The sequence below is a fragment of the Sulfurihydrogenibium sp. YO3AOP1 genome (assembly GCF_000020325.1).
Taxonomy (GTDB): Bacteria; Aquificota; Aquificia; order Aquificales; family Hydrogenothermaceae; genus Sulfurihydrogenibium.
The window spans coordinates 1748505-1838442 of sequence record NC_010730.1 but is presented as its reverse complement, the minus strand read 5'-3'; the positions used below and the strand labels follow the sequence as shown (position 1 = coordinate 1838442).

The window sequence follows — 89938 nt, the reverse complement described above, 5'->3', positions numbered from 1 at the left end:
TTATAAAGACTTAATTGATTTTTCCTTGAGAAAACTTGTTTATTTTGTTAAGAAAATTTAACAGCTAAATGACATAGCAAGACTGTTCCAAAAATCAAAATTGTCATTCTGAGCAAAGCGAAGAATCTCATGTTTTTCTTTTCAAGTCAAAAAATCAAAAGAGGGGATCCTTCGGCTTACAGCCTCAGGATGACACGGAAAGGTAAGCTTACGAGAATTTTGAAACAATCTTACGCCGTAGCAGAAAAACCTTTCACTTCTTACATTTCACGTTCCAGGTTTAAAAGATAAGCTCTTAACTCTTGTCTTTTATCTGTAATGACAAACGCTTCTTGGACTGTTGACCCCTTTTTTTAGCAATAACTTTGCACCTGTTTCAGTGTCATACTGATATTTTATAATTTTATCTCCTTTTTGAGCCTTTGGACTTGTGTAAATTCTTCCTGGTATGATGGACTTAGCAAGCCCCATTTCTACCAGAGCCTGCAAGTCCTTTTCAAAATCTTCAATGATAGAATGTTCTCTTTTTACACCTTTTTTTCTGTATTTCATTTTAAAATGGTTTTTCTGGAACGCTTTCCCAATCTTTTAGAAATCTTTCTAATCCAATATCTGTAAGTGGATGTTTAGCCAGTTGTGCAATTACACTGTATGGAATTGTTGCTATATCTGCTCCAATCATTGCGGATTCTATTACATGAACAGGATTTCTGACAGATGCTACAATAATTTCAGATTTAAAATTATAATTATCTTTGATTTGCTTGATTTGTCTTATTAAATCCATACCGGTATGGCTAATATCATCCAATCTGCCTACAAATGGAGATATATAAGATGCTCCAACCTTCATAGCTAATAAAGCTTGGGCTGGAGAGAATACCAATGTAACGTTAGTCTTTATTCCTTTATTTTCAAAGTAGCTTACTGCCTTTAAACCTTCTGGTGTCATTGGAATCTTGATAACAACATTTTTACCAAGTTCCGCAAGCTTTTCACCCTCTTTAATCATGCCTTCTGCATCTGTGCTTGCAACTTCCAAGCTAACTGGTTTATCTGGTACTTCTGCCAATATACTTTTTACCACATCCCAAAATGGTTTTTTAACCTTTGCGATTAATGTTGGATTAGTTGTTACTCCATCAAGAAAATGTAATTTGTTTGCTTCTCTAATCTCATTCACATCTGCTGTATCGATGAAAAACTTCATTTATTACCTCCTACTATGTTTTTGTAATTTTCATAAAATCTTGTGTTTAGCCAGTTAATATCAAACCATTCTACTGGATTGACCTCTATTCCATTAACCAACACTCCATAATGTAAATGGTCTCCTACAGCCAATCCTGTTGTTCCTGTTTTTCCTATATACTGACCTTTTTTCACTGTTTCCCCTTCTTTAACTGCAATTTCGCTTAAATGAGAGTATAACGTATAAACACAAAGACCATGGTCAATAATTATACTATTGCCATATATGCCCAAGAATCCAGTAAAAACAACCTTTCCGTTGTTAGATGCTTTAACCGGTGCATTTTTTACAGATGCAAAATCAAACCCTTTATGATAAGCATCTGCTCCTTCAACGATTTTACCGTTATATCTGTATTTTCTATAATCAGCAAAACCGCCAAGCTTTGCAGCATTTTCTAAATATATAAACTCTCCTTCAAACATCGGATACACATTTTTACATTCACTTGCAATCTTATGGATAAGGCTTTCATTTTTGTTTCTTGTAAAGGTATTAACATACTTGAACAATTCAGCTTTATCCAGAATGTCTTTATCTGAAAGTGGCTTTATTTTTGTGTCTATAAAATTATCATCAATATCTAAAACAGACTGTGAGTAATTTACTTTTTTGAAATTGTAAGAAATTGAACTTATTGTTTTATTATCTGCATTGTCTAATGCTTCTAAATAAATAGGTTTTTTATCATTATAAAAATAAGGAAGGCTAAAAGGACATACATAAGTGTTATTTAAGTTTAAACATTTAAAACTAAGATTTTCTATCTTTACATCTAAAGTTTTTAGGTCTTCGGACGATTTAGCAAATACGAAACCTGTTCCACCGTTTATTATGTTTTGAGTGGATGCTAATATAGAAATTGAAGGTGGTGTAAAATCAATTTTAACATCTTTTGTTAATACTTTTGTATTTTTAAGTATGGAACCATCTCTTGCTTCTATCTCTAAAACAGCATTTCCTTCAACCAAGCCAAGACTCTTGGGCTTAATATTTACATTTAAAGATACTTCTTTTTGATTATCCATACTTTGTTCAAAAACTTTAATTTTATGGTTATTTTGTGAAATGTATACCTTTAAATCTCTTATACCCGGCTTATCGTCTACAGCTTTAACTGATATAACAGCATTCTCTCCTAAAGACAAAGTTTTATTCAGTACTGTAATCTCGGGCTTTGAAAAGTTTATCTTTCCTAAGATGAATAAAATAACAAACCCTATTAGAATAAGTAGGATTAAAAATAAGCTTTTTTTCATCTACACTCCTTCATTAATTTGCCTTGTTAAGAAAGATTTTCTTGCCATGTATTTGTTGTAAGCATCTATGTAAGCTTTAATGCTTGCTTCTATTATGTCTGTAGATGTTCCTTTTCCGGAGGCTATGTGCTCAGAATCTTCAAATCTGACGATAACTCTCACTTCACCCATTGCATCTTTACCTGAGCTTAAAGACCTAATAGTATAGTCCATAAGCTTTCCTTTTATGTTTAAAGCTTTTTCCAAAGCATTGATTGCACAGTCTATCGGACCATCCCCGCATGCAGTTGAGACTATTTCTTCGCCTTCTTTTTCTATTTTTACAGTTGCAGTTGGAATAACGTTATCGCCACTAATTACATGGAAGTATTTTAATTTTGCCTCTTGGTCAAACTCTGAAAACTCTTCCAAGATTAAAGCTTCTATATCTTCGTCAAATACTTCTTTTTTCTTGTCTGCAAGTTTTTTAAACTTTTGGAACAATGTGTCTATTTCACTTTCTGATAAGGTTGTATAGCCAAGCTCTTCCAACCTTGCTTTAAATGCATGTCTTCCAGAATGTTTTCCAAGAACAATTTTAGATTTTGGTACACCTACATCCTCAGCTCTCATTATTTCATAAGTTTCTCTATGTGCAAGAATTCCATGCTGATGTATACCTGCCTCATGAGCGAAAGCATTATCCCCAATGATTGCTTTGTTTGGTTGCACAAAACTTCCTGTAATTCTGCATAATAATCTGCTTGTCTTATAAATTTCTTTTGTGTTTATGGTTGTATAAACATCTTTAAAGTAATCATGTCTTACTTTTATAGCCATTACAACTTCTTCAAGTGCAGCATTACCAGCCCTTTCACCAATTCCATTTATAGTTGCGTGAACTTGTCTTGCTCCATTTTTTACAGCAGAGAGGGAGTTTGCAACCGCTAATCCTAAATCGTTATGACAGTGAACGCTGATTACAGCTTTATCTATATTTGGAACGTTATTTTTAATATCTGCTATTAACTTTCCAAACTCTTGTGGAATAGCATAACCAACAGTATCAGGTACGTTTATCGTCTTAGCCCCTGCATCTATAACAGCTTCAAAAACTCTGTACAAAAACTCTCTTTCAGACCTAAAAGCATCTTCTGCAGAAAATTCAACATCATCTGTAAATCTTAAAGCATACTTTATTGCTTTTACAGCTCTTTCTAAAACTTCCTCTGGCTTCATTCTTAACTTATACTGCATATGAATAGGGGATGTTGCTATAAATGTATGAATTCTTCTGTTTTCTGCTGGAGACAGGGCTTCTCCTGCTTTTTCTATGTCTGACTCTAATGCCCTTGCCAAGGAGCAAACTTTTGCATTTTTTACTTCCTGAGCAACTCTTTTAATAGCTTCAAAATCTCCTTCAGATGCAGCAGCAAAACCAGCCTCAATAACATCAACGCCGAGTTTTTCAAGCTGTAAAGCCATCTTTACTTTTTCTTCAACTGTCATTGAAAAACCAGGTGCTTGCTCACCATCTCTTAAAGTTGTATCAAATATAATTAACTTTTCCATTTTGATCCTCCATAAAGTTATTAGAAAACGTTATTAATAAAAGATAAAATATGATAACATAATAAGAAATTCAAGAAAATGTATAAGTAAAACTATTCCAAATATCAAAAAACTTTTTGTGTGTATAAGTCATACCAGTTTGGGAAAGCTGCAGATTTACTTGAATTTATAATATCACAAAAGTATTCCAGAGGTGATTTTTTGTTTAAACATAGTACATCAAAAACTCATCTGCAATAGCCCTATTCATTCTCTCTACATATGCTTATTCTTTTAGATATCTTGGATAGTTAAAATAGTGTTTTACTGCCTTTCTCTTTACTGCCTTGATAAACATAAACTTATATGAATTATTTGAAATACAGACTTAATTCATGTAACTTAAACCTATGTTTATATGGTATAATTATGCTATGGGGATATTAGATATATTCAAGAAAAACAAAGAAGGAATAGAACCTAAATATATAGATAAAATAACTGGTGTTTATAATAAAAACTATATTTCTGAAATAGAAAAAAATTTCCATAAACTTAATTTTGCTGTAATTTTGCTGGATTTGGATAATTTTTCAAATATTCATAAAGGTTATGGAAAAGACATAGCAGATTTATTGCTACAAGATGTAGTTAAAATAATTAAAAATAATATTAGAGAAGAAGATATAATTATTCGAATAGGAGATGATGAATTCTTAATTTTAGTTAAAAAATTTGATGATAATACAAACCCGTTAGGTATTACAGAGAGAATTATAAATAAAATATCTTTAAATAAATTTAATTTAATTAACAACACGGTAAAAATAACCGCATCTGCTGGTATTTACTTATATCCAGAAAAGGAAACCGATTTTTCATTAGCCTTAAAAAAAGCTGATACTGCATTATTGAAAGCAAAACAAAAAAGAAATACTGTTGAGATTTATTCTGATGGTTTGGAATATAGAACCGATAAGAGGCTAACAGATGTAAAGATAGCAATTGAAGAAAAAAGATTAATTTGTTATTATCAGCCTATTTTTGATATGGAAACTATGAAAACTATAAAATTTGAAGCATTAGTAAGAATAATCTCTCCAGAGAGAAAGATTATAGTGCCAAATTTGTTTTTAGCATCAATTAAAAATACTTATGTTTATAAAGAACTTACAAAAAAAATAATTGAGTTTAATCTCTTTATTGTAAGGACAAAGAAAATAAAAGTAAGTATCAACTTATTGCCATCAGATATTTTAGATATTGATATTATAAATTTTCTAACTTCATTAAGCAAAGATTTTACCTCAATGATTACACTTGAAATCTTAGAATCAGAGAGTGTTGACGATTATGGAAAATTAAGAGAAAATTTACAGATATTGAAAAAAGCTGGATACGAGATAGCCTTAGACGATTTTGGCTCAGGATTTTCTAATATTTTACACTTAATAGAACTTCAACTCGATTATTTAAAAATAGATGGTCAGATAATAAGAAAGATAGATAAAGACCCTATATCTTACACTGCTGTAAAAGCAATAAAAAGCTTGACCAAGGAGATAAATATAAAAACCATTGCAGAATTCGTATCTAACAAAGAAATTTATGATAAGTTAAAAGAAATTGGAATAGACTATGGTCAAGGATTCTATTTTAAAGAACCTTTGCATCCTTCTGAAATAAGATAAATTAATTAAATCTTACTCTCAATTTTTCTTACAGTTTCAAATAGCTTGGCAGTATAAAATTTTTTAATCCTTTCAAAAATTTCATTGGCTGTCTGTTTGTCATATATATGGGATGTTAAGTTTCTATCTTCAAGCATATCAAGAAAAATTTCATCATCATCTATTAAACCATTTCTAAATGCTTCTTTTATGCAAGTTCTTGGATTATTACATTCAACACCATAATACTTTAATATAAGCTTTAGAGTTTTCCAGAAAAGCTTAAATGAAAACTCAAATCTCTGGATTGTACCGTCTATCTCTAAATCAGTTTTTGCAGTTTTAACAGCTTCGCTTAATCTATTTAAAGCATTGTTTAAATTTTCTAAAGCTTGAAGAATTTCAACTTTTCTCATATAAAACTTTCCCTGTTTCATAAACTATGTTTTTAAAGTTTTCGCTACATTCATTAAGATAAACAATATCTACTGAATATATCCCGCTTATATCTTCTACAAGCTCTTTTATCTTTCTTTTTAGTCTAAAATCTACATTTTGTTTTAATTCAACTGCTAAATCGATATCTGAGTATGGTTTATTTTCTCCTTTAGCTCTTGAGCCAAAAAGTAATATTTTTTCTGGCTGTAATTTTTCTACTAAAACATAAACTACATCGTTAATTATCTTCTCCACTTTATCCATTTTTAAATATTTCAAACATTGCTTTTATAAATTCATCGTTTTCTTCCTTTTTGCCAATAGAAACTCTTAAGCAGTTTTCAAGCTTTGGAAGATGAGACATGTTTCTTACAAGGACGCCTTTTTCTATTAGCTGTTTGTGAAGCAGGTCTCCGTTTGGAACTTTCATCAAGAAAAAGTTTGCATCTGATGGATAGACTTTTATATGTTTTATCTTAGAAATTTCTGACATCACTCTTGTTCTTTCTTCTCTTACAGCTTTTATTTGCTGATTTAATTCATCTAATCCTTCTGTTAGTACAATTTCTCCTATTACCTGTGTTGGGTAGGTAATGTTAAATGGCAGTCTTGCTTTGTTTATCTCTTGAGCTACTTCTTTTTTTGCTATTAGATAGCCAAGTCTTATACTTGCAAGTCCTACCTTTGACATTGTTCTTAATACAACTACGTTATCATACTGCAGAGCTTCTTTTATAAAGCTTTCTTTATCTGAAAAGTGGATGTATGCTTCGTCTATTACTGTAAAAACTCCTTTATCTATCACGTATTTTATTAAACTTTTGTTAAAGCTGTTTCCTGTTGGGTTGTTTGGGGATGCAAAGAAGAAAGCATCAGGATTTTTTGATAATGCTTTATCTATCTCTTCTTTTGTAAGCTGAAAATTTTCATCAAGCTCAAACTCTACCTTTGGTCTTCCAATTACGTCAGAAGAAACTTGATACATAGGAAAGGTTGGTATTGGATAGGCAACTGGATTTTTTAAATCTCCAATAACTGTGATTAAAAGATGTATCAACTCATCTGAACCATTTCCAAGAACAAGGTTTTCTGGCGCTATATTTAGATTTTCTTCTGAATTTACAAAATTGGCTATTGCTTCTTTAAGTCTTGTAGCATGTGGGTCTGGATATCTTTGAAAGTTTATTTTTTTAATTTCTTGAGATATTCTTTCTTTTAATTTATCTGATAGGTCAAATGGGCTTTCATTTGAAGATAGTTTTACTTTACAAGGTGTTGTTTCTGTTTTATAGGCTTTTAGATTTTTTAGTCTTTCTAAGTATCTCATTTACGCTCCTACCGTTTCTTTTTTTGCTTTTGCTCTTAAAATTTTTTCAACTTCTAAAATCAAAGGTGCAGCAACGTAAATTGATGAGTAAGTACCAAAAACAATACCTATAAGCAGTGCTAATGCGAAGTTTTGAAGAGATTCTCCACCAAAAAAGTATATCGCAATTACAGAAAATAATGCTGTTCCTGATGTGATTATCGTTCTTGCTAAGTTTTCGTTAATACTTCTGTTAATGATGCTTTCCATATTTTTTCTTCCACGGGCTTTTATGTTTTCTCTGATTCTATCAAAAACGATGATTGTATCGTTTAAAGAGTACCCAAGAACTGTTAAGATTGCCGCAATTACTGTAAGGTCTATCTCTTTTCCAAGAAGTGAGAATATACCAAGTGTGATGATTGCATCATGGAACAGGGGAATTACAGCTGCAATTGCAAATAAAGGCTCATATCTATAACCTACAAAAAGTAAAATCCCAAGCATTACAAAAACCATAGAGTACACGCTGGCTTTTGCCATCTCACTTCCAACCAAAGCATCTATAAACTCTACCTTTCTTATCTCATACTGACCTTGGTATTTGCTATCTAATGCTTTTTTCACTTTTTCAAGAACAACGCTTGAACTTCCCTTTTTAGCCGGTACTCTAATTTCGACTTCATCTTTGTTAGTTCCTACTTCTTGAATTAAAGAGTCTGCTAAATCTACATCTTTAAGTAGATTTCTAATATCAGAAACTCTTATCTGCTGGTTAAATTTAACTTGAATCGACGTTCCACCTGTAAAATCAAGCCCAAGATTAAACCCTTTCGTAAAGAATAAAACAAAGCTTAAAATTAACAAGCTTAAAGATATCCCATAGCCTATTTTTCTAATCTTTAAAAAGTCTATATTTGGTGGTTCTACCATAAAATTTCTCATTTTCTATCTCCTAAACAGCGTATTTAAAGTATTTTTTGCCGCCGAGGACTAAATCAAGCAGCATTTTTGTTAAAAATACAGCAGTAAATAAGTTTATGAATGTACCAATAGATAGTGTTGCTGCAAAGCCTTTAAGTGGTGCATTTCCAAACTCAAGTAAAGCAAGTGCTGCAATTATTACTGTTATGTGTGAGTCAAAAACTGCATTAAAACCTCTTTTAAATCCTTCTTCTATGGCAACTCTTAGTGTTTTACCATTTTTAAGCTCTTCTTTTATTCTTTCAAAGATAACAACGTTTCCATCAACACCCATACCTATGTTTAATATGATACCTGCAATACCCGGAAGTGTTAAAGTAATGTCAAATAAAAGCATTGTCACCCAAAGCAGCATTAAGTTGAAAAGAAGTGCAACTACTGCAATAAATCCTGATACTACATATCTGAATATCATAAAAAGTCCAACGAGAACAAAAGATACAATTCCTGCTGTTAGAGTTTTATCGATAGATTCTTTTCCAAGGGTTGGACCGATTACTGTTTCTTCTATTATTTCTACCGGTGCGGGTAATGCTCCGGCTCTTAAAACTACCGCTAAATCATTAGCCTCTTCTGTTGTAAATCTTCCCGTTATCTGTCCTGATGATGTTATTCTTGACCTAATCACAGGTGCAGACATAACCTTTCCATCAAGAACTATTGCAAGCCTTTTACCAATCATTTTACTTGTAGCTTCACCAAATATTTCTGCTCCTTCTGATGTAAGCTCAAAATTAACCGCCGGATTTCCTGCTTGGTCTGTTGAAACCCTTGCATCTTTAAGCATAGCTCCCGTTATAACAGGAGTTTTTTTAACTAAAAACCATTCTTTTACAGGCTGACCGTTTACTACTTCTTCTTGACCTTCCAAGATTTCAAGGTCATCAGGCAAGCCATTTGGATAATCTTTTAATAACTCTTCTTTACTTAAAGCAGAATTTACAACTTCTTTTAGTTCAAGTTGTGCAGTTTTTCCAATGATAGATTTGGCTCTGTTTAAGTCTATAACACCCGGTATTTCAACCAATACCCTATCTTTGCCTTTTTGAGTGATGTTTGCAGAAAGCGTTCCAAATTGGTCAATTCTGTTTCTTAAAGTCTCTACTGCTTGTTTCATAGTTTGAGTTTTTATTCTGTTTAACTCCCAATCTGTAAATCTAACTAATAGATTGCCGTCTTTATCTTCAACAACTACCTGCGGAAACTCCTTTTTAAGAACCTCTTTTGCTTTGTCTATCTTTGTTGGGTCTAAAAGAACCAACGTTAGAGATTGATTTTCTATTTTGTAATTTAAAAGCTCTATGCCATTTTCTTTAAATTTCTTTTCTATGTCCTTTCCAAGATGTGCGTATTGGTCGTTGATTACTTTATCAATGTCAACTTTTAATGTGATACTTACACCACCTTGGATATCCAAGCCAAGCTTTGGCTGTTTTGTCATCATTAGATAAATAGACCCAACAAGCAAAAGAAAAACAATTATTAACTTTATTTTTACATCAACTTTCAACGCATACCCCTTTAAATTGAAATAAATTTAATTTTTTATTTTATCACATAAGACAATTTGAATAAGTGAGAAGGGAATATGTTCCAAATTTTTTAAGTTTACATTTTTTGTTATCCTGAAGCCGAAGGCTGAAGGATCACTTCCTTTAAAAAGAGAGAAAATTAGATTCTTCGCTTCGCTCAGAATGACAGAATAGAGACATGAAGGCAAAGATTCTTCGCACAGCTACAAAATGACAGGCAAGATGATACCTTTATTAAAAACTTTTTTAGAACACCTTCTATTATTGGAACACCCTCTATTAGAGGATTGATTTTAAATTAAAATTCAGATATAATGGTCTTAAAATCTTTAATTAGGAGATAAAAAAATGCTAATAAAAGAGAATGAAATTCCAAGAGTTGCATTAAATGATATGAACGAAGTTCATGATGTAGAAATTGAAATAGTAAATAAGCTTTATGATGCAATTGTTAAAAATGAAGATGCAGCTGAAATTTTAAAATACTTTGATGAGTTTTTAAATGATGTTATCAATCATTTTACATTTGAGCAAGGATTAATGGAAAAATACAACTTTTTTGCATATCCAATGCACAGAGCAGAACATGACAGAGTTTTGTATGAGTTAAAATCCTTAGAAAAGATACTTAAAGAGAAAGGAGATATAAAAACAGTAAAAGATTATCTTGAAAATGTTTTTAAACCATGGATTATAAATCATGTCCAAACAATGGACACTGTAACTGCAATGTATTTATCAAATTTTGTTTAAGATGTAAGCAATTTCTACAAATTTAAGATGTAATGTACGACGAGGAAGAGCAATAAATTTTATTAACATCTTGCATCTCACTATCTCGCTCTCTAACTTTCTTATTTTTCAAATAAATTCTTCGTACTTCATTAAAAAAATCGGCATTTTCTTTATAATCTAAATAACTCCATAGCAGTGGCTGAAAACTTCCATGATGGTAAAGTAGCTGTATTTCAGCATAAACGCCGTTTGATAAATATATTCTTGAACCCTTGTCTTTATGGCTAAGTGCTACAACTTGATATTCATCAACGTAAACCGGGTCTATGTTAACTGTCCTTCTGCCGTCTACACGTAAACTATCTTCTAACTCCATAGAGTACTTTTTTATTTTTACACTGTCTTCTTTGTCTATTATTTCATCAAAAAGAATAAATTTCTTTATCAAACCTTCTCCCATCTCTTTTTCATAATAATGAGAGTATTCTAAGCCAAATTCTTTTGATTGAAGAATGATACTTCCAAAATTTTTTTGTAATTCATCTATGGCTTTTGTTAAGTAATTTTGCTTATTTTTATTCCACATTAAAGCAAAAACGATTAAAGCTTTATTTTTCAATGTTTCTTTTCACCTTTTGCCATTCTGATTGCATGTTTTAACAATGGTGCAATCATTCTTAAATTATCTTTTACTCCGCCGGTGCTACCCGGTAAATTGATTATTAAGGTATGGTCTCCTGCTATACCACAAACAGCTCTTGACAAAAGAGATTTTGGAGTAAATTTAATTCCGACGATTCTCATAGCTTCAGAAAAGCCTATCATCTCCTTTTCTATCACTTCTTTTGTTGCTTCCGGAGCATTGTCTCTTTTACTAAATCCTGTTCCGCCTGTTGTAAAGATAATATCTACTTTATCTATTAAAGATTTGAGTTTTTCTACTAATTTTTCCTTATCATCAGGAAGGATTGTATAATCCAAAACCTTGCCACCAAATTCATTTTCGATAATATCTATTGCTGTTTTTCCGCTTTTGTCTTGAGCCTTACCTTTATAACATGAATCACTTAAAGTGATTACCGCACAATTTAAGCCAGAAAGGTCTTCTTCATAGTCAGATTTTCCGCCTTTTTTAGATAAAAGTTTAATATCTGAGATAATCATATTTTTATCAAAAGCTTTACACATATCATACACATTTAAAAGTGCAGCAGAAACTGCCGTTAAGGCTTCCATTTCTACGCCGGTTCTGCCTATGCATCTAACAAAAGATTTTGCATATACTCCATCTTCATGAAGCTCAACTTCTACAAATGCTTGGTCTATCATGATTGGATGGCAAAAAGGTAATATCTCAGGTGTTTTTTTTGCCCCCATCATTCCAGCCATCATGGAAGCTGTGAGTACATCTCCCTTTGGAATTTGTTTATTCCTTATAAGCTCTACTGTTTCCTTAGACAAGTATATTTTCCCTTCAGCTATTGCCTCTCTAATAGTTTCAAACTTTATAGAAACATCTACCATTTTCATGATTTCTCTCTCCTAAGTTATTAGTTTAAACGTTCCATCTTCCATATCGTAGTTATAAATGTCTCCAGTATCTATAACATAATACCAGCCATATATGTTTAATTTTCCATCTTCAAATCGTTCTTTTACAAATGGATATGTCAAAAGATTTTTAATCTGATTTACTATGTTTATCTGTTCAACCGCCATCTCTAATTTAAGTTCATTATTTTCTATACAAATTTTCTTCGCATAATCGACCGATGGTTCTATCAATTCAATCCATTTTTTAACATGAGGAATGTTTTCTAAATTTTCTTTATGTAATGCACTATAACATCCGCCACAGTTTGAGTGCCCGCAGACTACTATATTTTCAACATTTAAGACTAAAACTGCGTACTCTATGGCAGAGGTGGTTGCAACGTATTCTTGTGTATCTCTATACGGTGGTACTATATTAGCTATATTTCTAACTGTAAAAAGCTCGCCGGGCATAGTTTTTATTATTAAATCTGGAATTATTCTAGAATCTGAACATCCAATAAATAAGGTATGTGGATTTTGTTTATCCTTAAGTTTTTCAAATATATCTTTGTATTTTTCAAAATCTTGATTTTTAAACTTGTATATACCTTCAAATAATTTTTTCCCCATATAAAATTCCTCAAACTACCGCATAAATTTCTTTTAAGTTTCTTCCTTCTTCCGCCCAATCAAGTCCATATCCAACCACAAATTTATCCGGAATTTCAAACCCGTAAAAATTAGCATTATAATCCACTTCTCTTCTTTCTCTTTTATCTAAAAGCACACATGTTTTTAATTTTTTTGGCTCTCTTAAAGATAATGCTTCAACTAAAGCTTTTAAAGTTCTTCCTGTATCTATAATGTCGTCTACAATCAATACGTTTTTATCTTTAATGTCAACAGACATATCTTTTATAAAGATAACCTCTCCAAAACTTTCCATCTCTGTTTTATAGGAAGATACCTGCATAAAATCAATAAAAATTTTTCCTTCCAAATTTCTTACCAAATCAGCAAAAAACATAAATGAACCTTTTAAAATGCCTATAACATAAAGCTCTTCGCCATTGAATTCTCTACTTACAGCTTTTGCAAGTTCTTTGACTTTTTCTTGAATTTTATCTTCCGGTATTAAAAGTTCTAATTTTCTTCCTCTTATCTCCATTTATAGCTCCTTTTTCATCAAAATTGCATCGTCTAAGCTTGAATAATACTTTTCTCTATAACCATATTCATAAAAACCAAGCTTTTTGTATAGATTGATTGCTCTTGAATTTTTTAAAGAAACTTCTAAGTAGCAAACCTTTACGTTATTCTCTTTTAGCTTATTCAAAAGATACTCTAACAAAATTTTACCATATCCTAAACCTTGAAACTCTTTTTTGACAGCTATTAGAAAAAGCTCTGCTTCATCTAAAATATAAAAGTAGCTTAAAAATCCTATGATTTGACCATTTATTTCTAAAACTGTTGGATTGTTGTTTTCGCTAAAAAAAGAATCATCAAAATCTCTTTCAAAGATATCTTTTAAGAAACTTTTTATTATTTCTTTCTCGTTTGGGTTTAATGGTCTAAAAGTCATAAGATGCTATTTTTTCTGGTTTTTCCTGCCAAGATAATTTTCTGCTTAAAACTACTCTAACTTTGTCAAAATCTGCTACTGAGTTAAATTCTAAAACTTTTTCTTTACCATTTACGAACGGATCATTTGGAAGAACTGTTATGCTGTCAGAATAAACTTCTTTTCCGTCTTTAAAAAAGGTCACATCAGCGTAGTATTTAGGCTTTCCGTTATCTGCTGTTGGTACATTATGGGGAACTTTTTTATTTAAGATTGTGAGTTTTAGTGTCTTATCTGTTTTTTCTGCCTTTACTTCAAAAAATTCTTGTTTTGATTTTGGAACTATAAATCCGTGATGATGAACTTCCTTTGGTAGGTGCATGTATGTAAATGGAAATTTTTGAATCAAGCTTCCTTTTTCGGCAGGCATATGACACTGTTGACAGTTTTTATCTGTGCTGACCATTTTCCATTGTTTGTATGTTTCTTGATGGCATCCTGAGCATACTTCTGCTTTTGTATATATTAAATCTTGTGTTGACGGATGGGGTGGAGAAAATACATCGTAAGGTCCATGCATACTTTTTGTAGAATCTTTAAAGTGACAGGCTACACAGTTAACTCCATCTTCTCTGTGTGCATCTCTAAGCTTTGGTTTTTCATTAATGGTTATCTCATAAGGTGCATGACATGAAAGACATTTTTCTTTTGAGTAATTTTCACTTCCTCTTTTAAATTCTGGACTTATCCAAGACATTGCATGCCTTGATTCTTTAAACTGATTGTATATATTCTCATGACATTCTGCGCATCTTTTTGAAGTTGGTCTTTCAAGTAAATCTTTCTCCTGAAAAAGCTCTAAACCTTTTTCACAGGAGGTTAAAAATAGATACATCAGCAAAAATGCCAGATAGCTTAAATATCGCATTTTAAGTCTTCCAATCCTTCTATCATATGTCCGAGTTTATCTTTTTTAGCTTTTATATACTTTTCATTATGTGGATTTGTTTGTGTAACAATAGGTACCCTTTCAACGATTTCAAGTCCAAAGCCTTCTAAAGCTACTATCTTTCTTGGATTATTTGTCATAAGTCTCATTTTTTTAACTCCAAGGTCTAATAGAATTTGTGCACCTGTTCCAAAATCTCTTAAATCTGCATTAAATCCAAGTTTATGATTTGCTTCAACTGTATCATAACCTTCATCTTGAAGCCTGTATGCTTTTAATTTATTAATAATTCCAATTCCTCTTCCTTCATGTCCTCTCATGTATACTAAAACACCTTTACCTTCTTCAGCTATCTTTTTAAGTGCTAAGTGTAATTGATTTTGACAATCACATCTTAAAGAACCAAATATATCACCTGTCAAACATTCTGAATGAACTCTTACAAGAACAGACTCATCTTCTCTTATTTCTCCCATCACAAGTGCTACATGCTCAGTATTATCAACTAAACTTTTGTAACCATATATCTTAAATACACCATACTTTGTAGGTAAGAATGCCTCTGCTTCTCTTGAAACAAGCTTTTCTTTTTTCAGTCTGTATTTAACTAAGTCTGCAATTGTAATGATTTTAAGATTGTGTTTTTTTGCAAACTCCATCAAATCAGGAAGTCTTGCCATTGTACCATCTTCTTTCATAATTTCACATATAACGCCAGCAGGATATAAACCTGCAAGTCTTGCAAGGTCAACAGAAGCTTCTGTGTGTCCCGTTCTTTCTAATACCCCACCTTTTTTAGCCATTAACGGGAATACGTGTCCCGGTCTTACAAAATCCTGTGGTTTAGCTTCCGGGCTAACTGCTAATTTTACCGTAGTTGCTCTTTCATAAGCAGATATACCTGTTGTTATTCCATATTTTGGATGTGCATCAATAGATACACAAAAAGCAGTTCCCTTTGGGTCTGTGTTGTTGGTTGTCATTAGTTGGATATCAAGCTCTTTGAGTCTTTCTGGCAGCATAGATAAGCAGATTAATCCTCTACCTTCTTTTGCCATAAAATTTATGATTTCTGGCGTTACTTTTTCTGCTGCACAAACAAGGTCTCCTTCATTTTCCCTGTCTGGGTCATCTACAACAATAACCATTTTTCCGTTTAAAATATCTTCTATGGCTTCATCTATCGTGTTAAATTTAAAATCCGTCATTGATTTCCTCCAACAATCTTTTCTTTAATCATTTTAATAAAATTTTCTACTTTTTCAATAAAGGATTCTTCTTTTTTAGGTGGCTGAACTCCAACTAATTTTTTAATTTCCTCTTCTGCTTTTTTCTCTGCTTCTTTGTCTTTATCCTTTGGTTTTTCTTCATTTACATTAGAAGTTTCAGATTGGTTTTTGTCTTCTTCTTTTAATGATTTAAGCTTGTCTATAGAAGTTTTGTATGTAATTGAAGGATTTTCTTCATTTGATTTATTATTACTTTCTTCAAAAACAACCGAATGATATTTTTCTTGCCATTTTCTAACGTTTTGAGAGACATAATAGCCTATCGCTATCAAAATTAATATGATTAACCATTTTTTCATTTATTGGTTCCTTTTAAACTGTTTTGTTAAATTTACTCTATATGATATAAAAAATTCTATACAAGTCGGGTGAAAAATTCAATAACAGTAGGATATTATCCGCTCGGCTTTAGAATAACAATACTTTACTTCTAACTTCTCACCTTTTCACTTTCTTTGTCATCGTATATTAAATATACCAAAAATTTTTAAACTATAAGAGAATAAGATTTTATAATAATTATAGGCATGGGAGAAAAAAGGAAGGGCAGATCAAGTTCTTGTCATTGGTCTTTTAAGACCGATCAGGATATTTTAGACGAGACTTGTCAATAATTTTGTGTCTGGATCGAAAACTTTTTATTAAACAATTGTAGAATTTCATAAGAAGCTCCTTTAAAAGCAGGTATAGGCTTTTTCCATTTTCTATTCTTTAAATTATCTCTTTGTATAAGCAGATTTATCTCAAGAATATCCACAAATTGAAAATATCCTAAATTTATTCTTACCTTCTCTATTATACTATTAACACTTTCCACTGTATTTGTTGTGTATATGTGCTTTCTTAGACTTTCTGGATATTTTAAAAAACATATTTCTAACATTCTTTTGTAAATGAACTAAACATAGCCGATGGTTTGCATTATGTTAAGCTTGAAAGAACCAGTATTTAGGTTTCTTTCGTAGTATCCATTTGCTTTGTTATCTTCATCATTTTCAAGGAAGAAATTTCTTTCTTGGTTCATGACCAGTTCTACAACAGATTCTAAAAGCTTTCTTATACCTATCTTTTCTTGAGTTGTTATACCGTTTGGGAAAAGTTCTTTTACTAATTCTTCAGTTGATCTGTCTAATATTTTTTCAAAGTATTCTTTCTTATCCATTACTACTCCTCCTTATAATTTTATTTAGACACAACATTATTTTAAATTTTAACTCCCATAAAGAAGATGGGAAATCCATATGCAAGAAAGATATTATACATGGCAGCATTATCAGCAATAAGGTTTAACAAATACTGTAGAGAATTATACGAAAGATTAGTAAGTAAAGGTAAGGCTAAAAAGTTAGCATTAGTAGCTGTAGCACATAAGTTATTAAGGCAGGCATATGGTGTATTAAAGAATAAATGACCATTTGATGAAAATTTTTGCACTTGACATTTAACATAGAACATCCTGAGGACGTAAGTCCGAAGGATCTCCTTTTTGATTTTTTGACTTGAAAAGAAAAATACGAGATTCTTCACACGGCTTCAGAATAACACTATTGGTTTTTGGAACAGTCTCCTAATTTCTTCACAATCTCCAATACAAAAATCCGTTTTTGATGGCTTTTTCTTTATCGTATATGCCTTTTATGTCTATAAGTACAGGATTAGAATTCATCAAGTTTTTGTAAAAGCTAAGGTCTTTTTCTTGCATAAAAACATTGTGTCTGACTGCAACTATTACAGCGTCGTAGGGTTTTTGAGAGTTAATATCTTCAAGTAAATCTATTCCATACTCATGCTTTACTTCCTCTGGGTAGGCGTATGGGTCATAAACATAAACGTTGATTCCAAAGTCTTTTAGTTCATTGACTACATCTATAACTTTTGTATTTCTTATATCAGAGATGTTTTCTTTAAACGTAAGACCAAGAATAAGGACTTTACTTCCTTTTATCTGTTTTCCTGCTTTGATTAGTTTTTTTACTGTGTTTTCTGCAACGTATTTTCCCATGTAGTCATTAATTCTTCTTCCTGCAAGTATAACTTCCGGATGGTAGCCAATTGCTTGTGCTTTGAAGGTTAGATAGTATGGGTCTACTCCAATACAATGACCACCTACAAGTCCTGGCTCAAATTTTAAAAAGTTCCACTTTGTCCCTGCTGCTTCTAAAACTTCTTTTGTATCAATCCCTATTTTGTTAAAGATTATAGAAAGCTCGTTCATTAATGCAATGTTTAAATCTCTTTGAGTGTTTTCTATAACTTTTGCAGCTTCTGCTGTTTTTATATTAGGTGCTCTGTGAATTCCTGCTGTTATGACACTTCCATAAAGTTGTGCTAAAAATTCGGTAATTTTTGGTGTATCCCCCGCAACTACTTTTATGATTTTATCTATCGTGTGATTTTTATCCCCCGGATTAACCCTTTCTGGCGAGTATCCAACGTTAAAATCTTCTTTCCATTTCAAACCACTTTCCTGCTGTAAAATAGGAACGCATTCTTCTTCTGTTAAGCCTGGATAAACAGTAGATTCATATACTACTATAGAGCCTTTTTTCAAATACTTTCCTACTGTTTTAGTTGCTGATATGATTGGTCTTAAATCTGGTATATTGTGCTTGTCAACAGGCGTTGGAACTGTGATGATAATAACTCTTGCTTCTTTTAGCTTTTCAGGATTGTCAGTAAATTCTATCTGACAGTTTAAAAGTTTTTCTTTTTCAACTTCTTTTGTCCTGTCAAAACCTTGTTTTAACTCTTTTATTCTTGCTGGATTAATATCAAAGCCGATAACATTAAACTTTGTATCAAATAAAACAGCCAAAGGAAGTCCTACGTATCCTAATCCAACAATTGCTATTTTTTCTTTACCGTTTTTTAAAAAATCCTCTACTCTCATGATTTAGCTCCTTTTATCTTAGCTTTTCCAAGTACTGCTATGAAACTTGAAATGTCTTTTGGAATGCCAAAACGTGGAATTTTATGTAAATTTGTTTTTGACTTTATCACATCCTTTTCTGTTGTAAATGCAGTTTCAAAAAATAATCCGACTAACTCTACAAGTAAATCGTCATAATGTCCAAATGGATAGGCAAAATGTCTAATTTTTTGATTTATCATGCTTTCAAGCATAGATTTAGACTCTTGTAATTCTTTTATCACTCTTTCTTTTCTCTCTTGCATTGGCTCTTTATCTACAATTTTATCAAACTTTTTTAACAATTCTTTTTTTAATCTAATTTTCCAATCTTTTTGTTTAAAATAACTTTCATCTAAACTTTTTACATAATCTTTTACTTCTTTTTTTATATAAGACCTTTCAACTGCAAGGTTGTTTTGAGATTTTAGGATAGGGAAGCCAATTTTTGGTTCTTCTCCATAGGCATAATAAAAACTCCAATGTCCATTTTTACCATCATAAAAATCAATTATTTCTTCATCATAAAAAACCCTTGAATGAAGGTATGCATGACCGCCAACATCAAACACATCTTTCATCTTGTTTAGTTCTGCCACTGTTAAAAAATCCCAATCTTTTGTGTCTTTGACGCCGTGTTTTAAATACTCTAAATTAGCTTGTGCCATCGTTTTTGGCTGGTGTAATTCTTTAAATGACACTTTTCCTTGCCAATAATCAAAAAGGGTTGGTCGTACAAAATCTTTCTGGAGAATTCTTGATGCTATAGGAAATATTGTTGCTTTAAGATTGTATTTTTTTAAAATTGGATAAGCGTATACAAAGTTATCTACATAGCCGTCATCAAAGGTTATTGCAACAGTGGGCTTGTTTGGTCTCTTATCTTCTTTTATATATTGCTCAACTTCATCAAGACTTACAACGTTATAAAAGCTTTTTAAAATTTTCATCTCCAAATCAAAGGTTTTATAAAAAACATCAAATCCAAATCTTGGCAGGATTTTATGATAGTAAATCACAAATACTTCAGCCATTTAAAAGTTCCTTAAAAAGATCTATATATCCTTTGACGGTGTTTTGGATAGAATACTTAGATGCTGTTTTGATTGCATTTTCTGAGATGGTTTTATATTCTTCCTCTGATAGATTTAATGCTTTTATCATCTTTTCTTTTAAAGTCTCAAAATCTCCAACCGGTACAGAAAAGCCGTTGTATCCATCTATCAGATACTCTCCAATTCCGCCTGCAAGGGTCGAAATAACAACTTTTCCAACAGCCATAGCTTGGAGTAATGCTCCTGCTATTCCTTCTAAGTTTGAAGATAAAACAAAATAATCTGCCATGTTTAAAAGCTCTGGAACATCTTTCCTATATCCAAGCCCGATAACTTTATCTTCCACTGAAAACCTTTTTGTATACTCTAAAGCGTACTTATCGGTATCAAGCCCAACAAGAATCAGCTTTACATCATCTCTTTTTATTTTAGAAAAAGCTTCTATCAGTTTATCTTGTGCTTTTACTTGAACTTGCCAATTTGCAACGTTTATAAAAACTTTATAATTTTCTGATATGTTCAACTCTCTTCTCTTTAAAGCTCTTACTTCTGGATTAGGCTTAAATCTTTCAAGGTCTACACCGCTTTTTATCACTAAAAGCCTTTCCGGAAAGAAGTTTTTCTCTTTAAGTAAATCTGCTACTTGCTGGGACACTACAACTATTTTGTCTGCTTTTGAGTATTTTAACCATTTTGATAAAAACGACGGAACCCTTCCAGACCTTCTTACCGCAACGATTTTTGGCTTGTTTTTAAAAAACAAAGAAGAAATGCTTACATAATCCATTGCTTTTGGAGAGTTTGCAACTACTATATCAAAATTATTTTGATTGACTATCTCTATCAGTCTTTTGTAATTAGACCATCTATAACGTGCATTTGGTTTGTTTTCTTCAAAAAAATGAATTGGAACATTGTAAGGTTTTAGTTTTTCAATCATTTCATAATATTCAAAATTTAAAGCAATATGAACATCTATTTCTTGCTTTTTCAACTCTCTGGTTGTTAGATAGACCTGCTCCTTTGTACCGCCCCAGCCTGTACCATCAACAACTTGCAAAACTTTCATCAGTAGTTTAAAACATCCTGTCTGTATTTTTCTATTCTTTCTTTTATCTGTATCCAGTTGTCGCTTCCAAACTTTTCAAGAATTTCTCTTGCAAGAACAAAAGCAAGCATGCTTTCTGCCACTACTGCAGCCGCCGGAACAGCTGTAATATCTGACCTTTCTTTTGCTGCATCAAAAGGTTCTTTTGTTATTACATTTACAGATTGTAAAGACTTATGCCTCATCAATGTTGGAATTGGCTTCATTGCAGCTCTTACGATTATTGGTTCTCCGTTAGTCATTCCGCCTTCCAGTCCACCTGCTCTATTTGTTTTTCTATAAAATCCTCTCTCTTTGCTGTAAAAAATCTCATCATGCGCCTGTGAACCGGGCAGGTATGCTAAATTAAAACCTTCTCCAATTTCAACACCTTTTATTGCCTGAATACTCATTATAGCCTGTGCTATTTTACCATCAAGTCTTGTATCCCATTGACTATAACTTCCAAGTCCAACAGGAACGTTTAGTGCATAAACTTCAAAAATACCGCCAAGACTTTCCCCATCCTCTTTTGCTTTATCTATGTATTCTTTAAACTCTTCATCTTTGCCTAAGATTGGAAGTCTAAGCTCAGAATTTTCAGCATTATTAAATCTATCTTCGTAAGATATACTTTCAATTTCTGATTTATCTATCTTTTTCTCCCCGATGGACAAAACATAGCTTCCTATTTTTATTCCGATATCCTCAAGAAGAATTTTACATAAAGCACCAACTGCCACTCTTGTTGTTGTCTCCCTTGCCGATGCTCTCTCTAATATATTTCTTAAATCATAAAAACCATATTTTATGCCACCTGTAAGGTCTGCATGACCCGGTCTTGGCTCTAATATCTGTCTTTTGTTTGTTGAGTCTCCTTCTATAGCCATAATATCAGTCCAATTTTCCCAGTCTTTGTTTCTAACCACCAAAGTTATCGGAGATCCAAGAGTAATACCAAATCTAACACCAGAAAGAATTTCAACAGTATCCTTCTCTATCTTCATTCTTCCGCCGCGACCGTATCCTTTCTGCCTTCTTGCAAGTTCTTTATTTATTCTATCTGTTGTGATTTTTACGTTTGATGGATACCCTTCAATAATAGCCGTTAAGGCAGGACCATGAGACTCTCCAGCATTCAAAAATCTGAGCATAAACTATCTCCAAATGTTAATTTTTAAAAGAATATTATAACTTAAATCGCTTTGTGCAACGCGCGATGTATAAAATACTTATTTATCCTTCTTTATTATACCTTGGGTGAGAAATTAGTGTTTTTTATGGAATTTAAAAGAGGAGATCCTTCGGACTAAGGTCCTCAGGATGTTCTATGTTAAATGTCAAGTACAAAAATTTTCATCAAATGGTCTTCTGCTTTTTAATACACCATATGCTTGCCTTAATAACTTATGTGCTACAGCCACTAATGCTAACTTTTTAGCCTTACCTTTACTTACTAATCTTTCGTATAATTCTCTGCAGTATTTGTTAAACCTTATTGCTGATAATGCTGCCATGTATAATATTTTCCTTGCATATGGATTTCCCATCTTCTTTATCCAGCCACTTTTCTTTACACATGCTGCACTTTCATATGGGCTTGGACTGATTCCTATAAAACTCGATATATCTTTTACACTCTTAAATCTTTCAAAATTTCCATATACTGATATTATCATTCCTATAGTCCTATCACTTATACCAGGTATGCTTTTTAAAAGTTTGTATTCCTCTTGATAATTCTTCTTAGACAATTCTTTTATCTCTTTCTCAAGTTCTTTTATGTTTTTTTCTATTTTTCTAATTAGCTCATCGTAATATTCTAAATTCTCTTTCAATTTTTTCATTGGTACATGACTTAATGATTCTCTTTTGTTTCTTAGCATTGTAAGCTGCTGTTGTAAGTCTTCCAATATCTTTAGTTTTACTTCTATTTCTTTTTCTACATCTGATTTTGGTTTATAAAGCTCTCCATCGAAAAACGTTCTTCCATACTCTGCTATAAAGAATGAATCAGCTTTATCTGTTTTAACTCTTGTCATTTTAGCTTCCATAAATTTCTTTATTGAAAATGGATTTACTACTGCTACTTTATAACCATTTTCATACAGATAATTAGCAAGCTTTAAATGGTAAACTCCTGTATGCTCCATTATGATAAGCATATCTGACTTTTTAAACTTCTTAAGGTAAGGCTTTATTTTCATTTCAAACTCAACCGGGTCAGATTTAACTTCAAAATTTTCTTTTTGTTATCATACAAAACTGTAGCAGTAAATGAGTTTTTAGATACATCAACTCCTATGACTATTTTGTAGCCATTCATAAGAATACCTCTTTTCATAAAATACTTGACATGAAAGAAACTTCCTGATAACCTATCATCGTAGTTAAATACAGGCTTAAAAGCCTAATGTTCTGATTCAGGTTGTAGGAAGTAGAGGAAGGACAGTCTAAAACATTCTACAGCGGTCTTAAAAGACCAATGACAGTCACTTGATCTGTCCTTCCTTTTTTCTCTCATGTCTATAATTATTATAAAACTTATTCTCTTATAGTTTAAAAAATTTTTAGTATATTTAATATACGATGACAGCATTAGGTGGCTTTGTCATCCTGAGAACTTTAGTCTAAAAGATCTCCTCTTTTAAAAAATGAGAAAATAAGAAGTGAGAAGTAATAGGTAAGAAAGGGAGGAGATTCTTCGCAGGATACAAAATTAAAATAAAAAATTTAATTAATTTTTAGACTTAGTTAAAATTTGAAAGCACTTTCTATTACTTTCCATTTTTCACTTTCTCACTTCTATTTAATTGATTGAACTTCTCTAATCTTTCTTGCAAGTTCTCTGATTGCATCTATTTCACTGTATCCTTTTTCTACAAGCTCTCTAACGAATTGCGCTTTTGCCAAAGTGTTTAATTTTTCTACTATATCACCGGATACCTTACATTCTTGAGGAGAAGGTTCACCATTTTTTAGAGTCTCATTTATACACATTTCAATTTCTTCTGGTGTAAACTTTTTCGCAATTTCTTTTATCTCATTCAAATTCATTTTTTATTTCCTCATCAATAAATTTTGTATAATATTACATTAATAAAATACAGGTAATTTTCTATGAAAAAAAAGCATAATTACAAAGGTTTAATGAATTGGAAGCGGTTGTTGCTATAACCATAGTTTACTATTTAATCTCTTTTCTTACAAATACAATTAAGCGAAAAGATATTTTTATTATATTAGCTATTTTAATATATATTATAGATTATTTACTCAAATATAAAGGAATAAATTTTGATATTTTATCTTTATTCTTTTTATCTTTAATACTTCATGCAAAATTTAAAAAAGAGAATATTAAAATACTATCCATTGTCACAGCTTACTATATTAGTTTAACACTGATTATTAATTTTTTCCAGGATTTCAAATTTATAAAAGCTTTTTATTTTTTAGGATTGGTAATTTTAAATCAAAAATCTGAAATCATTGAAAAAATTTGGTTGAGTGCTATCTCTGTATCTTTTATTTTAAGTTTAATAAATTCAAATTTTGTTAGCTATGGTATTGCATTAATTTTATTATTTTTTGTATATTTAAAAATTTTGGAATATAAAGAAAATTTGGAAGAAAATCAAGAGGAATTTAAGAAGAAAATTGCAAGAACAATAGAGATAGAAGTAAAAAGAGAATATGAAAAACTTGAGCTTAAATTACAATTAGCCTATAAAAAACTAAAAGAATTATTTAAACTTAATACTTTCATAATAAAAGAGATTTCTTTAAATGAAATGGCTCAAAAAATTATAGAAGGTTTAATAGATTTAGGATATGCTGGTGCATACATTTATATTTCAAATGAAAATTTATTTAAGAAAGAAGGCTTTATTCCAAATTTAAGGATCATCACAGAAGAAATGAAAGATAAAACTATAGTATCGACCTTTGAAGACGAAAAATTAATTTATATACCTCTAAAAGATGAAAAAGATCTTTTAGGTTATCTGGTAGTTTATTCTAAAACTTCATTAACGCCAGAAGAGATTGAATATTTGATTACATATGCTAATTCTATCTCAAATATTATTGCAAAAACAAATTACTTTTTGGAAATAGTTAAATTAAGGGATTTAATTTATAGAACTATAGAAGCTGTGAATATAGGTATTGTAGTTTTAGATAGAGATTTTAATATAGAAATTTTAAATAATTTTGCAAGAAAGTTTACAAGCTATGAAACTACGATTAACCAAAATTTATTTGAAGTTTTCCCATTTTTTGACTCAATAAAAGTATACTTAGAAGATGTCCTTTATACAAAAAAAGAATTTGAAATAAAAATTAAAGATCAAGCATTAAGCAGAATTTTCGAGGTAAAAGCTTTTCCAATCTCTTCTGAAGAAGTATTAAATGGTTTGGTTATAGTCTTTGAAGATGTTACAGAAAAAGAAGAAATGGAGAATCAAATTATCCAGTCAGAAAAACTTGCAGTTATTGGTAGATTGGCTGCTGGTATTTCACATGAGATAAAAAATCCATTAGCAATTATAAATCAAAATGCCTTTATGGTAAAAAGAAGAATTCAAAAATTATGTTCGAATGTTGACAATATTGATAATATTTTAGAATCGATTGAAAGGATTGAAAGAAATGTAATTAGAGCAACGGATATAATAGAAAGATTATTAAATTTTTCTAAACCATACTATACAAAGGCTGAAAAAGTAAATCTTAGAGAAGTTGTTGAGGAAGCAATAAAATTAGCGATACTCCAAGCGCAGAAAAGTAATATTTCGTTTTCAAAGAAATTAGTGGATGCTTATGTAAAAGGTGATAAGAATGCATTAATACAGCTATTTATTAATTTAATTTTAAATGCAATAGAGGCTATAGAAAATAAAGGTAAAATAACGATAAAGATTACGCCTCTTAAAAGAACTGAGAATGTAAGAGTTGTGATTAAAGATACTGGCAAAGGAATATCGGAAGATATTTTAGATAAGATTTTTGAACCATTTTTTACGACCAAAGAAAAGGGGACAGGACTTGGTCTTGCTGTGAGCTATAGAATTCTTCAGGATCATGGTGGTAAAATATTAGTCAATAGCAAAGAAGGCGAGGGGACTGAATTTATTCTAACATTCCCATTATTTAACGAGGAAAATTAATGGAAAAAGGATACATTCTTATAGTAGATGATGAAGAGGATTTGTTAGTATCTTTTAAAGAAATCTTAGAGGAAGAAGGATATAGAGTAGATATAGAATCTGATCCTTTAAATGCTGTAGAGGTTGTTAAAACAAATGATTATGACCTTATTATTTCTGATTTAAAAATGCCAAACCTTGCTGGCAATGAATTCCTAAAAGAGATTAGAAAGTATAATAATTTTATAAGCTTTATTATACTTACAGCTTACGGAACAGTTGATACAGCAGTGGAATGTATGAAAAATGGAGCATACGATTATATAGCTAAACCTGTGGATTTTAATGACGAGAAGATTTGGAAGCTAATAGAAAATGCTGTTAAAAAGACTAAAGCAATTAAGGAAAGTGAATACTATAAATCTCAATTAAACGTTATCAAGTCAAGAGATAAGTTTAAAAATATAATAACGATTAATCCATTAATGCAAGAAGTTATTGATTATTCAATAAAAATTGCAAATTTCGATTTTACTATTCTTATTTATGGAGAAAGTGGTGTTGGAAAAGAGCTTTTTGCAAAAGCAATACACGAAGCAAGTCAGAGAAGAAACAATGTCTTTTTACCGGTTAACTGTGCTACCATCTCAAAAGATGTTATGGAGTCAGAATTCTTCGGAGCTAAAAAAGGGGTATATACCGGTGCAGAAAACGATAGACCAGGTATCTTAGAACTTGCAGACGGTGGAACAATTTTCTTAGACGAAATATCTGAGCTTCCATTAGATCTTCAAGCAAAATTTTTAAGATTTTTACAAGATAAGGAAGTTAGAAGGATAGGTGATGTAAGTGCTAAGAAAGTTGATGTAAGAGTCATTGCAGCAACAAACAAAGATTTAAAAGAATTGGTAAATCAGGGCAAGTTCAGAGAAGATTTATACTATAGATTAGAGGGTATAAAAATAGAAATTCCTCCACTTAGAGAAAGGAAAGAGGATATTCCTGTTCTTGCTTATTACTTTTTAGAAGAGTTTAATAAAAAATACAATGCTGACGTTAAAGGTTTTTCAAAAGATGCATTAGAAGCACTTATAAATTATTCTTGGCCTGGGAATGTAAGGCAACTTCAAAACGTTGTAAATGAAGCATGTATAATTGCTTTTGCAAAGGGACAATTTATAGAATTAAATCATTTACCAAAAGAAATAACCGGAATTGAAGATAAACATGCAATGATTTTTGATTATAACCTAGCAAAGAAAATGAATGATACAAACTTTACAACTAAGTATTTAAGAAATCTATTATCCTTTACTAAAGGTAACATATCACAAGCAGCAAAACTTGCAAACATAGAAAGACAATCTCTTCAAAAATTGTTGAAAAAGTATAATGTAGACCCACAGGAGTTTAGGAAGTGAAGTCTGTATAAAAATAGTAGTTTTGTATATTAGGTTAGAGTTGGATGATAGATTAGAAATTTTTATAAAATTTAGATAAAGTGATTCCTTGAGGAAGACAAAGACCATACAATGATATCGTTCTAAAGCTACAGCAAAGAATCTCTGCCTTTTCTTACAAAAATAAAAACTGAAATCCTTCACTACACTCGGAAGTAAAAAAACGACGTTATTCTAAAAACCTATAATAATCTCCTGCTTAAAATATTCTTAAAATTTTAGCAATAGAAATAGGTTATACTGTTAAATGGTTTTATGGAAATTTGTCATATTTTAAAAGATTATAGCATGATATAATAATATATTAATATTCGAATATTTGAATAATTAATATAGAGGTAAGCTATGAAGAGGAAGATTGTTTTGGCAACACTAACTGCTATTTCTGTTAGCTATGCTAAGGATTTAACACTACAAGAAGCTATAGAAACAGGATTAAAGAACAACTATGAAGTAAAAGCAACAGAAAATCTTTTAAAGTCTAAAGAATATCAATATGAATCTGCCAAAGGAATGAGACTTCCAAGTTTAACATTTTCAGAAATGTTTATGAGAACAAACGAGCCGGGCTTTGCAATGTGGAACACTATGAGCCAAAAGAAGCTTGATTTTATGACTTCTTCAAAATTTGTTGATATGACAGCTATGAATCCTATGTTTTCTAAACCATCATATCCGGAAGTAAACGCATGGAAAACAAAGCTTGAGCTTCAACTTCCAATATATACAGGTGGAAAATTATCATCTGGAATAGATATGCAGAAAAAAGATTATGAAGCAACAAAAAAAGATTTGGTAAGAGCAAAAGAAAAGGCTATCTATGACATATCAAAAGCTTACTATGGAGCTTTACTTGCAAAAGAAGCAATTGACCTTGCAAATCAGGCATATAAAGATGCTGAAAAGCATTACAACACAGCTGTTAGCATGGTAAAAAATGGTCTTGCTATACCGGCAGATGAATTGAGAGCAAAAGTTTATTTGTCTGATATGAAGTCAAAAATAAAAGAAGCAGAAAACAATTACTTAGTAGCAAAAAGAGGACTGCTTTTAGCAATGGGCTTGGATAAAGTAGACCCATCAGAAATAGATGTAGTAGGGCATCTTCAATGCGAAACTATAAATGGTTCTGTGGAAGATTATCAAAATTATGCACTATCTCACAGGTCAGACCTTATTGCTATCAGAGAAAAAGTTAAAATTGCAGAAAAGATGATAGAGTTTAACAAAGCAGATATGCTTCCAACAGTTGGAGCGTTTGCATCTTATGAATTAAACGATGGTAAATGGATGCTTGGGAACGAAGGGAAATGGTGGATGGCAGGCGTTGCTCTAAACTGGAAAATATTTGATGGTTTTCAATCTTTCAATAAATATAAAAGTGCAAAAGAAACTTATAATCAGTATAAACAACAAGAAAAAGGATTTGAAGAGTTTATAAAATTTAGCGTGTATAAAGCTTACAAAGACAATCAAACAGAGCAGGAAAAATTAAAGACTGCTGAGGAAAATTTAAAGTACGCGCAAGAGATTTTAAAAATAACAGAAGTAAGATATAAAAATCAGCTTGCATCTATGATTGATTTACTTGATACACAAACAATGTATGACAAAATAAAGTTTGACAAGGCACAAGCAGAGTATAACTGCCAATTGTCAGTATTAGAACTAAAATATCAAACTGGAAAATTAATTGAAGAAAATCAAAAGAGAGGAGAGTAAAGATGAAAATGAGCGGACCTGTAAAGTTTATACTCTTTTTTGTTTTACCGATCGCTATCTTCATTTTATGGCTTGGAGGATTTTTATCTCACAGGGTTGAGCCGGGAGAAAAGAAAGAGGTTAAAGTTGTCAGTGGACTACCTGTTTTAACAGTTGAAGAAAAACAAGCCCCTAATTGTTACAAAGCTGACGGTATGGTTTCGGCTGATAACAATGCAAAAGTGGCTACAAAATGGATGGGTCAAATATTAAAAATCTATGTTAAAGAAGGCGACTATGTAAAAGCCGGACAGGTTTTAGCTATTCTTGATGATTCTGAGATAAAACAGCAAAAAAATGAAGCTTTAGCCGGACTGGATGAGCTTTCTAAGGCAAGAGAAGAAGCTTTAGCAGCAAGAAAAGCAGCTCTTGAAAACTATGAATTTGCAAAGAGGACTTATGAAAGATTTAAAAATCTTTATCAAGAAAATGCTATCTCAAAACAACAACTTGAAGAAATAGAAACAAAAATGATTGCTGCAAAATCTATGGTTGACCAAGTAGATGCTAAATTAGGTCAGTTAAAAGCAAAAGAATCACAAGTTAAAGCTAAATTAGCTCAAGTTAATGTTATGCAAGGATATACAGTTATTAAAGCACCTTTTGATGGTTATGTTTTAAAGAAGATGAATGATGAAGGAGATATGGTAGCTCCCGGCATGCCGATTTTCATCATTGGAGAGAAAAAATTACAGTTTATAGCAAATCTTGATGAATCATTGCTTGATAAAGTAAAAGAAGGTGATGAGCTTGATATTGATTTAAATGGTAAAGTTGTAAAAGGAAAAGTTATTGAGAAAAACTCAAACATAGACCCAATGAACAGAACCTTTAAAGTTAAATTAGACATTCCTTTCTCAGAAAATATCACAACAGGTATGTACGGAAAATTATTAATACCTATAGATACAAAGCCAAAAATACTTATTCCTAAAACAGCCGTGTTTAAGTGGGGTCAGCTAAATGCAGTTTATACAGTTGATAAAGATAATATAATCAGACTAACCTACGTTAAACTTGGAGAAGACTATGGAGAATACGTAGAAGTTCTTTCTGGTTTAAAACCTAAAGACAGAATTATCCAATCTAACATAGAAAAAGCTTGTGATGGATGTAGGTTAGGAGGATAAAGAATGAACAATTTAGGGCTTGCCGGCAGAATTGCTAAGTATTTTATAAACTCTAAGCTAACGCCGCTTTTGGTAGTGGCTTCTTTACTCCTTGGATTTTTTGCAGTATTTACAACATCAAGGGATGAAGAGCCACAGATTGTAGTTCCAATGATTGATATTATGGTTCCATATCCAGGAGCCAAATCAGATACAGTTAACAATCTTATTACAAAACCACTTGAAAAATTAATGTGGGAGATTCCGGATGTTGAGTATGTTTATTCTTATGCGGGAGATGGTTTTGGTATAGTAACAGTTAGATTTAAAGTAGGAGCAAATCCAGAAGATAGCTTAGTAAAACTATACAGCAAAGTAATGTCTAACTATTATAGAATGCCTGAAGGGGCATTGCAGCCTATTATAAAACCAAAATCTATTGATGATGTGCCTATCTTATCAATTACATTACACAGTGATAAATACTCTTCTTATGATTTGAGGAGAATAGCGGAAGTTGTAGAAGATGAAATAAAACAGCTTCCAAATATATCAGAGACTACAATCATAGGTTCAAAACCAAAAGAAATAGATATTCTTTTTGACCCTGCAAAATTAAACGCCTATAACATTATGCTTCCGCAGGTAGTTCAGGCTCTTCAAAATGCAAACTTTTCTCTTCCATCAGGAGAGTTTGATAAAGATAATTACAGATATAAAGTTAGAACAGGTCAGTTTTTAAAGTCAAAAGAAGATGTTGAAAATGTTGTAGTTGCAGTTTATAACAATGCACCCATCAGAATTAAAGATATAGCAAAAGTTGAAGAAGGTGAAGGCGAGATAGAAAATTATGTTCAGTTTGGATACGGCGTAGCTTCAAATCAAGCTTCTAAACCGGTTGAAAACGCAGTAACCATTGCATTAGCTAAAAAAACAGGAAGCAATGCTGTTGTAGTTGCTGAAAATGTTATTGAAAAATTAAACGAAATGAAAGGTAAAATCATTCCTTCCGATGTGAACTTTACAATCACAAGAAACTATGGAGAAACTGCATCAGAAAAAGCAAACGAACTAATAGAGCACTTACTTATAGCTACTTTTTCTATAGTTCTTTTGATTGCAGTAACTCTTGGATTTAGAGAATCTTTAATCGTTGCTGTAACAATTCCGGTTACGCTTGCTATTGCACTATTTTTAAGTGAAATGTACGGATACTCATTAAACAGGGTTACACTTTTCGCACTCATTTTCTCTATTGGTATCCTTGTTGATAACTCTATCGTTGTTCTTGAGAACATTCACAGATGGTTTTCTATGAGAAAACTTCCAATGGAAGATGCAGCAGTGGTAGCTACTGACGAAGTTGGAAACCCTACTATATTAGCAACTTTCGCTGTTATTGTTGCACTTCTTCCAATGGCATTTGTTACAGGTCTTATGGGACCATACATGAGACCAATACCAATTAATTCATCTGTTGCAATGTTTTTCTCAATGCTTTTGGCATTTATCTTAACTCCTTACTTAGCCGTTAGATGGCTAAAGCATGATGAAGCACATGAAAGCCCAGAAGCTTTAGAAAGAGAAGATGAAGCAAGAGCAGGCTTCTTGGTAAGATTATTTAACAAAATCTATATGCCGCTTTTTAATAGCAGAGCTAAAAGATGGATTTTCCTCGGCTTTGCAGGAATGCTATTGGTTGTATCAGTATTACTCCTTGTAAGTAGAGCAGTTCTTGTAAAAATGCTACCATATGACAACAAAAGTGAATTGCAAGTTGTATTAGACATGCCGGAGGGAACACCTCTACAAGAAACATATAGAGTAGCAAAACAGATAGCAGATTATATTAAAAACACTAACGAAGTGAAAAATTATGTCATCTATGTAGGTCAACCGGCACCATTCGACTTTAACGGTTTAGTAAGACACTATTACTTAAGAGAAGCTCCAAATTTAGCACAAGTACATATTAATCTTATTGGCAAATACGATAGAAAAGCACAATCTCACGAGATAGCAGAAAGAATTAGAGATGAAGTAGCAAAAATTGCAAAAGCTAACGGAGCTAAATATGTAGCAGTAGTAGAACCACCACCCGGACCACCGGTATTATCTCCAATAGTTGCAGAAGTTTATGGACCAGACCATAAAGGACAGCTTGAAGTAGCTAATCAAATCAAGAAAATATTTGAAAATACGCCCGGCATTATAGACGTTGGAATCTATGATAACTATCTACAAAGAGAATTTCAAATAGATATAGATAGGGAAAAAGCAAAAAGATATGGATTATCGGAAGATGTCATCGTAAAAACAGTTAGAATTGCTTTGGCAGGACATAAAGTAGGATTGATCCATTCATCAGATGATTTGCATCCTGTCTCCATAGTTGTTAGATTAGATGAAAAATACAGAGGAAGCATTGAGGATATTTTATCTATGAAAATACCTACTCCTATGGGAGGAATACCGCTTAATGCTTTAGTAACCGTTAAACCTGCAACTACAGAACATGATATTTACAGAAAGAATCTACAACCGGTTGTTTATGTGATAGCAAACGTTAACGATAAACTTGGCAGCCCAGTTTACCCAATCCTTGACCTTTGGGACAAAATTAAAAATATTAAAACTCCTGATGGAAAAGGTGTAGAAGAATTATTAACTCATCAGCCAGAATTGACTGATAGATACTATGTAAAATGGGACGGAGAATGGCAAGTAACCTACGAAACATTCAGAGATATGGGTATAGCATTTGGAGTTGCTATTGTAGTTTTATACATTTTATTAGTTGGTTGGTTTAAATCTTTCAAAATGCCTGCAGTCATAATGTCTCCAATACCATTTACATTAGTTGGTATTGTACCAGGACACTTTTTAATGGGAGCATTCTTTACAGCTACATCAATGATAGGATTTATTGCATTAGCTGGAATAATTTTAAGAAACTCAATTCTTTTAGTAGAATTTGCAGAGCAGAAATTAAAGGAAGGATTATCTTTAGAAGAAGCATTATTAGAAGCTGGAATAGTAAGGACAAGACCAATTTTACTTACAGCTGCGGCAATAGTTGTTGGTGCGTTTGTCATCATCTTTGACCCAATCTTTAATGGTCTTGCAATTGCATTAATATTTGGTACAATTGCGTCAACTTTATTAACTCTTGTGGTCGTACCAGTGCTTTATTACATGATAGTTGGGGAAGAAAGAAAATTACACCTTTGCCCAGCAGTTCCAATTGACGCTAAAAAAGAAGAATGCTAATTATATAGTTTAGGGGGTCTTTTACCCCCTTTTTTGAATAAATAACGAAATTGGTAAGTGAGATATGGAAAGATGAGAGAGTAAAAAAGTAAAAATAGTATTATACCTTAAGTGATAAATTAGTGATTTTATAGAATTTAAAGAGGAGATCCTTCGGCTTACAGCCTCAGGATGACAAAGAACTTCCGAATAGTGTCATTCTGAGCGTCAGCGAAGAATCTGCTGTTTTTCTTTTCAAAAAAATCAAAAAAAGAGATTCCTCGGACTAAAGTCCTCAGAATGACGAATAAAGGTAAGCTTACAAAAATTTTATAACACTCTCCCTACTTTTATTGAATTTCTCATCCGACGTATAGTATATCTCTAACTTCTTGAAATAATCCCGCCACCAAGTAAAGTATCACCATCATAAACAGCTAATATTTGACCGGGTGCAAACTTTGGCACCTTCTCTTCAAAAATTACAGTTAAGTTTTCTCTGTCCAAATGATATTCCTTGGCTTTTATAGGTTTTTGCTTATACCTTCCTTGAACTTCTATTTTTTTCCATTTTTCAAATGGCACTAAAAAGTTAAAATCCTTAGCAACGACTTTATTTGTAAGTAAATAATCTTTTTCACCCACTACTATTTTATTTTTAAGCGCATCCTTTTCTATTACATATAAAGGCTCTTTCCATGCAATATTTAAACCTCTTCTTTGTCCGATAGTATAACTCTCTATGCCTTTATGCCTGCCTAAAACTTTTCCGGAAATATGAACTATTTCTCCTTCATTAGTTTTTATATTCAATGTTTTAAAATATTCTTCCGGAGATTTGCCTTTTGTAAAGCAAATTTCAAAGCTTTCTTCTTTTTGACTAACAGGTATTCTATTTTCCTGTGCTATTTTTCTAACTTCTTCTTTTGTTAAATTGCCAAGCGGAAATGTCAAAGTATCAACTACTTCTTTCTCTACTAAAGCCATAAAATACGATTGATCTTTATTTTTATCTATACCTCTTTTTAAAACTTTAATACCATCCTGAATATCTGTTCTTATGTAATGACCTGTTGCTAAGTAATCAAAACCTAAGCTTTTAATATATTTTGCAAAAAGCCCAGTTTTTACCTCTTTATTACAGATACTACAAGGGTTTGGTGTCAAGCCAGATTGATAGACTTCTATAAAATAATTGATTACTTTTTTCTCAAAAATATCCTTCCAATTGATTACATAATGAGGAATTTCTAAAAATTCAGCGACTTTTTTTGCATCTAAAATATCTTTATCAGAACAGCATACTTGCGTGTCAAGCTCACAGGAATCTATGTCTGTAAATTTTAAGCTAATGCCAACAACTTCGTAACCTTGTTTTTTTAAAAGAAATGCAGCGGTAGAGCTGTCTACCCCACCGCTTAAACCAACAACAATTTTTTTCATTATTTAATGAGTTCACCCATTTTGAAGATTGGTAAGTATAATGCGATTAAAATAAATCCAACAATTCCACCAATGAATACCATCAGTAAAGGCTCTAAAGTAGAAATAAGCGCATCAACTTCTCTATCTACTTCGTCTTCGTAAAAATTGGCTATTGTATCAAGCATCTCATCTAATCTACCTGTGTTTTCACCTACTGCCGCCATAGCTATAAACATAGGTGGAAAGTATTTTTTGTCAAGAGATCCAGCAATAGGTTTACCTTTTTCTATTTCATCTTTGGTTTTTTGTAAAGATTCTTCAATTAATACATTACCAACAGTAGTAGAGGCTATTTCAACCGACCTTAAAATAGGAACGCCACCATTTATAAGTGTTGCGAATGTTCTTGCAAATTTAGCTAAAGCTCCTTTGTGAAGTATTTTTCCAATTAATGGAATTTTTAAAAATAATTTATGATAGAATTTCTTCCCATTATATGTTTTGTAAATTAGTCTATTCATAATTACGAAAATGACAAAAAAACCTATTACATACAGAATATTTTCTTTAAGACTATTACTTATATTTATCAAAATTTGGGTTAAAAGTGGCAATTCTCCACCAAAGCTTGCATATATCTCTGCAAAAGTTGGAACTACAAAAGTTAGTAGTCCTAAGACAATTACTGTTGCTATTATTACTACTGCTGCTGGATACCAAGATGCACTTATTATCTTTCTTCTTATTGCAGCCAACTTTTCATAGTAAATAGTTGCTCTTTTTAAGATTTCATCAAGCTTACCAGATTCTTCTGCTGCAGCAATTAGGTTTATTAAAAACGGTGGAAATACTTTTGGGTGCTTTTGCATAGATTTTGACAAAGACATTCCTGTAATAACATCGTCTTTTACATTTATTAATGCTTCCTTTAAAGTTGGATTTGGCATCTGCTCCGAGAGTATTTCTAAAGCTTGAGCTATACCAATACCTGCACCAATCATTGCTCCAAGCTGCCTTGCGAATATAGCCAAATCTTCTTCTTTTACTTTCTTTTTAAGGATGGTTGTACTTTTACCTTTTAATTTTTGCTTTTCTTTTAAAGATTTAGTCTTTATGCTAACACTACTAAAACCTTGTTTTTTTAAGATTTCTTCTGCCTCTTCTGTTGAATTAGCTTCTATAACTCCGGTTTTTCTTATTCCGTATTTGTCTCTTGCGTCAAATTGAAATTCTCCCATCACTTAACTCCAAAAGTTGATATCATTCTTTTTAATTCTTCAGGATCTGGAGAAATTCTAAATGCATCCTCGACGGTTATTAGCTTTCTTTGCAATGCTTTTATTATTGATTGATTCATTGTTTGCATACCACTCTCTGCCTGACCTGTTTGCATTAGACCATAAATTTGATGAACTTTATTTTCTCTAATCAAGTTTCTTATTGCAATATTTGGAATCATGACTTCATGAATAAGAACTCTTCCACCACCAATTTTAGGTAAAAGTCTTTGAGATATAACACCTTGAAGAACAAAGCTTAATTCTGTTCTTACTTGATCTTGTTCTTCCATAGGGAATACGTTTATTATTCTGTTGATAGTTTGAACAGCCGTGTTTGTATGTAATGTTCCAAATACTAAGTGACCAGTTTCTGCTGCAGTCAATGCTGCCCTTATAGTTTCTAAATCTCTCATTTCACCGACAAGTATAACGTCCGGGTCTTCCCTTAAAGCATATTTTAATGCAAGAGCAAAAGAATCTGTATCAGTTCCTAATTCTCTTTGTGCTATGACGGATTTTTTATGTTGGTATATATATTCTATAGGGTCCTCGATAGTTATTATATGGTGAGGAAAGTTTGCGTTTATATAATCTATCATGGATGCTAAGGTTGTAGTTTTACCTGAACCAGTTGGACCAGTAACAAGAACTAGTCCCATAGAAAGATGACACAAGTCTCTAACCTTAGGTATTAAACCTAATTCTTCCATTGGTTTAATTTCATATGGAATTCTTCTCAGTGCAGCTGCCACTGTGCCTCTTTGATAAAATACATTTACCCTAAACCTTCCAATGCCTTTTATTCCAAAAGAAAAATCAAGTTCTTTCTTTTCTTCAAAAGTCTTCTTCTGTTTTTCATTCATAAATGAATATATAAATTCTTGAGTATCCTTTGGTGTCATTGGTGGATATCCGATTAATGGAATCAATCTACCATCTACCCTTATTATAGGTGGAACTCCTGCCGTAATATGTATGTCGGTGGCATTTCTATCAACAGCTTCTCTTGCTATTTCATCAATTCTAAAAGATTTAATTTCTTCCATTTTTACCTCCTTCGGAGAGTGAGTAAGTGAGAAAGTGAATAAGTGAATAAGTGGATGATGTTAAATAATTTATGTTAAAACCAACTTCACCTACTCACTTTCTCACTTTCTCACTTCATTAACACTCTCTCTATCTCTGCTATATCTGTTAAGCCTTTTTTCATTTTTATTAATCCGTCTTTATACAAAGTTCTCATTCCAGTTTTTATTGCTATTTCTTTCAATTCGTCAGCTGTTTTACCTTCGTTTATAGCCTTTCTTATATTTTCGTCCAATTTTAGGATTTCATGAACTGCGGTTCTTCCTTTATATCCTGTTCCGTTACATTTATCACAACCTTTTGGATGATGAACAAAAAATTGCCCCGTTTGTATATCCTCATCCGAAAATCCAAAAGTTTTTAAAACTTCAGGAGTATAATTGGCAGGCTCTTTACAATTATTGCATAATTTTCTAATAAGCCTTTGAGCAATTATTGTATGGACTGCTGTAGAAACTAAAAATTTATCAACCCCTATGTCTACCAATCTTGTTATAGTTGATGGGGCATCGTTCGTATGTAGAGTAGAAAATACTAAGTGTCCTGTCAATGCTGCCTTTACTGCTATTTCAGCAGTTTCTCTATCCCTTATCTCACCAACTAAAATTATATCTGGGTCTTGTCTTAAAAATGCTCTTAGAGCTGCCGCAAAAGTAAGCCCTATCTCTTCTTTTACCTGAACTTGATTAATACCTGGAATTGATACTTCAACAGGGTCTTCTACTGTCATTATGTTAACATCATCTGTGTTTCTCTCCATCAGTGCAGAGTATAAAGTAGTAGTTTTACCAGAGCCTGTTGGACCTGTAACAAGAACCATTCCCCATGGGGAATATATAGCTTCTCTTACAATTTTAAGGTCATCTTCTTCAAATCCTAAATTTTCAAGTTTTACATTTAAATAACTTTCTGCATCTTGAAGGCGCATAACAATTTTTTCTCCATAAACTGTTGGAAGAGTAGAAATCCTTAAATCGTATTTTCTATTATTTACTCTAAATCTAATCCTACCGTCTTGTGGAAGTCTTTTTTCTGAAATATCTAAATTTGCAAGTATCTTTATCCTTGCAGCAATTGCATCTTTAATATGTGCGGGCCAACTTTTATAAGTTCTCAATATACCATCAACTCTAAATCTGATTTTTAGTTCTTTTTCCATAGGTTCTATATGAATGTCCGAAGCACCTAAGTTTATAGCTTCAGCTATGATTGCATTTACAGCTTTTACAACTGGGCTATCTTGTGCTTCTTTTGATAATTCTTCAAAGGATGATTCTTTTTGCTCTTCTTCAGTCTGCACGTCAGCATTTAGATCTATTTCGTCCAAAAGTTTTTTGGCAGGAAATAAAGGAACAACTACTTTTTTAAGCTCCTCTATTTCTGAAAGAGTAGCGATATATGTTTCTACGGTTTTAACATTTGTGGAAAATTTAATTTGAGTAAAAATTTCTCTGTCTGTTGGGTCTAATACAGCTACTTTTAATACTCCTTCAGAATATTCAAATGGAACAACGTATTTTTTTTCTATTAAAGACACAGGAAATTTCTCTAAAACTTCTTTAGTAAGATTAACTTTATGTGTTTTAGGGTCAAAAGGTTTAAAAGATAAATTTTTTACGAAAAATTCTTTCACTTTATTTTCATCAGCTTTTCCTTTTTTTATTAGAGCTACAAGAACTTCTACAAAAGATTTTTTTGGGTCTACGTCTGGATTTCCTCTTACATTTTCAAGAGGTATAACGCCTAAATCCACCATCCTTCTTAAGACTAAAAAGACACGCTTTTTTTCAGGATTTTCCTGCATTGTTAAATCCTTAGGTTATATTTGTAATATAATTTTATAATAATTTTTCGTCAGGAGTAAGAAAGTTGTTAAAAAAAATTAAAAGAATATTGATTGCAAACAGAGGAGAGATTGCTATTAGGGCTATTAGGTCCATTAAAGAGCTTGGCGGGGAAAGTATTGCTGTTTATTCCGAAGGAGATAAAGATTGTATTCATAAAGATTTAGCTGATATATCAGTTTGTATAGGACCTGCTAATGCGACAAAGAGTTACTTAAATATTCCTGCGTTGCTTTCTGCTATAGATTTAACCCATGCTGATGCAGTTTATCCTGGATATGGTTTTTTAGCAGAAAATCCTACCTTTGCAGCTATCTGTGAAAGAAGCAATATCAAATTTATCGGACCATCTTCAGAAACAATAAAACTTACAGGAGATAAAGCACAGGCTCGTGAAGTAGCAAAAAAGGCAGGAGTTCCAATAATTCACGGTAGTCCACCGGTAGAGGAGCTAAAAGAAGCTTTGGAAATATCTTCTGAAATAGGATATCCTGTACTTATAAAGGCTGCAGCTGGTGGTGGTGGTAGAGGTATGAGAGTTGCCCATAACGAGCAAGAACTTGCAAGGCTTTTACCTTTAGCACAAAGAGAGGCAGAAAGTTCTTTTGGTGATAGACGAGTTTATATAGAAAAATTTATAGAAAATCCAAAGCATATAGAGATTCAAATATTAGCTGATGAGTTTGGAAATGTCATACATCTTGGAGAAAGAGAGTGTTCTGTTCAAAGAAGACATCAAAAACTTATCGAAGAATCTCCATCTCCATTTATAGATGAAAAGATAAGAAAAGAGATGGGAGAAGCAGCTGTCAAGTTCGCCAAGGCTGTTAATTTTACAGGTGCCGGAACTGTTGAGTTTATCGTTGATAAAAATAAGAATTTTTATTTTATTGAAATGAATGGAAGGATACAAGTTGAGCATCCTGTTACAGAAATGGTTACAGGTGTTGATATAGTTTCTTGGCAATTAAAAATAGCAGACGGACAAAAACTAACCATAAAACAAGAAGAAATTAGACCAAATGGTCATGCTATAGAGTTTAGAATAAATGCAGAAGACCCAACCTCTTTTGTTCCTCAACCGGGAAAAATAGAAAAACTATATCTTCCTGGTGGCTACGGTGTTAGAGTAGATACACATATATATCAAGGATATACTATTCCGCCATACTATGATTCTTTAATAGCTAAACTTATTGTTTGGGGGAAAACGAGGGAAGAGGCTATAGAAAGAGGAAAGAGAGCCTTAAAAGAGTTTATTATTGAAGGACTTAAAACTACTATTCCTTTCCATCTAAAAATGCTTGAACATCCGGAATTTATAAAAGGAACTTATACGACTTCCTTAGTTGATAAAGAGTTCTTAGGAATAAAAGTATAATTTGGTGTTGAAATTTTTTTAATCTATGTCAAATTTTAATTACATTGTGCATATATTAAGTGAGGTGTTTATCTATGTTAACACAAGTAATTAACAAAGAAGAATTAAAAAAGCTTTACGATAAAGACTTTGTCTTATGGGTAGAAGAGAATCTAAAGCTCTTAAAAGATAAGCAGTTTGATTTGGTAGACTGGGAGCATCTCTTAGAGGAGATCGAGGATATGGGTAATAGACATTTGGACAGTGTAGTTAGCTTTATGGCTGTTATCTTGGAACATCTTTATAAGTGGGAAAATTTTAGAGAAAATGAAAAAATGGGAAACGGCTGGATAAAAAGCATAATAAACTCGAGAACTGGCATATATAAGCTGTTTAGAAAATATCCATCTTTAAAAGTGAAAGCGCAATTTGAATTAGAAAACGCATGGAATGATGCAATTTTAGAGCTTATCTCTTGGTTCAAAGACCCTGAAAATATTCATTTAGCTAAAAAATACTTCGGCAGAATACCAACAGAAAAAGATTTTCCGAAAAAATGTCCCTATACATTTGAGCAGATTTTAGATTACGAGCCATGGCTAAAAGACCTGGAGGAGTAAAAATGATTGCTCAGATTAACAAAGAAGAATTAAAAAAGCTTTACGATAAAGACTTTGTCTTATGGGTAGAAGAGAATCTAAAGCTTTTAAAAGATAAGCAGTTTGATTTGGTAGACTGGGAGCATCTCTTAGAGGAGATCGAGGATATGGGTAATAGGCATTTGGACAGCGTAGTTAGTTTTATGGCTGTTATCTTGGAGCATCTTTACAAGTGGGAAAATTTTAGAGAAAATGAAAAAATGGGAAATGGTTGGATTAGAAGTATAAACAATGGAAGAATTGAAATACTAAGACTTTTTGATAGATATCCATCATTAAGAGTTAAATCTTACAATGAAATAGAGTATGCATGGAAAGATGCTGTAAGAAGATTAATTAAATGGTTTGAAGACCCTGAAAATATTCGCTTAGCAAAAAAGTATTTTGGCAGAATACCAACAGAAAAAGATTTCCCTGAAAAATGTCCTTATACATTTGAGCAGATTTTAGATTACGAGCCATGGCTAAAAGACTTGGAAGATTATGAAGGTTAAAACTCTAACAGTAGGACCTTTGGCTGAAAATTGCTTTATCGTTTTTGATGGAAACTCAAAAGATGCAGTGGTTATAGACCCGGGAGCTGATGGGGAATTTATTTTAAATGAATTAAAAGATTTAAATGTAAAAGCAATCCTTGCAACCCACGGACATTTAGACCATATAGGTCAAGTTGGATATTTAAAAGAAAAATTAAATGTTCCTTTCTACATGAATAAAAAAGATGAATTTTTGATTAACAACGAAATTTTTCCTAACTTTGCCTACATTATAAAAGCTGTAAAATGCCCATCTCCTGATTTTGATGTAAAAGATGGTGATGTATTGAAATTTGGTAATTTAGAGTTTCAGGTTATAGAAACGCCCGGACATACACCGGGCAGTGTGTGTTTTTTTAACGAAAAAGAAAAAATTATATTTGTTGGAGATACGCTTTTTAAAGGAAGCGTTGGAAGGACTGACTTGCCCGGTGGAAATGGAAAGATGTTAGAAGAGTCTTTAAAAAAACTAATGGAGCTTCCGGAAGATACAGTCGTATACAGCGGTCATGGACCTAAAACAACCATTGGTATAGAAAAAAGAACAAATCCTTTTATTACAGGAGTATTTAGATTAAAATGGTAAACATTGGAACTCATGTATCATCTTCAAAATCCTTAGACCTTGTTTTTGAAAGGGGAAAAGAAGTAGAAGCTTCATCAATTCAGTTTTTTATAAGGTCTCCAAGGTCTTGGGCTTGGATAGAAAGAACTGATGAAGAAAAAGAAAGATTTCTACAAAAGAAAAATGAGTATAAAATTCATCCGTTAGTAGTACATGCTTCATATCTTTTTAATTTAGCATCCTTTGAAGAAGAATTATACAAAAAATCCATAGAAAGCGTTATACAGGAGTTGAAGCTTTGTGAAGAGTTAAAAATTGATTATTATGTAATTCATGCAGGAAAATCAAAAGGAAATCCAAAAAAGCAGGCGATAGATAGGATTTTAAGAGCTTTTGAAGAGATATTTAGTAGATTAAATCTAAAAAATACAACATTTTTAGTTGAAACGTTGGCAGGTCAATCCGGAGAAGTTGGAGCAACATTAGAAGAAGTTTATACACTAATTGAACCTTTTGAAAATGAAAAAATAGGTGTTTGCCTTGACACTTGCCATATATTTGCATCCGGGTATCAGATAAACACCGACGAAGGATTTAATAGCTTTAAAAAAGAGCTTATAGATTATAATCTCTTAGAAAAGACAAAAGTTATACATTGTAATGATTCTAAAGCTCCTTTTAACTCTAAAAAAGATAGACATGAACATATTGGAAAAGGCTTTATTGGGTTGGAGGGTTTTAGAATATTTTTAAATGATGATGATTTTAATAAACTTCCTTTTATCTTAGAAACACCAAAAGAAGGAGATATGGACAGGGTAAATATTAATTTGTTAAAATCTTTAATAAAGTGATGCGCCTGTAGCTTAGCTGGATAGAGCATCGGCTTCCGATGCCGAAGGTCGCAGGTTCAAATCCTGCCAGGCGCGCTTTGTGCTTTCTTTAAAGCTTCTTTTAAATACTTTCTAAAATTTTCTTCTGTTAAAGCACCATATATTGTAATTAACTTTTTACCATTTGGAGTGATTATATAAGTTGTGGGTGTTCCTAAGATTGGAAATCTTACCTGATTCCCCGGATGATTTGCATAGATCGGAAATTCTGGGTCTTTAAAATCGTTTTGTTTTCCATCTATTGCGAAAGCAATCACAACAAAATTATTTTTAAATTCTGGTTCTCTTAATACTTTTTTAATAGTTGGGATTTCAGCCATACAATGACCACAGCTGTAAGCCATAAAATTAAGCACAATTAATTTGTTTTCTGGAAGCTTTACAGGATTGCCAAACTTATCTTTTAGCATATCCTTAGCAAAAGATTTAAAAGCTAAAATAAGCAATACTAAAACGATTATCTTTCTTGCCATTTCTACACCTTATTTTGAACTCTCAATACTTTTCCAAGTAAATTTAACTCTGTAAGATTTTCTTCTTTTACTTTTGTTTTTCTTAAACCTTTACCATCTGTTAAGATAAACATGCTATCTTTTTTTTCTATGATTTTAAATAGACCCCACCTTCCTTTTTCTTTGAACAAGATTACATCACTGGATTCTATTGTAAGCGGTGGAATTTTACCGACCAAAACCCATAGGTTTCTAATCTTATACCAAAAAACACTTTCTTTGTAATTTGGGGTATTTTCAACAAGAATTAAAGGAGTTAAAATATCTTCAAGATACTTTATCTCTCCGTCATCTAAAACTTCAAAACCTTTGATGTTAACTTTTAGCTCAGTATTCTCTTTAAGCAATTTTTTTGGTTGAAGTTATTGTATTTCTCGTTTGGTCTTTTAGAATATTGATTGATTGGGCAACCATAAAAAATGCATGTTCCAAGTTTATAAGTGCTGCTTCAAAGTCTTTATCTTTTGTTTCAAATCTAAGTTGTCTTACTTCTCTAAAAAGTTCATCAACGTTTGTCCCAAGTTCATATGCTAACGTAAAAACTTTTGCAACCAACTCTTCTAATTTCTTTCTTTCTATATCTGTCATTATCTTCTCCTAGTTTATTAATGATGTTAATAATAGCAATCCATCTGCTGTGCCAAGAATTGACTCGCAAGCTCTTTCTGGGTGTGGCATGAGTCCGAATACATTTTTTTCTTTATTACAAACACCTGCTATGTTTCCAATTGAGCCGTTTGGATTTGTAGACTCATCTACTATACCATTTTCATCACAATATCTTAAAATTACCTGTCCGTTTTTCTCCATTTCTGCTAAAGTCTCTGGGTCAACGAAGTAGTTTCCATCATGGTGTGCGATAGGGAGCTTTATAATCTGATTTTTGCTTAAATTTTTTGTAAACGGGGTTTCGTTATTTTCTACTTTTAAATTTTGATGCTTACACACAAATTTTCCATGATTGTTTGGCAGTAATGCACCTGGTAGCAAATGGGCTTCTGTAAGGATTTGAAAGCCATTGCATATTCCTATTACAAACTTTCCTTTTGATGCAAAATCTTTTAATGCTTGCGTCAATGGAGTATGTGATGCTATTGCTCCGGGTCTTAAATAGTCTCCGAAAGAAAATCCGCCAGGGACTATAACGCAATCGTATTTAGATAAATCCGTTTCTCTATAATCAACAAATTCAACTTCTTTTTTTAAAATATCTCTTATTACGTAGTAAGTGTCATAATCACAGTTAGAACCTGGATATACAGCAACTCCAAATCTCATTTTTTACTCCACCACTTGTATTTCATAGTCTTCTATAAGGTCATTGACGATTGCTTTTTTCGCCATCTCTTTGGCTTCTTCTATGGCTTTTTCCTTGTCTTTGCTGTCTACATAAACTTCTATATATTTTCCTACTTTAACATCTTTTACATTATCAAATCCTAAGGATTTTAAACTTTCTGCAACTGCTCTACCTTGTGGGTCAAGAACACCTTTTCTTGGCTTGATAAAAAACTTTATTAGCATTGCTTGTCCTCGTATTGACTTTTTAGTTATTATACCATAGTTAAGCTTGGGTTGAATGTAATATCAATTGTAATACATTGTTTAAAAACACGTTGGGTAAGAATTTAGTAAAGCAGGAGATTAAAAGACGGAGCTTCTTTGCACGGCTATAGATGAAATAGTTTACTTCCAAATTCTCGTCCTCCTCTGTAATGACAATTCATGAATTGTCCCCTACTCTTTCTCTTTCTTTGTCATCCTGAGGACTTTAGTCCGAAGGATCTCATTTTTTTGATTTTTGATTTGAGAAGAAAAACGGGAGATTCTTCGACGGCTGCAGAATGATGGTGTGGATTTTTGTAAGCAATCTCATTTATACAGAAATCAAGAGAAATTTTTGGCAGTAATTAGGCAAAACCTAAGATTAATTATTATTTCTTAACCCTTACGTAAGTTCGTCAACTTCTTACTTTTCACATTAACCAATCAAATCTATTAAAATATCTCTTGAAACCGTAGCAGTTCCTATTTCTCCCACTACATAACCGGCTGCCGTATTTGCTAAAGATGCAGACTCTTCCCAAGTCCCACCTGCCAATCTTGCTAAAGCAAGAACAGATATAACAGTATCTCCTGCACCTGTTACATCAAAAACTTTTTTAGCCTTAGTCGGAATACGTAAAATTTTATCACCTTCAAACAATGCCATACCTTCACCGCCAAGTGTAATCAAAAGCTGGTTTAATTCAAGGTCTGACATTATTTTTCTTCCAACGAATTCAAGGTCTGTGTTTTTATCTGCTTTTATACTTTCGTATGCTTCTTTTTTGTTTGGAGTTAAAATGGTAGTATGTTTATAAAGTTGATAATTTGATGGCTTAGGGTCAACAAAGATAGGTTTGTTTAAAGATTTTATAAAATCCATAATTCTTTGAGTAATGATACCTTTTCCATAATCAGAAACGATAAAGACATTTATTTCGTCTTTTATATTTTTAATCTCATTGATGATTTTATCCTCAATCTCGGTAGACAGTTTTGACCTATCCTCTCTGTCAATTCTTAAAAGCTGTTGACTGATTGCGATTATTCGGGTTTTTTCAATGGTTGGTCTTGATTTGTCTGTTATCAAGATTGGATTTATGTTTTTTGATTTTAGTAAATTCTCAATAATTTTTGCGTTTTCGTCATCTCCTACTACACCAATCATATAAGCTTTAGCATCTAAGGAAGCTATGTTATTTGCAACGTTTGATGCACCACCGAGAGATACCGTCTCTTTTTTTACATCTACAACGGGAACGGGAGCCTCAGGAGATATTCTTTCTACATCTCCCCATAAGTATTTATCAAGAATAATATCTCCAATAACCCCAACAGTAATATCAGGAAACTTACTGATTAAATTGACTGCTCTTTCTTTTGTAATCATGGATAGATTGGTAGATTTTTTAGATTATAACTTTCTTCAAATCCAAGGATTATATTCATATTTTGGACAGCTTGAGAAGAAGCACCTTTGCTAAGATTATCTATTGCAGAGGTAATTACTGCGTAACCTGTCTTCTCATCTCTATCTACAAAAATATCACAGAAATTTGTCCCAAGAACTTCTTTAATTCTAACAGGTCTATATTGGAGTCTTATAAAGTATTCTTTATCGTAGTAATCAAAATATAAATCTCTTAACTGTTTTTTTGATAGGTCGGTTTTAACTGTGATGGTAGAAAGCATTCCTCTTGAAACCGGGATTATGTGAGGAGTAAATCTGACTTTTATATCTTTATCTGAAATTCTTTTTATAACGTCCTCCATTTCCGGAGTGTGTCTGTGTTTTGTAATGTTGTAAGCATACGCGTTTGAAAAGCTTTCTGGATACATAAAATCTTCTTTTAAATGTCTTCCGGCACCGGAAATTCCGGATAGAGCATTTACAATGATTGTGTCATCTTGAATTTTACACTCTTTAGCCAAAGGATATAAGCCAAGAATTGTGGCGGTTGGGTAGCAACCGGGATTTGCTATTATTTTTGCAGATTTTATATCATTTCTAAATACTTCAGCAAGTCCATAAACCGCCACTTCTAAAAGTTCTGGAAATTTATGCTCAAAGCCATAGTACTCCGCATATGCTTCTTTATTTTTTATTCTGTATGCTGCAGATAAGTCTATGATAATTTTGTTATTTTCATAAAGCGTTTTTACAAGTTCTAAGGAAGGCTCGTGTGGTAGGCATAGGAAATAAACATCAGACAAAGCTGCATCTACTTCTTCAGTAAAGATTAAATCTTGGTATTTTGATTTGTTAAAGAATGGGAAAGCTTCTTTTAAAGCCTTCCCACTGTATTGTCTTGACGTTATTTGATTTATTTCAACTTCTTTGTATAATTCTAAAATTCTTAAAAGTTCTATTCCAGTATATCCAGAAGCTCCAGCTATACAAACTTTCATAGAATAAATTAACGCTTAGACCATCTGTATTTCGCTCTTGCACCCATTTGGTTGTATTTCTTACGTTCTTTAACTCTCGCGTCTCTTGTCATTAATCCAGCTGGTTTTAGTAATGCTCTTAATGATGGGTTATAGCTTTCAAGAGCTTTTGCTATTCCATACATCACAGCTTCTGCTTGTGCAGGTTTTCCACTGCCTTTTACAGTTGCATAAACATCAAACTTCCCAAGTGTTTCTGTAACTACAAATGGATGGTTTATTTTTGCAAGTAAAATATCTCTTTCAAAATACTCTTTTGCATCCCATTCTTTTCCGGATGCACTTCTAACTATAATTCTTCCGGATCCGGGAAGAATCCAAACTCTTGCTATTGCCTCTTTTCTTCTTCCAGTTCCGTAGTGTGCCACCTTAGGGTCTATTTTTATTGTTTTTTCCAAGATTAATTACCTCCTTAAATAGCTTTCCATAATTTTGACACTTCTTCTAAAGGCTTTAAATTTTGCGCTGTATGTGGATGTGTTTCTCCAGCATAGAGTTTTAATCTTTTCATGTATCTTTTTTGGAGTTTATTTTTCGGAAGCATTCTTTCAACTGCTAACGCTAATGCTTCAGTTGGCTTGTGCTCTATCATCCATTGTAGGTTTCTAACTTTTAAACCACCGGGTGCGTTTGTGTGGAATTTGTATTCTTTGTCTGTTAGTTTTTTACCAGTAACTGTAAATTTGTCTGCATTGATTACCACAACATAATCTCCGCAGTCTACATCAGGCTGGAAAGTTGGCTTATGCTTTCCTCTTAATACATTAGCTATTAATGAAGCTAATCTTCCAAGATTTTTTCCTTTTGCATCAATGATATACCAATCTCTTTTTACATCTTCTTTTCTCAAATGGAATGTCTTCATCATCAAACTCCTCTCTCGCTTTAAAAATTCAAAACAATATTATAGCATAAAAAAGCCTATTTTGTAAACTACAATTAGAGGTTGTTCTAAAATTTTTGCAAGCTGTAGAATGTATATGTAAATATAACTTTGGTCGTCATCCTGAGGACTTTAGTCCGAAGGATCCCCCTTCTTTATTGTTTTTTTTTAAATAGAAAAAAGGAGATTCTTTGCACAGCTTCAGAATGACATTATTATTACTCTTCCTATCAACCTGAGGCTGTAAAGCCGAAGGATCTCTTATTCAATTTTTAAAAATTCTTAATTTTTTTCTTAACAAATCTAATAATTAAGCTCTTGGAGTAATTAAGCCATAATTACCCGCTTTTTTTCTGTAAATTACGTTAACTTCTCCGGTCTCAGAATTAATAAATGGTAAGAAAAATGCTCCGGTCTCTTCTAACATTAACCTTGCATCTTCAACAGTCAAAGGTTTTTCAGAAGGCATTGGTTCAATAACAATTAAAGCTCTTTCTATTGAAGATTCTTGAACAGTATGTTCTTTCATTTTTTCTAATCTTGATTCTCTTCTTGATGCTTCAATTCTTCTTTGTTTTAATCTAACAAGCTGTCTTTCTACTTCATCAATTACAAAATCAATAGCTGAATAAAGGTCATTACTTTCTTCCCAAGCATGGATTACACCACCACCTGGAGTATTAAGATAAACATCTATATCTACTCTGTTTCTGTGTCTATGCTTTTCAAAATCATAAACTACTCTTACCCTTACAGAGTCTGGTGCTACGTCTAAATCTTTTAAGTAATGTTTTAATCTTTCAAGCTTATGTTCTGTATAAGCTTTGATAAAATCAGTAATTTCAATGTTTTTTCCGACATGTTCTACTTGCATGCTAGCCTCCTTTTTTTCTTTTTCTTGAATCAGGTATATTTAACTCTTCTCTGTATTTTGTTACTGTTCTTCTTGCTATATGAATTCCTTCTTTTTTAAGTAAGTTTACTATATCATTATCACTTAATGGCTTTTTAGGGTCCTCATTTTCTATTAAATTCTGGATTAAGTATTTTACACGATCTGATGAGATATTTCCACTTTCTTTGCTAACTTTGTTTGAGAAGAATGCTTTTAAAGGCAATACTCCTATTGGGGTCTGTGCAAATTTATTTGATACAATTCTGCTGATTGTTGATTCGTGTAATCCTATTTTTTGAGATACATCTTTTAAAGTAAGTGGTTTTAAATGTTCTTTTCCATAGAGTAAAAAATCTTTTTGCTGATTTACAAGAGATTCTACTAAATTTTTTAGATTTTCTCTTCTTTGTTCTATGCCTCTGATTAAACCAATAGCTTTTTGTAATTTTTCATACAAGAATTTTTTTGTTTCTTCGTTTATATCTTTTCTATTTAAAATTTTTTTGTACTGATTCGTTAAATTAAGCTTTGGTAAGTCTTGTTCATTGATTACTATCTCAAAAGGCTGGTCTTTATCGTTTGTTTCATATATAAAAATATCTGGCTCTACATAGTGTGCTTCAAAGTCTTCATATCCATAAAGTGGATAAGGTCTTAATGCTTTTATGTTTGAAATAATCTCTTCAAGAGCTTCTTCATCAATTTGATATTTTTTTAATAAATATTCTTTATCTTTGATTTTGTTTAAATCTTCTTGGATAATCTGCTCTGCTATGCTGTCTCTTCCAAATTTTTCTCTATATTCTGTAATTAAAAATTCTGTTAATGATTTGGCACCAAGTCCTGTTGGCTCAAGCTTCATTAATTTTTTTCTTATTTTTTCTACTGCTTCAATATCTACATTGTATTTTGATGCTATCTCGTTTAAGCTTTCTTGTGAAGCATACCCTTTCTCGTCTAAGTTATCTATAATGTCTAATGCTATCTCTTTTTCTTTGCCATCAAATTCTAAATCTATCTGAATTTCTAAGGTTTTTAGAAGTGATGGCTTGTAAGTTAGTCTGTTTAATGGGTTTAGCTCTTCTTCATCTTCTGAATAAGAAACAGATAAATCTGTAAGTTTTTCTTGATAGTCATTATTTATATGAATCTCTTCTTCTAAGAATGGATTTTCTTCAAGTTCATGAATAATCTCTTGAAGAAGTTCTTGTTTTGGCATCACCATTATATTAAGCTGATGCTTTAAACTAAGTGTAAGGTTTAACTTATGCTGAAGCTTTAGTCCTAAGTTTTGTTTCATAGCTGGTCCTTAAACCTGCTGAAGTATTGATCCAATTCTGGTCTAAGTTTTATTCCAACTCTTTCAAAACATTTTAATAATTCTTCATAAGCTCCATCTCCACCTAAGAAATCCCAAAATTCTTCTGCTACTTTAAGCTCGTTGTTTATATCAATCATTCCTTTAATAGTCCATCTTTCATAAGGTCTTGGATAGTATGGATTATATGGTATTGCGATATAAGAATTTATCTTGGCATCAGGTTCTCGTTGTAGATATATAGCTATCCATTCCAACAAAGTTCTTTTAAATGTTTTAAACTCAGATATATTTGGTTTTACTGTCTTTAAATCAAGCATATGAACCATTCCATCTTTATCTTTCAAAAAGATGTCAACTTTAACAACCTTTGTTTTAACCAATTTCCCTGATTTTACTACTTTTCTTATCCTTTCTATCTCTTCAAATTTATTAGGATTTCTTTGACCTGAGGCTAATTCGTCTATTATTTTTTGGATTTCTGCTTGTGCATGAGTGCTTATGAGATTACCGACACGATATTGTTTATGTGCTTCAATAAAGTTTTTTCTTGAGAGGATTAAAGCTGCTGGTTCAAAAATGGATGTTCCAAAAGATGTATTTAATGAATGGATAAAGGAGTATAAAGCCATTCTATCTTTTCCTAAAAGTCTATAATGAAAAGGCATATAGTTTGTTTCTGGCTCATATTCCCTTAACTTTCTTTTTATACTATCTTCTATTGTTTTCTCAACTTCAATAATTTGCTCTTTATCTAAAAACATTTACTTCTCCTTAAGATGAAAAATCGACTCAGAATACAATTGATCCCTGTTTTTTTCCACTCTACATAGCACTGGTCTTTTAAATTCATCTACTATTTTCATACCTGCAAGTTCTGCAATTTTTGGATATAAATTATATTTATCATTTGCAACTATAAATATATTGTAGTCTTCTTGTAAATATTTTTTACAGTTTATTAAAACCTCTGCTATATCTTTAATATATGCTTCTTTCTGCCTTTTTCCTACTCCTTTTGATAAAGAACCTATTTCTAAGTCATCTTTCCTCTCAAATCCAAATATTTCATAAGCATATGCATGTTGTTCATGATAGTCTATCAAACCAAGGTATGGTGGACTTGTAAATATTCCTTTAATTTTTTGTTTTTTTAAAATCTCAGCAAATCGTGGACTTTGTTTTTCTACTTCTGTAAAAATATCTATTTTTCTACTATCACCTGCAAGGCATATTTGAAATGTATCTGTCCTGAGTTTGTCAAACTCTGCCAATCGTTTTAATGTATCGTCTGCATAATACTGCAACCATTTAGAGATAGTAAAAACTGGTTTACATATCTTTCTATGTTTCTTACAATAATAAGTTGTGTAAACAGGCTCTTTCAATGTTGCTAAATCTGAATGGGTTGTCGCCCTGCATGACCTTGCAGTCCTACTCAATATGATATATAAAACTTCCTTTATATCTTGATCGCTTATATTTTTTATTTCATTCGCTAAAAAGTCTAACTCTTTTCTAACAGGGTCTAAATACCATAGATCTAAAAACGTTTTATTGTTATTTTGTTTGATTTTTATTTTATACTTGTTTACAAGTTCATTATAGATGTTTAAAAATTCCTTCTCTTTCTTTGAGCCATACTCTTGTTCTTTTATTCTACCTTCTGAAATCCACCTTTTGAAATCTGGAGATGGAAAGTATTTATCATTAAAGTCTTTTAATCTACTTTGCAGTTCTTCTTCAAAGCTTTTAATATTTAGATTATTTTGATAATTTTCTAACTTTAATGTCAATTCTTTAATGGTTTTAGCTATAGAAGTTAAATCATGTTTCCTAACCTTTACATTAGACAGCATCACATTAAATTGAGAGATATCTACTCCTACTGCATGAATACCAAGTTCATTAGCTTGAACAAGTGTTGTCCCGCTTCCGCAAAAAGGATCCAGGACTATATCTCCCGCCTTAAAGTAAACTTCTTTTTTAAAAGAGTCTGTATGAGAATCTAAGAAATATTCAACTAATTGTGGAATAAATTTACCTTTGTATGGATGAATTCTGTGAACGTGTTTTGTCCTTTCTGCTTCAGAGTATTCTGCAAAAGATAAACTCCAGTTTATATTTTCTTCTTTCTGCTGATTTATTTTGTAAGTCTTATCATAATATTCTTTAAGTTCTTTTAAACTTACTAAAACTTTCCCGTTATTTCCATATTTTTTAATTCTTCCATATTGAACCAAATAAGAGATATTTGAAATTTTTATATCTTTGTTTAAATAATTTGAAGCCCAAGTTGAAGCTTCTTTTAAGCTTACAAATCTATCTTCCATCAACATCACAATTCCTCTATAACACTCAACATTTCTTTAATAATTTTATTCCTGTCTTCTGCTTTTAAAATAGGTCTTCCGACAACTATTATATCTGCACCATCTCTTAGAGCTTCTTCCGGCGTTGCTATTCTTGTTTGGTCATCTGTTTTTTCTTTTGTAAGTCTTATACCCGGAACAACTGCAATAAATGGTTTTTGTATATGTTCTTTTAAAAACTTTACTTCATGACTTGAACAAACTATCCCATCTGAACCATTGCTAACTGCCATATCTGCCAATCTATAAGCCAAATCTGGGACTGATAAAGAAGAGCCAAGTAATTTTGGATAGTTTTCATCATGACTTGTCAGAATAGTTACAGCTAAGATTTTTAAATCTGTTCCTTCTTTTGCTTTTACAGCTTGCTGAATCATCTCTTGACCGCCAAGAGAATGTATTGTTAGATAATTAACGCCAATTTCTGATACAGCTTTTACGCCGTTATAAACAGTGTTTGGTATATCATGAAGCTTTAAATCTAAAAATATATCAAATCCTCTGTCTTTAATTTGTTTTACAAAATTAATTCCACCTTTAATAAAAAGGTTATAGCCTATCTTAATAATAATTTTATCTTGGATTTCATCAACGATTTCTAATGCTTGGTTGATATCATTTACATCAAGAGCAAGAGCCAACTTTTTCAAAATTTAAACTCCTATTCAATTATAATTACAATTTATAATTCTACTACAAAAATCATGCCAAAATCAAATCGAGGGTGTTCCAAAATTCTCGTAAGTTTGCCTTTCCGTCATCCTGAAGCCGAAGGCTGAAGGATCTCATTTTTTAAAAAGAGAGGAAATGAGATTCTTCGCTTTGCTCAGAATGACGATGTGGATTTTTGGAACAGTTTCTGTTGCAATGGCTTTTAAAAGGTTTATATTTATAGTAGTATTAAATAAAAAGGAGGACAAAATGATAAAGAAATTTGACAAATCTCAATGGGAAGGTTTCTTTGACAAAGTATCAAAAAATCTTGGGTCAAAAGAAGCAATGATCGAAGTAGTGGAAAAAGAAATTGGCGATCAGGTTGAAACAAAGGCACAACCTTTGATTGGTTTATCTTACGACCCAAAGGATGATGAGTTTGTTGTTACGTTAGAAAAACACGAACACATTATTCCACAACCTAAGGAAATTGCTATCGATGAAGAAATTGATGGCATTAAGTTAATTGAAGTTGTAGAAGGTGATGGAACAAAACATCTAATTAGATTGATGTCACCTTTAGCATTACCACAATAACCATAAAGGGTGGGGTTTAAAGCCCGCCTTCTCAAATCTTACATCTCATTGATTTTAATCTACCTTTCTTTTATACTATAAACACAAAAACAAATTCACGGTAAAAACACTATGCTTAAAATAAAAAAACAGCACATAGAAGAGATAAAAAGACAGGCAAAAGAGGGATATCCTTACGAGATCTGCGGCTTTTTAATTGGAATAATGGATTATTCGTCGAATACAAGAGAAGTTTTAGAAGTTATCCAGGCAGAAAATCAAAACAAAGAAAGGGCAAATGACAGGTTTGATATATCACCAAAAGATTATATGAAAGTTGAGCAGTATGCAGACGGTAAAGGTTTGCAAATTGTAGGAATTTATCATTCACACCCAGACCATCCAGATAGACCATCGCAAACAGATTTGCAGTTTGCTTTAGAAGACTTATCTTATATCATAGTTTCAGTACAAAATGGAGAACCTGTATCCTATAAAAGCTGGTATTTAGAAAATAGTAAATTTATACAAGAGGAAGTAGATGAAAGTTAATTTAAAAAATTTTAATTTAAAAGAGCTTGAAAATTTTGTAGTAGAAAAAGGCTGGCAAAAGTTTAGAGCTAAGCAAATAGCAAAATGGCTGTATAAGAAAAAAGTCAGCTCTTACGACGAAATGACTGATTTATCAAAAGATATAAGAAATTACTTGAAAGAAAATACAGAATTTAACGCTTTAGAATTAGTTATGTACCAGCAATCAAAAATAGATGGAAGTATAAAATTTTTATGGAAGCTTAAGGATGGAAACACAATAGAAACCGTTTTGATAAACGAAAAAAACCATAAAACTTTGTGCGTGTCAACGCAAGTTGGTTGTGCCGTAGGTTGTAAATTCTGCTTTACTACAAAAGATGGACTTATTAGAAATTTAGAAACAGCGGAAATCGTTGAGCAGTATATTAACGTCCAAAGATTTTTAGGAATGGAGGAAGAAAATAGAATATCAAACATAGTTTACATGGGAATGGGTGAGCCTTTGGCAAACTATGAAAATGTAAAAAAGTCTGTTCAAATCTTTACTCATCCTGATATGGTAGGATTATCCCATAGAAAAATCACAATCTCTTCAAGTGGAATACTTCATCAGATAAAAAGAATGTACGAAGATAAAGAATTCCCAGAAGTCAAACTTGCAGTATCATTAAACGCATCAAATCAAGATCAAAGAGCATTTTTAATGCCAATATCACAAACAAACACACTTCAAGACCTTATGGATTTATTAAGAAGCATACCACTTAAACCAGGTTGGAGAATAACGCTTGAATATGTTTTAATGAAAGGAGTAAACGATTCAGAGCAAGACGCTAAAAGACTTGTAAATCTTTTAAAGAAAGACAAACACAGATTTAAAGTAAATCTAATACCATTTAATCCATATCCTTCAGCAGAATTTGAAAGACCGGAGGAAGAAAGAGTTTTAAAGTTTGAAAAAATTCTTTGGGATAACAACATTGCTACATTTATTAGATGGAGTAAAGGAAGAGATATAGATGCTGCATGCGGACAACTAAGGAAAAAAGCGGTAGATCTGATAAATGTTTGATTATATAAAAGGAAAAATAAAAAAGAAAGACAAAAATCATATAGTTATAGAAAAACTTGGATTTGGTCTTTTAGTAGAAGTTCCGGACAGTGAAAAATTCAAAGAAAATATTGTCTATACTTATTTGCTTGTAAGGCAAGAAGATGTAAGACTCTTAGGATTTGTTTCAGAAGAAGAAAGAGATTTATTTTTAAAGCTTATTCAAATTCATGGCGTTGGAGTAAAACATGCACTGAATATTATTTCTAACTTTTCTGTAGAAGAGTTTATTGAAATCATGGAAAATGGAGATGTTGATAAGCTTACAGAAATTCAAGGAATAGGCAATAAAACAGCACAAAGGATAATAGTAGAGCTAAAAGGAAAGATAGAGTTTAACGAATCAGATGAGCTAAGTCAATTAGTTTCTGCATTGGTAAATTTAGGATATGATAAAAAAGAGTCTGTAAACGTTGCAAAAAAAGTTATAAAAGAAACAAAAGACATTAAAGAGGCATTAAAAAAAGCAATTTCTATGCTAAGTAGTTTTTGAAGTTAAGAAGCGGAAAAGTGATTTTTAAGAATGAATCTCCTCCCTTTCTTACTTCTCACTTCTCACTTTCTCACCCCTTCCCTTTACATCCTTCCTTGATAGACTTAGCAACTTCTAAAATAAATCTATCCATTAAAGCTTTAAAATCACCTTTTACCAATTTATAAAGAAAATCTAAATCAACGCTTTTTGTTGGGTCTGCTAAGTCATTTCTAAGCTGAGAAATTTTATCAAGCTTTTCTGTAAGCTCCACAGATAAACAACCATTTTCAGTCAAAGATTTAAAGCAGTCTTTTGAAGGCTTTAATTTAAGCTGTCTTGAAACATGTCTACAAATCCATAGCGCACTGTCTATTGCAACGACGATAAAATACCTGCTTCTATCAATTGCAAAGCTATTATTTTTAAATTCTTGCTCGCTCATTTTAGAAAAAGTCTCTAATCTTTTTACTTCTCCTTTTATAGCAGAAGCATAATGATTGACTTTTACAAGATTTACAGGTATAGCAAGCTTTGGCTGTTTTTCTTTTAGCTGTTTTACCACATCTGAAAGTTCTTTTATAAACAATGTATCCAAGGTTTCAACTATATTTTTTGTTAAATGATAGAGCTGTTTTTCCAAGTAGCTAAAATTTTCTTGAAATACTTTATTTTTAAACTCGTTAAAATCTGCAAAAATTCTATTTAGCTTTTCTGAGAAAATCGTATCTTTTGATAGCTTTTCTATACAGTTTTCTTTTATTTTGTCATTGTAATAATTAGAAAGAATATGACAAGCTATCGCTTCAAGTTCATCGTATAAAATTATAAGATGGTATTTAACTCTATCTGGATACATCGGAGTTTTTAAAAATGCATCCTCTCCAAAATCTATTATCTGCTTTATCTTTTTTAAGGCTGATTTTAGCTTTGTTGCTTTTTCATTTAAAAACTCTATATCTAACATCTTTTGACTCCGTCGACTTACGCCTAACAAAAACTGATATTTTCTATCAGCTTGTTAGACTGCGACGCCTCCACACCGATAAACGGCACAGAATTACCCGACCCACTATTCTGTAGGTTTTTAAGTAGCCTACAGAATTCGTAGTCGCTTTTAATTTTAATAGGGTTGCAGAGTTTAAATAGCTTGTTTTTTAGCCACCTAAAGCTTTTTCCTGTCGCTACTTTGATATGATTTACTGCTCCGTTGATATCTGCATTAAACACTTTGTTTATAATAGTATCCAAGAATAAGCCCCTCTTAACACGCCTTCCATTGAAAGCATTAGTCAAGTCAGGGCTTTCTTGGATGCTTTCTATATCATCTGATATACAACTTGCCTTAGATGTGTATCTTTCATCTACGTAATGAACGTTTATTCCGTATTCTTGTGCTTTATATTCTATGTTTTGTAATAGTTTTATAAATGGTATTTGAATGAAGCTTTGTTTTGTAGCTTTGTCTAAATTACATTCTCCATTATTTTTTAATTCTGCTAAGTTTCTAGATATAAATAAATCTGTTATTCCGTGCAAATATAAATATTCAACTACACGCTTAGCCATCTTGTGAAATTGATCGTGAAAAAACCTGTTTCTTTTTGCATATAAATAGCTTATAAACTTACCAATTTTCTTACCTTTTTCTGTGTATTTTGCAGGATATTTAGAACCTGTTTTAGATACAGCCCATTCTGCTACTTCCTTTGACTTACTTTCGTTTAGTTTGGGTATAAGTCTGTTGAATTTCGAATTATAATCTTTAAAAGGTTTACCATCTACTATTAATGACGAAGTGGTTTCATCATCAACAAACACAGCCATTAGATTGTTTACCCCAATATCTATGCTTGCGTATTTATGTGAAACGTGAGATGTGAAACGTGAGATGTTTTTTAAGTAGCTAATTTGTAAATACAAATTATCATTATCATAAACAAGCCTTGCTGAGTATAGCTTGCTTACTTCTGCAAGCTTTTCAATTTGTCTTTTATCTATGTGTATATATACCATATGGTCAGATAAGTTAATGCCTACCAAGTTTTCTTTTTCTAATCTTGTAAAAGACAAAGAGTTGTATTTATCTAATTCTACTGAGTAATCTATTATCTTGGAAAGCTTTTTAGGTTTAGGTGGTTTTGGCATTCCTGTAAATAGATTTGGATTTTGTTTGTAAGTTTCTAAGTTAGTAAAATACGTTTTAAAGTTTGCTTTCACTCTCTTTATAATTTCAACTACATTGTGTGGTTTTAATTTCTTAGCAGTCTCTTTCAGTGCTTGCCATAATTGATTATCTTTGTATTTATTTTTGAGATATTCCAGCTGTGTTGAATGCTTAGAATTATAATCATACAGAGCATTTCTCATAAGCTGCGGAGAAGTAAGAAGTTTGAAATCGTTTGTATCTTTGCCATCTTTGTATAGATTATAGTTTTGACTGATAAGTATTAGTAATATATTCTCAAAATGTTTGTAAGTAAAAAGTAAATGTTTTAGTTCTTTTTCTAATTTATCGTTTTTTATTCTAATAGAAAATACTCTAAGTTCTGTATTTTGAGATAGTTCTTTTTTGCTGTTTTTCTTTTTCTTATTACTGTTTTTCATCTAAAAGCCTTTGAGCTATTTTCTTGTTTATATGACTTTTTTTACCGTTTAATTTACGAGAAAAAACATGGATTATGTTTAAAATATCTTCTACCAATTCTTCTTCATCTATTTTATCTTCCGTTTGATTCATTATTTCAATTTTTGTGTTATGAAGTTTTGCAAATTCTTCTATTAACTCAAAACCAAATCTAACAAGCCTATCTTTGTATAAAACATAAATTGTATCTACTTGATTTGATGATATCAGTTTTAACAGTTCTTTTAATCCTGATTTTGAATAATTTATTCCACTTCCCATATCGCTTATTATTTTAAAAGGCTTGCCTTGTTTTGCTAAAAACAATTCTAATAATTCAATTTGTCTTTTTAAATCATCTTCTTGTTTCTTTGAACTTACTCTTGCATAGCCAACATTAATACGTGGTGCATCTGATTTCTTTTGAAGAATATACTGCAATTGAGCTTCGCTATATCTTCTTTCTCCACGTGGTGTTTTAAATTCAGGCTTTAATATTCCTTTTTTATCCCACAATCTTAAAGTAGATATTGAAATACCTGTAAGCTTTGAAAACTGACCGATTTTATACATGCTCGCCTTTAAACAAACTTTTATTTTCTAATATTATATATCAAAATATCTATCTTGTCAATAGGTTTTAGGAGGCTGTTCGAAAATCCACACAATTATTTTGTGGTCGGTGAAGAATCTTCTGTTTTTCTTTTCAAATCAAAAAATCAAAAGAGGAGATTCTTAGGACTAAAGTTCTCAGGATGGCAAAAAGGCGAACTTACGAAAATTTTGGAACACTCTTATAGGTTTTAGAGACTGTTCCAAAAATCAAAAAAAACTTCTTCTTAAAATTAAGACTGATAGGATAAACAAAAATACATAAATTAAAATCATGTAAAAATTCCAAAGAATAGTCCAAGCAATAGCTAACTTCTTAGCTATATCTTCTCTTTTAACTTTAAACACTGAATTTGCTTTGTTCTTTATATTACCAAATAAAGATTCTATGCTATATCTTTTCTTTCCATACTTTAACCAATTTTCCTTTGATAACCGTCTCAATGGATGCTTTATTTTTACTCTAAGAGTTTCCTTTATCTTTATAGCAGGGATAAGTCCGATGTCTAAGATTTTTTGTATTACGCTTATTGAATCATAGCCTTTATCGGCTATAAAAGGTAGTCCTTTGATAAAATCTACTTTGTTTAATATCTGATTTAACATCTTTATTTCACTTGCATAGGCTTTACCTGTTTCACATCCCAAAATTAACGCTTTACCTTTGTTATCTACTGCTATAATAACCTCAAGTCTTATATGAGATTTTATCTGTTTTACCTCTATTCCTCTTCTCCATTTAAGGCTATAAATATCTCCATAGGCAAAACCTGTAGCATCTGCTATGTAGCACTGTATTTATCTTTAATTTTTTCATTAAAATACTGTCCTGTTTTTTCCAGCAGTAATTTTAAAATGTTTTCATTAAGCTGTTTAATCCTATAATGATAGTCATTCAGAGAAGGGGTTTTAAAGCTAAGATATTTAAGTTCTTGAAGAACTTCTCTATAAGAATATTGTTTTAGTGTTTGATATAGAAATATAGCTATTATAAATTCATCTTTGTACTTTCTTGGTCTACCTCTTTGACTATTTTTCTTTTCCTTATGTTTAATCTTTTTAAAAAATCTTTCTGTAAGTTTATAGATTTGTTTAAAGGATAATCCTGTTTTTCTCATGCGAACATTTTTATTTTTTGATTTTGAGTATTTAATTTTAACTTAAGAAATAATTTTGGAACAGGCTTATAGGTTTTAATAGAAAATGCAATAAAATGTTTAGCAGTTAAACAACCTTTTTGAAAATTTGCAAAAATTCAAATTATAATATTACAAAAATTATTGTTAAATCGTATGTCAAAGATTGGAATAAAAATTGCATATAGATTTTAAACGAAAAACAAATATGGAGAATGATTATGATCTGTCAATTTCAAAGAACAATAAAAAAACCAATAATCATTGAGGGAATAGGCTTACACTCAGGAGATAATGTTAAAATAAAACTTTTTCCTGCAAATAAAAATGAAGGAATAAACTTTATTAAAAATAATGTAGTTATACCTGCAAAGATAGATTATGCTCATAGCTTTGAATATTCAACAACTTTATACAAAGACGGCGTTTCAGTTAGGACAATAGAGCATTTAATGGCAGCACTTTATTTTACCGGAATTGATAATGTTTATATTGAGTTAATAGGCGAGGAGTTGCCAATCCTTGATGGAAGCAGCAAAGGTTTTGTTGAAAGGATAAAAGAAGCCGGAATTAAAACACTTAACGAAGAAAAATTGTATGCAGTTTTAGAAGAACCTGTAAAGGTTGAAATAGAAGATAAATTTATTATGGCAAAGCCATCAAATGAAATAAAAATTACATATCAAGCAAACTATAATAATGATATTATCGGAAATAAAAGCTTTACATACATACCTTATGAAAAAGAGTCTTATGAAGGTGTTTATACAGCAAGAACTTATTGCTTTTTAGAAGAAGTAGAGTACTTAAAGAAGAACGGTCTTGCCAAAGGCGGGTCTCTTGAAAATGCTGTTGTTTTTCATAACAATCAGGTAATAAACGAAGAGGGTTTAAGATTTGAAGACGAGCCTGTAAGACATAAAGTATTGGATTTAATCGGTGATTTGTATCTGCTTGGCTATCCTTTGGTTGCAGAAGTTTACTCTTTTAAAGGCGGACACAGATTAAATGCTATGTTTGTAAAAACATTGGTAGAAAACTCACTTTTTACAATTAAACCAGCATCAGAAGTTTTAAATTTTATTCCAAATTATAAAGAGGCTTTGGTAGGTTAACCAAAACACCGATGATGCCATTCTGAGCGTCAGCGAAGAATCTCCTTCTTTTATGTCTCCTAAGTCTGTCATTCTGAGCGTAAGCGAAGAATCTCTGTCTTTGCATGTTCCCATTCCGTCATTCTGAGCGTTAGCGAAGAATCTCATTTTTTGTTTTCAATAGACATTAAAACATGAGATCCTTCGGGCTAAAGCCCTCAGGATGACAAAGAACGATCCAATGACGTCATTCTGAGCGATAGCGAAGAATCTATTCTTGAGACTTGTCAATAATTTTGTGTCTGGATTGAAAACTTTTTATTAAACAATTGTAAAATTTCATAAGAGACTCCTTTAAAAGCAGGTATAGGCTTTTTCCATTTTCCATTCTTTAAATTGTCTCTTTGTATAAGCAGATTTATCTCAAGAATGTCCACAGATTGAAAATATCCACCTAAATTTATTCTTACCTTTTCTATCATGCTATTAACACTTTCAACTGGATTTGTTGTGTATATGTGCTTTCTTAGATTTTCTGGATATTTTAAAAAACATAAGTATCTCTCTTTGTTAGATTGAATATGTTTTATAAAGCTTGGATATTTAGACTTAAATCTACCGCATAAATCATCTAATTTTTCTAATCCATCTTCATAATCTAAGCTGTTTTCTTTTATGTTTTTCAGTTCTTTGTTAAATACTTGTGAATCTTCTTTATCCATCTGATTTCTAACGTTTCTTTGTAAATGGACTAAACATAGCTGATGGTCTGTATAAGGAAATAGTGTTTCTATGGCTTTTGTTATCCCAGGAAAATCATCACTTACTATAAGCATTACCCTTTTTAGTCCTCTATCTATTAAATCATTGAATACTTTTATCCAGTCTGCTTTATTTTCACTACTGAAAAATGTATAAAATCCAAATATATCTTTATTTCCTTGTAAATCTATTCCAAGAACTACATAGACAGAAGCCTTTCTGATTTTGTTTTTCTCTTTTATATCACAGTGATATGCGTCTATATACAGTACAAATGCATCCGATGGAAGCTCTCTTGTTTTAAAATCATTAAGTCTTTCTATAAGCTCTTTTTTGATTTTATCCATATGTTGTTTTGAGTAGTTTAAGCCCAAGCTTTTTAATGTAGAATCTATCTTGCTTTCTGAGTATCCATTGGATACTAAACTCATAAGAAGGTTTATGTAATCTTCATTAACTCTTTTGTAAGGGTCAGGTAATATTTGTGGTCTAAATCTACCCTTTCTATCTCTTGGGACATTTATGTTAAGCTTGAAAGAACCAGTATTTAGGCTTCTTTCATAATATCCGTTTGCTTTGTTGTCTTCATCATTTTCAAGGAAGAAATTTCTTTCCTGATTCATAATCAGTTCCACAACAGATTCTAAAAGCTTTCTTATACCTATCTTTTCTTCTTGAGTTGTTATACCGTTTGGGAAAAGTTCTTTTACTAATTCTTCGGTAGATCTGTCTAATATTTTTTCAAAGTATTCTTTCTTATCCATTACTACTCCTCCTTATAATTTTATTTAGACACAACATTATTTTAACTCCCCTATTCTTTCCCTCCCACCTTCTTACTTCTTCACTTTCTTTTGCAATTTGCCAAAATGCAAAAAAGTAAAGTTTGGTATATTTATAAACGATAAGTAAATAACAGGAAAACACAAAACTAAAAAATTGGCATAAAAATTGTATATAATAAAATTGAAAATTGAATAAGTTTAAAACAAAGCCTTCAGAATGACATGGAACAATATAATAATGTCATTCTGAGCGATAGCGAAGAATCGCATTTTAAAATGCTTGACAAAAATCATAATGTGTGTTAATTTTTATTAACAGATTTTATAAAAACTTTATTAAAGGAGGTTTTACGATGAAGAAAGTAGTAGGATTAGCAGCAGCAGGATTGCTTGCAGTATCTGCAGCAAACGCAGGACAAATTACAGTAGCAAACACAGACATCACATTATTCGGTGGTGTGTCAGCATCTTACAACGTACAAAACAATGACCATGCGTTAAGATCCACAGGAACTGTTTTAATCCGTACGAATGCACAACCATGGTCAGGAAAAGACTCTTTCTCTGTTAACAATGTAATTGTTGGATTAACTAAGCCAGCACAAGACGGTGGAATTGGATTTACAGCAGCGTTTGGTTCTTGGCAAGCTCCAACAGTAGTAGCAAGCTCTGATGTTGTAAATGATAAAAAAGGAAATGGAAATAATCCATTAGTAGGCTACGGTAAAACTACTGATTTCAAACCATGGCTTGCTTTTGTTACTTACAAACCAGTTGCTGGATTAAGCTTAGACGCTGGTTTACTTTGGACAAACTTTGGCGAAAGACCGGTTACAATCTTAAACCCACACATCACAAGAGGAGTATTATTTACAGCTAACCCGGTATTATTAACTGGTGCAAGAGGTACATACGATGCTGGTGTAGCAAAAGTTTACGTAGGTGCTGGTAAAGCTGGAAACTATCAATTAATGGGACCTGTTTATACAGGATTAAACAACTACTCTAACTACATTGAAGCTGGTATTACTTCTAACTTAAAACAATTTGGTTTACCGGTTGATGTTGGCTTACATACTTACAATGAAAACGGAAACAGAGATATCTATGCTTTAACAGTTGGCGGAGATTTAGGAATCGTATCTCTTGGCTTAGAAGTTGATTACTTCAAAGCTGATGATGGCTTAAAGAAAGCTTGGAATAATGTTACTGGTTTATCAACATCTTCAAACGCTTGGGGTGCAGCTCTCTGTGCTAACGTAAAACCAGTAGCTGGCGTTCAAGTTCCAGTAAGAATTGAATATGCAGATAACAAAGATACAATCTTAATTCCTGCAATAGCGGCTGCTTCTTTAGTTGCTCCACAAAATGCAGGTACAACTGCATACTTCGCTCCTAAAAAAGTATGGACGTTTACAATTACTCCAACTTACAACCCAACTAAAAACACATTCTTAAGAGCTGAAGTATCTTATGCTAAAGCATCTGGAAATGCTTTCAATGGAACATCCGGATACTTATTTGTTAACGACAAAGGTGAAGCTAAAACTTCAAGAACAACTGGTGCTGTAGAGCTTGGATTCTTGTTCTAATTAGTAGAAATCTAAATATTACATACACAAGGCGGGCATAGTCCCGCCTTTTTTGTTTTATAAAACTCCAGATGTTGTCATTCTGAGCGTCAGCGAAGAATCTCCGCCTTTTTACCTCCCACTTACTCACTTACTCACTTTTTTTAAAAGAGGAGATCCTTCGAACTAAAGTCCTCAGGATGACGAAGAACTTCTGAATGGTGTCATTCTGAGCGTAAGCGAAGGGTTTCCGTCCTTCTGCTTTACAGCCTCGGGATGACAAAAAGTGACGTTTGAAGAGTCACGGGAAAAACTTTATTCACTTTATCAACCCGTCACATCTTACCTCTCACTTTCTAACCTCCCAATTAACAATATGTTAAAATAAAAAGTTATGGAGATAAAAAACTACAAGCTTGAAATCAGTTATATTGGAACTAACTACAACGGTTGGCAAAGGCAGAAAAACGGAATTGGAATTCAGCAAGTCATTGAAGATTTATTATCTGAGCTTTTGGAAGAAAAAATAACGCTGATTGGTGCAGGAAGGACTGATGCAGGCGTTCATGCTTTAAGGCAGGTTGCAAACTTTAAAACGAAAAAACATAAAAACACAAAGACCATATATACCTATCTTAATGCAAAACTGCCAAGAGATATTTCAATTTTGAAAGTTGAAGAAGTGCCACTTTCTTTTAATGCAAGATTTTCAGCCAAAGGAAAGACATACCTTTATAAGATAAACACAAAGCCAGACCCATTTTTGTTTAAACTTGCTTGGTATTATGATAAAAAATTAGACTTGATAAAGATGGTAGAAGGAATTAATTTAATAAAGCAGTATAAAGACCTTTCTTCTTTGGCAAAAGCAGGGGATTATATAAGAAAAGAAATCGATTTAAGAGAGCTTAAGTTATACTTTGATGGTAAAATCATAACCATAGAAATTACAGCATCTCACTTTTTAAGAAATATGGTCCGTAGAATTGCAGGACACCTTGTCGCACTTGGAAGAGGTAGCTTAAGCTTAGAAGAGTTAAAAGATATAATAGAAAAGAAAAGTCCATCCCATGGTAAATTTACAGCACCACCGGAAGGTTTATATTTAAAAGCAGTGTATTATTAGTAAGAAAGTGAGAAGTGAATAGGTTGGGAGGCTGCTTTTGTAAATATCCACACTGTCATTCTGAGCGAAGCGAAGAATCTCATGTTTTTTAAGTCAAAAATGAGATCCTTCGGCCTTACGGCCTCAGGATGACAGAGAAAGTAAAAGCATGTTAACGATTGCTTATTTGTCATTCTGAAGCTGGCAAAGAATCTCATATTTTAAAAATTTCTAATCAGAACTTAGATATAAAGAAAAAAAGGAGAGAATAAAGATGGAAAATTTACAAAATTATGAAAATTTTAGAGCAGGGTTTGTTGCTATTGTTGGAAGACCAAACGTTGGAAAGTCAACGCTTTTAAACAACATAATCGGTACAAAATTAAGCATTGTCAGTCCAAGACCACAGACAACCAGAATGAGAATTTTAGGTGTTAAACATCTGCCGGATGCACAGATAATATTCTTAGACACGCCAGGAGTTCAAAAAGGTGGAGATTTACTTACAAAATCAGTAATGGAATTTGTAATATCAGGAATAGAAAGTGCAGATGTTATTTTAATGGTCATAGATGCTGAGACAGGTTGGACAAAAGAAGATAAAGAAATCGTAGAAAACTATCTTAAAAAAGTAGACAAACCTGCAATCCTTGCAATCAATAAAATTGATAAGATAAAAAGAGATTTGGTTTTACCGCTTATTGAAGAATCTACAAAAATATATGACTTTAAAGAATTTGTTCCAATATCTGCCATCAAAAATCTAAACATTGATGAGCTTATTGAAACAATAAAAAAATACTTACCAGAATCTCTGCCATTGTATCCAGAAGACCAAATAACAGACCTGCCACTAAAGTTTTATATAGCAGAAATCATTCGTGAAAAAGTATTTTTAAATACAAGACAAGAAGTTCCATACTCTGTTGCCGTTGAAGTTGAAAGTATACAAGAAGGAGAAAAGAATAAAAATTTACTTATTATTGATGCAGTCATTTATGTTGAAAGGGAAAATCATAAAGGTATAATTATAGGTAAACAAGGACAGATGTTAAAGAAAATCGGTATGCAGGCAAGAGAAGAGCTTGAGTTTTTACTTGGTAAAAAAGTTCATCTAAATCTGTATGTAAAAGTTAAAGAAAGATGGAAAGAAGATTTACCACTACTTAGAGAGCTTGGTTATAACCAAATATCATAAAAAAGGAAGGCGCTATGTCTCCAATAATTGAAGTTTTAAAGGAAACCCTAAAAAGGGCTATAGGCAAAAGAGATTATAAAACTATAGAAAAGATTATCATAAAAACCCACAAAGGAGACATAGCCGAAGTCTTTAAATATCTAAATAAAGAAGAAAGAAAAATCTTAATGCTTACCTTAATCAAATCAAACATTCAAAAAGCTGCCGATGTTTTTCAAGACCTTGAAGAAGATATAAAATCTGAATTACTTCGAAATTTAAGCTCAAAAGACTTAACAAATCTTTTAAATAATCTCCCGGTTAATGAAATTGTAAAAATTATAGACCATATCCCTGACGATGTAAGAGATATTATTTTAAAAAACTTAGAGAAGGAAAAGATTGAAGAGTTAGAAGAGTTAGAACAACTGCTTACTACCAATGAAGATAACATAGCATCTATTATTAGAGAAGATTATTTAAGCATCAATGAAAACATTACAGTTTACGAAGCTGTTGAGATTGTAAAAAATACAGATAAAGAGATAGAGATTCTTTATATCTATGTTGTTGATGATAAAAACAGACTCATTGGCGTTGTCTCGCTGAAAGAATTAATCACATCCCCAGGTAATATTTTAGTAAAAGATATAATGACAAGAGAGCTTATAACTGTAAGCATAAACGCTACAAAAGAAGAAGCTATTGATATTTTTAAAAGATACGACCTTTATATTTTGCCTGTTATTAATGACGAAGAAGAGCTTGTAGGTGTCATTTATATTGAAGATATAATTGATGTGATCTCTGAAAAAACAACAGAAGACTTCTTTAAAATGGCGGGAGCAAAGGAAGAAGAGCTTTTTTATCAAGATAAGACATTTAAAATTGCAAAATTAAGAATGCCTTGGCTTTTAACTGCAACATTTGGAGAGTTTATAACAGCTATAATCATAAGTTTTTTTAGTTTTACAATTGAGCAGTTTTTGCCAATCATTTTTTTCTTGCCAATGGTTGCCGCCCTTAGTGGTAATATAAGCTCCCAAGCTGCCATTATTACAGCAAGAGGACTAAAAGAAGGAAGACTTTCGGAAAACATAGTTGATTATATTCGTTCAATAATAAAAGAGTTAAAAGTTGCTTTGGTAATTGGTTTTGGAGTTGGATTGTTGGTTGGTTTAATCTCTTCTTTATGGATAAATAACCATAAGCTTGGAATGATAGTTGGAGTTGCTTTATTTTTTAGCATAGTTATAGCCGGCTTGATTGGTAGCTTAATACCGTATATTATGGATAAAATGGGTAAAGACCCAACCTTAGCAACCGGTGTTTTAGCATTAACCATTACAGATATCGTTGGAATATCAATATATCTATCTGTTGCAACATACTTTATACATTACTTACATTTATAGGAGGTTAGTATCATGGAGACAATCGCAATACACCCACCATTTACACACTTTGCAATAGCTTTTCCATTAATGCTGTTAATCATTCATCTGTTTTATATGATAAATAAAAAAGAGTTAGACAGTCTGCACTTGGTATTAACATTCTTGTCAACTTTGGCTGTTGTTGTTGCTACCATAACTGGTATTATAGCTCACGAACCAATAGAAACAAAGCTTGAAGAAATTAAGGCTTTTGGCTATCATCAAAAACTTGGCTTACTTCTTGCACTTTATTTTGTTATATTGGCTATCATGAGAATCATAATGACTAAAACAAAAGCACTTAACTTAGTATTTACAATCTTATTGATAATCGGCGTTGTTCTTTTATTTATTCAAGGAAAGCTTGGCGGTTCAATCGTTTACGAAAACATGATTACACCATGGTTAAAGTAGTTTAAAAATGTGATCCTTCGGACTAAAGTCCTCAGGATGACGGTTAAAGTTTGAATGATAAGCATTAGAAAAAAGGTAATCTTATTTGTCATTCTGAGCGAAGCGAAGAATCTCATGTTTTTCTTTTCAAATCAAAAAATCAAAAGAGGAGATCCTTCGGCTTTACAGCCTCAGGATGGCACGGAAAGGTAAGCTTACGAAAATTTTTACAGCACTCTTAATAAATAAGGACTTAAAACGTCAGGTGTTGGGGCAGTTCAAGAACAACCCATATAAACATATTTTGCCTCAATTAACAAACGCCCTACATCTAAGTTTTAACGTTTAAGCAAACACCTACATTTTTTAAAACCACATTCTTATTCCAATCAAAAAGCTTGATTCATTACTTTTATGACTCAGCTCTTTAGTCTGACCGAAGAATCTGTCAAAAGATACGCCAATATATGGTGCAAATTCTCTTTTTAATTCATACCTTAGCCTTAAAGAAAATGACACCTTGCTTAATCCACTTCCAAGTTCAAGGTTTTCTATTTTTTTATTACTTAATATTGTCTCAAAATGGGGTTGTAAAATCAATCGTTGAGTAAATAGCAAATCATTTTCTGCTTTAAATCTTAAATATACTTCCCCTTTTTCTGTTAGATAGATGTTTGAATCTACTTCAAACCAATAAGGAGCAAGTCCTTTTAAGCCTAAAACTACCGATTTTCTTCCTTTATTGTAATCACCAGCATAACCAACACCGAACCTTACATCCCAAAAGCTTGAAACGGCTTTACCGTATAACAAATCAGCTCGTTCAATCTCGCCTTTACTGTTTTTTAAGTAATCTTTACCTTCAAGTTCAAGCCATAGTTTGTTGTAGTCTCCGCCGTAGAAGCCAGTGATTTTATAACCTAAGGATTTACCTTTTTCAATGTATTCAAGTCTATCAAAGATAATACTTCCAAAGTTCATAGGATGCATAGGATTTTTTATCTCTTCATTATGATGTTCCTGAGAGAATGCTTTTAGAAAAATAAAAAATAAACTAAAAAATGAAATCGTTTTTTTCATCTGACTCTAACCACCCTAAACATACCGGAATCCATATGATACAACACATGGCAATGAAAAGCCCAATTACCAACTGCATCAGCTATAACATCTGCAAAGACTACCTCTCCGGGTTTAACGTTTATAGTATGCTTTCTTGGATTATATTTATCTCCACCATTATCTAAATACAACCACATACCATGAAGGTGAATTGGGTGGTTCATCATTGTATGGTTAATGATTGCAAATCTTACTAATTCTCCATATTTTAAATCTATAGGTTCTTCAAACTTTGATGTAAGATTTTTACCGTCGTATGTGTACATCTTCCATATAAACCTTTCCATATTTCCAACTAAATGAACTTCTATAATTCTATCCGGCTCTCTTAGGGGATATTTTTCTAAACTTACTAAATCTGAATAATTCAAAACTTTATGTTTTTGATTTCTTAAACCAACGCCCGGGTCTTCAAGCATTTGTCTTGGATTTTCTATTATCATATCAGCATCAACGCCAAAAGGATTGTCCTTAACATTTAACATCATTTTATAACCTTCTTCATGATGATGATGTCCATGATTATGATGATGGTGATGTCCCATGTCTTCCATAGTAAGTTCAGGAACTGGTCTTTTTTCCGGCAGTTTTGGTTTTAGACCATAACGGGTTGCAAGGGTTCCACTCACAAAACTGCTTCTATCCATTGATTCTGCATAGATTGCATAGGCTTTGTCTTCTTTTGGTTCTACAATTACATCATAAGTTTCAGCTATAGCTAATCTTATTTCATCAACATCAACAGGATAGATATTTTGACCATCGGCTTGAACAACTGTCATTTTTAGCCCCGGAATTCTTACATCAAAATATGTTCCGGATGATGCGTTTATAAATCTAAGTCTGACCTTTTCTCCAACTTTGAATAAAAATGTTGGATTTTCTTCTGTTGTTTGCCCATTCATTAGATACGTATAAGTTGCACCCGTTACATCTGCTATATCTCTTGAATCCATTCTCATTTGCGCCCACATGAGCCTTTCATTAACTGTGTTTAAAAATCCTTTGGTTTTTGCATCTTCTATAAAATCTTTTATTGTCCTTTTTTGATAATTATAATATCCCGGATGTTTTTTAAGCTTTTTTAATATGTCGTGTGGACTTTCATCTGTCCAATCTGATAAAAGTACTATATACTCTCTATCTGCCTTTATGCTATCGTCTTTTTCGGATTTACATATAATGGGTCCATACAAACCTGTTTGTTCTTGCATTAAAGAATGTGAATGATACCAGTAAGTACCATATTGAACGACAGGAAAGCGGTAAGTAAATTTGCTTTTTGGCATTATACCGGGAAATACCAATCCAGGGACACCATCCATATTATTTGGTACTAAAATACCATGCCAATGTATAGAAGTTGGTTCGTCCATTTCATTTATTACATGTATTATAACTTCCTTTCCTTCTTTAAATGTTAACAAAGGTCCCGGTAGCTGACCATTTACTAAAACGCCTGTTCCTTCTCTACTTCCTACTTTAACTTTTTCTTTCCTTATAACTAATGTATATTCTAATTTTTCATCATCTTCTTTAAAATCAAGGATTTTTAAATCTCTAACCACAGAAAAAGCATCAAAGCTTAATCCTAAGGTTGATAGAAAGCCCAGTTTTAAAATTTCTCTTCTACTAAACATCACTATTTAACTAAATCTTCTAATTGTTTTTTTAAGTCTGGATTTTTGTTTAGCATCTCTTTCATTGCTTCTTTATTTTGAAGCATATATCTAAACATCTCTGCCATATATTCTGGCTCTTCCATAACTTTCATACATCTATGCACTTGTGGACTCATTTTATGCTCTTCATGATTATGCTCTTGTGCATAAACTGAAAATCCAAAGGCAAAAAGTAAAACAGCAGTTATCTTTTTCATATTATTACCTCCAAACATATAATTATGCTTATTATATATTCTATTTTAAAAACATCAATGATTTTATTTAACGTTAATTTTGATTGAAGGTTTTTTATATCTTTATCAAGCTTTTACTAATCAAAAGTTAATTTCTGATGACTAGAAGATAGTCAAATAAAAATACACTTGGTAAAAAAATTCAAGAGAATATAAGATTTTTTGCCGACTACAGAATGACGATGTGGATTTTTGCAAGCAGTCTCACGTATGAATTTTTACCGCTATCCTGAGGACTTTAGTCCGAAAGGTTTCTTTCTTGTGTTATTTTTAATTTATTCTCTCTTTAAAGCTTTAACAAACAATACATTAAAATTCAGCACCGCTGTTTTATTGTAATTTTTAAATTTTTCAAAAATTCTCTTTTTTTCACCCAAGCTTAAACCCTCTTTACCAACCGCTGAACCTGTTTCGTGAAGATGATTTAATAGCTCTAACCCATTTTTAAATTCAAGTCTAAACTCTTTATGGAATGAAATAATTATTTCAAAATATCCACTGAGTATTTCTATAGCTTCTTTTTCAGAGTAAAAATCATAATTTCTTTTTCCTAAGATATTCTCAACGATTTTTAAACTTCCTTCAATTGGCATGCAAAAGCAAAAAATGCCATTTTGTTTTAAGACTTTGCTAATCTCTTTTAAACTTATCTTTAAATCTGTCCAATGTAGACTAAAATTAGAAACTGCAAAATCAAATACATTATTTTTAAATGGCAGTTTTTCTATATCTCCTGCGATTGCCAAAGGATTTTTTGATTTGTAGATTTCTAACATCTTTAAAGATATATCAACGCCTATCATTTTTTTTCTTAAACTCTCGTATAAAAAACCTGTTCCACAGCCTAAATCTATACCCAATCCGGTTATATCCTCAGCCATTTTGGACAGTATGGTAGCTGTTTGTTTCTGTATGATTGCTTTATTTTGATAAGTCCTGAAAGATTTTGAAAAAGATTGACTGATTCTTTTTTTAATCATCAATGTACTGGAAAATATCCCTTTCTAAAAATGGTGCATGATTTGAGTCTAATAAAATAAGTTGACTATTATTGATTTTTTCATGGCAGTATATAGCAGAATTTGGATTTACTATTGAGTCTTTATCTCCTTGGATTATGTAAGTTGGAATGTCAACAAGATGAAGTTTTTCTGTTAAGTCTAAATTTATGTATTCTTTTAAAAGTTCTTTACTTCCCTCTTTTTCAGGTAATGGAATCTCTCTAAACTCTCCACCCGTAGCTGTTTTTCTAAACTGATATATTGTATTTTCAAAATCATTGTTTAGATTCAGCATAAAGGCTTTAATGGCTTTTGGATCACTACCAAGAAGACTGTTATTAAACTTTGGACTAAAGCCTATTAAAACAAGCTTTTCTATAAATGGATTTTTTAAAGCTGTTAAAAACGCAACAGAGCCACCAAGAGACCAACCAATAAGCGTAGTTTTTTCATTTATCATGTTTGAAACATAGTTAACATAATCTTCAAAAATATTATTTTTCTCAAAATCTTGTAAGTCCCCATGAAATGGCAAATCTAAAAACAAACTATTATCTAAATAGTAGTAATCTTTAAATATCTCTTTACTAAACCCCCATCCATGGATAAATACGGCTTTCATTCTAAACTTCCAACCTCTTTAATCAAAAAGCTTTCTTCCTGTAAATATTTATAAAGCTCTTCAATATCGGTATCATCTTTTACAAAGTATATTCTACCACCTTTTGGATTTGAATATTCTTTCAACGGATTGATTCTATAATATGTATTATTAACTGCAACGTAGCCGGTTGTATAGTCTGGTTGGTCTGATATACAGTATTCAGCTATTATATCCAGATGGTTTAGGTTTTTTGTTGATAATGCTAAGGCATCTAAGGTTCTTTCTGTATATTTTTTTTCTAACAGTATTTTTTTGACTTCTTCACGGTGTAAAAAATCTACGTTTGTAGTTCTAACTCCTCTGTATCTGTCTTTTTCTACTCTTTTGCCTGACCTTGTTATAATCATTGCTCCTCTCATGTTTTCTCTATCAGGATTTGCTCCTGTATGTAATAAATCTATATACGCTTTAGCAATTTCTCTATCAATCCCGACCTCTTCAAGTAATTTTAATGCAATTTCATTCCCTTCTTTATGATTTTTTACATTGATCGTCTTTATATCAAGAGATTTCTCGATAAACTTAATATTATTAATTTTTTCTATTTTTATATTGACAAAATCAAACTCTTTGGGCCTTGTCAAAAGCTCTGAAACTACTTTTTGAATGCTTTCTTCAGTTGTTATTCTTTCTCCACCTGATACATGTCTATCGTTAAGCGATGCTCTCATCTTTACACTATAAAACTTCATGGCTCTAAAACATGTTTATCTAAAACATAACATTTAAAAGTTCCTTCAAAAAATTTATCTTCATTTTTAAAACCATCTACTTTAACTAAAACTTTTTTACCTTCAGTGTTTAAAACCTCACTTTTGAAAAAGGCTGTTTCTCCTATCTTTAATGGCTTTATAAACTTTACTTCAGCACTTCCTAAAACAACGTTTGGATGGTTAATTGTAATCATTGTACAATAATCTGCCGCTGAAAATATAAAACCTCCATGAATCAATCCTTTATCATCGGCAAGCATATCTTCGTTTGTTTCTAATCTGACCGTTGCAGTTTTTCCTTCAGCAAGCTCTATAACCTCTCCGGAAAGTTTAGGATTTATTTTGTTATGCGTTTTAATATTCATATCTCCTCCGTTATAACTTTTTGTTTGATAGTAAATAGTCTATTCAATAATTCACTTTAACACACTCTAACATATTTACATTCTTTATAGTCTTTGTCTCCTATAAATTCAAATTTTTCAGTCAAAAATCTAATATGATATTTTAATGTTCTCCTTTTGCTAAACAGCTTACATTCATGGAATAAAATTTTTCAATTTTTTGGTTATAATTTGCGAGGACATTATATTATTCTTTAAATATAAAAAGAATTATTCCAATGTACTTTTTACAACTTCCTCTATAGTAGTAATTCCTTTTAAGGCTTTTAATAAACCATCCTGTCTCAAGGTTTTCATCCCATGTCCAAGTGCATATTTTTTCATATCTTCCGTAGAAGCTTTGTCTATAATCATTGATTTTAATACATCATCGATTTTCAATAATTCATGTATTCCAGTTCTTCCTTTATACCCAGTAAAATTGCAAACACTACATCCTGCACCTTTATATAAAGTTAAATTCTCTTCAAATTCCATACCAGCATTTTCTAATATAATTTTCTCTTTTTTTGTTGCTTTATATTCTTCTTTACAATGCGGACATATTTTCTTTACTAATCTTTGAGCACAGATTAATAATAAAGAATCAGCAAGTAAGTAAGTTTCAACACCCATTTCCTCAAGGCGAGTTATCGTGCTAACAGAATCGTTTGTATGTAAGGTTGAAAAAACAAGATGACCAGTTAAAGATGCTTCGACAGCTGTTTTTGCTGTTTCTAAATCTCTAATTTCACCTACAAGTATAACATCTGGATCGTGTCTTAAAAATGAACGAATTGCTTTTGCAAAAGTATATCCTGCTGCTGGATTTATGTTTGTTTGAACAATTGAACCTCCAAGTTGGTATTCAACAGGATCTTCAACGGTCAAAACCTTAATATCTGGTTTATCTATCTCTTTTAATGCAGAGTAAAGAGTAGTCGTTTTTCCAGAACCAGTAGGACCCACATGCAAAATAATTCCATAGGGTTTTAAAATACTATCTCTGTATAAACTTAGATACTCATCAGAAAATCCCAATTTATTTAAATCTAAAATTACATTAGATTTGTCTAAAATCCTCATTACAAGGTCTTCACCATAAACGGATGGAATGGTAGAAACACGAAGATCTATGTTTATAGATGGATTATAATAGTTATAATTAATCCTTGAATCTTGTGGCAATCTTTTTTCATCTAATTTCATATTTGCCATAATTTTATAGCGAGCTATAATTGCATCCGCTGTGTATTTTGGTAAAACTAAATAATCATTTAAATCTCCGTCTATTCTAAACCTAATCCTTAAATTATTCTCCGTTGGTTGTATATGAATATCGCTTGCACCCTTTTTATAAGCATCTTCAATAATTTGATTTGCAAGAGCTATTATAGGTGAACTGGTTTCTGTAACTTCTTTTAATTCGTTAGAAAAATCTTTATAGATTGTTGTCTCGGTTGTTTTTTCTAACGTTTGTAAAATTTTTGATAATTTAGCTTTTTCTTCAAATAGAGAGTCTATTTTTTCCAATAGTTGGTTTTTTGTTGTGACTATTATCGATATCTCCCCAACACTATAACCATTTTTCTTTAGAATTTCAACCATTTCGTTCAATGTTATTATATCTGATGGCTCAACCATTGCAACTATTAAAACATTATCTTTTAAACTTATAGGTAAAATAAGCCTATTTTTTAAGAAATTTTTATCGAAGATATTTAGAAGATACTCTTCAGGTATATAATTTGTCAATCTGTCATAAGTATAGCCAAAATATTCTGCTTTTATTTTAGCTATTTCTTCATCTGAATATCCATTTTCAACCAATATTTCCAAAAGATTTTTTCTTTTAGACGATGCAATATCTTGATATTCTTTTAATTCTTCTAAGCTTAAACCTAATCTTTCTATTATTAAATCAGTAAAACTTTTATCTATTTTCTTTTTTCTTATGATGAATTCCATATTAATACTCTATAATGTATATTATTTTTTTTAAAGACTTTTCAAAAAGATGATTTAACACAACAGGAACTATTTTTATTTTTAAAACTCCACTTATTATTTCTTGAATTAAAAATTTCTCTTTGCTAATTTCTATTTTTTCAAGCCCATCTTTTAAAATTGGAAAAATTTCGAAAATATTCTTATTTATCATTTCTTCTTTTTTCATTCTATAACCCATCATTTCAATAAGTTTGTCATTTATGCCAATTATATTATCGTTAAAATCTGTTAAAATTATACCCTCATTTATATTATTAATAATTTCGCAGTTAAGATTTAATAATTCTGCCATCTCGTTTTTATGGATTAAATTTTTCATTCCTAATCCTAAGATTCTCGAGATTTTTTCGGCTTTATTTACATCGTCTTGCGTAAAATTTGGAAATTTGTTTACAGCAACCAAAACGCCAATTTTATCGTTTTTTATTTTAATAGGCACTGAAATCATAGTTTTAGTTCTTGGCACGTCAACATTTTTCCAACATTCATGATATGTTAAATTATCATCTATAGATTTAAGCTCCTTTTTATCATTTACGTCATTTATAATTATCGATCTGTCATTTAAAAAGGAAAAACCAGCAATAGAATCTATATTTAAAGGTATAGTTACTTTTTCATTTAAGTTTGCTTGATAAACTACAGATTTCAACGAATTATCATACTTATCGTATAAAAATAAAGTACACCTTTCTGCATTTAAAATCTGCCTTATATTCTCTGTTAAATTAGTAATAAACTCTTCAATATTATCTATACTAAAAATCTCTTCACATATGCGTTCAATTTGTAAAATTTCATCTTCATCCATGATATCCATCCATCAATTTATTGATTATTAATTTTACATCAACCAACTCTTTAATACTACCATCTCTTTTTTGATACTCTACCTTGCCTTCTTTTAAAGCTTTTCCTATGACTATTCTATGCGGAATTCCGATTAGGTCGGCATCTTTAAATTTAGCTCCCGCAGATTCGTCTCTTTCATCAAGTAATACATCCAAACCTTTTTCTTTTAACTTTTTGTATATATCAAATCCTACGTTTAAACTCTCTTGGTCTTTTGGATTTAAAACAAGAATATGAACATTAAACGGTGCTAAGTTTTCAGGCCAAATTATCCCTTTATCATCATGATACTGCTCAACTATTGCAGATATTAATCTACTTACGCCAATACCATAGCAACCCATTATGATTGACTTTTCTTTTCCGTCTTTATCTACAAAGTAAGCTTTCATGCTTTCAGAGTACTTCGTTCCAAGCAGGAATATATGACCAACTTCTAATCCTGTTGTCTCTTTTAATGGCAAGTGGCATACAGGGCAAGGGTCGCCTTCTTTTGCAGTTGCAAGGTCATAAAAACCGCTGACTTTAAAATCTCTATCAATATTTGCATTGATGTAATGATAATCTTTTTCATTTGCTCCTACAACTATGTTATAAAGCTCTTTAAGAGAAAAATCGGCATAAATTGGAAGATTTAAACCAATAGGACCTACAAAACCTTCTGGAATTCCAAGACTTTCTAACTCTTCCTTTGTCGCCATTCTAACGTCAATAGCTTTAAATAGGTTTGCTAATTTTGTTTCATTAAGCTCTCTATCACCTCTTATTAAAACAGCTACAAAATCTTTATCATCTATTTTGTATATTAGTGTCTTAACAAGCTTTGTTAATGGAACGTTTAAAAAGTTAGCAACATCTTCTACCGATTTTATGTCAGGAGTATAGACTTTTTCTATTGGTTTTGGCTCTTCTGGTGGTAGTTTATGATGATGAAATTTTGCAGCTTCAACGTTTGCAGCATATCCACACTTTTCACAGTATACAATATGTGCCTCACCTGATGGAACTTTTACTACAAACTCATGGGAAAACTTTCCACCAATAGCTCCAACATCAGCCTCTACCATGAGATAATCAAGCCCAAGCTCTTTAAATATTTTATGATATGCTTCTTTCATTACTTCATAAGTCTTTTTTGCGTCTTCTTCTGAAACATCAAAAGAGTATCCGTCTTTCATGATAAACTCTCTTCCTCTTATCAAACCATATCTTGGCCTTGCTTCATCTCTAAACTTTGTCTGTATTTGATAAAAGTTTAGCGGTAAATCTTTGTAAGACCTAACATTCTTCCTTACTAAATCTGTAATTGTTTCTTCATGAGTTGGACCAAGGGCAAATTCTGCATCTTTTCTGTCTTTTAATCTAAAAAGCTCTTTTCCGTATACATGCCATCTTCCTGTTTCTTTCCAAAGTTCAGCAGGTGTAAGAATTGGCAGTAATACCTCTAAGGCTCCTGAATCATCCATATGTTTTCTGATTATATTCTCTATTTTTCTTAAAACTTTTAATCCAAGTGGTAAGTATTCGTATATTCCAGCTGATAAACTTCTTATAAAACCACCTCTAACAAGATATATATGACTTGGAACAACTGCATCAGATGGATTTTCTTTTAAAGTTGGCATAAAAAACTTGCTTGCTAACATTCCTTCCTCCGTAAGGATTTGATGTAAATAGAAATTATACCATAGGACTATTAATTAATAGGTAAGTGGGAAAGATAGAAAAGTCTATACTGTTATCAAGATAAAAATAAACGCGAAAAGCCCGATTCTTCACTCGTTCTGCTTATATCTGAGAATTAGGTCTGAAAAATCTTTTATGAAATTTTTAATAAGAGCAATTTCATACTTAATGATGTTTAATTAAATAAATCACTGCAACAAACACGGCTGTTTTTAGGGCATAGCCTAAGAATGAATAAAAAAAGAACCGCTTATATGACATTCTTTTAAAGACCTTTATATTTCTCCTACCAAATCTTATTTTTCCATTCAAAAAGCTAAATTTCAATCCATGTCTCCTTTATTGACTTTTATCTATTTTACTAAAAATTTGCTTTCGTTTAAAAATTAAATTTACATTCACGTTAACTAAAATCCGACTAAATTTTGTTATAATAAATTTCTATGAACTTTTTAAAAATATTTCTCGTCTTTCTAATAAGTTTTATATTTATATCCTGCACTACTAAAACAGAGGAAAAACCTGATGTTGTTGTTGATATAAAAGTATCAAAAGAAGGCTATCAGCCTAATGTTATTAAGCTAAAAAAAGGTCAGGTTGTACTGTTTAGAATTACAGCCGTTGATGAAGGCATTGGTCAAGATACTTCTCAAAAATACTATGGACACTGTTTTTACATTCTTCCACCATACGATATAATGGTAGAAAACATAAAACAAGGAGAAACTAAAGAAATAAAGGTTAAAATGACATTTCCCGGGCATCATATCTTTACATGTCCTTACTGCTCAGATGTTTTCCCTACAAAGGGGGATATCTATGTTGAATAATATTTCTTTTTAGAGTACAGAAAAACAAAAAATCCGGATAACGGAATAAAAGACATCAAAAAGGCAGAAAGTTTATAATCATCGTTACTAATCCAAAGCAAAAAAGACCATAAAAATAAACCAATGGTTGAAGCTACTCTTTCAGTAAGAGACAAAAAAGACATTCTTGTTGATACTTGCTCCTTTGGAAAATTATGGATTATATAAACTCTTGAAACAGTCCAAAGATGTGCTAAAGAAAAACCGGCAAAAAATCCTGCTAAAAGAACATAGTTTTTTGGTGTAAAAGGTAAAATCATCAAAAGTAATGCCCATAGAAAAAATCCAACAGAAAAAACTCTACCGGGACCGATTAAATCAGAGACTTTGCCCCAGAATACACCGCCCAAAATTCCACCAATAGCAGAAAATCCTATAACTTTGTAAATCTCTACATTTTCAAAACCATAAACGTTTTTTAAGTATATACTCATCATTGAGATTAAAGTGTTTGCTACTTCTGTCAAACTAAGTATGGCTAAGATAGTCAGCATAAAAGCTTTATCTTTTAAGATTTCTTTAATTTTAAATTCTTGCTTAACAGATGGATTGTCTAAAAACAAAACCGCCGGCATTGAAAAAATTAGAAAAATTGCTCCGACAAAATAATAAACTTCTGGAATATTTAATGATTTAGCAAAGAATATTAAAGCTATGGCAGAACCAACATAACCAAGGGATACACCAAACCCTGATGCTAAGCCCTTGCTTTCAAAGTTTAAAAGTAGAGAGTTATAAAAAACAAAGCTTTGTTGATGTGATATAGACATTAAAGAGAAAATAATTAAAGAAATGACAGGTAGCGAAGTTGTTAAGCCTAAGGATAAACAGAAAATAGCTGTTAAAATCACAAAGTAGATAAAAAAATGTTTTCTTTTGGCTCTTTCGTCTGCAATTTTTCCAAGCTGTAATGCAAACAAAAATGAGATTAAAAAAGTCATTCCATAAACAACAGCGTAAATCTTTGGGTCTATATGCTGACTGATGTATAAAGGAAAAAATGTTGAGTATACTAATGCCGAAAGAATAGTTTCGCCGAAATCAAAAAGTGAAAATGCAAAAATTTTTTTAATCATTCATCTTTATAAGTTTTTTTAGATCTTTTATTTCTTTTTCCGTAAGCTCTCTAAATTCGCCGGGCAGCAAATCTTCATCAAGTTTTAGATTGCCTATTCTAATTCTTTTTAAATATAATACAGGATATCCAAGCTCCTGCATAATTCTTTTAACAATATGATACTTGCCTTCTGTAAGTGTGATTAAAATCTCTGATTTATCTTTTGAAGTGTTTAAGACTTTTACTTTAAATGGTTTCGTTTGATATTTTTCTTTTTTTAGATATATTCCTTTATTTTCAGACTCAGAAAAATCAATGTTAGAAATGTCTCCTTCAACGATTGCATAGTATTCTTTTTCTATATTCCATTTTGGGTGAGAAAGCCTGTGTCCAAATTGTCCATCTGTTGTTAGAATTAAAAGTCCTTCTGTATCTATATCAAGCCTTCCTACCGGAAAGAGCTTAGAAGCTATCGGTAAATCTGAGAATAAATCTAGAACTGTTGGATATTCTTCATCTTCTGTTGCTGTGATGTAACCGGCAGGTTTATTTAACATAAAATAATGATTTTCTTTATACAATATCTCTTCATCTTCAAGCTCGACTTTATCTTTCATTGGGTCTATATGATAAGATGGGTCTTTTACAATCTCATCATTTACTTTGACAAAACCTTTTTTTATAAGCTTTTGAACTTGACTTCTACTACCAAATCCTTGATTTGATAAAAATTTGTCTAATCTAATGATAAATCTCCTTTATGTTTAATTTAAAAAATATATTATCACGAAAAACTTACCTTTTTACTGTTTAACATATAAAAACCAATCACTAAAAATACAACATCAAAAAAGAATATAGAAAAATACGGAATATTACCAACTTCAGCAACGGCAGATATTAATGATGTTCCATACCAGTAAAATACTGTTGCCAAAAATCCTGAAGTAATGTAAAGCTTATTGTTAGTCCATATAAATCCAAGAATGAAAACAGTTAAAACAAAAGGTGCTATAACTGTAGCCAACTTTTCATAAAACTTACTCCAAAAATAATATGATTCATAACCATAAGCTTGAGATATGGAAGCTATTTTATATAGCTCTGAAATTGACACAGGTTTTTTAGCAAGGATAATTTTTTTTATATTCTCTACATCAATATTTATATCTAAAATTTTCTTGTCAAATTTTTCAACTATAATGTTATCTAAACTATTTATTTTTATCAATCTTCCGTTTGATACTTCAATTTTATCTAAGCTAACTTTAAAATCTTCCGCTTCTAATCTGTAAATTGGGTTAAACTCCTTATCGAAGCTAATAAATATAAGTTTTTTTCCAACCTTTGAGTTTAAATCAAAAAAATCAAAATATAAAAATTGATTTTCCCCTATCTTTAGCCACATTTTATAAGCTATGCCTTTGACTTTTTCATCTTCTTGCTGATTTTTTAACTTTAAATATAAAGTTTGATATATCTGATTAGTTTTTGGCATAACGGTTTCTAAATTTATGACCTGTAAAATCACAACCAAGATTGAAAAAATTATAATTCTTATTGAGATATAATTTAAGGATATTCCATTTAGTATAACTGGATAAATTTCTCTACTTTTAATTGAGTCATTAATAAACATAAAAGATGCTACTATTAAAGAAATCGGGATTATATAATAGGCATTTTCAGGAAGCTTTGTTAGGATGTACAAAGTTAAAGTGCTAAATTCTATAGTTTTTGCCTTTTTTAAAATCTCAATAAGCTCAATTAAAGCAGAGACTATTGAGAAAGATGGAAAAATGATAAGTAAATATACAAAAAGCTTTTTGTAAATATAAGCATCTAAAATTCGCATCAGTAAATAAGTGCAGTTAGGAAATAGTCAAGGATTAATATAACTACTGATGCAACAACTACAGCAGTTGTTGTTGACCTACCAACACCTTCTGCACCACCTTTGGTAATGTACCCAAAATAAGCTGTTATTGTAACAAGAATAACACCAAACACAGCAGATTTATATAAACCACCCATAATATCCTTGAGTTCTGTAAAATCTTTTAATTTTTCCCAATACATATATTCATTTATCCCATAAACATAAACAGATGTAAAGTATCCACCGATTACACCGCTTGTATAGGATAAAACTGTCAGGAATGGCACCATTAGTATTGCTGTAATTATTCTTGGAGCAACAAGATATCTCATTGGGTCTACTGCCATAACTTCAAGAGCATCTATCTGCTCCGTTATTCTCATTGTGCCTATATTTGCAGCAATTGCAGAACCAGACCTTGCAGTAACTAAAAGAGCTACTAAAACAGGCGATAATTCTCTTGCAAGAGACAATGATACCAAAGCTCCCATCAAAAACTCAGCGTTGAATTTATGAAAGGTTGGATAAGTCTCTACAACTAAAACACCACCAGTAAAAAATCCAGTTAATACTATCAAAGGTGCAGCATTGACACCAATATCTTCCATGTATTTAAGTATATGTTTTATCTTTGGAAATTTTTTAAAAGATAATAACGTTCTAAGAAAAAAAATTGTTATGTTTCCTGTATGCTCTATTAAAGAATTTATTACACCCATTTTAAAAATCTACTCCGTCTTCAGACTCTTCTATAAATTCCTGCTCTTCTTCATAAATATCTTCTTCTATATTATGACTTGTTTTAGCTAAATTTTCAAATTTAGTTATTTCTTTGATGAATGCTAAATGAACTGTGCCGGTTGGTCCGTTTCTTTGTTTTGCAATTATTATCTCCGCTAAACCTTCTTCTTGTGGTGAAGGATTTTTCTTGTAATACTCAGGTCTATGTATGAATAAAACAAGGTCTGCGTCTTGCTCAATACTACCAGATTCTCTTAAGTCTGCAAGCTGTGGTCTTTTGTCCGCTCGCATTTCTGCTTGCCTTGAAAGCTGTGCCAAAGCTACAACAGGAATTCCAAGCTCTTTTGCTAAAGCCTTTAACCCTCTTGATATTTCTGCTACCTCCTGCTGTCTATTTTCTACTCTTCTATGAGAACGAAGTAATTGTAGATAGTCAATAACGATTATCTTGATATCTTTTTCTTTCTTTAACCTTCTTGCCTTTGCTTTTAAATCTAAGATAGATAAAGAGGCAGTATCATCTATATGCAATGGTGCATTTATCATTTTTAGTGCAACTTCTGTTAATTTTTCAATCTCGCTTTCATTTAAAAATCCAGACCTTATTTTTTTAAGTGGAATTTTAGATTCTTCTCCAAGAAGTCTCATTGCAATTTGTTGTCTTGACATTTCTAATGAGAAAAATGCAGACGGAACTTCGTCTACAACGGATAAATGATGTAAAATTGATAACGCAAAGCTTGTTTTTCCCATACCCGGTCTTGCAGCGATTATGACTAAATCACCCGGGTGAAATCCGGTGGTTAATCTGTCTAAATCATAAAATCCTGTTGGTATTCCTGTGACTACTGTTTCTTTTTTTGAAAGCTCATTAATTATTTTTAAAGTCTCTTTTAAAACTTCTCCAAGGCTGTAATAATTTACTACTTCTTTATTTTCTGTTACTTGAAAAATTATACTTTCTGCTTCCTCTAATAAACTGTTAATATCAGATTCTTTATTTTTTGCTTTGGCAATTATCTTTTGTGCAGATTCTATTAAAGACCTTAAAACGGATTTTTCTTTGATAATATCAACAATCTGAAACGCTATATCAGGCGGAACGCTTTCTTCGGAAAGTTGGTATAAATAACTTATTCCTCCTACAAATTCTAATTTTCCTTTTTTTTCTAATCCATCTTTTAAAATGATTATTTCTAAAGGTTTACCTTGGTTGAATAAATCAATAATAGTTTCATAAATGATTTTATGTTTTTGAAGATAAAAATCATCAATTTTTAGCTTGGTAAGGACTGAGTCTGTGATTTCTGGGTAAACGATTAAACTTCCAAGGATTGCCCTTTCTGCATCCTCATCATAAGGCAGGAAGGGCAAATCCTTTAGAGTTTCCATGGCTTTCTATTATTTAGATTCTGGTACTACGTGTACTTTGATAGTTGCTGATACTTCAGGATGTAATTTAACTTGGATATTGTAGCTTCCAAGATTTCTAATTGGGCTTCTAAGCATTATTTTTTTCTTATCAACCTCAAGTTCTTTTTCTTTTAATTTTTCAGTAATATCTGATGTTGTAACAGAACCATACATTTTTCCAGTTACACCGATTGGTCTTTCTATTTCAATTTCAACGCCGTTTAATTTTTTAGCTAATTCAAAAGCTTTCTCTTTTTCTCTTTGGAGCTTTCTTGCTTTTTGAGCTAAAATATTGTCAATAAATCTTTTATTCTCTTCTGTTAATTCTAATGCTAACCCTCTTGGAATAAGATAGTTTCTTGCAAAACCTTTTTTAACTTCTATAACATCACCAATAGTTCCCCAGCCTTCTACGTCCTTAGTTAAAACAACCTTCATATTTCACCTCCTTAAACAATTACGTAAGGTATTAAAGCAAGTTGTCTTGCTTTTTTAATTTCAACAGATAATTTTCTTTGATGTTTAGCACAGGTTCCAGAAATTCTGCTTGGAGTTATTTTACCTCTTTCAGATATAAACTCTTTCAATGTTTCAATATCTTTGTAATTTGGCTCTTTTTTTTCTGCACAGAATTTGCAGTATTTTTTTCTTTTTTGAAAGTATGGTTTATTTTGAGTAACGTTAGCCATTTTTATTTTCCTCCTTAAAAAATTTTTAAAATGGTACATCTTCATCTGACTCAAAATCTTCGCCTGGTATGTTAAGGTCTTCCTCTGTTGAGGTCGATTTAATATTTCTATCTCCGGGCTTTCCAATTAAAGCTATTCTATCTGCTACAATTTTTACCTTACTTCTTTTCTCGCCAGAAGGTGATTCCCATCTATCCTGCCTTAATGATCCTTCAATAAGAACTTGATATCCTTTGCTCAACTGACTACCTAATCTTTCAGCAAGTTTTCCGTAGCTTTCAATGTCAAAAAAGGAAGTTTCTTCTCTCCACTCACCGTTCTTGTCCTTAAAATTTCTACTTACAGCTATAGAGAGACTTGTTACCTGCATACCACTGGGAAGGAATCTAACTTCTGGGTCTCTTGTAAGCCTTCCAATTAACATAACTCTGTTAAGCATAATTATGCCACCTCTTTATTCTCCTTTAGCAGTAGCTTTAGGAGTTTTTAATTTCATGTTTAAGAATCTAATTACATCTTCATTGATTCTTAAATTGTACTCCAATGTTGCCGGTAGATTGCTATTTCCTGTTTTAAAATTGATTAAGAAATAGTATCCAGAATTGAACTTGTTGATTGGATAGGCAAGATTTCTTCTTCCCCAGTTTTCTTCATTGTAAATCTCACCTTGATTTTGCTGGATTAAATCCTTGATAGCCTGAACTCTGGTTTTGATTTCCTCTTCAGACAAAGTTGGCTTAAGCACAAAAACTAACTCGTAATGTCTCATACATCTTCCTCCTTTTGGATGATTTTTATGTAAATCAGCCTTCCCGCCAATTTGCAGGAAAGCAAGGCTTCATACTAAATTTTTATTACACATATTCATAGATTTTTCTATACCATATTTTAACACATTTAAAATACATTCATTTGCATGAGCTAAAACTTTATCTAATAAGAATTTTTCTTCTTTCGTAAAAGGCGATAAAACATAATCAGATACTTCTTCCTTTTTTTCTGGCCTGCCTATTCCTATTTTTAATCTTGGAAATTCTTCTGTCTTAATTGTATTAATAATAGATTTTATCCCATTATGCCCACCACTTGAACCTTTTAACCTTAATCTCACTGCTCCAAGTGGCAGGTCTAAGTCATCGTAAACAACCAAGATTTCGGATGGTTTTATTTTATAGTCTTTAAGTATATTTAATACCGCATTGCCACTTAAATTCATATAAGTTTGTGGTTTTGCAATAATAACGTCATAATCAGGACATTCGAAAATGTGAGAAAAAGCTTTCTCTCTATATTTTCTATCGCAGTTTAAAGACTTAGCAACCAAATCAGCAACCATAAAGCCTACATTATGGCGAGTGTTTTTATACTTCTCACCCGGATTGCCAAGCCCTATTATTGCTTTAATCAATTATGCTGTTGCTCCTTCTCCCTCTTCGGCTGACACTTCTTCAACTTCTGGTTCAGAAACTACCGCAACAACTTCTTCTGGATGTGTCATAATCTTCACACCTTCTGGAGCTTGGATATCTCTAACGTGGAGAACATCTCCTAAATCAAGATTAGAAACGTCTATAACAATTTTTTCTGGAATGTTCCTTGGAGTTGTTCTTACTAAGATAGAATGTAAATGAGCTTCAAAGATACCACCTTTTTCCAAGCCTATAGCTTTTCCGGTAAATTCAACAGGGACTTCAATATCAAGCTCCAAGCCTTGTGTTACTTCGTAAAGGTCAACATGAATAGGTTCATCTCCTAAGTAGCTGTATTGAATATCTTTTAAAATGCATAATTTTGGCTCCGGATCTCCTTCAACTACTAAACTGATTAAGAAGTTTCCGTGTGGTTTTGAAAGTAATGATTTTTTGTTGATGTAAACTGAAATGTTCGGGTGCCCTTTGCCATAAACCTCTGCTGGTAAATAGCCTTTTTTTCTGTAATTTTTTAATTCGCTTTTAACAGCTTTTTCTCTTGGCAATGCTTTCCATTCTATGGTTTGAATCATTCTAAACTTCCTCCTTGTAAAATTTAAGTAAAAAAGTATTATATCACAAATTTGTATTTTTTTGAAAGTTGTTGTATAAGAGTGCTTTAAAATTTTTGTAAGTTTACCTTTTTTGTCATCCTGAGGACTTTAGTCCGAAGGATCTCCTCTTTTAAAAAAAGTGAGTAAGTGAGTAAGTGAGAGGTAAAAAGGGGGAGATTCTTCGCTTACGCTCAGAATGACAGGCAAGATAATATCTTTATCAAAATTTTTTTGGAACAGCCTCAGTTGTTGTATGAGAGTGCTTTAAAATTAAAGATTAAAAGGTTCTCAGTTGCAGCCATAGATTATTAAAAGTGAGAAAGTGAGAGGTTGGATGTTGGGGCAGTTCATGAACTGCCCGTACGTAAGTGAGATGCAAGAAGTGAAGCGTCTATTTAATTTTGTTTCCATTACTCTTCCTCTTATTTAAGGCTTTAGTTTTATCAAAATTCCCAATTTATCACCCAAAGCATAAATCATATGATATAATTATTTCTTACAATTTTTATAAAGGAGGAATATTTTATGGCAAAGGTTAAAATGAAAACTAATAGAACAGCAGCTAAAAGATTAAAAATCACTGCTACCGGAAAAGTTAAGTACACAAAGGGCGGAGTTTCTCACTACAACACTAAAAAATCTTCTAAAAGAAAAAGACAAGGAAGAAAGCCACAATACGTTCCAAAGAATTTAGAGCATAAAGTGAAAGCACTTTTACCAAACGATGTTTAATCGAAAAAAAATTAAGGAGGTAATTTAAAATGAGAGTTAAAGGACCGTCGTCAAAGAAGCATAAAAAGAAGATTTTAAAGCTCGCAAAAGGATACTACGGACAAAAGCACAGGTCTTACAGAAGAGCTAAAGAACAAGTAATGCACTCTCTAAACTATGCTTACAGAGATAGAAAAGATAGAAAAAGACAGTTTAGAGCACTTTGGATCACAAGAATTAACGCAGCTGCAAGATTAAACGGACTAAGCTACAGCCAATTTATCAACGGACTTAAAAAGTCTGGAATTGAGCTTGACAGAAAAATCCTTGCAGATATGGCTGTAAATGACATGGAAGCTTTTGCAAAATTAGTAGAAACTGCTAAAAAAGCATTACAAGCAGCTTAAGCAAGAGGCTTTTATGGATATAAAGGCTCAACTTCTTCAGCTTAAAGAGGAGATTAAAAAAGAAGTTCAAGATATTTTTGATGAAAAAGTTTTAAATGAAATAAAGGTCAAATATCTTGGAAAAAAAGGATTGATTACTTCTGTTTTAAAATCTCTTGGTAGTTTATCACCGGAGGAAAGAAAAGAAGTTGGGCAGCTTGCAAACTCTATTAAAGAGTTTTTAGAAGAAGCATTAAAAGCTAAGCAAGAAGAAATTGAAAAAAAGAAGCTTGAAGAAATTTTAAGAAAAGAAAGATTAGATATATCTTTACC

At 31.7% G+C, this 89938-nt stretch carries 92 protein-coding genes, 1 tRNA gene and 4 pseudogenes (1 of these 97 running past the window's edge); 28 read left to right on the top strand and 69 right to left on the bottom strand.

Annotated elements, in window-relative coordinates; all coding sequences use genetic code 11:
- Window positions 1–309: 309 nt before the first annotated feature.
- The 4 genes from SYO3AOP1_RS09090 to SYO3AOP1_RS09075 are packed head-to-tail and all read right to left on the bottom strand — an operon-like array spanning window position 310 to window position 4062.
- On the bottom strand, window positions 310–552 hold the full coding sequence (locus SYO3AOP1_RS09090) for a hypothetical protein (RefSeq protein ID WP_012460428.1): 243 nt from the start codon (window positions 550–552) through the stop codon (window positions 310–312).
- A gap of 1 nt (window position 553) precedes the next feature.
- The gene (fsa, locus tag SYO3AOP1_RS09085) at window positions 554–1210 is read right to left on the bottom strand and encodes a fructose-6-phosphate aldolase (RefSeq protein WP_012460427.1); all 657 of its coding nucleotides are present in this window, start codon (window positions 1208–1210) and stop codon (window positions 554–556) included.
- Window positions 1207–2511: a M23 family metallopeptidase gene (locus tag SYO3AOP1_RS09080; RefSeq protein ID WP_012460426.1), complete on the bottom strand. Its 1305-nt coding sequence runs from the start codon at window positions 2509–2511 to the stop codon at window positions 1207–1209. Before SYO3AOP1_RS09080 ends, fsa begins: the two co-directional genes overlap by 4 nt.
- The gene (locus SYO3AOP1_RS09075; protein WP_012460425.1) at window positions 2512–4062 is read right to left on the bottom strand and encodes a 2-isopropylmalate synthase; all 1551 of its coding nucleotides are present in this window, start codon (window positions 4060–4062) and stop codon (window positions 2512–2514) included.
- 389 nt (window positions 4063–4451) lie between these two features.
- Here SYO3AOP1_RS09075 and SYO3AOP1_RS09070 point away from each other — a divergent pair, with 389 nt between their 5' ends.
- Window positions 4452–5732 carry a bifunctional diguanylate cyclase/phosphodiesterase gene (locus tag SYO3AOP1_RS09070; RefSeq protein WP_012460424.1) on the top strand — a complete coding sequence of 427 codons (1281 nt, stop codon included), beginning with the start codon at window positions 4452–4454 and terminating at the stop codon, window positions 5730–5732.
- A 5-nt stretch (window positions 5733–5737) separates the two neighbouring features.
- Here SYO3AOP1_RS09070 and SYO3AOP1_RS09065 read toward each other — a convergent pair whose 3' ends face one another.
- The 5 genes from SYO3AOP1_RS09065 to secD are packed head-to-tail and all read right to left on the bottom strand — an operon-like array spanning window position 5738 to window position 9949.
- Window positions 5738–6127, bottom strand: a complete 390-nt coding sequence (locus SYO3AOP1_RS09065; protein WP_012460423.1) for a nucleotidyltransferase substrate binding protein — start codon at window positions 6125–6127, stop codon at window positions 5738–5740.
- Complete coding sequence (locus tag SYO3AOP1_RS09060) at window positions 6114–6413, bottom strand: nucleotidyltransferase domain-containing protein (RefSeq protein WP_012460422.1); 300 nt, start codon at window positions 6411–6413, stop codon at window positions 6114–6116. The genes SYO3AOP1_RS09065 and SYO3AOP1_RS09060 overlap by 14 nt, the downstream gene beginning before the upstream one ends.
- Window positions 6406–7476, bottom strand: coding sequence for a histidinol-phosphate transaminase (hisC, locus tag SYO3AOP1_RS09055; RefSeq protein WP_012460421.1), 1071 nt, complete (start codon window positions 7474–7476; stop codon window positions 6406–6408). Before hisC ends, SYO3AOP1_RS09060 begins: the two co-directional genes overlap by 8 nt.
- Window positions 7477–8400: a protein translocase subunit SecF gene (gene secF, locus SYO3AOP1_RS09050; RefSeq protein ID WP_012460420.1), complete on the bottom strand. Its 924-nt coding sequence runs from the start codon at window positions 8398–8400 to the stop codon at window positions 7477–7479. It abuts the gene before it with no gap.
- A 10-nt stretch (window positions 8401–8410) separates the two neighbouring features.
- Window positions 8411–9949: a protein translocase subunit SecD gene (gene secD, locus SYO3AOP1_RS09045; RefSeq protein WP_012460419.1), complete on the bottom strand. Its 1539-nt coding sequence runs from the start codon at window positions 9947–9949 to the stop codon at window positions 8411–8413.
- A 370-nt stretch (window positions 9950–10319) separates the two neighbouring features.
- Between secD and SYO3AOP1_RS09040 the strand changes: the two genes are divergently transcribed.
- Window positions 10320–10724 carry a hemerythrin family protein gene (locus SYO3AOP1_RS09040; RefSeq protein WP_012460418.1) on the top strand — a complete coding sequence of 135 codons (405 nt, stop codon included), beginning with the start codon at window positions 10320–10322 and terminating at the stop codon, window positions 10722–10724.
- 22 nt (window positions 10725–10746) lie between these two features.
- On the opposite strand, the gene SYO3AOP1_RS09035 is transcribed toward SYO3AOP1_RS09040, so the two are convergent.
- From SYO3AOP1_RS09035 to SYO3AOP1_RS09810, 10 genes and pseudogenes are all read right to left on the bottom strand, one after another.
- Window positions 10747–11325, bottom strand: coding sequence for a DUF4416 family protein (locus SYO3AOP1_RS09035; RefSeq protein ID WP_012460417.1), 579 nt, complete (start codon window positions 11323–11325; stop codon window positions 10747–10749).
- Complete coding sequence (gene moaCB, locus SYO3AOP1_RS09030) at window positions 11322–12236, bottom strand: bifunctional molybdenum cofactor biosynthesis protein MoaC/MoaB (protein ID WP_012460416.1); 915 nt, start codon at window positions 12234–12236, stop codon at window positions 11322–11324. The genes SYO3AOP1_RS09035 and moaCB overlap by 4 nt, the downstream gene beginning before the upstream one ends.
- Window positions 12237–12248: 12 nt before the next feature.
- Window positions 12249–12872, bottom strand: a complete 624-nt coding sequence (locus SYO3AOP1_RS09025) for a carbonic anhydrase (RefSeq protein ID WP_012460415.1) — start codon at window positions 12870–12872, stop codon at window positions 12249–12251.
- A 10-nt stretch (window positions 12873–12882) separates the two neighbouring features.
- Window positions 12883–13410, bottom strand: a complete 528-nt coding sequence (gene hpt / locus SYO3AOP1_RS09020; RefSeq protein WP_012460414.1) for a hypoxanthine phosphoribosyltransferase — start codon at window positions 13408–13410, stop codon at window positions 12883–12885.
- Window positions 13411–13827, bottom strand: coding sequence for a ribosomal protein S18-alanine N-acetyltransferase (gene rimI, locus SYO3AOP1_RS09015; RefSeq protein ID WP_012460413.1), 417 nt, complete (start codon window positions 13825–13827; stop codon window positions 13411–13413).
- Window positions 13817–14701: a multiheme c-type cytochrome gene (locus SYO3AOP1_RS09010; RefSeq protein ID WP_156769265.1), complete on the bottom strand. Its 885-nt coding sequence runs from the start codon at window positions 14699–14701 to the stop codon at window positions 13817–13819. The genes rimI and SYO3AOP1_RS09010 overlap by 11 nt, the downstream gene beginning before the upstream one ends.
- 20 nt (window positions 14702–14721) lie before the next feature.
- A complete protein-coding gene (locus SYO3AOP1_RS09005) occupies window positions 14722–15963 on the bottom strand; it encodes a bifunctional 3,4-dihydroxy-2-butanone-4-phosphate synthase/GTP cyclohydrolase II (RefSeq protein ID WP_012460411.1) in 1242 nt (413 codons plus the stop codon).
- Window positions 15960–16343: a hypothetical protein gene (locus SYO3AOP1_RS09000; RefSeq protein WP_012460410.1), complete on the bottom strand. Its 384-nt coding sequence runs from the start codon at window positions 16341–16343 to the stop codon at window positions 15960–15962. Before SYO3AOP1_RS09000 ends, SYO3AOP1_RS09005 begins: the two co-directional genes overlap by 4 nt.
- Before the next feature lie 308 nt (window positions 16344–16651).
- A pseudogene (locus tag SYO3AOP1_RS09815) lies at window positions 16652–16909 on the bottom strand (IS256 family transposase); the annotation flags it as partial.
- A 33-nt stretch (window positions 16910–16942) separates the two neighbouring features.
- Window positions 16943–17206: a hypothetical protein gene (locus SYO3AOP1_RS09810; RefSeq protein ID WP_041674626.1), complete on the bottom strand. Its 264-nt coding sequence runs from the start codon at window positions 17204–17206 to the stop codon at window positions 16943–16945.
- Between the two features lie 57 nt (window positions 17207–17263).
- Between SYO3AOP1_RS09810 and SYO3AOP1_RS08985 the strand changes: the two are divergent.
- Window positions 17264–17455 (top strand): annotated as a pseudogene (locus SYO3AOP1_RS08985) (transposase); the annotation flags it as partial.
- 165 nt (window positions 17456–17620) lie between these two features.
- On the opposite strand, the gene SYO3AOP1_RS08980 reads toward SYO3AOP1_RS08985, so the two are convergent.
- The 6 genes and pseudogenes from SYO3AOP1_RS08980 to SYO3AOP1_RS08955 all read right to left on the bottom strand — a co-directional run bounded on the left by SYO3AOP1_RS08980 (window position 17621) and on the right by SYO3AOP1_RS08955 (window position 24151).
- The gene (locus SYO3AOP1_RS08980) at window positions 17621–18937 is read right to left on the bottom strand and encodes a nucleotide sugar dehydrogenase (RefSeq protein ID WP_041674624.1); all 1317 of its coding nucleotides are present in this window, start codon (window positions 18935–18937) and stop codon (window positions 17621–17623) included.
- Window positions 18931–19986 (bottom strand): polysaccharide deacetylase family protein, encoded by a 1056-nt coding sequence (locus SYO3AOP1_RS08975; RefSeq protein ID WP_012460408.1) that lies wholly within the window; start codon window positions 19984–19986, stop codon window positions 18931–18933. Before SYO3AOP1_RS08975 ends, SYO3AOP1_RS08980 begins: the two co-directional genes overlap by 7 nt.
- Window positions 19979–21076, bottom strand: coding sequence for a glycosyltransferase (locus tag SYO3AOP1_RS08970; RefSeq protein ID WP_012460407.1), 1098 nt, complete (start codon window positions 21074–21076; stop codon window positions 19979–19981). Before SYO3AOP1_RS08970 ends, SYO3AOP1_RS08975 begins: the two co-directional genes overlap by 8 nt.
- Window positions 21076–22248: a chorismate synthase gene (aroC, locus tag SYO3AOP1_RS08965; RefSeq protein WP_012460406.1), complete on the bottom strand. Its 1173-nt coding sequence runs from the start codon at window positions 22246–22248 to the stop codon at window positions 21076–21078. Before aroC ends, SYO3AOP1_RS08970 begins: the two co-directional genes overlap by 1 nt.
- Window positions 22249–22434: 186 nt before the next feature.
- Window positions 22435–23420: pseudogene (locus tag SYO3AOP1_RS08960) on the bottom strand (IS110 family transposase).
- A 479-nt stretch (window positions 23421–23899) separates the two neighbouring features.
- Window positions 23900–24151, bottom strand: a complete 252-nt coding sequence (locus SYO3AOP1_RS08955) for a hypothetical protein (protein WP_012460404.1) — start codon at window positions 24149–24151, stop codon at window positions 23900–23902.
- A 98-nt stretch (window positions 24152–24249) separates the two neighbouring features.
- Here SYO3AOP1_RS08955 and SYO3AOP1_RS08950 point away from each other — a divergent pair, with 98 nt between their 5' ends.
- The 5 genes from SYO3AOP1_RS08950 (at window position 24250) to SYO3AOP1_RS08930 (ending at window position 33844) form a co-directional block, all read left to right on the top strand.
- Window positions 24250–26265, top strand: coding sequence for an ATP-binding protein (locus SYO3AOP1_RS08950; protein ID WP_012460403.1), 2016 nt, complete (start codon window positions 24250–24252; stop codon window positions 26263–26265).
- Window positions 26265–27665: a sigma-54 dependent transcriptional regulator gene (locus SYO3AOP1_RS08945; RefSeq protein ID WP_012460402.1), complete on the top strand. Its 1401-nt coding sequence runs from the start codon at window positions 26265–26267 to the stop codon at window positions 27663–27665. Before SYO3AOP1_RS08950 ends, SYO3AOP1_RS08945 begins: the two co-directional genes overlap by 1 nt.
- 384 nt (window positions 27666–28049) lie before the next feature.
- Window positions 28050–29426, top strand: a complete 1377-nt coding sequence (locus SYO3AOP1_RS08940) for a TolC family protein (protein ID WP_012460401.1) — start codon at window positions 28050–28052, stop codon at window positions 29424–29426.
- A gap of 2 nt (window positions 29427–29428) precedes the next feature.
- Window positions 29429–30595, top strand: coding sequence for an efflux RND transporter periplasmic adaptor subunit (locus SYO3AOP1_RS08935; protein WP_012460400.1), 1167 nt, complete (start codon window positions 29429–29431; stop codon window positions 30593–30595).
- 3 nt (window positions 30596–30598) lie between these two features.
- Window positions 30599–33844: an efflux RND transporter permease subunit gene (locus SYO3AOP1_RS08930; RefSeq protein ID WP_012460399.1), complete on the top strand. Its 3246-nt coding sequence runs from the start codon at window positions 30599–30601 to the stop codon at window positions 33842–33844.
- A gap of 363 nt (window positions 33845–34207) precedes the next feature.
- On the opposite strand, the gene mnmA is transcribed toward SYO3AOP1_RS08930, so the two are convergent.
- The 4 genes from mnmA to SYO3AOP1_RS08910 form a co-directional block, all read right to left on the bottom strand.
- Window positions 34208–35266 carry a tRNA 2-thiouridine(34) synthase MnmA gene (mnmA, locus tag SYO3AOP1_RS08925; RefSeq protein ID WP_012460398.1) on the bottom strand — a complete coding sequence of 353 codons (1059 nt, stop codon included), beginning with the start codon at window positions 35264–35266 and terminating at the stop codon, window positions 34208–34210.
- A complete protein-coding gene (locus SYO3AOP1_RS08920; protein ID WP_012460397.1) occupies window positions 35266–36486 on the bottom strand; it encodes a type II secretion system F family protein in 1221 nt (406 codons plus the stop codon). Before SYO3AOP1_RS08920 ends, mnmA begins: the two co-directional genes overlap by 1 nt.
- Window positions 36486–37574 carry a type IV pilus twitching motility protein PilT gene (locus SYO3AOP1_RS08915; RefSeq protein ID WP_012460396.1) on the bottom strand — a complete coding sequence of 363 codons (1089 nt, stop codon included), beginning with the start codon at window positions 37572–37574 and terminating at the stop codon, window positions 36486–36488. The genes SYO3AOP1_RS08920 and SYO3AOP1_RS08915 overlap by 1 nt, the downstream gene beginning before the upstream one ends.
- A gap of 110 nt (window positions 37575–37684) precedes the next feature.
- Window positions 37685–39370 (bottom strand): GspE/PulE family protein, encoded by a 1686-nt coding sequence (locus tag SYO3AOP1_RS08910; protein ID WP_281340752.1) that lies wholly within the window; start codon window positions 39368–39370, stop codon window positions 37685–37687.
- A 113-nt stretch (window positions 39371–39483) separates the two neighbouring features.
- Between SYO3AOP1_RS08910 and accC the strand changes: the two genes are divergently transcribed.
- From accC to SYO3AOP1_RS08880, 6 genes are all read left to right on the top strand, one after another.
- Entirely contained in the window at window positions 39484–40839 is a 1356-nt protein-coding gene (gene accC, locus SYO3AOP1_RS08905; RefSeq protein ID WP_012460394.1) for an acetyl-CoA carboxylase biotin carboxylase subunit, read from the top strand.
- 74 nt (window positions 40840–40913) lie between these two features.
- Window positions 40914–41438, top strand: coding sequence for a DUF29 domain-containing protein (locus tag SYO3AOP1_RS08900; RefSeq protein WP_012460393.1), 525 nt, complete (start codon window positions 40914–40916; stop codon window positions 41436–41438).
- 2 nt (window positions 41439–41440) lie between these two features.
- Window positions 41441–41971 carry a DUF29 domain-containing protein gene (locus SYO3AOP1_RS08895; RefSeq protein WP_012460392.1) on the top strand — a complete coding sequence of 177 codons (531 nt, stop codon included), beginning with the start codon at window positions 41441–41443 and terminating at the stop codon, window positions 41969–41971.
- A complete protein-coding gene (locus SYO3AOP1_RS08890; RefSeq protein ID WP_012460391.1) occupies window positions 41961–42599 on the top strand; it encodes an MBL fold metallo-hydrolase in 639 nt (212 codons plus the stop codon). The genes SYO3AOP1_RS08895 and SYO3AOP1_RS08890 overlap by 11 nt, the downstream gene beginning before the upstream one ends.
- On the top strand, window positions 42593–43432 hold the full coding sequence (locus tag SYO3AOP1_RS08885; protein WP_012460390.1) for a deoxyribonuclease IV: 840 nt from the start codon (window positions 42593–42595) through the stop codon (window positions 43430–43432). The genes SYO3AOP1_RS08890 and SYO3AOP1_RS08885 overlap by 7 nt, the downstream gene beginning before the upstream one ends.
- A gap of 1 nt (window position 43433) precedes the next feature.
- Window positions 43434–43507: transfer RNA gene (locus tag SYO3AOP1_RS08880), tRNA-Arg, on the top strand.
- Here the strand turns inward: SYO3AOP1_RS08880 and SYO3AOP1_RS09310 are convergent.
- The 14 genes from SYO3AOP1_RS09310 to pyrF form a co-directional block, all read right to left on the bottom strand.
- Window positions 43489–43944: a TlpA disulfide reductase family protein gene (locus tag SYO3AOP1_RS09310; protein ID WP_012460389.1), complete on the bottom strand. Its 456-nt coding sequence runs from the start codon at window positions 43942–43944 to the stop codon at window positions 43489–43491. The two genes, SYO3AOP1_RS08880 and SYO3AOP1_RS09310, sit on opposite strands and share 19 nt — an antisense overlap.
- A gap of 2 nt (window positions 43945–43946) precedes the next feature.
- The gene (locus SYO3AOP1_RS08875) at window positions 43947–44330 is read right to left on the bottom strand and encodes a hypothetical protein (protein ID WP_012460388.1); all 384 of its coding nucleotides are present in this window, start codon (window positions 44328–44330) and stop codon (window positions 43947–43949) included.
- Window positions 44323–44571 carry a hypothetical protein gene (locus SYO3AOP1_RS08870; protein ID WP_012460387.1) on the bottom strand — a complete coding sequence of 83 codons (249 nt, stop codon included), beginning with the start codon at window positions 44569–44571 and terminating at the stop codon, window positions 44323–44325. Before SYO3AOP1_RS08870 ends, SYO3AOP1_RS08875 begins: the two co-directional genes overlap by 8 nt.
- A gap of 9 nt (window positions 44572–44580) precedes the next feature.
- Window positions 44581–45261 carry a phosphoribosylformylglycinamidine synthase I gene (gene purQ, locus SYO3AOP1_RS08865; RefSeq protein ID WP_012460386.1) on the bottom strand — a complete coding sequence of 227 codons (681 nt, stop codon included), beginning with the start codon at window positions 45259–45261 and terminating at the stop codon, window positions 44581–44583.
- Between the two features lie 3 nt (window positions 45262–45264).
- On the bottom strand, window positions 45265–45507 hold the full coding sequence (purS, locus tag SYO3AOP1_RS08860) for a phosphoribosylformylglycinamidine synthase subunit PurS (protein ID WP_012460385.1): 243 nt from the start codon (window positions 45505–45507) through the stop codon (window positions 45265–45267).
- A 457-nt stretch (window positions 45508–45964) separates the two neighbouring features.
- On the bottom strand, window positions 45965–46918 hold the full coding sequence (gene rfaE1, locus SYO3AOP1_RS08855) for a D-glycero-beta-D-manno-heptose-7-phosphate kinase (RefSeq protein WP_012460384.1): 954 nt from the start codon (window positions 46916–46918) through the stop codon (window positions 45965–45967).
- Window positions 46915–47937 carry an N-acetyl-gamma-glutamyl-phosphate reductase gene (gene argC, locus SYO3AOP1_RS08850; protein ID WP_012460383.1) on the bottom strand — a complete coding sequence of 341 codons (1023 nt, stop codon included), beginning with the start codon at window positions 47935–47937 and terminating at the stop codon, window positions 46915–46917. The genes rfaE1 and argC overlap by 4 nt, the downstream gene beginning before the upstream one ends.
- An 8-nt stretch (window positions 47938–47945) precedes the next feature.
- Entirely contained in the window at window positions 47946–48374 is a 429-nt protein-coding gene (rpsI, locus tag SYO3AOP1_RS08845) for a 30S ribosomal protein S9 (RefSeq protein ID WP_012460382.1), read from the bottom strand.
- Between the two features lie 14 nt (window positions 48375–48388).
- A complete protein-coding gene (rplM, locus tag SYO3AOP1_RS08840; protein ID WP_012460381.1) occupies window positions 48389–48841 on the bottom strand; it encodes a 50S ribosomal protein L13 in 453 nt (150 codons plus the stop codon).
- A 328-nt stretch (window positions 48842–49169) separates the two neighbouring features.
- Window positions 49170–49733, bottom strand: coding sequence for a ribosome-associated translation inhibitor RaiA (raiA, locus tag SYO3AOP1_RS08835; RefSeq protein WP_012460380.1), 564 nt, complete (start codon window positions 49731–49733; stop codon window positions 49170–49172).
- A 1-nt stretch (window position 49734) separates the two neighbouring features.
- The gene (rpoN, locus tag SYO3AOP1_RS08830; protein WP_012460379.1) at window positions 49735–51054 is read right to left on the bottom strand and encodes an RNA polymerase factor sigma-54; all 1320 of its coding nucleotides are present in this window, start codon (window positions 51052–51054) and stop codon (window positions 49735–49737) included.
- On the bottom strand, window positions 51051–51836 hold the full coding sequence (locus SYO3AOP1_RS08825) for a TdeIII family type II restriction endonuclease (RefSeq protein WP_012460378.1): 786 nt from the start codon (window positions 51834–51836) through the stop codon (window positions 51051–51053). Before SYO3AOP1_RS08825 ends, rpoN begins: the two co-directional genes overlap by 4 nt.
- Window positions 51837–53405 (bottom strand): DNA methyltransferase, encoded by a 1569-nt coding sequence (locus SYO3AOP1_RS08820; protein ID WP_041674817.1) that lies wholly within the window; start codon window positions 53403–53405, stop codon window positions 51837–51839.
- A 5-nt stretch (window positions 53406–53410) separates the two neighbouring features.
- Entirely contained in the window at window positions 53411–54094 is a 684-nt protein-coding gene (gene pyrF, locus SYO3AOP1_RS08815; RefSeq protein ID WP_012460376.1) for an orotidine-5'-phosphate decarboxylase, read from the bottom strand.
- A gap of 181 nt (window positions 54095–54275) precedes the next feature.
- Here pyrF and SYO3AOP1_RS08810 point away from each other — a divergent pair, with 181 nt between their 5' ends.
- The 4 genes from SYO3AOP1_RS08810 to ruvA all read left to right on the top strand — a co-directional run bounded on the left by SYO3AOP1_RS08810 (window position 54276) and on the right by ruvA (window position 56812).
- Complete coding sequence (locus tag SYO3AOP1_RS08810; protein WP_281340843.1) at window positions 54276–54695, top strand: DUF5335 family protein; 420 nt, start codon at window positions 54276–54278, stop codon at window positions 54693–54695.
- Between the two features lie 111 nt (window positions 54696–54806).
- Complete coding sequence (locus SYO3AOP1_RS08805) at window positions 54807–55226, top strand: M67 family metallopeptidase (RefSeq protein ID WP_012460374.1); 420 nt, start codon at window positions 54807–54809, stop codon at window positions 55224–55226.
- The gene (rlmN, locus tag SYO3AOP1_RS08800) at window positions 55216–56280 is read left to right on the top strand and encodes a 23S rRNA (adenine(2503)-C(2))-methyltransferase RlmN (RefSeq protein WP_012460373.1); all 1065 of its coding nucleotides are present in this window, start codon (window positions 55216–55218) and stop codon (window positions 56278–56280) included. The genes SYO3AOP1_RS08805 and rlmN overlap by 11 nt, the downstream gene beginning before the upstream one ends.
- The gene (gene ruvA, locus SYO3AOP1_RS08795) at window positions 56273–56812 is read left to right on the top strand and encodes a Holliday junction branch migration protein RuvA (RefSeq protein ID WP_012460372.1); all 540 of its coding nucleotides are present in this window, start codon (window positions 56273–56275) and stop codon (window positions 56810–56812) included. Before rlmN ends, ruvA begins: the two co-directional genes overlap by 8 nt.
- Before the next feature lie 70 nt (window positions 56813–56882).
- On the opposite strand, the gene SYO3AOP1_RS08790 is transcribed toward ruvA, so the two are convergent.
- The 4 genes and pseudogenes from SYO3AOP1_RS08790 to SYO3AOP1_RS09305 form a co-directional block, all read right to left on the bottom strand.
- Window positions 56883–57758: a HepT-like ribonuclease domain-containing protein gene (locus SYO3AOP1_RS08790; RefSeq protein WP_012460371.1), complete on the bottom strand. Its 876-nt coding sequence runs from the start codon at window positions 57756–57758 to the stop codon at window positions 56883–56885.
- Between the two features lie 23 nt (window positions 57759–57781).
- Complete coding sequence (locus tag SYO3AOP1_RS08785) at window positions 57782–59398, bottom strand: RNA-guided endonuclease TnpB family protein (RefSeq protein ID WP_012460370.1); 1617 nt, start codon at window positions 59396–59398, stop codon at window positions 57782–57784.
- Window positions 59385–59990, bottom strand: coding sequence for an IS607 family transposase (locus SYO3AOP1_RS08780; protein WP_012460369.1), 606 nt, complete (start codon window positions 59988–59990; stop codon window positions 59385–59387). Before SYO3AOP1_RS08780 ends, SYO3AOP1_RS08785 begins: the two co-directional genes overlap by 14 nt.
- Before the next feature lie 249 nt (window positions 59991–60239).
- A pseudogene (locus SYO3AOP1_RS09305) lies at window positions 60240–61147 on the bottom strand (transposase).
- A 239-nt stretch (window positions 61148–61386) separates the two neighbouring features.
- Between SYO3AOP1_RS09305 and lpxC the strand changes: the two are divergent.
- On the top strand, window positions 61387–62280 hold the full coding sequence (gene lpxC / locus SYO3AOP1_RS08765; protein WP_012460368.1) for a UDP-3-O-acyl-N-acetylglucosamine deacetylase: 894 nt from the start codon (window positions 61387–61389) through the stop codon (window positions 62278–62280).
- A 266-nt stretch (window positions 62281–62546) separates the two neighbouring features.
- Here lpxC and SYO3AOP1_RS08760 read toward each other — a convergent pair whose 3' ends face one another.
- Entirely contained in the window at window positions 62547–63785 is a 1239-nt protein-coding gene (locus tag SYO3AOP1_RS08760; protein ID WP_012458801.1) for an IS256 family transposase, read from the bottom strand.
- 374 nt (window positions 63786–64159) lie between these two features.
- Here SYO3AOP1_RS08760 and SYO3AOP1_RS08755 point away from each other — a divergent pair, with 374 nt between their 5' ends.
- The 5 genes from SYO3AOP1_RS08755 to SYO3AOP1_RS08735 all read left to right on the top strand — a co-directional run bounded on the left by SYO3AOP1_RS08755 (window position 64160) and on the right by SYO3AOP1_RS08735 (window position 69509).
- Entirely contained in the window at window positions 64160–65398 is a 1239-nt protein-coding gene (locus SYO3AOP1_RS08755; RefSeq protein WP_012460367.1) for an outer membrane beta-barrel protein, read from the top strand.
- Between the two features lie 373 nt (window positions 65399–65771).
- Window positions 65772–66503, top strand: a complete 732-nt coding sequence (gene truA, locus SYO3AOP1_RS08750; RefSeq protein WP_012460366.1) for a tRNA pseudouridine(38-40) synthase TruA — start codon at window positions 65772–65774, stop codon at window positions 66501–66503.
- Between the two features lie 253 nt (window positions 66504–66756).
- Window positions 66757–67680 carry a GTPase Era gene (gene era / locus SYO3AOP1_RS08745; protein ID WP_012460365.1) on the top strand — a complete coding sequence of 308 codons (924 nt, stop codon included), beginning with the start codon at window positions 66757–66759 and terminating at the stop codon, window positions 67678–67680.
- Between the two features lie 14 nt (window positions 67681–67694).
- Window positions 67695–69074 carry a magnesium transporter gene (gene mgtE, locus SYO3AOP1_RS08740; RefSeq protein WP_012460364.1) on the top strand — a complete coding sequence of 460 codons (1380 nt, stop codon included), beginning with the start codon at window positions 67695–67697 and terminating at the stop codon, window positions 69072–69074.
- 12 nt (window positions 69075–69086) lie between these two features.
- Entirely contained in the window at window positions 69087–69509 is a 423-nt protein-coding gene (locus tag SYO3AOP1_RS08735) for a DUF2231 domain-containing protein (protein ID WP_012460363.1), read from the top strand.
- A gap of 345 nt (window positions 69510–69854) precedes the next feature.
- Here the strand turns inward: SYO3AOP1_RS08735 and SYO3AOP1_RS08730 are convergent, their stop codons facing one another.
- From SYO3AOP1_RS08730 to SYO3AOP1_RS08685, 10 genes are all read right to left on the bottom strand, one after another.
- Window positions 69855–70568, bottom strand: a complete 714-nt coding sequence (locus SYO3AOP1_RS08730) for a copper resistance protein B (RefSeq protein ID WP_012460362.1) — start codon at window positions 70566–70568, stop codon at window positions 69855–69857.
- Window positions 70565–72250 (bottom strand): copper resistance system multicopper oxidase, encoded by a 1686-nt coding sequence (locus SYO3AOP1_RS08725; RefSeq protein ID WP_012460361.1) that lies wholly within the window; start codon window positions 72248–72250, stop codon window positions 70565–70567. Before SYO3AOP1_RS08725 ends, SYO3AOP1_RS08730 begins: the two co-directional genes overlap by 4 nt.
- A 2-nt stretch (window positions 72251–72252) precedes the next feature.
- Window positions 72253–72489: a hypothetical protein gene (locus tag SYO3AOP1_RS08720; RefSeq protein WP_012460360.1), complete on the bottom strand. Its 237-nt coding sequence runs from the start codon at window positions 72487–72489 to the stop codon at window positions 72253–72255.
- A gap of 314 nt (window positions 72490–72803) precedes the next feature.
- Window positions 72804–73508: a methyltransferase domain-containing protein gene (locus tag SYO3AOP1_RS08715; RefSeq protein ID WP_012460359.1), complete on the bottom strand. Its 705-nt coding sequence runs from the start codon at window positions 73506–73508 to the stop codon at window positions 72804–72806.
- Window positions 73501–74151 (bottom strand): alpha/beta fold hydrolase, encoded by a 651-nt coding sequence (locus SYO3AOP1_RS08710; RefSeq protein WP_012460358.1) that lies wholly within the window; start codon window positions 74149–74151, stop codon window positions 73501–73503. Before SYO3AOP1_RS08710 ends, SYO3AOP1_RS08715 begins: the two co-directional genes overlap by 8 nt.
- Complete coding sequence (locus SYO3AOP1_RS08705) at window positions 74148–74885, bottom strand: 6-carboxyhexanoate--CoA ligase (protein ID WP_012460357.1); 738 nt, start codon at window positions 74883–74885, stop codon at window positions 74148–74150. The genes SYO3AOP1_RS08710 and SYO3AOP1_RS08705 overlap by 4 nt, the downstream gene beginning before the upstream one ends.
- The gene (locus SYO3AOP1_RS08700) at window positions 74882–75271 is read right to left on the bottom strand and encodes a hotdog domain-containing protein (protein WP_012460356.1); all 390 of its coding nucleotides are present in this window, start codon (window positions 75269–75271) and stop codon (window positions 74882–74884) included. The genes SYO3AOP1_RS08705 and SYO3AOP1_RS08700 overlap by 4 nt, the downstream gene beginning before the upstream one ends.
- Before the next feature lie 249 nt (window positions 75272–75520).
- The gene (locus SYO3AOP1_RS08695; RefSeq protein WP_012460355.1) at window positions 75521–77257 is read right to left on the bottom strand and encodes a GspE/PulE family protein; all 1737 of its coding nucleotides are present in this window, start codon (window positions 77255–77257) and stop codon (window positions 75521–75523) included.
- Window position 77258: 1 nt separating this feature from the next.
- Entirely contained in the window at window positions 77259–78110 is an 852-nt protein-coding gene (locus SYO3AOP1_RS08690) for a GAF domain-containing protein (RefSeq protein WP_012460354.1), read from the bottom strand.
- Window positions 78103–79797: a proline--tRNA ligase gene (locus SYO3AOP1_RS08685; RefSeq protein ID WP_012460353.1), complete on the bottom strand. Its 1695-nt coding sequence runs from the start codon at window positions 79795–79797 to the stop codon at window positions 78103–78105. The genes SYO3AOP1_RS08690 and SYO3AOP1_RS08685 overlap by 8 nt, the downstream gene beginning before the upstream one ends.
- 483 nt (window positions 79798–80280) lie before the next feature.
- Between SYO3AOP1_RS08685 and SYO3AOP1_RS08680 the strand changes: the two genes are divergently transcribed.
- Window positions 80281–80667, top strand: coding sequence for a cupredoxin domain-containing protein (locus SYO3AOP1_RS08680; protein ID WP_012460352.1), 387 nt, complete (start codon window positions 80281–80283; stop codon window positions 80665–80667).
- On the opposite strand, the gene SYO3AOP1_RS08675 is transcribed toward SYO3AOP1_RS08680, so the two are convergent.
- From SYO3AOP1_RS08675 to SYO3AOP1_RS08625, 11 genes are all read right to left on the bottom strand, one after another.
- A complete protein-coding gene (locus tag SYO3AOP1_RS08675) occupies window positions 80655–81782 on the bottom strand; it encodes an MFS transporter (RefSeq protein ID WP_012460351.1) in 1128 nt (375 codons plus the stop codon). The two genes, SYO3AOP1_RS08680 and SYO3AOP1_RS08675, sit on opposite strands and share 13 nt — an antisense overlap.
- The gene (locus tag SYO3AOP1_RS08670; protein WP_012460350.1) at window positions 81775–82509 is read right to left on the bottom strand and encodes a pseudouridine synthase; all 735 of its coding nucleotides are present in this window, start codon (window positions 82507–82509) and stop codon (window positions 81775–81777) included. Before SYO3AOP1_RS08670 ends, SYO3AOP1_RS08675 begins: the two co-directional genes overlap by 8 nt.
- A 38-nt stretch (window positions 82510–82547) precedes the next feature.
- Window positions 82548–83618 carry an LptF/LptG family permease gene (locus SYO3AOP1_RS08665; RefSeq protein ID WP_012460349.1) on the bottom strand — a complete coding sequence of 357 codons (1071 nt, stop codon included), beginning with the start codon at window positions 83616–83618 and terminating at the stop codon, window positions 82548–82550.
- A complete protein-coding gene (locus SYO3AOP1_RS08660) occupies window positions 83618–84361 on the bottom strand; it encodes an ABC transporter permease (RefSeq protein WP_012460348.1) in 744 nt (247 codons plus the stop codon). The genes SYO3AOP1_RS08665 and SYO3AOP1_RS08660 overlap by 1 nt, the downstream gene beginning before the upstream one ends.
- Window position 84362: 1 nt before the next feature.
- Entirely contained in the window at window positions 84363–85775 is a 1413-nt protein-coding gene (gene dnaB, locus SYO3AOP1_RS08655; protein WP_012460347.1) for a replicative DNA helicase, read from the bottom strand.
- Window positions 85776–85784: 9 nt separating this feature from the next.
- The gene (gene rplI, locus SYO3AOP1_RS08650; protein WP_012460346.1) at window positions 85785–86234 is read right to left on the bottom strand and encodes a 50S ribosomal protein L9; all 450 of its coding nucleotides are present in this window, start codon (window positions 86232–86234) and stop codon (window positions 85785–85787) included.
- Between the two features lie 11 nt (window positions 86235–86245).
- Window positions 86246–86485 (bottom strand): 30S ribosomal protein S18, encoded by a 240-nt coding sequence (gene rpsR, locus SYO3AOP1_RS08645; RefSeq protein WP_012460345.1) that lies wholly within the window; start codon window positions 86483–86485, stop codon window positions 86246–86248.
- Between the two features lie 25 nt (window positions 86486–86510).
- Complete coding sequence (gene ssb, locus SYO3AOP1_RS08640; protein WP_012460344.1) at window positions 86511–86924, bottom strand: single-stranded DNA-binding protein; 414 nt, start codon at window positions 86922–86924, stop codon at window positions 86511–86513.
- Window positions 86925–86939: 15 nt separating this feature from the next.
- Window positions 86940–87254, bottom strand: coding sequence for a 30S ribosomal protein S6 (gene rpsF, locus SYO3AOP1_RS08635; RefSeq protein ID WP_012460343.1), 315 nt, complete (start codon window positions 87252–87254; stop codon window positions 86940–86942).
- 69 nt (window positions 87255–87323) lie between these two features.
- A complete protein-coding gene (gene pth / locus SYO3AOP1_RS08630; protein WP_012460342.1) occupies window positions 87324–87893 on the bottom strand; it encodes an aminoacyl-tRNA hydrolase in 570 nt (189 codons plus the stop codon).
- Complete coding sequence (locus tag SYO3AOP1_RS08625) at window positions 87894–88484, bottom strand: 50S ribosomal protein L25/general stress protein Ctc (RefSeq protein ID WP_041674812.1); 591 nt, start codon at window positions 88482–88484, stop codon at window positions 87894–87896.
- A 549-nt stretch (window positions 88485–89033) separates the two neighbouring features.
- On the opposite strand from SYO3AOP1_RS08625, the gene rpmI reads away from it, so the two are divergent.
- The 3 genes in view from rpmI to pheS are tightly spaced (at most 29 nt apart) and all read left to right on the top strand, a layout consistent with a single transcriptional unit that may run on beyond the window.
- Window positions 89034–89240 carry a 50S ribosomal protein L35 gene (gene rpmI / locus SYO3AOP1_RS08620; RefSeq protein ID WP_012460340.1) on the top strand — a complete coding sequence of 69 codons (207 nt, stop codon included), beginning with the start codon at window positions 89034–89036 and terminating at the stop codon, window positions 89238–89240.
- 29 nt (window positions 89241–89269) lie between these two features.
- The gene (gene rplT, locus SYO3AOP1_RS08615; RefSeq protein WP_012460339.1) at window positions 89270–89626 is read left to right on the top strand and encodes a 50S ribosomal protein L20; all 357 of its coding nucleotides are present in this window, start codon (window positions 89270–89272) and stop codon (window positions 89624–89626) included.
- Between the two features lie 13 nt (window positions 89627–89639).
- Window positions 89640–89938, top strand: partial view of a phenylalanine--tRNA ligase subunit alpha gene (pheS, locus tag SYO3AOP1_RS08610; protein WP_012460338.1) — the 5' end (the start) only. Its footprint extends 736 nt past the window's final position; 299 of the gene's 1035 nt are visible here — the first part of the coding sequence; the start codon lies at window positions 89640–89642; its stop codon lies beyond the right edge, outside the window.

What these genes read in the sequence shown, in the direction of transcription:
- ruvA (WP_012460372.1), top strand. Translation starts at nt 56,273, where the DNA reads ATGTTTGATTATATAAAAGGAAAAATAAAAAAGAAAGACAAAAATCAT.
- rlmN (WP_012460373.1), top strand. Translation starts at nt 55,216, where the DNA reads ATGAAAGTTAATTTAAAAAATTTTAATTTAAAAGAGCTTGAAAATTTT.
- SYO3AOP1_RS08685 (WP_012460353.1), bottom strand. Translation starts at nt 79,797, where the DNA reads ATGTTAGCAAGCAAGTTTTTTATGCCAACTTTAAAAGAAAATCCATCT.
- SYO3AOP1_RS08715 (WP_012460359.1), bottom strand. Translation starts at nt 73,508, where the DNA reads ATGATTAAAAAAAGAATCAGTCAATCTTTTTCAAAATCTTTCAGGACT.
- rplM (WP_012460381.1), bottom strand. Translation starts at nt 48,841, where the DNA reads ATGAAGACATTCCATTTGAGAAAAGAAGATGTAAAAAGAGATTGGTAT.
- SYO3AOP1_RS08975 (WP_012460408.1), bottom strand. Translation starts at nt 19,986, where the DNA reads ATGGCTGAAGTATTTGTGATTTACTATCATAAAATCCTGCCAAGATTT.
- mnmA (WP_012460398.1), bottom strand. Translation starts at nt 35,266, where the DNA reads ATGAAAAAAATTGTTGTTGGTTTAAGCGGTGGGGTAGACAGCTCTACC.
- SYO3AOP1_RS08755 (WP_012460367.1), top strand. Translation starts at nt 64,160, where the DNA reads ATGAAGAAAGTAGTAGGATTAGCAGCAGCAGGATTGCTTGCAGTATCT.
- SYO3AOP1_RS08885 (WP_012460390.1), top strand. Translation starts at nt 42,593, where the DNA reads ATGGTAAACATTGGAACTCATGTATCATCTTCAAAATCCTTAGACCTT.
- SYO3AOP1_RS08730 (WP_012460362.1), bottom strand. Translation starts at nt 70,568, where the DNA reads ATGAAAAAAACGATTTCATTTTTTAGTTTATTTTTTATTTTTCTAAAA.
- SYO3AOP1_RS08725 (WP_012460361.1), bottom strand. Translation starts at nt 72,250, where the DNA reads ATGTTTAGTAGAAGAGAAATTTTAAAACTGGGCTTTCTATCAACCTTA.
- rplI (WP_012460346.1), bottom strand. Translation starts at nt 86,234, where the DNA reads ATGAAGGTTGTTTTAACTAAGGACGTAGAAGGCTGGGGAACTATTGGT.
- SYO3AOP1_RS08915 (WP_012460396.1), bottom strand. Translation starts at nt 37,574, where the DNA reads ATGGAAGAAATTAAATCTTTTAGAATTGATGAAATAGCAAGAGAAGCT.
- SYO3AOP1_RS08710 (WP_012460358.1), bottom strand. Translation starts at nt 74,151, where the DNA reads ATGAAAGCCGTATTTATCCATGGATGGGGGTTTAGTAAAGAGATATTT.
- SYO3AOP1_RS08955 (WP_012460404.1), bottom strand. Translation starts at nt 24,151, where the DNA reads ATGAATTTGAATGAGATAAAAGAAATTGCGAAAAAGTTTACACCAGAA.
- SYO3AOP1_RS09065 (WP_012460423.1), bottom strand. Translation starts at nt 6,127, where the DNA reads ATGAGAAAAGTTGAAATTCTTCAAGCTTTAGAAAATTTAAACAATGCT.
- SYO3AOP1_RS08785 (WP_012460370.1), bottom strand. Translation starts at nt 59,398, where the DNA reads ATGAAAAACAGTAATAAGAAAAAGAAAAACAGCAAAAAAGAACTATCT.
- truA (WP_012460366.1), top strand. Translation starts at nt 65,772, where the DNA reads ATGGAGATAAAAAACTACAAGCTTGAAATCAGTTATATTGGAACTAAC.
- SYO3AOP1_RS08945 (WP_012460402.1), top strand. Translation starts at nt 26,265, where the DNA reads ATGGAAAAAGGATACATTCTTATAGTAGATGATGAAGAGGATTTGTTA.
- rimI (WP_012460413.1), bottom strand. Translation starts at nt 13,827, where the DNA reads ATGACTTTTAGACCATTAAACCCAAACGAGAAAGAAATAATAAAAAGT.
- SYO3AOP1_RS09810 (WP_041674626.1), bottom strand. Translation starts at nt 17,206, where the DNA reads ATGGATAAGAAAGAATACTTTGAAAAAATATTAGACAGATCAACTGAA.
- SYO3AOP1_RS08665 (WP_012460349.1), bottom strand. Translation starts at nt 83,618, where the DNA reads ATGCGAATTTTAGATGCTTATATTTACAAAAAGCTTTTTGTATATTTA.
- rpoN (WP_012460379.1), bottom strand. Translation starts at nt 51,054, where the DNA reads ATGAAACAAAACTTAGGACTAAAGCTTCAGCATAAGTTAAACCTTACA.
- SYO3AOP1_RS09070 (WP_012460424.1), top strand. Translation starts at nt 4,452, where the DNA reads ATGTTTATATGGTATAATTATGCTATGGGGATATTAGATATATTCAAG.
- rfaE1 (WP_012460384.1), bottom strand. Translation starts at nt 46,918, where the DNA reads ATGATTACAAAAGAAAGAGCAGTCAATTTAATCAGTAAGTTTCCTGAT.
- SYO3AOP1_RS08700 (WP_012460356.1), bottom strand. Translation starts at nt 75,271, where the DNA reads ATGAATATTAAAACGCATAACAAAATAAATCCTAAACTTTCCGGAGAG.
- rpsR (WP_012460345.1), bottom strand. Translation starts at nt 86,485, where the DNA reads ATGGCTAACGTTACTCAAAATAAACCATACTTTCAAAAAAGAAAAAAA.
- rplT (WP_012460339.1), top strand. Translation starts at nt 89,270, where the DNA reads ATGAGAGTTAAAGGACCGTCGTCAAAGAAGCATAAAAAGAAGATTTTA.
- purQ (WP_012460386.1), bottom strand. Translation starts at nt 45,261, where the DNA reads ATGAGATTTGGAGTTGCTGTATATCCAGGTTCTAACTGTGATTATGAC.
- fsa (WP_012460427.1), bottom strand. Translation starts at nt 1,210, where the DNA reads ATGAAGTTTTTCATCGATACAGCAGATGTGAATGAGATTAGAGAAGCA.
- SYO3AOP1_RS09075 (WP_012460425.1), bottom strand. Translation starts at nt 4,062, where the DNA reads ATGGAAAAGTTAATTATATTTGATACAACTTTAAGAGATGGTGAGCAA.
- SYO3AOP1_RS08810 (WP_281340843.1), top strand. Translation starts at nt 54,276, where the DNA reads ATGACGATGTGGATTTTTGGAACAGTTTCTGTTGCAATGGCTTTTAAA.
- SYO3AOP1_RS08930 (WP_012460399.1), top strand. Translation starts at nt 30,599, where the DNA reads ATGAACAATTTAGGGCTTGCCGGCAGAATTGCTAAGTATTTTATAAAC.
- SYO3AOP1_RS08675 (WP_012460351.1), bottom strand. Translation starts at nt 81,782, where the DNA reads ATGATTAAAAAAATTTTTGCATTTTCACTTTTTGATTTCGGCGAAACT.
- SYO3AOP1_RS08660 (WP_012460348.1), bottom strand. Translation starts at nt 84,361, where the DNA reads ATGGGTGTAATAAATTCTTTAATAGAGCATACAGGAAACATAACAATT.
- SYO3AOP1_RS08870 (WP_012460387.1), bottom strand. Translation starts at nt 44,571, where the DNA reads ATGACAGATATAGAAAGAAAGAAATTAGAAGAGTTGGTTGCAAAAGTT.
- SYO3AOP1_RS09040 (WP_012460418.1), top strand. Translation starts at nt 10,320, where the DNA reads ATGCTAATAAAAGAGAATGAAATTCCAAGAGTTGCATTAAATGATATG.
- SYO3AOP1_RS09090 (WP_012460428.1), bottom strand. Translation starts at nt 552, where the DNA reads ATGAAATACAGAAAAAAAGGTGTAAAAAGAGAACATTCTATCATTGAA.
- SYO3AOP1_RS08780 (WP_012460369.1), bottom strand. Translation starts at nt 59,990, where the DNA reads ATGTATAAAATCGGTCAGTTTTCAAAGCTTACAGGTATTTCAATATCT.
- SYO3AOP1_RS09310 (WP_012460389.1), bottom strand. Translation starts at nt 43,944, where the DNA reads ATGGCAAGAAAGATAATCGTTTTAGTATTGCTTATTTTAGCTTTTAAA.
- argC (WP_012460383.1), bottom strand. Translation starts at nt 47,937, where the DNA reads ATGAAAGTTTGTATAGCTGGAGCTTCTGGATATACTGGAATAGAACTT.
- SYO3AOP1_RS08920 (WP_012460397.1), bottom strand. Translation starts at nt 36,486, where the DNA reads ATGGGAGAATTTCAATTTGACGCAAGAGACAAATACGGAATAAGAAAA.
- SYO3AOP1_RS08695 (WP_012460355.1), bottom strand. Translation starts at nt 77,257, where the DNA reads ATGGAATTCATCATAAGAAAAAAGAAAATAGATAAAAGTTTTACTGAT.
- SYO3AOP1_RS09000 (WP_012460410.1), bottom strand. Translation starts at nt 16,343, where the DNA reads ATGAAAAAATGGTTAATCATATTAATTTTGATAGCGATAGGCTATTAT.
- moaCB (WP_012460416.1), bottom strand. Translation starts at nt 12,236, where the DNA reads ATGAAAATGGTAGATGTTTCTATAAAGTTTGAAACTATTAGAGAGGCA.
- rpmI (WP_012460340.1), top strand. Translation starts at nt 89,034, where the DNA reads ATGGCAAAGGTTAAAATGAAAACTAATAGAACAGCAGCTAAAAGATTA.
- SYO3AOP1_RS08680 (WP_012460352.1), top strand. Translation starts at nt 80,281, where the DNA reads ATGAACTTTTTAAAAATATTTCTCGTCTTTCTAATAAGTTTTATATTT.
- SYO3AOP1_RS08690 (WP_012460354.1), bottom strand. Translation starts at nt 78,110, where the DNA reads ATGGATGAAGATGAAATTTTACAAATTGAACGCATATGTGAAGAGATT.
- SYO3AOP1_RS08970 (WP_012460407.1), bottom strand. Translation starts at nt 21,076, where the DNA reads ATGAAAGTTTTGCAAGTTGTTGATGGTACAGGCTGGGGCGGTACAAAG.
- lpxC (WP_012460368.1), top strand. Translation starts at nt 61,387, where the DNA reads ATGATCTGTCAATTTCAAAGAACAATAAAAAAACCAATAATCATTGAG.
- hisC (WP_012460421.1), bottom strand. Translation starts at nt 7,476, where the DNA reads ATGAGATACTTAGAAAGACTAAAAAATCTAAAAGCCTATAAAACAGAA.
- SYO3AOP1_RS08910 (WP_281340752.1), bottom strand. Translation starts at nt 39,370, where the DNA reads ATGGTGGATTTAGGCGTTATACCTCTTGAAAATGTAAGAGGAAATCCA.
- SYO3AOP1_RS09010 (WP_156769265.1), bottom strand. Translation starts at nt 14,701, where the DNA reads ATGTATCTATTTTTAACCTCCTGTGAAAAAGGTTTAGAGCTTTTTCAG.
- SYO3AOP1_RS08705 (WP_012460357.1), bottom strand. Translation starts at nt 74,885, where the DNA reads ATGAAGTTTTATAGTGTAAAGATGAGAGCATCGCTTAACGATAGACAT.
- secF (WP_012460420.1), bottom strand. Translation starts at nt 8,400, where the DNA reads ATGAGAAATTTTATGGTAGAACCACCAAATATAGACTTTTTAAAGATT.
- SYO3AOP1_RS08890 (WP_012460391.1), top strand. Translation starts at nt 41,961, where the DNA reads ATGAAGGTTAAAACTCTAACAGTAGGACCTTTGGCTGAAAATTGCTTT.
- SYO3AOP1_RS08720 (WP_012460360.1), bottom strand. Translation starts at nt 72,489, where the DNA reads ATGAAAAAGATAACTGCTGTTTTACTTTTTGCCTTTGGATTTTCAGTT.
- SYO3AOP1_RS08820 (WP_041674817.1), bottom strand. Translation starts at nt 53,405, where the DNA reads ATGGAAGATAGATTTGTAAGCTTAAAAGAAGCTTCAACTTGGGCTTCA.
- SYO3AOP1_RS08895 (WP_012460392.1), top strand. Translation starts at nt 41,441, where the DNA reads ATGATTGCTCAGATTAACAAAGAAGAATTAAAAAAGCTTTACGATAAA.
- SYO3AOP1_RS08900 (WP_012460393.1), top strand. Translation starts at nt 40,914, where the DNA reads ATGTTAACACAAGTAATTAACAAAGAAGAATTAAAAAAGCTTTACGAT.
- era (WP_012460365.1), top strand. Translation starts at nt 66,757, where the DNA reads ATGGAAAATTTACAAAATTATGAAAATTTTAGAGCAGGGTTTGTTGCT.
- SYO3AOP1_RS08790 (WP_012460371.1), bottom strand. Translation starts at nt 57,758, where the DNA reads ATGTTAGATATAGAGTTTTTAAATGAAAAAGCAACAAAGCTAAAATCA.
- SYO3AOP1_RS08940 (WP_012460401.1), top strand. Translation starts at nt 28,050, where the DNA reads ATGAAGAGGAAGATTGTTTTGGCAACACTAACTGCTATTTCTGTTAGC.
- SYO3AOP1_RS09025 (WP_012460415.1), bottom strand. Translation starts at nt 12,872, where the DNA reads ATGGGGAAAAAATTATTTGAAGGTATATACAAGTTTAAAAATCAAGAT.
- SYO3AOP1_RS08825 (WP_012460378.1), bottom strand. Translation starts at nt 51,836, where the DNA reads ATGTTTTTAGATAAAGAGCAAATTATTGAAGTTGAGAAAACAATAGAA.
- aroC (WP_012460406.1), bottom strand. Translation starts at nt 22,248, where the DNA reads ATGCTCAGATTTTTGAATGCTGGAGAGTCTCATGGTCCTGCCTTAACG.
- SYO3AOP1_RS09060 (WP_012460422.1), bottom strand. Translation starts at nt 6,413, where the DNA reads ATGGATAAAGTGGAGAAGATAATTAACGATGTAGTTTATGTTTTAGTA.
- SYO3AOP1_RS09080 (WP_012460426.1), bottom strand. Translation starts at nt 2,511, where the DNA reads ATGAAAAAAAGCTTATTTTTAATCCTACTTATTCTAATAGGGTTTGTT.
- hpt (WP_012460414.1), bottom strand. Translation starts at nt 13,410, where the DNA reads ATGGAGATAAGAGGAAGAAAATTAGAACTTTTAATACCGGAAGATAAA.
- rpsF (WP_012460343.1), bottom strand. Translation starts at nt 87,254, where the DNA reads ATGAGACATTACGAGTTAGTTTTTGTGCTTAAGCCAACTTTGTCTGAA.
- SYO3AOP1_RS08760 (WP_012458801.1), bottom strand. Translation starts at nt 63,785, where the DNA reads ATGGATAAGAAAGAATACTTTGAAAAAATATTAGACAGATCTACCGAA.
- SYO3AOP1_RS09005 (WP_012460411.1), bottom strand. Translation starts at nt 15,963, where the DNA reads ATGACGGATTTTAAATTTAACACGATAGATGAAGCCATAGAAGATATT.
- ssb (WP_012460344.1), bottom strand. Translation starts at nt 86,924, where the DNA reads ATGCTTAACAGAGTTATGTTAATTGGAAGGCTTACAAGAGACCCAGAA.
- purS (WP_012460385.1), bottom strand. Translation starts at nt 45,507, where the DNA reads ATGCTAATAAAGTTTTTTATCAAGCCAAGAAAAGGTGTTCTTGACCCA.
- SYO3AOP1_RS08935 (WP_012460400.1), top strand. Translation starts at nt 29,429, where the DNA reads ATGAAAATGAGCGGACCTGTAAAGTTTATACTCTTTTTTGTTTTACCG.
- raiA (WP_012460380.1), bottom strand. Translation starts at nt 49,733, where the DNA reads ATGCAAGTAGAACATGTCGGAAAAAACATTGAAATTACTGATTTTATC.
- mgtE (WP_012460364.1), top strand. Translation starts at nt 67,695, where the DNA reads ATGTCTCCAATAATTGAAGTTTTAAAGGAAACCCTAAAAAGGGCTATA.
- SYO3AOP1_RS08805 (WP_012460374.1), top strand. Translation starts at nt 54,807, where the DNA reads ATGCTTAAAATAAAAAAACAGCACATAGAAGAGATAAAAAGACAGGCA.
- dnaB (WP_012460347.1), bottom strand. Translation starts at nt 85,775, where the DNA reads ATGGAAACTCTAAAGGATTTGCCCTTCCTGCCTTATGATGAGGATGCA.
- SYO3AOP1_RS08735 (WP_012460363.1), top strand. Translation starts at nt 69,087, where the DNA reads ATGGAGACAATCGCAATACACCCACCATTTACACACTTTGCAATAGCT.